This window comes from Enterococcus sp. DIV1682a, assembly GCF_051711005.1.
Lineage (GTDB): Bacteria > Bacillota > Bacilli > Lactobacillales > Enterococcaceae > Enterococcus_B > Enterococcus_B hirae.
This window is the reverse complement of the sequence record NZ_JBIOLT010000001.1, coordinates 578186-693528: the sequence shown is the minus strand read 5'-3', so window position 1 is coordinate 693528 and position 115343 is coordinate 578186. Positions and strand designations below refer to the sequence as shown.

The window sequence follows — 115343 nt, the reverse complement described above, 5'->3', positions numbered from 1 at the left end:
AATTCTAATTCCAATCCCACTATAACCGCTCGTAAATCTTTGTTAGCTCCTATAAAACAATTCGGTGGCTTCTTAAATTGTTTTAATCACTTATTTACATGGTATTTAATAAAAAAGCTAAAAAAAGTCAAATATGACTATACACTTGACTTTAATAAAGACCCCTTTATTAACCAAATTTTTACGGGAGAAATCAATGATCAATCATATTTCTATCAAAAAAAGCAACAGTGCATTACAGCTTCAAAGCACATCCAAAAATCTACTGTTTCTCGAAAAATAGAAATAAAAAATGCTAATCCTGTCCGATAAAATACTAACGGTTCAAATAAACAAATAATTCAGAAAATCTATGTCGCACTCTTTAGATTTAGGAGGAATGGACTGACCGTTCCTCCTAAATCTAAGATCAGTCAATCAATAAAGACATCCTATAGACATCCAAAAAGTCCCCATCATCTGTTCGGGCCCCTCTTTTCATAAGCGCTTCGATTTCAAAACCCATTTTTTGATACAAGTGAACCGCTCGTTCATTTCGAGTTTGCACATCTAATTCCAGTCTAAAAAGTACACCATTTTCTTTCACCCAAATCAATACTTCTTCAAGCAACATCGTTCCTAAGCCCAAACCCCAATAGTCCTTTAAGATGCTGATTCCAACCTCTCCCACATGAGAGATGCGGTATTGTTCGCCTGCTTTAACAGAAACAACCCCGATGATTTTTTGACCCATACAAGCTAAGAGTAAAAGATTATTGTTGCTGTCTTGTAGATATTCGATGGATAAAGCTAAGGCTTCAGGTGTTAGCTCCATTCCTTGTTCATCCATAACCAAAAAGTCAGTCTCTTCCTCTACTTGTTGCATCATTGCTAATAATTCACTGGCATCATTTGGCTGAGCTTCTCGAATGGTCAATGAGATCTCTTCACTCATTGTTTTGTCTCCATTTTTCCACGATCCGCTGTTTGAAAGCTTCACTTTGCTCCCCATATGCTTGCAATTTCACATATCTATATTCTAAATCTGTATCACTTTTTTCTAAAATCAGTTCCAAATAGTCTTCTGGTAATGCCTCTTCTAAAAGATTTCCCCATTCAATGACAGATAAACCCTCTCCTTCAAAATACTCATCTAAACCAAGATCCGCGCCGCTAGCTGCTACACGATAAATATCCATATGATAAAGTGGCAATCTACCTTGATCATATTCCCGAATAATTGTATAAGTGGGACTCTTGATCATTTGTTCGATTCCTAATCCGCGAGCAATCCCTTTGGTCAGCGTTGTTTTTCCGGCTCCTAAGTCACCAGTTAATACTAAATTATCCCCAGGCAGTGCCACTTCACCGATGACTTTTGCCAATTCTTCTGTCTTATCTAAACCACTTAATTCAATCATTCTAACTTACTCCTTCATCTAGCCTTTTGTGACAGTATATCGTGGATGGAAAATTTTTTAAAGCAAAAAAAAGCTTGGGACAAAGGTCGTCCCGAGCTTTTTCATATGTGTCAAAATGAATAAATATTTTTCAATCATCAGCTCCTTGCAATAAGTCTAAATTTTTCAAAACATGAAAAATGTTTCAAAAAAATCAGCGCTTATACGCTCGGAGCCGATCGCTTCTTTCACGAACTCTTATTCATTGAGTCTTAGATCTTAATCTAATAATGTTTGGGCTGCAGTAATGATCGCTAATTTATACACATCTTCTTCGTTTGCTCCACGAGATAAATCAGAAACTGGTTTATTCAATCCTTGTAAGATCGGTCCGATCGCTTCAAAGTTACCAAAACGTTGAGCAATTTTGTAACCAATGTTTCCAGATTGCAATTCTGGGAAAACAAAGACAGTTGCTTGTCCAGCTACATCAGAATCAGGTGCTTTTAGTTGAGCCACTGAAGGAACATAAGAAGCATCAAATTGTAATTCGCCATCAATTACATATTGAGGCGCTAATTTTTTTGCAATTTTAGTTGCTTCGACCACTTTATCCACTTCTGGTGCTTTCGCAGATCCTTTAGTTGAAAAACTCATTAATGCTACTTTAGGATCAATATCGAATAATTCAGCAGTCTTTGCTGATTCTACAGCGATTTCTGCTAATTCTTGGGCATTGGGATTGACATTGATAGCACAATCTGAAAAGACATATTTTTCTTGGTCACGTCCACGTACCATGATCATCGCACCACTTGTTCGGCTGACGCCTGGTTTTGTTTTGATGATTTGTAACGCTGGACGAACAGTATCTCCAGTTGAGTGAATCGCACCAGAAACCATCCCGTCAGCAATTCCCATATATGTCAACATCGTACCAAAGTAATTGACATCTTTTAAGATGCTTTCTGCTTGTTCCTTGGATGCCTTTCCATTACGACGTTCCACAAAAGCTTCAACCATTTCATCCCATTTATCATAACGATTTGGATCAATGATCGTAAAACTTGAAGTTTTAATTCCACGAGCATGAGCAGCAGCTGTGATTTCTTCTTCGCTACCAATCAAAATAGGTTCCACTAATTCTTCCGCTTTCAAACGAGCTGCTGCACCTAAAATTCTTGCATCAGTTGCTTCAGGAAAAACGATTTTAATGCTGCGACGTACAATTTTGAATCTCAAACTATCAAACAATTCCACAAGATGACCTCCAGATATTTTCTATGTATCCATCATACACTATTCCCAAAAAAAAGAACAGTTTATTTTATCTGTATCAGTCAAAAAACCATTAGTAATGAAGTCTTTCACATAACATACAATCTGACATATAACAGGAAAACGCTGTCTTACTACACTGTTTCAGGTAATTGCCAATCGATCGGTGTTTCCCCTAATGCCATCAGTGCATCATTGGTCTTAGAAAAAGGTTTAGAGCCTAGGAATCCTCGATGAGCTGATAATGGACTAGGATGAGCAGATGTTAAAATGATATGCCGACTTTTATCAATCATTTTCATTTTTTCTTGAGCCGGTTTCCCCCATAAAATAAAAACGATTGGTTTTTCTCGTTCGTTTAATTTTTCAATGATTTTATCCGTCAATATTTCCCAACCTTTGCCACGATGTGAGTAAGCTTGACCTTCTCGGACCGTTAGTACCGTATTTAATAGTAAAACGCCTTGCTTAGCCCAAGAAACTAAATTGCCATGTTTGACCGGCGAAATACCTAAATCACTTTGCAATTCTTTATAGATATTGTTTAATGATGGTGGAATTTTAACCCCTGGTTGCACAGAAAAAGATAAGCCATGTGCTTGATTGACACCATGGTAAGGGTCTTGACCTAAAATCACAACCTTTACTTTTTCGTAAGGAGTCAATTCCAACGCTTCATAAATATGATACATATCTGGATGAATTTTCTGAGTCGTATATTCTTTTTTTAAAAAGTTTCTTAACTTTTGGTAGTATTCTTTTTCAAACTCATCTGTTAAAATCGTTTGCCAACTGTTATGAATGATTTCTTTCAATCGTTCCACCTCCAACAATCAGGATAACTCACAAATTCTTTCTTAACAAGGGGCAATCTTCGCACGCAGTGTCATCTGGATATGGTAAACTAAGAAGAAGAGAAAGAAAGGAACGATGAGAGTTATGATCAAATTAATCGCATCAGATATGGACGGTACTTTATTAGATGCCCATATGAGTATATCACCCGAAAATGCCGAAGCGATCCGCTTTGCCAATGATGCAGGGATTGAATTTATGGTTGCGACTGGTCGCAATTATCAAGAAGCACGTGCGGCTTTAGATGAAGTTGGCATTGATTGTGCCATGATTACGCTAAATGGTGCGCAAGTTTTCGACAAAACAGGAAACTCCTTGTTCACTGTTCCAATACCGACTCTAAAAACTGCAACTGTCTTAGATATCCTTGATCAAAATGAGATTTATTATGAAGTATCGACCAATCGAGGGCTTTATTCTGAAAGCCAAGCCAAAAGAATTGAAAGCTTTGCCTCAATGATTGGTAGTCATCTCCCCCATTTAACATATAAAATGGCGATTGCGATGGCTTCAGCCAACCTTGAACTTTTGCATATCAATTATGTTGATAGTATTCGTGACTTGCTCCAAGACGAAACATTAGAGGTATTAAAAGTGATTTGTTTCCATACGGAAGGTCCACGAGTATTGGGTCCAGTTGGAAAAGAAATCAGCGAACTGGGTGACTTAGCTGTTACTTCGTCTGGTCAAAACAATATCGAGGTCAATCACAAAAATGCCCAAAAAGGAATTGCTGTGGCTCATGTCGCACATGACCGAGGAATCGAATTAGACGATGTCATGGCGATTGGGGATAATTTTAATGACGTTAGTATGTTACAAGTGGCTGGTGTTAGTTTTGCGATGGGAAATGCTGAAATCGAAGTCAAAGATTACGCAAAATTTGTCACTGATACTAACCTGGAGTCTGGGGTCGGCAAGGCAATCTTACGGGCAATTTCCGAAAATCTATAATTTTCGAGAAAAGAGGGAGAAAGATGTCAGAATTTTTCATTCAAGAAAAGCATCTCAGTCGTGTCACGAGGACTGTTGTTAAAAATGAATCTGGTAAATCCATCTTCTTAATGGTTGGTCGTTGGGGAACAAAAGGAGATGCTTTGTCTCTTTATGCAATGAACGGAAATCTTGTGGCACATATTAAACAAACGAGTCTAACTTTCGGAACCCGTTTTGAACTTTATAAGGATTTTAAAAAAGTAGGAACGATGCAAAAAATCTTTAACTGGCCCGGGGATTTTTACTATGTACGTCGTCTACATTGGACAGTTCAAGGAGATATCTATAACCATCAATATCAAATCCATCATTTTAATCAACGAATCATGAAAATGGATAAAGCAACGCTTTTTTCTGGAGATTATTATGTACTTGATATTCCAATGGAAGAAAATGCGCCTATCTGTATCTGTATCGCAGCTGTATTAGACTACTGGTTATACCGTAAAAACCATGACAAAGATACACCTCTTTCTTACCGATTAGACACAAATTAACTTGCTCCTTCTTATAATCAGAATAACTTCAAGAAAAAATAAGCCATCCTCTAGGAAACAAGACCCGCTAGTCAGAGCAAACGAACTTAGCAGATACGCTTCATGTAGGAAGGCTTATTTTTAGTTGGCTCAGTCAAGCACTTGATGAGCCTTTATTTATTCTTCTTATTTATGCTTCTTTCTTCTCATAAATCCCACAATAACAACTAATACAATAATCATTCCACCAACAATTGCTAACCATTTATTGGAAGCACTATTTGTTTTTGGCAAAACTTGTGAATCTTGATCTTGAAAATCCATTGACCGAGATTCATCGGTTACGTTAGTTGTTTCATTTGTGGAACTGTTAAACTCATTTCTATCTAAATCAGTACCCTTCCCTTGTTGTGGGATGGTGCTATTCATTCCATTTGATTGATTATTTTTACTATTATTAGGATACACCTGATTGGTATCCTCTCCGCTCATACTTGGATCAATATGAAATGGAGTTGGCGTGTCAGTATCACTATTACCATTTGTTGGGTTGCTACTGCTGTCACCACTTGTTGGGTTAGTACTACTGTCACTGCTTGTCGTATCCGTACTGCTATCACTGCTTGTGGTATCCGTACTGCTGTCACTGCTTGTCGTATCGGTATCACTGTCACCACTTGTTGGGTTAGTACTACTGTCACTGCTTGTCGTGTCTGTACTGCTATCACTACTTGTCGTATCCGTACTACTATCACTGCTTGTCGTATCTGTACTGCTATCACTGCTTGTCGTATCGGTATCACTGTCACCACTTGTTGGGTTAGTACTGCTATCACTGCTTGTTGTGTCCGTACTGCTGTCACTGCTTGTCGTATCGGTATCACTGTCACCACTTGTTGGGTTAGTGCTACTGTCACTGCTTGTCGTGTCCGTACTGCTGTCACTGCTTGTCGTATCGGTATCACTGTCACTGCTTGTCGTGTCCGTACTGCTGTCACTGCTTGTCGTATCTGTACTGCTGTCACTGCTTGTCGTATCGGTATCACTGTCACTGCTTGTCGTGTCCGTACTGCTGTCACTGCTTGTGGTATCCGTACTGCTGTCACTGCTTGTGGTATCGGTACTGCTATCACTGCTTGTCGTGTCCGTACTGCTATCACTGCTTGTGGTATCTGTACTGCTATCACTGCTTGTTGTGTCGGTACTGCTGTCACTGCTTGTCGTATCCGTACTGCTGTCACTTGATCCAGAATTATCTGAATTATCAGCAAGGAAAATTTCGTTAGGGTCCCAACGATTGGTTGCTGCATTTAGCGTAACATTTTTTCCGATAATCGTTCCGTCCATATTTTGATTGGCTGTGACGTCTGCTCGTGGCGCAATAATGGTTCCTTGAAAAGGTGCATTTATCGCCAAGTTCGTTACATTACTTGGGAAATTCCATGAAATATTTGCGTCAGAAAAATCTTCCGTTTCATGATTTGCTCGATTATTGTAATGAATTTGTGACTGGATCGTGAAATCAGCTGGTGCATTGATGACATTCATAACCAAAATTTTATTTTCAGAATTTACAATATTCAGTGGTGTATTCAATGATAACACTGAAGCATCCACATTGATGATTACAACATCTGAACTTCCCATTCCTGTTACATCAATCGTTCGATTATTCATATCAGGAAAATCACTTGAAAGATAGGTTTTAGCAGGAGTAATCGACATCAAACTTTCCGAAGCTCCTTCTAATTTTGCAAATTCCGTGTCAAAATCAATATAAGTATTCCCAGGTCGATCTTGATAAAGTTCTGAAGCAGATAAATGGTCGATCCTTGAGCCATTCACCACTGCCCGATCATTTTCGATCCCTGTACTAATTGAAGAACCTACAACAAATTTATTTACTCGGTTACTATCTCCCGAAGTAAAGGATGAGCCAATCAAAGAATCAGTTGCTTGAACATAGTTGATTTCTAGTTGGAGGTCACCCGTGATGATATCTGTCCCAAAATTATTGTTTGCATCTAGCTCTTTTGTTGCAATATTACCATTTGTATGCGCGTTTATCGTCGTTTTTTCTTTTGCGAATATATGGAATTGAGAAGCAATCCCTAATATTCCATAATCACCAGTTAAATCATCATAGATGCTACCAGAATCTTGAGGCGTATAAGTTTCCGCTATTGCAGGTAGAGCAACAAAGAGATTTAAAAATAATAGCACAACACCAAATATATTCCCAATTTTACTTCTTAACATTTCAACGGTCCTTTCCTGTCTCCAAGCCCAGTGACGAGCGATAGAGCATATTTTAATACTTAAAAAAAGACCCGTCATTACAGAATAATTGAAAATAAATGAAAAATATTTTCATAAAAAAGAGATCATAACAACTATCATTTAATATATACAACTGACATTTATGAAAACAAAACAAAAAAAGAGTGAAAAACCTTGTTTTCACTCAACATTTTATCAAATAATAGTTACAACAATTTAAATGTCTTTATTAAAAAATAATAAGTTTGATTTAATTAAGAAACCATTAAATTTCCTTTTGCATGTGATCATAAAGATGATCACTGATTTTCCTTTTACCTACTACTTTAAATCCGTGACGTTCATACAATCTTTTGGCGTTAGGATTTTGTTCATCTACACTTAAACCAATAACATTTCGCCCAGTCTTTTTAGCTAATTTAGGTAAAGCTTCAAGTAAGTGTGAACCTATTCCTTGTCCTCTAAAAGCTTCCGAAACGGAAATGGAATCCAAATACCATTCTTTAGGAAATGTTTCTTGATCTACAAATAATTGTTCCTTATCTGTAATTCCATGTTTTCCTAAAATTACTTCTAAGGGTTTATCGATAAATGGCTCTTCTTCATCTGTGTAGCCAAATGCTACACCAGCTATCTTGCCATCAATTTCTTCAACAATTCCTCTTGTATAACTGTAACGATAATCGGGATCCATAATGGCTTCTTCTAAGATTTCAATTGTTTTTTCTTTCCCATACTTTTGTAAAAAAGGTAATTCCATATCATTTAAAATAACTAAAATAAGCGGAGCAATCTCTTGAGCATCCTCTTTTTTTGCAAAACGAATCATTTCATTCTCTCCTTTTTTTCATTCTATCACTGAAAAATAAAGATCAAAAGAGTTATTTTAAATAATCCTCGATTTTTTGGGTAACAAAATAACCATGTGAAACGATGCGAGCAGCTTCTGTCCGGCAATAAGGACAAACGATCGGCATTTCTTTATCAACATGTTCAACTACATTGTTGACTTCTTCATAAGTAAACTTTTTCCCGCAATTTGGGCATTTCATCTTTTCCATAGCAATGACTTCCTTTCTTTTTTACACATTTAGCTTACTCTTATATTGTAAAAAAGAAAAATGATAGCTATTGATTTTTAGGCACGAATCAACAAAACAGATTCTTCATTATCCTCTGCTAATTTGATCTCATAGTATAATTTGTCGCTTTTCATTAGCAAAACCCAACTTCTTACTTTAGCATTGCGCTTTCCACTTTGTTTAACAGCTTCTTTCATTGCCTTTTGAGGAGATTTGCTTGAGTAGATCTTTTTGATGTCAAAGAATGGTTGGTTTTCAGCTAATTTACTCGAACGAACAGCTGGCTTTCCGGTTGTAGGATTGACAACAAGCGTTTGTTCAGAATCTACGAAAAGATATTGAAAGGTATTGTTTGTTTGTTGTTGGACATCCTCTTTTGGTACAAACTGAACCATTTGAACTTTTGTTTTATTTGTTTCTTTTTTAAAGATTCCCACTGCTTTTTTCAGTGAGACTTGATATTCTTGTTCACTAATATCATCATAACGAAACGTAGCAGTCAATAATCCTAACGAAGCCGTTAGCCCAATAAGTATGAGAATAGCTGACCCAAATAAAATTTTTTTCATCTTCATCAGTGTCTCCCTTTTCCTTTTTTTACTAGCATATCAAGATTTTTTATTAAAAAAAATCGAATGACAGAAAGAAAAAGTGACAATTTTGTTACTTATTCATGTAATTCTAACGGCAAGCCATCTGGATCAAAGAAAAAAGTCATTTTTTTCCCAGTAAATGTATCGATTCGAATTGGCTCAGTTTCGATCCCTTTTAAACGAAGCTCTTCAATGACAGATTCAATCTGTTCCACTTTAAAAGCCAGATGTCTTAATCCACATGCTTCTGGATAACTTGGACGTTTAGGCGCATTAGCTACCCCGAATATTTCTAATTCAGCTGTTCCAAGCTTTAAATCTAATTTATAATCTTCTCTTTCCGCACGATAATTTTCACGGATTACTTCAAAGCCTAACTTATCAACGTAAAATTCCCGTGATTTTTGATAGTCAGATACAATAATTGCGACATGATGGATAGCAGATAAATTCATTTTTTTACTCCTTTAATCTTTTATTCTTTTTCATATTTTAACATTTTCTTTGGTCAAAAGTTTTTTTATAAAGAAAAAAATGGAAAGTTCACCTACGTCGGTTGACTTTCCATTCTTTCATCAATTCAATGTAAAGTTTTCATGTTTCCAGAAAACAAAGCAAAAAGTATCATAACACATATTATTTTAAATTGAAAGACTAGAAATATTTTTTGAAAGTAATACAATAGGTTGTGTCAACAAATCGAACACATACTATATTTAGTGTTTAAAGGAGCTTTTATCAATGATAAATTATTTTCGCTTTTTAGCACACCAACTCAAAGGTTGGCCTCAACAAAATTACTATCTTTTCTTTTTTAGTCTTGGGTGTCAGATTATGACCCTTGTGAATAGCCCTATTACTTGGTTAGCGGTGATCACTTTTATCGGTACTACACTTGGTGTCTTGTGTATCTTATCAATCAATGCAGCGAAATCTGTTAATGGTATTTTAGGAATTTTATCAGCTATTTGTTTCATCATCGTTGGTTTTTCTGCTAAAAATTACTTGAGTATCGGCGAACAAATCGCCTATATGATCACCTTAGATATCCCTGTTTTATTAAGTAAAGAATGGAATCATAACATGGCAGCAAAAATCCGTAAGTTCAATGGAAAAACATGGTTAGTCGCAATTTTTGCTACGATCCTGGTTTATGCTATTTCAGGTTTCTTGATTGGGCGCTTAACAGACGATCCACGTCCTTGGATCGATGCTATTGCCTTTTCAATCAGTTTGACAGCTGGTGTGATCAGTTTCTTGCGTTACAATAACCAATATTATTGGTGGTTGGCTTCAGGATTAGCACAGATGGTTCTGTGGTACATCTCATTTAGACATGGTTCAGCTAGTTTAGCTATGTTTGTCAATAGTTCCGTTTACCTATTGAATGATGTCTTGGCTTTCACAGTTTCTCCTTGGTATAACCAAAAAGAACGTGAACGAATGCTAAAAATGGAAAAAGAATATGATCAAGAGCATGAAAAGAGTGTGCTGATTTAAGACCGTGCCATGATCATTTTGATCTGAATATAATCGACAGACTTCTGGTAAAGCATGTTTCGATGTTCCCTTTTTCTTGGTACTTATCTAAATAAGCTAGCTGTCGCCAACAATTGATTGGTGGTAGCTAGCTTATTTTTACCCTATCGACTTTCACAATAGTCTTTTTAATAATTGCTTAGTTTTTGAATTTTCTGTTTGCAAAACTTTTTCTAATTGTTGGAAATATTGTAACGCATGTTGTTGTTCTTTCGATAAGGAATAGTCATTTTCATTTAGTTCTGTTAAAATGGTCATCACTTTTTTCGTTTTCAACTCAACAGCAATTTTATCCCATACTTCCTCGGTGACTACCTTTTTCTGTGACACATTTTCGTTGGCTATCACTGTTTGCTTCATTTCTTTTTCTTTTCGTAAGATCTTCAAGAAACCATTTCTCATGACTCTAGGAATACTATCAAAGAAACCTTCTGTGAAACCATAACGACAATATTGCTGCCAGATGAAAAGATACACCTCGGATTGGATAAATCGCTGCTTGCGTGCATATTCGGTCATTTTACTCTGTTGTTCTGGAGTTTGTTGGCGTCCAGTTGCTCTTAATTGCTGGATGAATGTTTCAAAGAAGGTCAATGATAGTTGTTCACCCCCGTCAACAGCGATCAACGCCCAATCTTTTTGCAAAAAAGTTCGGTAATTCGTTAAAAAAGTCTCGACATCTTTCACTAATTCTTCTGAAAAATCTTCAAATAGTTCTTTCTTCCCACGAATTTTTTTAGGGGTTCCCTCTAATTGCGTTGCAATACGTGAGATCTCTTGTTTCAGCGCTTGATAATCAGCAAGATAAATTGGCATATCTGCTTCACGAAAATCCACAACCCTGGCAACTAGTTTTTGATCAGGCAAATAGGGATTTTTTAATTTTCGATTTTGGTAGAGCATAAAACAATATTCTTGCCATAAATCTTCTGGAAACGCCACGTTTTGCTGTTTCAGCCACAATAATTCGTCTAGTGCTAAATCGACTTTAGTCATCCCTTGATTGATAGATGTTGCGATTTGCGGGCTTACGTGTAAATGTTCAGCAAAGTGATTGATCCCTAAAGAAAGGCTCTTACCGGTCTTTGGTGAATGAACGATATATTGCACTTTTAATTCACGACCGCATTCGCAATATAATTTTTGTTGTCGCCGTTTGGTACGAAAAAAAGGATTGATTTTAAAATCGGAAAAGACCCAATCAGTCGCTGCTAAATAATTTTCTTCTATAAATTGGGAATTGATCAAGTAGCGTCGATGTTGATCAACTAATTGACGTTGTTTCGTCGTCAACTTTTCATAGATTTCCCAACGCTGATTACTTGTATACTGTTTTGATATCTTAATTGGATAGACTTGATTGATTTCCTTGGGATACCATTCTTTAAATACCTTTTGCCAGTCGTTCATTACTTATGTTTCCTTTCAAAAAAAGAATCGACTGGTCTGATTCGACCAGTCGACACAATGATTTGTTTTTCACTACATTATTTGTAAAAATTAGTGAGTTGTTCCTGCATTGCCAGCAATGTCATGATCATTTGTTACGGCTGCTTCTACTGCATAAGTCAAAGAAGCGGCAATATCATCTAATGACATTGATGGTGTGCCTACTGGACGATCAATCACTTGATCAGGTGAAAATGGCACATGGATAAATCCGCCACGAATCGTCGGGAATTTTGTCTCAATCAAGTGAAGCAAACGATACATGATGTCGTTGCAAACAAAGGTACCAGCTGTATACGAAATGTAAGCAGGTAATCCATGTTCATGGACATTTTTTGTCATTGCTTTAATCGGTAAAGAAGTGAAATAAGCAGCTGGTCCATCCGGTTCTAACGCTGTATCAAAAGGTTGGTTTCCTTCGTTGTCAGCAATTCTAGCTTCTGCTAAATTGATTGCTACTCGTTCGAATGAAACAGCTGAACGTCCACCAGCTTGTCCAACACAGATGACGATTTCCGGTTGATGTTCTTCGATTGCTTTTTCCACAACTTGGCTGCTTTTAGCAAAAACCGTTGGGACTTCCACTTTGATAATTTGTGCTCCAGCAATTTCATCAGGCATTTTTTTCACTGCTTCATAAGCAGGATTCACTTTATCTCCACCAAATGGATCAAAACCAGTTACTAGTACTTTCATTTTACATTCCTCCATTATTCTCAATATAAACTAACTATTATTATAGAGTTTTTTCTTATTTAAATAAAATCATATAAACGATTTGGAACACTAACATGAAGATCGCTACGAATAATTGGTTCTTGATCACGCCGTATTTATCTTTCATCTCTAACATTGCCACAGGCACGACATTGAAGTTTGCAGCCATCGGTGTTAACAAGGTTCCACAGAACCCACAAGTCAGAGCAACCATTCCCACTAGTGCTGGATTTGCGCCGTGACTGAATACAAACGGTGCACCGATCCCTACAGTCATTACCGTAATCGCTGCAAAGGCGTTCCCCATAATCACCGTAAAGATAACCATACCCAATGCATAGATTATAATACCGACATTCACATTACCTTCGGGAACGATTTGCCCGACTGCATTAGAAATAACTGTCCCTACTCCTGCACTTGTAAAAACCGCTCCTAATGATGCCAAGAGCATTGGTAACATACTTAAAGGTCCTACTGTTCCTAGCATATCTGCAGCATCATCTAAGAAAGTAGTTGGTCGATTGTCTCGTGAGAAGAACATCATGATCACCATTGCGGCAAAAACACCGACACCAACACCAACTAATGCGCCAAGCTTAGTAAAGAGTGCGAACAAGATTGCAAAGATCCCAATACTCAATGCCGGAATAAAGATTTTCATTCCTAATTTATCAGACATTTTTTCCATGTATTGTTTAGACGGTAAGCGACTTTCTCCTTTGCTGACTTTCTTTGCAATCGCTGGAACTGTCATGGCAAAAATCAAAAGACCGTTGACGATCGCAGGTAACCATCTTCCACCAGCAATTACGATTCCTAATACTGTCCAGAAAAAAGCAGAACCGTATCGATGAGGATTCGTTTTATCGTTAATATTTCTGATTCCTGTATAAATCAGAACTAACCCCATGATGATATATAATATTTCTAATAATTTATCCCCTAATAAAATTTCAGGATCTGTAAAAAAGCTCATATTATTGCCCCTTTCCTGAATAATATTTTTTCGCTAATTTTTTCTCTCTTAAGTAGAAATAAATACTTGCAACAATCAGTGCAACGACAGCAACTGGTACTTCAACCAAAGCAAGTTGTCCTAGTGTCACTTCATAACCCAGACCTTTTAAAGTCGATTGAACTAACAACGCACCTGCTCCACCAACGAATAATACTTGACCAAAGAACCAACAAATATTTTCCATCGCAGAAGACATGCCTTTTAATTCTTCCTCATGTTGTGGATCAATTTCCAGGCCTTTTGATTCGACTGTTCCTAAAGCCATTGGCATGATGATTGGGCGAACAAAACCGGCAACTCCACCAAAGCTGACATTGAACGCTGCAAAGATCATACGGAAGACCCCATAGATATCAATGATCATTCCAGCTGATACTTTCTTAAAGCGCTTAATAAGCGAAGCTGCTGATTCTTTCAAACCATTACGTTCCAGTGTACCTGTTGCCAACATAATAATGATAAAAATAGCCATTCCTCGATTATTGACAAAACTTGTTCCTAAAGTTTCTAACATTCCTTCAATTCCTAAACCGCCTGTCAATGCGGTGACAATCAGTGCGACCATTACGATCAAAATTGAATCTAATTTTAGTGCAAAACCGATAATGACGATCAAGACACCTAAAAGACTAAGATAGTTCTCCATTTGACTTCCTCCTTAAAATTACAAGATATTTTTTTATTATAAATCAAAAAGCCATGAAAATATAGATAAAATCCAATTATCTCATTGTATTTTTTAAAAATTCAGTCAATTCAATAAAAAAATTAGAAAAATCACTTACGATTGAAACAACTCGTTTACAGTTCAAATTTTTTGAGATCTTATTTTTGTAACTAACAAATGAACAAAAAACAAACAAAAACGTGCTTCATTATCTAAAATAACACTTTAGCGTAGGTGTTTTCCTTCAAAAAACGACTTCTAAATCGAATGGCCGATTCAAATTGGTTCACGTTTTAGCTTATCACTACCCTTATTTTTTATTCTGTGTTATCCTTTCAATTAACAAAATAATGACACAACTATCGCCGGGTAGTATTAAGAGGATAAGCATTCCATTAGGTCTTTGGAGGAATGCTACTCCTCTTTTTTGTGTAAATGGAGTGATTAATATGGCATGGTTTGAATTAATCTTAGCGGGAATCTTGGAAGTTTTTTGGTCTACGATGATGAAATGGAGTGATGGTTTTTCTAAATTGAATTATTCTTTCTACACAGTCATTGGCATGATCGCCAGCTTTTATCTCTTATCAAAGGCGATCAAACAGTTACCAATGAGTTTATCCTATCCTATTTGGACCGGAATCGGTGCCGTTGGTTCAGTGATCATTGGTGTCGTCTTGTTTCATGATAAACTGACATTAGCCACTTGGTTTTTCGTTGGCTTATTATTGATTAGTCTGGTCGGAATCAAAATAACCAGTGGACATTGATCCTACATTATCAGGAATGGTTGATCAGACCAAAACAATAGTAGGTGCATGAACACATCAAAAAAAGCCAGATAACCGGTTTTGCTAACGATTCTTTTATTAGAATCATGAATTACCGTTTATTTGGCTTTTTTAATGACTTAATTTAACATATTTGTGTATTTAAACATGTAAAACGCCTGTAGCAAATAGAATCATTGCTGTTAGTCCGATCATTGTGACACCGACTAATAAAAATTTATCTAAGTGAAGATGAGGGATTGGCTCATTTTGTTCTTTCCGGGCTCTTAAATAAAAGAAGATCCCAGGTAAGAAGAGTACTAACACTAACATCACTTCATTGAAAGCAACCACGAGCATTGCCCAGACTTGAAATGCACTGGCTAAAAAGCCGATAAAGAATTGCCCCCATTCTTTTCTTTGATAAGATAGTTTCATCTGATAAAGACCTAAGAATAACCAAGTAAAGAATATCGCTGCTGTCCCAAGTGTGTAAGCAAAATTATACGCACTATCCGTGAACAATAAAGAAAGTAAGAAAACATTAGTACAAATCGTCGTTAAGACAATAGCATATGTTGGTGCACCTTTTTTATTGACTTGACCCCAGCGTTTCGGTAATAAGTTAGCATCTGCCATATTCCTCATGGTTTCAATCGGTAAAATCGTCCAAGATAACCAGACACCGACAAGCGAAATGATCAAACCGCCGTTGATCAAGATTGCTCCCCATTTTCCTACCATCATTTCAAACACATAGCCCATCGCTGGCTGTGTTTGGATTCCTTGCAATTCTTTCATTGACATTGTCCCATAAGGTAACATCGAAACTAAAACATAAATGATGATTAAACCAAAAATACCAAGGATCGTTGCTTTCCCTACATCTGATTTTTTCTTTGCACGAGAACCAACCACAGAAGCTCCTTCGATCCCAACAAACACCCATAACATCACCATGATACAGCTCAATATCTGACTAGAAAATGGCACGGGCTGGCCATTCGCACTCAATATGATATCACTAGAAAAATTATCGATAAATTGTTGCAGTGAAAAGGTACTGATTGCTACAACAATAAATAAAAATAGTGGGACAAGTTTACAGATCGTTACAATAGCGTTCACATAACTTGCATTTTCGACCCCACGATTGACTAGCCAAGCATATCCCCATAAAAACAAAGTGCTCATAACGATCGAAGCGATATTCTGACCTCCGTCGAATACTGGGAAAAAGTAACCTAAAGCACTCATTAGCAACGTAGCAAAGGCTACGTTCCCCAACCAACAAGTAAGCCAATAACCCCAACCACTGATAAATCCAGCAAAACGTCCGAAACCAGCTTCTGCATAGCTGAAAATACCACCTTCCAGCTCTGGACGTTTTTTATTGATATTATTGATTGATAACGAGAGCATCAACATAGCTGTTCCAACTAGCACCCAACTAAAAATAGCTGGGGCACCAGCCGATCCGGAGATGTCCGTCATAATACCAAATACGCCACCTCCTATCGCTGACCCAATCACTAAGGCCGCTAGTGGAAACAACCCTATTCCTTTGTTCTGTTGCTCTGTATCCATTTTAAGCATCCTCCAAAATAAACCGCTTTTACCAAAAGTATAACAAATCTTCACCTGTTTTACTTTATTCATAAAAATTCTAATAGAAATATAATTGTAACTATTTTTTTCTAATTATACAAGAATCTTGCATATTCATTTAGGGAAAACCTTTTCCAAAAATTGATAAAAAAATGCTATACTGGAGACAAGAATTGGAGGAAATGTAATGAACATTCTATATATATCGATCTCTGGAAACACACGAGCTTTCGCTAAAAAACTTGCTGAATATGCTGCGAACCAACATGAGTTAAATCCTCAATTACCAGAAATCACGCTAAAAGAAATTCATGAAAATAGTGACTTTCAACAAGAGAGTGAACCTTTCTTCACTTTTGTACCCACTTACTTAGATGGAGGAAATGGGTTAGATAACGGTGATACAGAAATTTTAACAGAAACCATGCGTGAATATCTGGAATACGAAGACAATCATACGCTTTGTCTGGGTGTCGTAGGGAGTGGAAACAAAAATTTTAATAATCAATATTGCTTAACCGCTAAACAATACGCCAGCCAATTTGGCTTCCCTTTCCTCGCCGACTATGAATTACGGGGAACCCCAGCAGATGTTGAGCGAGTATATCAAAAGTTAGTCGAAACAGCTAACCAATAATTTCTAAAAAATTCGATCAAAACAGAGAACAGAGAGGAAACTTAGTTGGTAAGTTTCCTCTCTATTTTTCTTTTTTAGGCTTTATACTCATTCAGTAATCCAAAAGTTGGAAAGCTACAGACCCCAATTTTTTAAAAACATTAATAGGAAACCTTAATGTTCTGTTTAATAAATCGGATCAACATGCTCAACGTTATGATATGAAACTGACATCAAAGCAAAAAAGATTCAACTATCAAATAAAGTTTTATAAAAACAATAATGTTGTACAAGAGATTCAGATTTCAAAAGTAAATAAGGTAACTATAGACAAAGAGGAATTCATGATTGGAAAAGAGAAAGAAAACGAACTAGATAGTTTGAAAAATCATTTATTACTTGTTGCTAAATAGATAGGCGATGTTGGGACAATCATCTACCAAAAATGAAATAAGCCTGATTTTACTTTTAGTACATACCATCAAAATCGGGCTTATTTTACTATTCTAGCCACTTTGTCTTCGTGTATTTCTTCTAATTTCTCCAATTGAACTTTTAGCTTGGTTCACCAGTGATTTATCGTCTTAAATGAATCAAACTGTTTCTCTTACAATTATTTTTCCCTCTTATTAATCATAGAAAAGAGCCTGAGACCGCACTTGGTCCCAGGCTCGAATTTTCTCTATTCTTTATCTGCTTTTACTTCGTTCAATTTTTTGTAGCTTCAACAGTCATGACCTTCGCTTTGGCTTTTGTCTCACCTGTTTTTTCTAAAACGAAATTTTTTACTTTCTCCATATTGGTAATTAAAACCATCATCGAAGTTTCTTTACCGGCAGCTTTGATTGCTGCTAAATCGACTTGAGCAACAAGTGTATCAGGTGTTACCAACTGACCTTCTGTTACCTTCACCTCAAATGGTGCACCACCAAGGTCAACTGTATTGATCCCCATATGGAGTAACACTTCTAATCCATTAGCGGTTGTGATACCAATCGCATGTTTAGTGGGGAACACTGAGCTGATCGTTCCACTTACTGGTGAATAGATCTGACCATTGATTGGCTCAACAAAGTAACCTTCTCCCATCATTTTTTGAGCAAATACGGGATCACTTGCCTTTTCAAGTGACTCAACTACTCCATCAGCTACAGCAGCTAATGAAATTTCACTTGTGCTGACTGCTCCTGTATTTTCCATCATTGGTGTCATTTCAGTTGTTGTTTCTTCAGCTAATTCTTCTTTCTCCAATTGCTCTTTAGGAATACCAAAGAAGAATGTTGCTAGGAAACCACCTGCGTAAGCAGCGAGTAACCCTAAGACATACCCTAACCATTTTCCATCTGAAATCAATGGGATCAAAGCAGCACCAGAAGGCCCGATCGCAATAGCACCTACATTTCCAATCATCCCAACAACAGCACCACCAATACCACCACCGATACAAGCGGTAATGAACGGACGTCCTAACGGCAGTGTCACACCGTAGATCAATGGTTCACCGATTCCTAAGATTCCTACGGGTAACGCACCTTTGATCATTTCAGTCAATTCTTTATCTTTTTTACAACGAACCCACAATGCTAATGCTGCTCCGACTTGTCCGGCACCAGCCATCGCCAAAATAGGTAATAATAGTGTTTTTCCTGTTTCATCAATCATTTGGACATGGATTGGTGTTAAGATTTGATGCAATCCGAACATAACCATCGGTAAGAATAGTGTCCCCAAGACAAATCCTGAAAAGGCCCCACCTACACCTAATACCCAGTTGATTCCGCCAACCATTCCATCTGAGATGAAACCAGCGAGTGGCATGATGAAGAAAATTTCGACTAAGCCAATAGCAATCAATGATAATGTAGGGGTAACAATAATATCAATGGAATCTGGTACAACTTTATGCAATTTCTTTTCAACGATTGCTAATAACCAGACAGCAAAAATAACTCCTAAAATCCCACCTTGACCTGCAGCTAATGCTTCACCAGTGAATAAGTTTTTAAGTGGCGCTTCTGGATTCATGCCTGTTAATAAGACTACCGCACCGATAACTCCACCAAGTGTTGGTGTTGCACCAAAAACTTGAGCTGCATTGATCCCTGTATAAATCACTAAGAAACTGAACATACCATTTTTTAGAATGTTCATGATATCAATGTATTGTTGCCAAGTTGCTGCATCTAATGTACCCGCTGTCACTAAGTTTGCTAGTACCGCAGCAATCCCTGCCACAATCCCAGTACCGACAAATGCTGGGATCATAGGGACGAAAATGTTCGAAATATCTTTCAAGATTGATTTTATTTTTGATGGTTTTTGTTTATTTTTTTGAGCAGCTTTCATCGCTTGCGCTCTCTCATTTACCAAATCTTTTCCTGAGGCTGACGACTTATCAGAAGCTCTATTTCCTGAAGAAATCTGTTCTCCTAATTTTACACCTGCTTGATCTACCATCGTTTGTGCTACTTTGTTCACTTTACCAGGACCGATGATCACTTGCAGTTGTTCGTCCTCAACAACGCCTAATACACCAGGTATCGCTTTCAATTTTGCAACATCGACAAGCTCATCATTAATGATCTTCATTCGAACACGGGTCATGCAGTGGACAATGCTTTCGACATTGCCCATTCCGCCTACACCAGCATAGATCCGCGTTGCTAGTTCTTCTAAAGTCAATTCATTTTTAGCCATTGGTTCTTCCCCCTCATAAGGTTCCTTTTACAAAGCCGTTTGCTTCAACTAATTTTTCTTCTGCTGTCGCTTTATCACTATTGGTTAAAATCATCACAATCGCTAATTTCACATTTTTATCTGCTTCATTAAAATACTTCTCAGCGGTTTGATAGTCAACCTCTGTTGCTTGCATAATGATTCGTTTTGAACGCTCAATCAATTTTTCGTTGGTCGGTTTCACATCGACCATCAAGTTATTGAACACTTTGCCAATCCCGATCATACTAATTGTTGAGATCATATTCAAAATCAATTTTTGTGCTGTACCAGATTTTAGGCGAGTTGAACCGGTTAGAAACTCAGGTCCTGCATCAACTTCGATCGGATAATCGGCATGTTGACTGATTTCAGCATTTTTATTACAAGAAATTGTAGCAGTAGTCGCACCGATTGTACGAGCATAATCTAAACCGCCAATCACATACGGTGTACGACCACTTGCGGCAATCCCGATGACCATATCATTTTCAGTTAATCCTAAGTTTACTAAATCTTCTTTCCCTAACTCTAAAGAGTCTTCTGCTCCTTCAACCGCAACTGTCATGGCTGCTTCACCACCAGCAATCAAGCCAATGACCATCTCAGGTTCTACACCAAATGTTGGTACACACTCTGCAGCATCTAGCACACCTAAACGGCCACTTGTACCGGCACCCATGTAGATCAATCGACCACCTTGTTGGAAAGATTTAATCGTCTGTTGGATCACTGGTTCGATGCTAGCCAATTCTTTTGAAACGGCTTCGGCTACTTTATGATCTTCTTGGTTCATTAGCTGAACTGCTTGGGTAACACTCATTTCATCAAGTCCAAATGTTTGTTGATTTCGTCGCTCTGTTGTTAGATTTTCTAAATTAATTTGCTTCATTTGTTTTTCCTTCTCTTCTAATTATTTTAAAATTTACCCCTGCACGGATTTGCTCAAGTAGCGGTAACTCGGCTTCGCTTATTTGAGCGACCCGATTCACTTTTTCATCTGCTGGTAAATCCTTTTTAGTAATTTGAATTTCCCCCATGTAACGAAGATATCGTTCATTATCTAAAGTAATCGTTCCTTTTGCTCGTTCTTTCGTATCACGAGGAGGAATTTGAGGGATGTTTCTAAACCGTGCATCCGCACTGCGGATAACATCTCTTGCTTCATCTTGCCGATTCATATGGTTTCCTAAAATATACTCGTAAAACTGGGCATCAATTACTTCAGCATGTAGTAAAATTGTTTGTTCTCTTTGATACATGGCAAATTGTTCTTGAACTTCTTCTGAAAGTCCGCCATCACCGATATAAATCAAATCTGTATCGCATGACATCAAATCTAGCGCAGCAGCTAAAGGATGGACATGTCGATGACTTTCTAAAGTAGGTAAACCTTGATATAACGGACCACGTAAGGCTTCGTCGCCTGCCACAAAACCTTGGATTGTAAAGCCTTGTTCTTTTAGCCAATGATTTTTTTCTTGATACCATTTCCGATCTAATCCGGTTTCGGGACGCGGATAGTAATTATGCCATGCTTCAAGTTGAGAAAAATCTGCATTAGCGACTTGTAATTCTGTGACATCTTGTGGAGTGATCGTGCTGGCGTTTAAACTGATTTTGATTTGATGGCTCCAATTCGCAATTTGTTCATTTGAAAGATGATAATCCATTCGTAACCCAGTAACGCCAATCTTTTTTAATGGCTCTAAATCTGCCATCGAAAACCCAGCATGTTTTAAAGCATCTCCAGAAATATCTACCATTAGATCCAATTGATTTTCTTTGGCACATTCGCCTAGTTCTGTTAACCGTTTTTTATATAAACTAGCATCATCTTCAGGAATATGCATAGAAGTAAATATCCCATCAAACCCATTCTTTGCCATCTTTTGGATATAAGCTTTTTTTTCTATCGTTAAAGCTTCATTCATAAAGATCGAAAAACCAAACATCTGTCTCCCCCTCACGCGATGTATCCGTATTCATTTCTATGAACAGAGTATACCTCTTGTGAAATAAAATTTCAACATTTTTATAAAAATAAATTAATTTTATTTCTAAAAGCGTTTTCGTTGGTTGATAATGATAGGCGATTTCAAAGATTAATGGCTAATTATATAACTAAAGAAAGAACGACACACCGACTAAAAAGTGTTTCATGCGCTGAATGACAGAACAAAAATACGCATCAATCATTGGTTCATTCTGACCTCTATTTGATTTTATACAACTCATCAGTCCTTATTGACAAAAAGCCACGTAAATAAACGGAAGAATGACAAAAATAGCAAAAACTATTTTTGGATTCTTCCGCTTATCGGTTTCAGAAATAAACTATTTTTTTGATTCATGATACGAATGTTTGAATCCGCTGCTACCCGCCAAAAATGAGTTAAGACTTTATAGTGTTCAGCTCATGTTTACTGGGAAAAGTAACTAATTCCGTATTTTCAACAAAAAAATCAAAGAATGTCTCATTTGGCATAGGATGGAAATAAGCGTTCATGATACGAATCAACGCATTATGACAAACTAATAGGTAGACATTCTCTTCATCAGCAAGACATTCTTCGATCAATGGAACAACTCGAGCATAAACATCTAACACTGATTCACCATTTGGAAAGCGCACCGCAAATTCTTGTCGTGCTTCTTGAAAGATTGTTTCATGACTTAGCATCCCGTCGTATTCCCCAAAATCCATTTCGATTAACCGTTCATCTACTTCCATTGGCAAGTGAAGTTTATCGGCAACGGCTTGCGCTGTATCTTTTGCACGTTGTAAAGGGGAATGGATAATCTTCGTGACTGGGATTTGTAATTCTGAAACTTTTTCAGCCAATTTCTCCGCTTGTTTTTGCCCTTTTTCTGTTAACGGGGCATCCGCTCTCCCGCAGACCCGTTCTGCTGCATTCCAAGTTGTCTCGCCATGTCTAGTTACATATAACATTATTCAACGCTCCTTTGTTTGTTCTGGCTCGATTGTAACATAACTAATGAGCAAAACAAGTTTCACTACTTATTGATGACAATGAGTTATTTGAGTGAAATGAGTCGATCAGCTATTTTATTTAAGAAGACTTGGTCATGATCCACAACCAACATTGCAGGTTTAAACGATAAAATCAGTTGCTCCAACTGGACTTGATTGAAGACATCTAAATAGTTCAACGGTTCATCCCAAATATATAATTCCGCTTCTTGAGAAAGCGACTTGGCTAGTTCAACTTTTTTGCGTTGCCCCATACTCATCTGTTCAATTCGGTTATGAAAGACTTCTCTTTCCATCCCTAACTTGCGGAGATTATTTAAAAATGTTTGATAATCAACTTTTTGCTTTTCTGCAAATTCACTGAGCGTACCTCGATTATCTTCATAATTCTGACGCACGTAACTGATCGTTAGTTGATTAGGCTTATGGATCGTACCTGCAGTTATTCCATCAAAATCGTCTAAAAGATAATGGATGATCGTAGATTTCCCTATACCGTTTGCCCCTGTCAACGCCACACATTCGTTTTGGTCAATCGTAAAATTAACGGGCGAAAAAAGCAGCTGTTGATACCCCAGTTGTAAATTCTCCACAGTCAGCAATCGTTTATGATGTGTTTTTTTGACATTCATTGTCAAAGGCTCTACATATTCGATATCCTTCAATAATTTTTCTTTTTCCCCGATTTGCGTTTCCATCCGATTCACGATTGCTTTCGAGCGTTTCATCGTTCGAGCGGCATCCGCACCAATTGCACCACGATTCACTCTACGATTTTCGGTATCGATAAACCCAACGCTTTTTTTCGTCTTATCTCCCTCACGAGAGCGGGACCACTCTGCTTTTTCTGCTGCAGTTTTCTTCAAGCGCGTGACTTCTTTTTTGATTTTTTCATTTTGGGCAATCTCAAACTCATTTTTTAACTGCTTTTGCTCTTCATATACTGAAAAGTTCCCCTGATACAGTTCTAATTGGCTTTTTTCAATGGCTAATACATGATCGACCACTTCATCGATAAATCCGCGATCATGGCTGATCACGATAAATCCTTGATTTTTTTTCTGCAAGTAATTAGCTACTTGTTTTCTTCCGACTAAATCCAAATGATTCGTCGGCTCATCGATCAAAGGAAAATGCTGATCATCAACAAAAAGCAGTGCTAAGAGTACTTTTGTTTTTTCACCACCAGACAGTGTGTGAAATGGTCGCCACAAAATCTCTGGGTCAGTTTCCATTAATTGTAGTTCTCTTTCGATTTCCCAAAGTTCGACGTCAGCTATCTCATTCAACGCATCATAAGTAAATTGTGCTTCTTCTCCAATTTCTTGAGGGAAATAGTTAAATTCTTGCTGATGGATAATCTGTCCTTGATAAGGTAGTTTATCTTGTAAAATGTTCAATAATGTCGTTTTTCCACGTCCATTCCGACCGATCAATCCTAATTTCCAAGTGGTATCAAAATTCAATGTAGCTTGATCAAATAAGGGTAGCACTTGATTGTCATAACCAAAAGTTAAATTTTTAATTTCTATCTTCGACATTTATATCCTCCTATAAAAAAGACCAGTCCTATTTTCAGAACTGGTCGCCAAAGAAGGGATACAAAAAGAGACCCCACCAATGAAAACTCGCCAATTCTGAAAATCTGCCTGCTATTTTTTATTGAGTAAGTGTTTTTCACATTAAATTCTGCGTGAGCAAGCTTCAACGGGCAATCGTTAGACCGTTTCTCTTCACTCAAACATCGTGATTAATGTAATTTATGCACTTTTCTCATTAATAAAATAGCCTTAATGCAGCTTTCAATCATTGACTTAGTTTTTCAATGGCAAGATCCCTCACTTCGTTTTATTTGTCATTAGGTTAACATAATTATTTTTAAACTGTCAACTAAGATAAATCATCTTCCACTAATCGGCTGAGATTATGTGTCATAATCGCTACTTTTTCGAGGGTTTCTTGACGATCTAAGGCTTTTTTCAATTCAATCGGTCCTAGCTGGATACTAAAAACACTTGGCAGAAATTCATCTAATCGTCCAAGATTTTTTTTGCGACTGCCACATAACGCAATAACTTTTTTCCCATGTTTCTTTGCCAGTTTAGCTACACCATATGGTACTTTCCCATTGATCGTCTGCTGATCGATTCGTCCCTCACCTGTGATCACGAGATCTGCTTGTTTGATGGCTTCTTCTAAACCAATCAGTTGAGCAACAAGTGAAAAACCAGAAACCATTTTACCACCGACAAGCAATAACGCTCCACCGATTCCACCAGCAGCCCCACTTCCAGAAACAGCATTTAAATCAATATTAGTCGTTTGTTTTATCTGTTCGGTTAAATTCGTTGCCTGTTTGTCAAGAAATGCTAAAGTTGTTTTTGTACCACCTTTTTGCTTACCGTAAATTTGAGCTGCTCCTTGTGGGCCACTGTAAAAACTTGTCACATCAGCAGCAACTAGCAATTGAACCTTTTTGAATTTTTCACGGCTTTTGCCCCACTCGATTCGTTTCGTCGTCAGCAGTGGATTTCCCTCTGTAGCCCCAACTAACTTGGCTCCTAGCGACTGCAACAGACCTAATCCACCATCTGAACATCCACTCCCACCTAATGTGACAATCACCTGATCAACCTCTTGTGTCAAAGCATCTTTCAAAAGTTCTCCCAAGCCAAAGCTAGAAGCTGATCGAATCGTTTGATCAGTTGGCTCCTTTAATAAATCAAGACCGATTACTTCAGTTGATTCAATCACTGCCAGGCGTTTTCCCGCATAAACCGTGAGTAAATATCTGCAACTTACTTTTCGAAAAAGCAGATCTACCCCTTCGATGACGCGCCATTGACCACCTAAAGCATGATAGATCGCCTCTGCTGTTCCTTCTCCTCCATCAGCAATCGGGCGATTGATTTTTTCTCCTTTTTTTGAAACCCAGCCATTCAAAGCTGCTTGATTTAACTCAAACGATGAGGCACTTCCTTTAAATGAATCAATGGCTGCTAAGATCGTCATTGTCGTTCCTCCTCTGTACGTTGCTCTCATTACTAGTAAGACATGTTTCTCTTTTTTTGACAACCAATACAAGTTGAAAATTTGCAAAAAACAATACACGGATGGGGCTAAACAATTAGCGAGGCTGTTTTTCATAAATAGAAAAGTGACGTTCAAGAATTCACTTCCTTCTTGAACGCCCACTTTCGATTATTGCTATTTGATTCTTGCTGTTTATAAGTGCTTTTTATTTGAAACAACCGACCATGTGGTATTAAGATGCTCATATTTCCTGTTCAAAGAAATTGGTATCACCCTCGTGTTTTCAGTGTCAAATCCACATTGATATACAGTATAATCACAATACACGATTCTTTGCGTAAAATACAAGCATTCATCTGGTAATTCTTCTAACGAATGATAAATCATTGGATTCAGTTCAGTATATTCATTCATTTCGGACATGAGTAGTTCACGATAAAAAATTTGCTTTACAACACTAGGAGCCACAATGAAAATTTCAGTAGGTTGTTCTTCTTTTTCGTCTGTAATCAAGGTCATACTTTTGACAAATTTTCTGATCAAGTTGTGATTCCATCTTACTTTTGGATAGTATGTTTCCTTCCAATCATTGAGAATAACTATGATATCCTCATACAGTTTTTTTTCTGCAGTAGTTAATAAATAGATTTGATCAGGGAGAAATACTTGACCATCTGCCCAGATCGTACGAATAAACTGTAAAAATGATTTTTTTAAAATAAAATCATTTTTACAATTTTTGTCAATTCTAGTTACAATTTTTTCGATTAGCTCATGGAGACAAGGCGTGTTTTCAATGAAACTGGTATAAACAACTTCAAAATCTTTTTTCAATAATTCCATATTTTCGTTCGTATAATTTCGTGTGTTAAATAACGAAAAAATATAATACACGTCTTCTTCTTGTATATCTAAATGTTCTTTTTGTTCAGCTAACCCTTGGCTAACAATATGAAATAAAGGCTTTTTTTCAGCTGACTTTTTATCTTCTTCATCAAAATAAAGAGGGTATTCTTTACGTCCAATCGCTATTTCAATTCCTCGAACAATCAAAAATCTATCTTCCTCAGAATATCTTCGTTTGAAAAAATGTGTTTCGACAAAATCAATCAATTGGTGACAAGCATCTATTACTTGATGATTTTTATTTTCATACCCTTCCCAATTAATGTATCTTACTAAGGAAAGTAAAAGATTTCGCACGTCAAATTCAGGAATGATAATTTGTTTATTTCTTAAATAGGAATTAGCTTTAAAGAAATCTAAAACTGTCTTTTTGATCGTATAAACTTTACTTAAAGAGATAAACTCAAGATCTGATAATTCTGTACTAGTGAATTGCCCTCTAAAATAATAACTTAAAAATTTTAAAAAATACGATTGTCCATATAAAAACTGTGTTAACTCTGATAATTCAATACCATGTTTAAATATGACTCTATAGATATGCTTTTCTCGCTTAATGTCTTCGATACAATATTCTAAACATTCGGTGATACTTTCAAGATCGTGTAACACAGTAGGCATTGTCACACCTAACATTTTGGCAATATATTCGATATCTATTTCTTGAAATTCAAATAATTGCTCACAAAGATAGACTTTTCTCGAAATATTCCGCTCAATGTAATTTTCCAACATGCCTTTTTCGCTCCTCTAATTTATATATATACTTATTTAAACATATTACTTAAAACCCATTTTTTTTATTTCCTTAAAAGGAAAACGTTTACAAAAACAAAATAAAAAAGTCTGAGCTGGGAAAAAGCTTCTTCCCAGCCCGAACAAACCAATCATTAACTATAAATAAATGACAGTGAAGCATTTTTTGCATCGAGTAAAAAAGATTCAACTAAGGAGGAATCTGTCTTTCATCATTCTGCTTAATACTTTCTCGCTAATTTTAGTCAAAAATATCAACATCGAGTTTTTCGACAACATCTTTTAAAAGTTGGATTCCAGCTGCGCTATTACCAAAAGCATCTAATGCTGGGCTGAAAACACCCATGCCATAATAATTAGGAACAGCTACCATTAGGCCCCCACCGACACCACTTTTAGCTGGAACACCGACATGAACAGAAAATTCCCCTGATTCATCGTACAATCCTGCAGTTGTCATAATTGATTTGACAATCGTTGCGCTTTCTTCTGTAATGATTTGTTGTCCACTCCAAGGAGCAATACCTTTATTCGCTAAGACAGCGCCTAACTTGGCAATCCCTTTAGCAGTCACATTTACTGAACATTGTTTAAAATACACATCGAGGATTTCTGATACATCTCCGTCGATCATTTGATTACCTTTCATGTAATAAGCCAAGGAGCGATTAATATCCCCAGTTCTTGATTCAGAATGATAAATTTCTTCGTTCAATGTAATTTGAGGATCATCACAAATTTCTTTCATAAAAGCTAAAATACGATTGAATTTGTCCTCTGGATCTTTTCCGGCAATCAAAGAAGTGGTTGCAATCGCACCAGCATTCACAAATGGATTCATTGGATGATGACGATGATTGAGTTCCATATTCAAAATCGAGTTAAAAGCAAAACCTGTTGGTTCTGTATTGATCGTTTGAAAGACTTTATCGATGCCATTATCTTGGATTGCTAACAATAATACGGGGACTTTTGACATGCTTTCAATCGCAAAACGAACTTGCGAATCACCCGCTTCGATTAATTGATTTTTCTTCAAATCATAAATTGCCATTCCTAATTGTTCCGGATTTACTTGCGCAAGCGCTGGGATATAATCTGCTACATGTCCTGTTTGATAGTAGTGGAAATTTTTCCCAATCAATTGTTCTAATTCTTTGACATCCATTTTAATAACCAGCTTTCAATTTTTATTTATTATTTGCATGTTGAAATTTATGACGACATGCATAAATCGTAAAAGGAATAACTGCAACAATGAGATATGAAATGACTAAAATCGTTTCATAGATTCCATGTTGGCCTGCAGCAATACTTGAAGGTGGTACAAAAGAAATACAAAAAGCAAATAGTGAAGTCAATAATCCTAAACAAGCGACAATAGTTTTGACAACTTTTCCACCTGGCACTTGATAAGCCCGTTCTAATGAATCATCTTTGTAAACTAATTTTAAATAGCCAATAAAAAACATAAAATACAGCATCAAATAGATAACTACTGTTAGTGACATAGCTGCAAGGAAGGATAAATTATTTCCGCCACCACTTAATGTAAAGACAGTTGCCCAAATGGATGCAACGATCCCATTAGCAATCATTAAGTTTGCCGGTACACCATAAGCATTTTCTTTCGCAAAATGTGCAGGTAATAAACCTTCTTCGGCAGCCACATGTAAGGCTTTAGATGGTGAAGTGACCCATGATGCAATTTCTCCAATAACCCCTAAGCACACTAAGATAGCAAGAATTTTTGCAATCCAAGCAAGACTAGGATCAATGTGTCGCAATAAAAATTCAAGAGATTGAATAACCCCTGTATTGAGTGATAATCCTTGTTGAGGAACAGTTGTTGCCACTGTCAATCCACCAAATGTATCCAAAATAATCGCTAATATAACTAATACGAACATCGCTAGTGGATAATTCTTTTTAGGATTTTCCATTTCATTTGCATGACTAGCAGAAGTTTCTACCCCCATATACGCTAAAATAAATGAAACAAAAACGACTAATGTTGGTAATTTGGAAAAATCAGGTATCAATGTTTTCATTGATAGTGTCGTTTGTAAGGGTGCGCCAGAAGCCACATAGTGGATACCTAATCCGAATAGAACTAGTGCTGGTAACAAGATCCCTGCAATAAACCCGATCCGAGCAATCAATGAAGTATATTTTGTCCCTCTTAATTGAGACAATAAAATAGCCCAAAAAATAATTAAAAGAATCGCTAATTTCAAAAACTTATTATTTTGGATAGCAGAGATTCCTGTTGCATAAGATAATGCTCCTGTCAGGAAATACAGCATCGTTAAGTAACCAACTGTGATTTCAAACCATTGGAAAAAGATAGCAGCAAATCCAAATCTTTTACCTAGCGTGCGACTTACCCAAGTGTAGACACCGCCTTTTTCCCAGCCTTTAACAGTTGCCATTTCAGCCGCGCATAATGCTACCGGAATAAACCATAACAAACCGCCTAACAACAGGAAGAAAACCAAACTAAAGCCCGATGTCGCAAATGTTGGGTACTCATAAAGTGAAACAACCATTGAGATCGTCATGGCTAAAAAGCCAAAAAATGTTAATTTCTTCGCAGGAATTTTCGCTTTGCTTTCTTGCATGAAACTTCCTCTTTTCTACTATATTTAATTTATTTATTTTCAAAAAACGTGAAATCTAATCCTTCTTCTTGTTCTTCTTTCGTCGTCGTGATGATCGTTAGACACATGATGCTCTTTAAGATACCTGCTGTGAGCGCATAAGCGTATAAGGCAACTAGACAAACACCGATGATTTGAACACCTAATAGGAACCAGCTTTGTGAATCAGAGAGCAAATGAGCATTTGTAGCAAAAAGCCCAATTAAGATGGTTCCAGTAAAACCACCCATGCCATGTACACCCCATACATCAAGTGCATCATCCCAATTTTTCTTCTTACGAAATGCAACAGCATACTGACAAACAATTCCGGCAATGATTCCGATGATGATGGCACTACTTGGATTGATATAGCCTGCACACGGTGTAACTGTTGCAAGTCCAGCGACAGAACCAGTTAAAATGTCGACAAAATCAAAACCATTCCCTCTGATTTTCGCTAAGATCAACCACGTCATCATCGCAAATGCCAACGCAACAAAAGTTGAACCAAAAGCATTGACCGCTTGGTAATCTGCTCGGAGTGCCCCTCCAGCATTAAATCCAAACCAGCCAAACCAAAGAAGACCTGTTCCAATAGCTGCTGCCATCAAACTACTATGTCCTGATCGTTTAGAAGTAGGAATCTTTCTTTGTCCAAGTGTCAAAATACATGCCAGCGAGCCGAAACCTGCAGTTGTATGGATGACAGCACCACCAGCAAAATCTCGGAAGCCTAATTGTGCTAAAAATCCGCCTCCCCATATCCAGTGACAAACAGGGAAATAAATCAGAAGATTCCAAAAAATTAAAAGCAAAACATAACCTTTAAGATTCAATCTTCCAGCAAAGGCCCCCGTCATCAATGGAACGGTGATTACGATAAACATCAATTGATATAAAAAGAACATCAAAAAAGGAATCGTTGCTCCATGTAATAAATTAGGTGCGTTAGAGACATGCTTCATTAAAAAAAAGTCAGCTGGATTACCAATTAGTCCACCGATATCTCTACCGAAAGCTAATCCAAAACCACCAAATATCCACATCAAAGTTGTTATTCCTACTGAAAGAAACGACTGTGCCATAATAGTTGTGATGTTATTTTTCCGTGCCAACCCGCCATAAAAAAATGCCAAGCCAGGAGTCATCAAGCAAACCATTGCGGTACATAAAATCATAAATGCTGTATCACCTGTATTGATAGGTAAATGATTCATTCGTTTTCACCTCTTTTCTATGGTTTGAGTATAAGAAATTTTAACATCTGTTTTTTGTTTATCTTTTTGCGTTTTGTATCGTCAAATCCGAAATAAACTAAAATATTGGTTTAATTACTTCTTAAAAGTCTTACCTTATTTAATATGTATCCGTTTTTTTAATCACTTTATCCAGCTGTCTGATGGACTTTCAGAGAAAATCGGCACAATAATAATGCTGTTTTTTGTTTTTTTATTTTGTTATCGTTCAACTTTTTGAACAAAAATAGACTTTCTCTTTATTTTTTTCATTAAACTGAATCATTAGTAAACAAAACAAAAAAGAGTCTGGACATCAATCCGACTCTTTCTATGTAATAGATATATAAATGGTGTTCGATTCGCACAGAATTGCTTCACACGTTTAAATTCTATTCAATTGCTTTAGTGTTAATCCAAAGATTGGTCCAATCGCTAGTACACATAGAAGTGTTCCGATACCAATAGGGGCACCTAATAATACGCCTACAACGACCATTAGTGCATCTAAACCGATCCGAATAAAAGTTAAACTGAATCCCGTAAATTTATAAAGCAATTGAGTCAGTGCTTCTAGTGCGGCAGATCCTTTATTTGAAGAAACATATAATCCCGCTCCAACCCCAAATAAAATAGGAGCTAAAAGAACTGCCATGATCGAATAGCCAGTCATGTTAACTGAAAGTTTATTTAGCCATGGTTCAATCTGTCCAATCAGTAATCCCAATCCAAAACCATTGATTAAACTACCGATCCCTAATTCTTTTCGATTGAAGATAGCAACGATTCCTAACACTACTGCATTAAACAACAAACTAGCTACCCAAAAGGGAATATCGATCAACGTCAACATTCCTAATAAAAAAACACTGATCGTATCTGCGCCTTTATGTGCAGTGATCAATAATGTGATCGCTAATGCAATCATACTTGTCCCTAAAATCACTTGTATTATTTTTTTTCGTTCTAATCTATTCATTTTTCCTCCATCAAACCAAAAGATCCGCTTGTTGAACGATCAGATATTAAACAAATGACGATACATTTATTATATCTGATACGCCAACTAAACCTATGGAGCCTATTTTACTATTAAATAGGAAGAAATAACTATCAACTATTACGGCTACCACTGAAATAATTAACGTAAAAGGAAGCGATTTATCTGGTATAATGAGAAAAGGTTTACATCGTTAAAAGAACGACTGTTTTTCTAAAAAATTCCCCCGCTTTTTCACCCATACATTCTTAATCTTCTTTATGATACTCATACTTTTCAAAGTCTACTTTATCTAGCCATAAAAACCTTTGAGCCCAATTATTGACATCAAAAAAGTTTAAAATGTTCGGATCAACTGGCTGAAAAGGTGAATGCAGGAATTCCGGCAATTCATCCAAATTTCGTTCCTGCAGTAAAAAGATATTTTGAGGATTATAAAAATAGTAGCTTTTAATTGCTTCATTGTCAGTCACTAACTTTTTCTCAAAAAAACTAGATTCAAAAGTTCGTAAAGTGACTCCTTTTTGTCCTGCTCTCATGAGTTCTAAAATTCCTTGTGATTGTGCGGTCAATGCTAAATAATCTGCGTAAGAAAGATAATTCGCCTGCTCATTTCCTCGTGAAGGTAAAATATAATAATTGGTTGTAAGTCCACGCTGTTCAAATTCCTTGCGATAGCTCTCTGCTAGCTCCTTACGACCATTATCAGTGGCACCAAAAAACAAATCAGAAGTGACTTCCACCTGAGGAATCTTCATCTTTTTAGAATAAAATGAACTATTGTGGCGTAATCCAAGTTTTTGCGCCTCTATCCGGTCAAAATGGTATATTTCATCGACGGCCGATTCGTTTTGTGCTTGTTGAAGCATTCTAAAGTGTTCCTCTTCTTTCAAATGATTCCAAAAGTATAAAACGATTTTAGCTGTTGTATAAGGGCGGATCTTCGCAGCTATTTCCGTTTCGAATCCATAATCTAAAAAAACGATCAATTCATATTCTTTCAATTTGGGGTGGAAAAAATTAAAATACACTGGATCTAATAAATCTTTTCCCGAAATGACATCTAATGAATCAATCGAGGGTAAAAAATACAACGCTTTATCTTTTGCAACCAATAAGATAGGCAATTTTGACATTCTGGTTTCCTCACTTTCCTATGACCATTATGGTTCATTTGATTAATTCAATAGTAACATGAAAATTAGTGATTTTTTGCTATCATAATTTCTTCCCTTAGGAAAAGACAAACAAAACGCTCTCTTATTAGGGTTTGCTCCTACTATCAAGTTTTACGCTTACATAGGAAATTTATGACAAACATATGATGTTTTCATTAAAGTAGAAATTTTTATTTACAGAATTGTTGAAATTGTCAGATAATTTGCTATGATATAAAAAGTTATTTTTCTACTTAATATAGTTATCAATCATTTGACTGCGATTGTTTCGCCGTCAATAGTTTAGTCTTAGAAAAGGGGTTGCTTATGGAGAAAACTGAAACAAACAAACTAAAAAAACAACTAAGTTCCAGACACATCACGATGCTAGCACTGGGGGGTGCTATTGGTGCGGGACTATTTAAAGGAAGTGGCGAAGCTATTGGGATTGCCGGTCCTGGTGTCTTGATTGCTTTTTTGATTGGTGGGGCTGTTTTATTCATCGTAATGAATGGTCTTGGTAAATTAGTTTTAGATGACGGGGATACCCAGCATGGATTATCGGGGCTTGTTCGACCTTTTTTAGGTGCCCATTCTGCTGACTTTATCGACTGGGTTTACTATTCATTATGGACGATCAATATTATTGCCGAAGCTGTAGCGGCAGCATCCTTCTTACAATTATGGTTTCCAACGATTCCACCTTGGACCTTTGTCTTAATTCTAGCCGTGTTGACAACGTTGATTAATTTATATTCTGTGCGGTTATTTGCTGAAACTGAGTATTGGTTGGCATTTGCTAAAATCAGCGTAATCATATTGTTGATTATCTTCGGGATATACCTGGTAGGTCATCAAATGTTTGACATTGGGGTCTTTCCTACACTAAACAGTATTACGGATCATGGTGGCTTTGCCCCTCATGGTATGAAAGGAATCGTCAACTCGTTACTCGTAGTTATTTATTCTTATGGTGGTTCAGAATTGATTGCGATCACAGTAAGTGAAGCCGACAATCCCAAAAAAGCGATTCCTAAGGCAATTCGTGGAGTAATGGGACGAATCATTTCATTTTATATCATTCCATTGTTCTTGTTGTTAATCATTTTCCCTTGGGATACCTTGGCAAACTCATCTGCTAGCCCATTTGTGATGGTATTTGAAAAAATGCATATTCCATTTGCCGCTGATCTTGTAAACTTTGTGATCATCTTAGCGCTCTTTTCTTCCATCAACTCAGGTGTATATGCTTCTTCACGTTTGCTGTATTTCCGTTTAAAAGACAAAAAAGGGGCAGCAAAAAAACTATCTGTTTTAAATAAACACCATGTTCCACAACGTTCCGTATTATTTTGCGCAAGTGTTTTATATTTAGGCGTTGTTCTTTCTTACTTTGTTGGTGACAAACTATTTGGCTATTTGGCTGGTTCTCTTTCCTACACTGTCTTAGTCATCTGGCTTATGATCAGTATTGCAGCCTTTATCCTTGCTTTAAAGAAAGGTTCTCTTTTTGAAAAAGGGGTAAACTTATTAGCAATCGTAGTTTTAGGATTGATCTTTGTGGGAATCTTCTTCACTAATTCAATTGGTGTGACATTATTGACTGCCCTTCTTTACTTGGTGATTTTCTTTAGCTACCGCAAGAAAAATGATATCTTTGCTTAAAAGCCCTATAAATAGCTTGAGTTCCTTAAGCCAAAAACAAGCAACTAAGTTGTACCAATCAATTTAGTTGCTTGTTTTTTTGTAAGCTGAGAAGATAAAAGTTGGGGAAAAAATAAAAGGAGTGTTTTTAAATGAAAAAGTATTGGAAATTTTTATTAATGATTGGGGTATCGACCGTCATCATGTTTGGTATGATGTATTTGAATGTCTACTCGATCGATCATCTTTTCTTTAGTCGTACACGGGTGTTCATGGCATTGATGATGGGCGCTGTAATGGCGATCATCATGCTCTTATTTATGTGGAAAATGTATGAGAATAAAACATTGAACAAAATCATTTTAGGGGTAAGTGTCTTAGTATTTGCCGGTTCTTTGTTTATGGTCCGTAGTCAAACAACAGTCAGTGATGTCGCTTGGATGAAAGCCATGATCCCTCATCATTCGATTGCTATTTTAACCAGTAAACGTGCCAATTTGAAAGATCCTGAAGTCAAGAAATTAGCAAACGACATCATCGAAGCGCAAGAAAAAGAAATCGAACAAATGAAGAAGTTGATTGAAGAACAAAAATAAGTATATCGTAAAAAAAAACGCCCGAAACATTGCTGTTTTGAGCGTTTTTTTGATTCAAATATTCCGAGAGTTTATTCGTTTGTATCGATACCAAGCGTTCCATTCGGCTTTTCGTCTATTTTTTCGAACCCTAATCCAGTAAAGGCGCTAACCATTGAAAAAACTGGTGAGAGTAAACTGAAAAAGACAAATGGTAAGTATGTGAGGGTTGGAATCCCAAAGGTACTAGCTACAAAGCTGCCCGCAATTCCCCAAGGTACAAGGTAATTGATCACTGTGCCACCATCTTCTAACGTTCTACCTAAAACAGTTGGGTCAAACCCAGCTTTCTGGTAAGTTTCTTTGAACGCATTCCCAGGTAAGATAACTGATAAAAATTGTTCTCCAATAAAGAGATTGACACCAATACTTGTCATCAATGTGGTGAAAATCAATTTTGGTGTATTGGTCATTTTCTTAGAAACGACATCCATAACAGTTGAAATCAAACCGAATTCAATGAGTAATCCACCAAGTGATAATGTTAAAATGATCAAAGAAACAGTTGGCATCATACTTTCGATCCCACCACGACTAAGTAATGAATCAATTTGTTGATTGCCAGTAGTTGCAACGAATCCAGATTCAATCACTGTCGCTAAACTACTAAGAGAAGTTTGCGGATTCTGAATAAAGATCATCCCCACCGCCACAGCTATATTTAATAGAATAGTCAAGATAGCTGGTACTTTTTTCCAAGCACATAATAACATTAAGAACAAGGGAATCAACGACCAAAAAGAAATTGTAAAGTTTGCTTCCAGAATATCAGTGACTTCTCGGATAGCCGTTAGACTAGTTTCTCTATTTGTGTGTCCAAGAACCATGAACAAAAAGAAGGAAACGACAAAAGCTGGAACCGTAGACCACATCATATGTTTGATGTGCTTGAATAAATCGGCATCAACGATTGCTGCGGCTAGATTGGTTGACTCTGACAAAGGAGACATTTTATCTCCAAAAACAGCACCTGAAACAATTGATCCCACGACTAACGCTGGATTAATTCCTAATGTCGTACCAATACCGAAAAATGCGATTCCAATCGTTGACATGACAGTAAAAGCACTCCCTACTGCACTACCGACGATAGCACAAACAACAAATACAGAAGGAACAAACCACTTGACACTTATCAATTTAAAACCAATAACCATAAGTGTCGGGATAATTCCTGCTTGGATCCACACCGCAATCAGTGCGCCGACTAATATAAAGATAAAAATCGGAATGATTCCCGGTTTGATTCCATTGATAATTCCTTCATGTAACCACTCTGTTGGGTATCTTTTCACTACAGCGTAAAGCATGATCATTCCAATTGCTGCTAAGATCGTAATGTTTGGTGATAATTTTAATCCGACAACCCCAATTGCTATACTTGCCACAATCACCAATAAGACAAATACAGCTTCTTTAAAACTCGGTTTTCCTTTTTTCTTCATAATCATTCTCCTTTTTTAGTTAATCGAAGTACTAAAAAAGAATAGATATCGAATGACTCCGCCACAATTCATGGGCATTTCCCCCTCTAATCAAACAAAAAGAACTATTTTCAACTAAGGACGAATGACTCCGCGGTACCACCTTAATTAAAAACAGTTCTGTTTTTCACTTTGATTTAACTATTTAGTTTTTATTCCTTTTCATGTAATTCGACATTTCGGCTTGATCGGTTCGCAGCTACCACCGACTTTCTGAACAAAACACCTGAAACGCTACTATGTGAAAAGTTGACTTTCATGAAGTTTACCTTCTGCGAGATTTTTTGTCAATACAAAATGACTATTTTTTTCAAATCATAAATCATTATTTATTTAAAAAGTCGAACCAGTTAATTGACTTTTTTCTAAAAGTTGTTGGTGTTCTTCCTGAATCTTTATCAATAAAGCTGGTTGTTCGAATAAATCTAAAGCGGTAGCCGCTAATAGTTCTGCTGCAATGGCGATCGATGCCAACCCTTTTTCACTTTTTGCGGCTGCTTTAAACTCTTTCGAATGTCCAGCGATATACTCATCTGAAATCGAAATAGTTGGTTGAATCGTCGGAATCACTTGACTGACATTCCCTACATCAGAGGACCCTAAGCTGGTCTTTTCTGTTACATCGATTTCCGTTTCTGGAACTCCAGCTGCTTTTGCATGTGTAAAAAACAACTCATCGAAAGAAGGTGTCGGAATCATATGATCTACCGCATTTTGAAACAAACCAAATTCATAGCTTGTGCCCGTACTCAACGCAGCCCCTTTCACGATTTGTTCCACTTTTTTAAAGACTATATCTAATGTTTGGCGATTGCCAGCACGTAAATAAAAACGTCCTGCAGCATATTCAGGGATGACGTTAGCAGCAACTCCGCCGTTAGTGATGATCCCATGGATATTGACATCTTTAGGTAATTGTAAGCGTAGTGCGTTGATACCATTAAAAACTTGGATCAGTGCTTCTAATGCGTTTACTCCCTTTTCGGGTGCTGCAGCAGCGTGAGAAGCAACTCCATAAAATTTGATATCAACTGGATCATTAGCTAGCGATTCGGTTGTTTTTCCGTAACGGTAAGCTGGATGAGCACATAAAGCAGCCGCCACATCGTCAAATAATCCCTCACGAACAAAGCTCCCTTTCGCTGAACCATTCTCTCCTCCTTCTTCCCCTGGTGTTCCATACACTCGGATCTCACCACCAATTTCGTCAATTTGTTTCTTAATGATACTCGCGGCTAATACAGAATACGTTCCAAAAAGATTATGTCCACACGCATGTCCAATTCCAGGAAGTGCATCAAATTCAGCTAAAAATGCAATCGTCGGACCTGGCTTATCTGAGCGATAGCTAGCAGCAAATCCTGTACGGTGTCCAGCGACCTCCTTTTCAACTGTAAAGCCTTCTTTTTCTAATTGGCGAATCAAAGCAGCAGATGAATAAAATTCGTAATTGCTCACTTCTGGATGTTGATGGATATCCAAGGCAAGTGCTTGATATTCTGGTAATCTTTCTTGGATCGCTTTTTTCAATAAACTGGATCGATTCGTTGAAATAGTTGATGTAGTCATAAAAAAATTCCTCCTTGTATGCTGGCTTCCGATAAAAATTTCTAGTTAATTTGAGCTGTACTTTCTGATGATGCTCATTTACGACCAAAGGTTTTCCATGCTGGAACACTCGAACCTTTTGACGTTTCTTCAATGACTTTAGCAGTTGCTTCAGTTTGATAAGTATCAACGATTTTTTGATACGTACGGTTTGTTTCATCTTCTTTTCGGGCAACAATGATGTTGACATAAGGGCGGGCACGATCATCCACTGGTTCTAAGAAAATTGCATCTTTCGTTGGTGTGAACCCTGCATCGACTGCTACCCCACTATTGATGACCGAAAGACTCACATCGTTTAGCGCACGTGCTGTTTGCGAAGCATCCAATTCTGTGAGCTTAAGTTTTTTATCGTTTTCTGTCACATCAGAAATCGTCGGAGTCTGTCCCTTCGATGGATCAACTTTGATCAGCCCCGCTGATTGAAGAAGAAGTAAAGCTCGTCCCCCATTGGTTACATCATTAGGGATGGCTACTTTTGCACCTTCTTTTACTTCCTCAATCTTTTTGATCGTATTGGAATAGATTCCTAATGGGGCATTTACGGTGTTTCCGATTGAAACTAGATTTGTGCCATGTTCTTCATTATAGTTATCTAAAAAGAACTGGTGTTGAAAGGCATTCAAATCAATTGAGCCATCAGCTAAGGCCGCATTTGGTTGATTATAATCGGTAAACTTTACATATTCTAATTCAATATTCTCCTTTTTTAGACGTGCTTTTACATCGTCCCAAACATCTGTATCTTCACCAATCACCCCTAATTTGACAGTTGTTTCTTTTGTTTTTGTATCTGCCTTTCCTTGACTACAGCCTGCCAACCAAAATAATGCGACGAATGTCACTACAGCAAATCGAATCACTTTTTTCATTTTTTTTCCTCCATTAATGTGATATTTTTTTAATTAGAAAATTACTGATAAATTGACTTAAAAACACCAATGCCAAAATCAATAATGTCGCAACAACCGTTACGTCTGTTTGAAATCGATTATAGCCCCGAGAAATAGCTAAATTTCCTAAGCCACCAGCTCCTACAGCACCTGCCATTGCGGTTAAGCCAATAACATTGATGATCGTTAAAGCTGAGACACGAATGATACTAGGTAGTCCTTCCAGTAAATAAACACGAAAAATGATACCCAATGGACTCGTTCCCATTGCTTGTGCAGCTTCGATAACACCGGGATCAACTTCAAGCAAGGCATTTTCGATTTGTCGAGCAAAAAAAGGAACGATGCCGACAATCAGAGGAACTAGTGCTGCCGTTGCTCCAATTGTTGTTCCGACAATAAAACGAGTCGTCAATGCAAGTAAAGAGAGTAAAATGATAAATGGAATGGATCGTACGATATTGATCACCTTATCAAAAAGTTCAAAACATAAGCGGTTTTCAATTAATCCTTTAGGGCGGGTAACGACTAAAACCACCCCTAATATAATGCCCAAGATTCCCCCAATCAAAGCAGACCAGAAAGTCATATATAGTGTTTGCTTTGTCGCTTCAATGAATTCATCTGGGATCAAATAAACATTTGGCAGATAGCTTTTGAGCCATTCGTTCATCTTAAACGCCTCCTTCAACGAGTTTGATTCTTTCTTGTGTTTCATGTTTTTGTAAGAGATTGACTTTGACACCTAATTGGATCAAATAATCTAGGGCTTTTTGTTTTTGAATACTATCTCCCGCTAAAGTTACCACCAAGCTTCCTATCGGTGTTTCTTGCAGCCATTCGATATTGCCATAAAGAATGTTTGCTGTTACTTGGTATTTGCTATACAACTGGGCAATCAATGGTTCATTCGTTTGGCTCCCCACATAACTCAGTTCAACTAGCCATTTATCCGTAAGCTCTTCTGCAAAGCCTTGCTGTCCAGTAATCTTTTCCAATGCTTGATCTAAGTGAGTCGCTGTACGTATAAAATCTTTCGTTAGTTCTTCTTTTGGATGACTAAAAATTTGAACACTACTTCCACTTTCGATAATTCGTCCAGCTTCCATCACCGCCACTTTATTACAAATTTCTTTTACTACTTGCATTTCGTGGGTGATCAAGACGATCGTTAATCCTAATTGGCGATTTAATTTTTTGAGCAGCGCTAGAATTTGATGAGTCGTTTTTGGATCAAGGGCACTCGTCGCTTCATCACAAAGCAATATTTTGGGATCATTTGCTAAAGCTCTCGCAATCGCTACTCGTTGTTTCTGTCCACCAGATAATTGGTTGGGATAGGCAGAAGCTTTTTCCTTTAACCCAACTAAATCCAGTAAGTCACTTACTTTCTGACGACGTTCCTGTTTTGATTTCCCAGTATACTTTAAGGAGAAATCAACGTTGTCAAAAATTGTGCGACTTTCCATTAAGTTGAAATGTTGAAAAATCATACCAATCGTTTTCCGTTCTTTTCTTAATTCTTTTGGTGTGAGATCACTTAAATTCGTCTGCTGAATGATTACTTCCCCCTTCGTTGGTTTCTGTAAGAAATTCATCACACGAACTAATGTGCTTTTTCCTGCCCCAGAATAGCCCACAATGCCATAGATATCTCCTTGAGCCACCGATAAATTCACTTCATTGACAGCTGGGATGTCTTTACCTTTTTGCTCAAAATGGACACTGATGTTTTTTAACTCAATCATTCGTTCTCCTCCTTGTTGTATAATAAAAAAGGCATCCTCAAGAAAATGAACTCAATCATTTCCTTGAGGACGCCTTTTTGCGTGTTACCACCTCATATTCAAGCCACATTCACATGTCGCTCCTCTTCAAGTACAAACATACTCTAGCGAGATACCGGTCGCAGCCGTTACCGCCTCACAAAATGCTTGGGGTAAAATGCTCAGTAGCCATTTTCCAATCGTTCCTCTTTGCTTCTTCTCAGCTCCCGAAGCTCTCTGTTAAAAGATTTCCAACTGTACTTACTACATCATTGCAAAAAAATATATAAAAAAAATCCTCTTACCAACAAAAAATGTTAGTAAAAGGACGACGAATCGTGGTACCACCTTTATTCGGAAGTTTCCTTCCCTCTAGCCAACGTCTCATTCCTGAGAGATTGGGGTTCAGTTTAACGGTTGAACGACGACCGAATTTATCTACTTATCGACAAATTATTCTCCAAGGCCATTTTCAACTTTGCGGATTTGACTCTTTTCACCAAACAGAGCCTCTCTAAGAAATCGTTCAAGTTTACTTTCCTTATCAACGAATATACTTATTTAGTTGTTGCGAATAATTTACCGTACTCATAATTAAAAGTCAAGGAAGAAGTTTACAAAAAAATGATTGAATTATTTTGTTGTTTTTTTATCTAACATTTCAATAACAGTTCGTAAGTCGTTTCCTTCAGCAAGTAAATTTAATTTTTCTTTTTCTTCTGCTGTATAATTTCGTTCAAAACTAGTATCTGGAATTAAAACAACGCCCATCCCAGCTCGGGAAGCAGAAGTAGCTCCAACTAAAGAATCTTCCACTGCAAATGCTTCTGAAGCAACTAATTTTGTTCTTTCTAAAGCGGTTAAGTAAGGAACAGGTGAAGGCTTGTTTTCACTTACTTCATCACCGAATGTCATCGTATTAAAATAATTAGCCAAATCAAATTGGGCTAAGATATCAGTCGCTCTTTTAGTAACTGTCGTTGTCGCTAATCCAAGTCGTAAGTCACGTTTTTTTAATTCAGCTAAAACTTCTTTCGCATAGGGTTTTAATTGTATCCCACCGTTATGAAGCTGTTGATAAAAATATTCTTCACGCTTAGCACGAACTTCTTGAACTTTTTCAGGGCTTCCAGCTGCTTTCACTAAAATGTCAAAACTTTGCTTCCAGTTTTTACCTCCCCAAGCATCTACTACTTCTTTGGGAATCGCTAAATCATACTGTTGGAATCCCCATAACCAACCATCACGATAGGTTTTCTCCGTGTCAACTAATAGTCCATCTAAATCAAATATTGCGCCTTTCATTTTTCACTATTCCTTTCAGAAAACAATATCCATAGTTTAGCATGTTTCATTGTTATTTGCACAGAACGAATCATATTTTCCTTTCATAATAAAATGAAAGGTATAGAAAAAAATGAGCCCGAGGCACTTTTGAAGTGCCCCGAACTCATGATTAGAGGTGAGAATGGACGGGTAAACGGTGTTCATTCATCAACTCCTTGCAATAAGCCTGAATTTTTCAAAACATGAGAAGCTGTTTCAAAAAACTCTTTCTTATTGTCTTCGGAGCTACCCGATAACTTCACAACCTCTTTTTCACGGTGTTCATTCATCAACCCTTATAATAGTTCGCCGAATTTTTTAATATAGAATTTTTTGACCATTGTCACTAATGTCAAGTAAGCTAAAATCGTTACGACTAACCAAGTCCAGTAAGTTCCTGGTAACGGCATCAAACCTAGTTCTGCACCAAAGCCTGTAAATGGCAGAATCGAACCTACAACGATTCCTAATGTCGTAATCGTAAACATCGCAAATGTCGCATTGCTTTGAATAAATGGAATCTTTGGTGTCCGTAGTGCGTGTAGGACTAATGTTTGTGACCATAATGATTCAACGAACCAACCTGCATGGAACAACGCAATAAATACGATCTTTTGTTGTGCATCTAATGTATGGAAATCTCCACCTACAACTGCTGGACAAATGATAAAGTACATCAATAAGTAGGTAGTGATATCAAAAATCGAACTCGTAGGTCCAAAATACACCATAAATTTCCCAATGCTTGATGCTTCCCATTTTTTAGGCTCATGTAAGTATTCTTTATCCATTTTATCCCATGGAAGTGAGATACAAGACACATCGTAAATCAAATTCAAAAAGAGAATTTGCAGTGGCAACATTGGTAAAAATGGTAAGAATGTGCTGGCAACTAAGACAGAGAACATATTCCCAAAGTTTGAACTTGCAGTTGCCTTGATGTATTTCATGATGTTCCCAAATGTTTCTCGACCAGATAAAAGACCTCTTTCTAAAATCGTTAAATCTTTTTCTAGTAAGATCACATCGGCTGATTCTTTTGCGATATCTACTGCTGTATCAACCGAAATACCGATATCCGCTACTTTCATTGCCGGTGCATCATTGATACCATCGCCTAAAAAGCCCACGGTATGGCCATTTTGACGTAAAGCTGTCGTTAAACGAGCCTTTTGTTGAGGATTCAATTTAACAAATACTTCATGATTTTCAGCAACTTGTGCTAATTCACGATCATCCATTTCTGAAATCTTTTCGCCAGTGATCAATTCATTAATTTCCAGACCCACTTGACGACAAACCGAACGAGTGACTAATTCATTATCACCAGTTAAGACTTTGACTGCGACACCATGATCTTTCAATGCTTTTAGTGCTTGTTTCGTCGTTTCTTTTGGAGGATCAAGGAAAGCAAGGTATCCAATCAATACCATATCTGACTCATCTTTCACTGAAAATTCGCCAACTACGCTTGGGTTTGTTTTTTGGGCCACCCCGATTACACGTAGACCATCTTCATTTAAATCTCTCACTTTTGCAAGAACTGATTCTCTTTTTTCATTGGTTAATGGACTAACGATCCCATCAATGTCGATGTAATTAGAGATACTCAACATCTCTTCGATCGCACCTTTGGTAATCATTTGTGTTTTACCTGCGGTGTCCTCTACAACGACACTCATCCGACGACGTTCAAAGTCAAATGGAATTTCATCCACTTTGCGGTAATTGATTTTATCGGTTGCTAATGTTTGTTTGGCTTCATCAATAATTGCTACATCCAACAGATTTTTTAATCCTGTTTGATAGTAACTATTTAAATACGCATGGCGTAAAACACGATCATCTTCTTTACCAGAACAATCCATGTGGTATTCTAAAATGATTTTATCTTGAGTCAATGTCCCAGTTTTATCCGTACATAACACGTCGATCGCACCAAAGTTTTGGATCGCATTCAAATTTTTGATGACCGTTCCTTTTTTCGCCATCACGCTAGCGCCTTTAACTAAGTTCGTAGTAACAATCATTGGTAACATTTCAGGTGTAAGACCGACTGCTACAGATAAACCGAATAGAAAAGCTTCCAGCCAATCCCCTTTAGTCAACCCATTGATAACGATAACTGTTGGTGCCATTAAAGCCATGAATTTGATCAATAACATGGATGTTTTATGAATACCAATTTCAAAGCTTGATTTGATCGGTTTTTCAGAGAGCGTTTGAGCCACATGTCCAAATAATGTTTCATTACCAACAGATACAATAATACCTTCAGCACTCCCGCTGATAACGTTACTTCCCATAAAAGCCAAATTTTCATAACTAGTTTCACTCAAAGTCTCATCATCGTAAACAATCGCTTGCTTTTCGACAGGGTAACTTTCACCAGTTAAGGCAGCTTGTGAAATAAATAAATCTTTGGCTGACAACAGACGCATATCTGCAGGAATCATATCACCTGCTGATAATCGAACAAGGTCTCCACAAACGATTTCTTCCATTGGAATCTCAGTATAATCACCGTTACGTTTAACTGCTGCGGTTACTTTTACCAATGATTTTAATTTTTCTGCGGCTTGGTTAGAGCGAACAGATTGAACCAACGTCATCGTTCCACTGACGATGACCATCGTAAAGATGATAATTACTCCAAATAAATCTTTATCCCCAGGAGCGGCTAACACGTATTCTGTGATAAATGAAATCACTCCGAGTGCAATCAATACCAAGGTGAATGGTGTAATATAAGCTTTTAAAGCTTCTACAATAAAGGGTGTTTTCTTCCCATAAGAGATTGAATTTTCACCATATTTTTCTCTTGATTCTTCAATTTGTTCGTCTTTCATTCCTTGATCAGTCGAATGAAAGAAGTTCAATAATTCTTGTTTTGTCTTTCCTGCAAATGCAGCATACATTTTTTGTGTATCTCTCTTTTTTTCCATCTCATTTTTCTCCTTAGACCCAGTAAATATAAGCAATACTTATTTAAGCTGGGTTATTTTTAGTTAGTTGAGTAATGGAGAAAATGCTGTATTTAAAGGGGCTGAAAACAGATAGATAATAGCCTCAGCCAGCAATTTCTCTCGCATTATTTTCTTCGCAGGACTGTCATCCATTTGTTCTCATCTCCTTTAACTTGATAGAATTGTTCTTGTTTCTCTTTCGTTTTAAAAGCATCAACTTCCCAACGAAACCACCTCCATTTTTGTTTGTTAGGATTGTTTCAACACAAAAAGACCTTTCATCAAAAATTCAGCGAAAGGTCGAAAAAGCACATAAAAAAAAGCTTCTTTGATCTCATCGTTGAGTTTTGACACTGTACAACGTAAAAAGCAATTCCTTGCTTTTAGCTACCTTATGAAAAGCCTTGTCTCGACAATTCCTGTTCTACCCATTGGCGTCTCTCGACGTTTTTGGGCAGTAGCCTGTGTTTGTATAGGAGCCTCACCTAACAAATCCTATTTAGTTTTCCTTCGTAAATATAACAATTTATGCACCGATTGTCAAACTTATTTTTTGCTTTTTCCAAACATTTATGGTAAATAAATTGTTTTTGATTGATGGGGTTAGAAAATTCTTATTGTACTTAATAGCCCGCATGTTGATCAGCTTTTTCACTTTGATTGTGGGTTTACTCAGACACCAGTATAATAAAGTTATAACAAAAAAAGGGGTGTATCAGATGGAACGTACATTGGTCATTATCAAACCGGATGGTGTCAGACGTCATTTAATTGGGCGGATCATCCAACGATTTGAAGAAAAAGGATTAGCAATTACTGAAATGAAGTTTGCAACAATGACAAAAGAACTCGCACAAGAGCATTATCATCACTTAAGCGGTCGGAGCTTTTTCGATGAATTAATTGATTATATGACCTCGGGACCAGTAGTCTATCTTGTTTTAGCTGGAGAGGATGTCATCGATATCGTCCGTAAGATGGTCGGTGCAACTAAAGCTGTAGATGCTGTTCCTGGAACGATTCGTGGAGATTATGCCTTACCTGGAACTGAAAATATCATTCATGCATCTGATTCAAGAGATGCTGCAACCAATGAAATCAATCGTTTTTTCCCATTATTCGATACAAAAAAGCAAAAATCTGAGATCGTTCATCCTGAATGACCAAACAGATTTGCTCTGACTGATAGTTGAGTGAAAGAGCAGAAAAGTACCTGACAGTTCGTTTAGTCAATGATTGTTGCAAGGTCTTTTCTACTCTTATTCACTTGTCTTACTTATTCTTGTTCTATCTTGGCAATCTGTTCAAAAAGCATCATTTTTTTCTCTTCCTCTTTTATCACTTCCAAGAGTTTCTCTTCAAGACGTTTGCGCTCTTTCTTGCCTAGGGTATATTCGATGACCGTAAAAAAAGTATTCAACTCTTTTGAAAGTGGTTCACCTAAGGCTTGTGCAATCAGCTTTCTGTAGTATTCTGTCATCAAACTTTCATAAATGATTGTTGATTTTTCTTTGTGTGCCAAACTGCGAGACATATCGAGGTTGATACTACGCGCTTTTTTGAAACGTTTTTTATCGATATAATAAAGCGTGAGATTCATTAAAAATGTAAATAAATAGTCTTCATTCAAAGAATCGGTCATTTGTCGCATTCTTTTTTTGATTTTCAAGTAATGATTATCTAGAAATGAATCACTGAAAATATAGGGATACTTGGAAAGAATATCTAACTCAAAATGACCATATTCCCTGATTTTCATAAAGTATTCTTCAATCGTGCGACACTCATATCCTAGAAATTCTAATTGCAACTCCATTTTTCCATTCGTCTGCCAAAACATCTGTAGATTTAACATTAAATAGTATAAATCAGCTGTTTTTTTATATTGCTTTCGATTGTTGGCAATTTCCTTATAAGGATCAAAGTTCTCTTCTTGGATTTTATTTAAAAGATGCCGACTTTTCTTCGTTTTTTTGGGTTCTTCAAGCTGATTACGTAACCATTCATATTCGGCCAAAGAAATATTTAAGCGTTCCAAGAAGGCTTTTAGTGTACAAAAAGAGATCTTCTTTACGGTATGATTTTCGATTCCTACTAGAGATGTTTTGGAACAGATTCCCTTTGCTAACTGTGTTTGTGTCAACTTTCGATTCACTCGAAGTTGCTTGATTAATTCTCCATCATACATAATTGATCGTTACCAAAACCAATAACTGAGTGAGTGCCATGTACGAAACAGTTGATCTTCCATCCTTCTTGTAACACTTCTACAACACGTATCACATGACCGTTTGTATGATAAGAAATGTTTAGCCAAAGTGTTGAAAAATAAATTAGCTGCTTGGATCTGTGCTTCTATATGTACATGTTCGTTCATTGCCAGTTGTTGTTTTGATTAAACGTTTCCCCTCCTTGTTGTTTCTGATTTTTATTCTTCGGTCAACCTATAGCTGACAAGTTTATCCTATTTCCCTTTTCTATTTTTATTTGATTCAACTGAATTCAGCCATCATTTTTTACACCTATCCAAATTTCCTCGGATTTTTCACTTCCAAAAGAATCGCTGTAAAAAATTTGTTTCCTTCACTAATTACATACGCTAAAATAAAAAAGTTTACGAATTATATAAAAAAAACTTCCAAAAAAGTGAAAACAAATCGACTTTTTTGGAAATTTTATCAACTATTCATTTAATTATTATCATCTGTTTCTGCAGGGTAAAGGTTAGTCGTTGTTTTATTTCCATTTTTAGAATAAACACTCGTGGACTTGCTTCCTTTTTGTTTTTCAATGGTTTCATTTTTCTCTGCATCATTTTTATAATCATACTTTTTAGGATCAATCGTTTTAAAGTTATCTGGTACATAGAAACGTAATAGATTCTCTTGATTCAACTTATCAGATAAACTTAAAGCCGTTTTGACTTGATTCTGATCTTTTTCCACTTCTTTTTGGATACCAGCTTTTTTAGGATCAATGATTTCCCCTGTTTGGTTATCATAAGTTTTTCCATCTAAAACGGTATATTTAGGTGTCACAAAATTACCATTTCTAAAGGCAACCAACTGATCATGCTCTGGTGAAAGCAAATCTGTACCAAAATGGATATAGTCTTTATCATTGATTCCTACTAAGTGTAACAGGGTAGGTAACACATCAATTTCGCCACCATATTCATGATTGATCTCACCTTTTTTATAACCTGGAATGTGGAACATCAATGGCACTCGCTGCATTTGAGCATTATCAAAATCATCCCAAGTAGCAGGGTCTTTTCCTAAGGCTTTCGCCAAGTCTTTATTATCCGTATTGGATATTCCAAAATGATCTCCGTAGATGACAAACATTGAATTTTGATAGATACCGGATTTTTTCAAATACGTAAAGAATTGTTCCAACGATTGATCTAAATAATGAGCTGTCCGGACGTAATCATCTACTCTGCTATTGCCAGTCTTCAATGATGGGAAATTAAAATGTTTATCGTCTGTATAGTATGGCGTATGATTGGTTACCGAAAGAAACTTAGTATAGAACGGTTGTTGTAAATGTTCCAAATATTTAGCTGATTCTCTGAATAAGTCCTTATCTAAAATACCATATCCCAACGTTTCATCTGAACTATTGAAATAAGAACGATCAAAGAAGTTGTCATAGCCTAAATTTTTATACACATGATCTCGGTTCCAGAAGCTCCCGACATTCCCATGGAAAACCGCGCTCGTATAACCTTGCTGTTGCGCCAAGATTGCTGGAGCAGCTTGGAACGTGTTATCTGAACCTAGCTCGGTAAACAAAGAACCTTGTGGTAAACCAAAAGTTCCCGTCTCTAACATATTTTCTGCATCACTTGTTTTTCCTTGCCCAACTTCATGGAAGAAATTGTCAAAGCTGATTGTTGATTGATTCTTATAGATACTATTTAAGAATGGCGTTACTTCTTGACCATCTACCTTCATATTGATTAGAAATTGTTGGAAGCTTTCTAAATGCAAGACAATGATGTTTTTCCCTTTAGCCACGCCAAATGTTGCTGGATTAGGAGCAGCATAATGATTTTCGGTGTATTTTCTCACTTCTTCTACACCATTACTACTTGCATGCGCACGAACACTACTTGTCATCCCTGTTTTGATAGCATCGTAAATAGTATAGGCATCGATTCCCAAATATTTGACGATGTAAGAACGGTCAAACGTCCGTTGCAACAATTGGGGACGATTTGCTTCACTAAGCGCTAAATTTCCTGAAAAAATCAACGCTGACAGACAAGTGACTGCGATCGCCACTGGTTTAGAGACTGCAGGACTTTTTACTGGTATTTTTTTAACAAACATCCAGATGATGAGTCCTACAAATACTAATATATCCAACCAATACAAAATGTCATGAGGTCTCATTAATGCAAAGGAACTTCCTGATAAACCTTGTGAAACTTTAGAAAAGCCTAGAATAGACTTTACGGTCACGAAATCTGTAAATTCTCGATAAAAAATAATATTCAAATAAAGCAAAAGCGTATTTAAAATATCAATGATTAAAAGAACAATCAATGCGGGTTTCAATTTTTTTATATATAATGCTAAACCAAAAAACAACAATGTCGTTGCAATTGGATTAATCCACAGAATAAAGTATTGGATGCTGCCTTCAACGCCCAATGAAAAATCAACGTAATAGGCAAAGATCGTTTTCAGCCAAAAGAAAAAACTAGCTGTCAAAACAATCAGCAAACGATTTTGGCACAATTTTTTCAAATGTGTCACAAGTATCACTTCTCTCTTTTATTTTTTTTTATTCTGCTCCTAAAAAATGAAAATTTCCTAAAAAAAGGGTTATTTTAAGATTTTTTTTAGAAATGAAGGGAACAATTATGGATATCTATGCCAAAAAAAGAACCCCTCAGACTAAATATGTCCATCCTGAGGAGTTTTTGTTAGCTGTTTTTGTTTTGGTCAACCTGAACTACAATAGTTTTAGTTATCGAATGAAGCAAGAACAATCAGTCAAAGATTCAGCAGAAAACAGTAACTTAGTAAAAACAAATGAACTTTCATCCTTTCAAATGAATGACTATCATGCACCTCTCAGTACTTGAGCTGGAAAAGACGGGCTGTCTCATCTATTTTCCAGTTTGCGTACTCTTACTAAAATACTCGTGTTACTTTGCCTTCTGTTGCTGACTTGCTTTGCTGTTTTTTGTGCTATTTTTAGTTGTACGACTCGATTGCGTCTTGGACTTACTTTGAATTGTTTCCGAACGTTCAGAAGAACTTTCCTGAGTCGGCTCAACCTGAGTCGTATCAGAATTTTCTTTGACTTCTTTATTCATTTTTATCCAATCTTTCAGACGGGTACTAACAACCTCACGATTCACCTTATCTGAATAGCTGGTTATTACTTTTCCGTTCTTTAATCGAGCTAGTTTTTCTCCGTCATTGGTTAAAAGTAAGACGGTCAAACGTTTATCGTTGAATTGATATTGTCTTAACGAAATAGCACTTAAGACATCATCAATATTGATAAACTGATTACTTTCCTTGTCTTTTGGCAAATAAAGCTCTAATTCTCCCTTATCATAGTTGGCTACTATCTTGTAATCCTTCCACCAATAAGTAGAAAATTCTTTTTTAAATTTATCTACTGATTCTTTACTTGCAATGATTTTTTCTGTTTCTAGTTGAGCGATATCTGCTGTCATTTTTCCTGAAACTGCGGCTGATAAAAAAAGCAGTAAGAAAAAACCAACTAACCAAAAGAGAAGAAAAGGACGTTTTTTTCTCATACCTTTCTCCACTCCCATTCAAATTTGCCTATTCCATTATATACAAAAAATGAAGAGTAAAGACAAAAAAGTAAAAAAAGATATTAAATAACGGAATTTTTTTTATAAATAACCCATACTGATGGATCGTTTTATAAAAAAGGTTGTAACTAAATTTATAGCAAAGCAAATTTAGAACGTTTCTAAGAACATACTTTCACCAAAAAAACGTTATAAGTACATTGAAAATAACCTGAAACTTACAACACTTGAGACTGTTAATCATTTACAACAATTACCTTTTGGATTAGTTTTGATAAACAATTTTGTTAATTGCATGCTTCGATTTATTTACCTTCGTTTTGGCTTGCTCTTTTCTTGAATAGACTTGAATAGACAGATTTCACTAATTTCTGTCCCCCTTGTTTACTTGATTACCCGAAAGTTATGATTTACTTCAGCATGAATTCGTTGATGTTTTCTTAAATAATCAGCAATCAGTTCAGTCATATCGATTTGGATTTCACGAATGATTTTATCGGCAGAGAACATGTGATAATTCCCTCCACCGACCGCTCTGTACTGATTCATGACTACTTCCAGCTCTTCCTCAGGATGGATCGGTTTGCCTGCTCTGGCTAATTTAGTGATCCTTTGCCCTACTGGTTGACGTAAATCGATCTCATAATCAATGCCCTCATACATGTCATAATTATAATACTGTGGTTTAGGTTCAATGAACGCAGGATTAAATACGATCTCGCCTGATTCTATTGCCAAGAAGTTTGCTGTTTGTTCTAAGGCATCTCTTAGATCCTGCCCTGTAATTTTAAGAACTGCTAAAGTATTAGGATAAATATAATTGGTAATAATTTCTCTCATTGTAATAGTTTCATTGAATCCTTGACCTTCATTGTTGAACAGAGCCGTTCCCGAAATCGATACTCCGCTGGCAGCCATTTGCACCCGATTAATAAACTCAATATAAGGATGTTCCACGATTCGTGCTTGCATCGGATCAGTGATTTTCATGTCTCCTTGTACCTCTCCCACTGGTTGATCAAGCCATGTTTGCAATTCATTTTCTGTTTTTTGAACAAGTGAAAGAATGTCTTCATCTGCCTCGTCAGTTACTAAGGAAATCAGTTCTGCTTTTCCGTCCGAAACACGATAGCCATTAACTGTTCTTTCCAAGGATAATTCGATTTTACCTAAAAATTCGCCACGATAGCCCGGTTGGATAATCGGCACACCATTTACCTTCGCAGCAATCACTCGATGTTGGTGCCCAGTAATCAACGCATCCATCCCAGCTACTTCTTGGAGTAGTTGGAAGCCTTCATTTTCGCCAGTCAACGCTTCAGTGGGTTCGCCAGTCTCTAAATCTTTCTCGAATCCACCATGATAAGCTACAACCACTACATCTGCTAATTCTCTAAGTTTTGGTACATACTGTTTCGCTGCTTCAACTGCAGATACAAATTGTAGGTCTTTAATTGTTTCAGGTTGTTCCCAATGGGGGATATATTGCGTGGTCAACCCTAAAATCGCCACTTTGATCCCTTGTTTTTCAATCATCACATAGGGCTGTCCAAAATAAGGATCGCCTTTGCTCGTTAAAATATTAGCAGATAAGACAGGATGATGATAACTAGCGATAGCTTGTTCTAAGTAAGATAAGCCATAATTAAATTCATGATTTCCTAATATACTAGCATCCACATCCATTTCATTTAAGACATTCGTTAATTCTGAGACGTGGTGATCTTGTTGTTTTGCTAAGTAGTAACTAAAAGGTGACCCCTGAATGAAGTCACCGTTATCAATGACATAAAGAGGGTCTGGGCTAGTTTCTCTGATTTGTTTGATTCTACTGGCAATTTTTGCATAGCCATAAGGTTGTTCTTGATCCGTCGCATAGTTCGTTGGATAGATATACCCATGGACGTCACTAGTTGCTAACAATGTTATTTTCATACTTGTCTCCCATTTCATGCGACTGAACCAAAACTTGCCTCAGTCTCTTTTAGTCTCTCTAAAAACGAATAAACGGCGTTCAAACATCAGCTCCTTGAAATAAGCCTGAATTTTTCAAAACATGAGAAGCTGTTTCAAAAAATCCTCTCTTATTCGCTCGGAGCTAAACGCTTCTCTCACAGCCTCTTGTTCACAGCGAGACAAAAGCAGCATCTTCGAAAAATAAGCCGAAATTGACCCAAAATTTGAGAAGAAAATTTCGGAAACTCCTTCTTATTCCTTGATGTTAAACACTTTTGTCTCAACCGCCTAAAGCAAACAAACTAACGTTCTGAACGTTCTTTCGTTCGATTGTTTATTGATTCCAAGCATCTTCCAATTGAGGAACGGAATCTTTTATCAGTTTCTTCGTATCTTGATTCGTATTCGATAAAATGTTTTCCATGATCGAACGTACCTCATTATAAGCAGGATCTGCGTTTTCAATCACAGGGATCGAGAATAGATCAGAAGTAGCTGCTTCTAAATATTGTGGTACTTTTGTTTCTGTAGAATTCTTGTATTCATCACTTTCAAGAACCGATTCAACGATTGGCATATAACCAGTCATATTTGCCCAATACAGTTGGTTTTCCGGTTGTGCTAAAAATTTCATATATTCAAAAGCAGCTGTGCGTTTTTCCGCACTGGCACTACTGAACATATAGATATCCGTTCCTTGTTGCAAATTGATTTTTTCAGGACGTGGCGCAACGCCATACTCAAATTTTCCTTCAGTATCTTTTTTCACATAACCTTCTCCAGCAATCGAGCCAACAAACATTGCCACTTGTTCATTTGCAAAAGGACCTGACAAGTACTTATCCGATCCAGCAATTCGGAAATAACCATCTTTGACGCCCTCAGCATAGTAATCGATCACTTTTTGTGATTCTTTCCCATCTAAAGCTAAGTCTTTGTCAAAATCAACCCCTTGATTTTTCATACCGATCGCATAGTAGTTATTCAATGAATCAAACCCAGCACCCACCACTTGCCCATCTGATTTTTCATAGATCGTTTTTGAAGCTTCTTTTAATTCTGCTAGTGTCGTCGGCACTTCAACGTTATATTGTTTTAATAGATCTGCATTGTAGAAAAGCATTTCCGTTGATTTGTTAAAAGGGATACCATATTGTTTGTCATCAATTTTAGCACCTTCTAATAATGAATCACGGATTTCTTCCTGATCCTTCCAGCCAATCGTATCATTTTCGATATATGGGTTTAAATCAACCAACATCTCATCTTGAGCAGCATTCCATAGCCATCCTGGATAAGCTTGAGTGATTGTCGGCAGATCCTTAGGTGAAGGTAATGTCGAATTGATTTTTGCTTGAAGATCCGAATATTGCGATTGATTTTGCAACTCTACCTTTATATTAGGATTTTCTTTCATGAAGTCATCTGTAAGTTTAGTTAATGCTTCTTCTTGCGCACCATTCATCGCATGCCAGAAGTTGATCGTTGTCTTTTCATTGATTTCTGTTACGATATCCTCACTTGAACTATCTACCTTTTCATTCTTTCCACAAGCACTTAACGCAAATACTGCTGCTGCAGCCACAAACACAGAAGCCCATTTTTTCATTTTCATCTTCTTTTTACTCTCCCTTTTCTCTTATAAAATAATTTGTTCGCCACGTTTTGGCAAAATTCTTTCTCCATAAGGATTGACTAATTTCTCAGGTTTTAACGTATGGATCGGCACTAACACTTTTGGTTGTATCTTGTCGATGATTTCAGCTAAATCAGCTGGAAATGCGTGTCCAGACAGCGATAATCGAACAAATTCAACTTGCTTTTCAGCTAAAATCTTTAAAAAGACAGCATATTGTGGATCAAAATCTCCCAATGGTTGGGCATCACTATGAATGTATAAACCTCCTCCTTGCAAGTTTTCTATATTATCAACGACTTGCCAAACAAAAGTTGTTTCATCGTTGCGTAAAACTTCGTAGGGATATTCTAATTCTGACTGAAGAATCGGAATGACTGGACTATCCGTTAAATAGTAATAGGGCACATCCATTCCTAGAACTTCTTTCATTAATGCAGCCATATTCGCTTCTAAAACCATCGTTCGCGGGGATTGTTTCACCAGCATTTCAAAGCGTTTAAGGTTTGCTGGGTACCCATTGAAAGTAATTTGACGATTAGGATATTGATCGACCAGTTCACAAAAGCGCTGCACTAGCTCTTCTTCCGTAGCAATTGGCGTTTGTTCGCTTATTTCTCGGTCAGGAAAACTGATGCTGACGCCTTCCATCATCAATAAGTCAGTCTGAAATGATTTTTGACAAAACGTTTCTGTCATTTGCCGGTCATATCCATGAAGACGCAAGTCACCAGTGTAAGTCAAGAATCGGTCAGGCGTTTTGATTAGTAAAGCAGCTGCACCATACGCATCATGATCGACTGGTAGAATCTCCACACTGATTTCTCCGATCTGGACAGTTTCATAAGGAGATAATCCATTCATTTCACGTACAAACCCTTCTTTTTCAAAAGGAGAAGGAATCAAGAAATCGTTGTTTCGATGAAGGGAATGTAAGATTTGCTTCGTTTCATTTAAAGTGTATAAAGGAATTGCTGGATCAAGATAATTGATCATTTTTGAATGATCCAAATGAGCGTGAGATAAGAAAACGGCTGTATGCTGATACGGCTCTCTTTCTCCTGCTTGTATGTGCTGTACTTGATCAAACAGCCTTGGATCATATAATCCATTCAAGTCAGGAATCAATCGATGTTCAAGCAATGTATTTAAAGATTCATCAGCTATGTCTAATTCTGGACGGTACTCTGTGCCAAAATCAAAAAAGATGTGTGAATCGCGGTAGGCAACTTCAATGATCGTTCCACCGATCGTTAAGATTCCGCTATGGAAAGTAATCACTGTTTTATCCTTTGATTCCATTTTTCGCCACTCCTCTTATAATTTCTTTTCTAAAAATCAAATAAATAATCAAAATCGGGATAACTGTTAACGTCGCCGCCGCCATTTGTAAATGAACGTCACTCCCACTTTCAGAGGTAAAAGCAGCTAAACCATTATTTAACAGGCGGAATTTTTTCTCGTTCGTCACAAGCAGTGGCCATAAAAATGAATTCCAACTTGAAATAAACGTCAAGATACCCACCGTGACTAATGCTGGTTTAGACATCGGTACTAAAATTTTCCAAATATACTCTAGATCACTGGCACCATCGATTTTAGCTGCTTTATAAAAGGTACTGGAAATACTCTTTAAATACCCGTTCAAATAATAAATATAAAAAATACTGGTCAAGAAAGGAATGATCAATGCACTATAGCTGTTTAGTAATCCCATTCGTGAAATCGTATTGTAATTCGTAAAAATAATGGACTCATAAGGAACCATTAGTAATGAGATCATGATCCCAATAATCAATTTTTTAAAACGAAATTCCAGACTTGTTAACGCAAAAGCCGCTAAAACAGATGTGATGACTGTAGCGATCGTAGTTACTAACGAAACAAAGACGGTATTGAAGAAATAACGTAAAAATGGTGCTTTTTCAAATACCTCCGTATAATTTCCCCATTGAAATGATGTTGGCAGTAAGGTTGGCGGAATACTCGTTGCCTCACTATATGTCATCAACCCAGCTAAAATCATATAAATAAATGGAAAAATCGTTACGATCCCTAAAATTCCGATAAATAGCAATGAGAGTCCTGTAACAACTTTTTTCATCCTCTTCTCCCTACTTTCTTCAACAATTTATTTTGAATAAATGTGATCAGTAAAATGACGAGGAACAAAATGACCGTCGCCGCCATAGCGATCCCTGGTCGACCAGCGATGTGGAATTTATCGTAAATATAAAAGACCGCTGTCGTAGCACTTTTGGCGATCCCTGGCTGCCCACCAAACAAAGCATAGACTTGAGTATAGACTTTAAACGCTCCGATAATATTGACAGTCAACAAGAAGGTGATCGTTGGGATCAATTGAGGAAACGTGATCCGACTAAAAATCTCCCAAGCATCTGCTCCAAACATTCGAGCAATTTTATAATGCTCTTCGTCAATATTTCTTAAACCAGCCAATAAGATAATGATATTGAATGCGAGACTGGTCCAAACCCCAAAGATGATCAACGTTGTCATACTCATCGAAACATTATCTAACCAATTGATTGATTCAAATCCTAAAAAATTCAGCAAATAATTAATGAGCCCATAGGACCCGTTGAAAAAATAGCGAAAGACGATCCCGATAGCAATCGTACTTGTCACATAAGGCATGAAAAAAATCGTTTCAAAAAAAGTCTTATGTTTCACTTTTTCAAAGATCACCCAAGCGATTCCCAGTGAAAGGAGCAATGAAATAGGAACAACTGTAAAAGCAAACAATGCGGTGTTTCTTAATGCTTTGATAAAGACTGGGTCTGACAACACACGCTGATAATTCTCAATTCCTGCAAATTGTTGATTGATTAAGGAGCCTTTTTGAAAGCTCATCGCTAGTGAACGGAACAACGGATAGATACTGAACAAAACAATAATGACCAATGATGGCAGTAAGAAGAACCAAGCTTTCGGTTGATTTTCTGGATCATATGCTTTTTTGAACATTAGTACACCCGCTCCCCTTGGTCATCGAAAAGAAACATTTTATGGTACTGAAAATCAAAAGAGAGTACCGTATCTTCCTCGATGAGCTTTTCAATACTAACGATCGATTTCAGACGTTTCGCAGCGAGCGAAAAATTCAAAATCTGTTCACGTCCGATCAATTCAACTCCAGAAACTTGTACTTCGAACAATCCGTTAGTCGTTGGAAAAACGTCTTCTGGTCGAATCCCTAAGATATATTTTCCATCCACTAATGGTTTTCTTAATTGAGCGGATTCCAGTTTCGTCAGAGGAATTTGAAAATCCGTATGGCTGATTTTCCCTTCACGAACATTGACCTCGACCGGTAACGTATTGATGATCGGGTTACCGATAAAATTGGCAACAAACAGGTTAGCCGGGTCTAAGTATAAATTCTGCGGAATATCATTTTGTTGAATCACACCTTCATTCAGTAAAATGATTTTGTCACTAATCGAAAGTGCTTCTTCTTGATCATGCGTCACAAAAATCGTAGTGATTCCAACTTCTTTTACCAAACGACGGATTTCTTCTCGTATCTTTAATCGCAAGCGTGCATCCAAATTACTTAAGGGCTCGTCTAATAATAAAACTTCTGGTTTCTGGACTAAGGCTCGTGTAATAGCCACACGTTGTTGTTGTCCACCTGATAAAGTCCCTGGTTTTTTATCTTGGAGTTCTTCGATATTCGTTAGTTTCATATATTCCTGTGATATTTTTTTAGCTTCTGCTTTTTTGATTTTATTTTCGCCAACCGTCAATGGAAACATAATATTCTCAACCACAGTCATATGCGGGTATAAAGCATAATTTTGAAATACAAAACCAATATTCCGATCTTTCGGTTCCGTTCGTACCACCGACTCTCCACTAAAACGAATGTCCCCATGACTAGGGCTTAATAACCCCGCAATCAAATTCAAAATCGTTGATTTTCCACAACCACTAGGGCCAAGCAAACAAACCAGATCCCCTTTTTCGATTTGAAAATCAACAGACTTCAGTGCTTCAAACCCATTATCGAATACTTTCTTCAGATTGATAACCTCAATCATTTTTCATAGCCCCTCACGTAATAAAATTTCTTTTTACAGGTGTTAATAATTTCTACCTTATAATCAATGCTAACGCTTCTATGTGTAGATTGATTTAATTCTGTGTAAATATCTTGAAAAGAAAACCATCTGCTCACACTTCCTCCAAAAAAAGATAACGTTCGTATTTTAATCATATAGAAACGGTTACAATTGATAAAAACTAAAAAAAACACTTAAAAAGCATACTTACTTTATAAAGATATCAAATAACATTCTTTATTTATATACATTCAAAAGCGTTTTCATTGTATTCTAATTTTTCAAACAAACAAAAATATTCCTCTTGACCGTTTATTAAACGGATCAAGAGGAACGTTGACTTTTTTATATTGTAAATTGGTTGGTATCAGATAGTTTTTTAAACCAGTGACCAGATTTTTTGATCGTCCGTTTACCATCATTCGCTAAATCAACGGAAATAAATCCATAACGATTTTTGTAAGCATTGGTCCACGACCAGTTATCCATACACGTCCACATATGATACCCCAAGCAATTAGCACCTTCTTCGATTGCTTGGTGAACATATTTTAGATGTTCTTGGACAAATTCAATGCGATAATCATCGTGGATCATCCCATCTTCTTCGATAAAACGTGCTTCATTTTCAACACCCATACCGTTTTCAGAAATGAAACAGTCAATATTACCATAATGGTCTCGAACATTGATTAAGATATCATAAATTCCCTTTTCATAAATTTCCCAACCACGATAAGGATTCATTTTACGATTTGGCATTTCATAATTATCAAAATAATCTTCTGGCATTGGTCCATTTTCATGATCAATCGGTGTTTCTTTTGCTTTGACTCTTCTTGGTTGGTAATAATTGATTCCTAATAAGTCAATGGTATTTTCTTTAATGATCGCTAAGTCATCTTCTTGCATCGCTGGTACCATGTCTAATTCTTTCACAATGGCGATCAATTCTGGTGGGAACTCACCTTTAACTGCTGGATCAAGAAACGAACGATTAAAAAAGGCATCAGCTAATTTAGCTGCTTTGACATCTTCTGGGTTGTTTTCATCCCGAGGATAGCTTGGTGTTAGATTCAAAATGATTCCGATTGAGCCATCTAATGCCATGGAATGATACGCTTTGACGGCTAATGCAGAAGCCAGCGCTTCATGATAGCCTACTTGGATCGCCTTTTTCATATCGGACTCTTCCGGGTAATGCCAACGGTAAAGATACCCAGCTTCAACTGGCACGATTGGTTCATTATGGGTAAACCATTTTTTGATTTTCGTCCCAAATAATTCAAAACAAATCTTAGCATACCTTTCATACGCTTCAACCGTTTCCCGATTGAGCCATCCGCCTTTTTCTTGCAAAGGCATCGGCATATCAAAATGATATAAATTCACAAATGGTTCAATGCCATTAGCGATCAATTCATCGAAATACGAATGGTAAAAATCAACAGCTTGTTGATTCACTTCGCCAGTCCCTTCAGGAATCAGGCGACTCCATTGGATCGAAGTACGAAAACTATTGTGTCCAGTTTGTTTCATTAATTGAACGTCTTCTTTATACTTCGTGTACACTTGTGATGTCTTTTCAGGACCTACTTGATCAAAGAACTTTTCTGGTTCTTGGCTAAACCAATAATCAAAAATATTCTCTCCTTTACCATCGCCAGCAATACGACCTTCTGTTTGTGGGCCACTTGCGGCTGATCCCCACCAAAAATTACTTGGAAATTGATAATTTGTCATCCACTCACACCTTCTATTAAAGAGTTCAGTTTATTTGCTAAATAATACTTGTTCCCTACTCAATATAGCAAACGTTTACACCAGTTACAAGTTAATTTAGAAAACGTTTTATTTAGTTGAAACGACTCGTACACCCCTACTTCATTTGCTGTACTGAGCAAACCAGTCCTTTTGAAGGGGAGTTGACATCTGTAAAGAAATGAGATTGAATAGAAGAGACATAAACACCTTTTTTCAATAGAATAGACAAAAGCTAGTATTCCTAAATCTTATAATAGAAGCTATACTAATTTATTAGTCACAGTAAACGCAACGACAGAAACCCAGCCAACTTGGTTGACTAGCGGATTCACACCGTTTGTAGTTAAAGCTGTATCATACAATGGAGGAAATATTTTGAAGAAATTAGTCATCATGGTTCTTTCGCTTGTCAGCTGTTTTACTTTATCAGGATGTAGCCTATTCGGTGGATCTGGTAACTCAGCAGACCAAACGACAGATTCATCGACTCTACAAGCTGAAAAAGAGGATATCAGTAACAGTAACTATTCATTAAAAGTCCGCAAAGACATGAATTTAGTCAGTGGGCAAATCATTTTTAGCGATCATAAAATGGAATGGACACGTACCTATACAGGAACTGAAAAAGATACCGCAAGTACTTCTCAAGAAAAAACAGTACTCAATGATATCAAGATCAAGACCGAAGCAGACACTTATACCATCTCTGGTAAAGAAGATGGTAAAGAAGTATCCGTTACCTTCAAAAAGATCGGAAACTACCGAATCGAAGATCAGGACGGAAATATTTATAGTTTGTAAAAGACCTAAAAAGACCGACTTGACCTGATCAGTAAAGGAAAAACTTTTAGAACAGCTTTTATTTTTGAAAAAACTTGCAACTGTTCTGGCTGTTTTCTTGTCACTTCGTACAAAAAAACGAGAGCTGACATGGCTCACTCGCTAGGAATTAACCGGAATTAAGAGAAATTGTTAATTTCTCTTAATTTTTTTGTTTCTGCCATTTCTTTCTGGTATATTGGGTAAGCACAATGTGATAAAGGAGAAAAAAATGAGTATATTTGATAGTCATGATTATTGTACTTGTACAACCAGTAAAAATATTCATACCGAATTTAGTGATCAAGGAAGCTTAAGTATTTGCGATCACTGTCATAAAACTGTAAAAGATTCATTTAAGTCATTTGAATCCTATACGAAAGAAAGACATGCGGATGTTTTAACTGTTAAATAAAGTCTCGGCCTTATTTTGTATAAGTATGGCAGGATACCAATAGGTCAAAAGATTTGAAGATGTCAAAAGACACGTTCAAATCTTTTGATCTATTTTTACTATCTTTTTTATTTAGCCAAAAACAGCTTTTTCCTTGATAAATTGATTACTATCGAACTGTGTTCTTTCGAATCATTTCTTTTCAGGAACCGCTCTATCAAAAACAAGCTGAAAAGCCTCCAAATCGTTTCGACTATCTTGGAGGTTTTCCAGCTTGTTTCTTAAAATGAACGATGACATCATCTTTTTAAAATGGAACATTATGACTGTTTACTGACCCAGTCCTTGTCCTTTTGCATGTTGATTCTCAGTAAAGTATTTCCCTGCCTCTACATCGCTTAGTTCTGCTAATTTTTGTTGGATTTGTTCAATGACCTCTTTTGCATGTTCTGGCTTTTCAACAAAATCGAAGCGGTCACCATCGATTTGAATCTTCGGACAAACATCAAAATCTTCATACCATTGATCATAACGTTGGTTTAAAGAGCGATAATAGTCATAAAGTGTCTCATCACTTTCCAGCTGTTCATAATCACGACCCCGTTTTTTGATGCGATCCAACATTGTATCCAAGGACACTTTGATATGAACCATCAAGTCTGGACGTTTCTTAGGAGCAACATCGTCTAACTCGTTAAGCATCGTATCCAATAAATTATCATATTGTTGCACTTCAATATCGGTCACTCGACCTAGATCTGCATTTAAATGAAATAGCAGGCTATCTTCATAGATCGAACGGTCTAACACGTTATCATCATCCACTAAAGCATTTTTCATCGCTAAAAATCGTTTATTCAAAAAGAAAATTTGCAATAAAAAAGCATACTGTTCTGGATTTGAATAAAAAAGTGGTAACACTTCATTATCCTCAACACTTTCATAAAATGGTTTTGAGTCGATTTCTTTTGCAAGCATATCTGTCAAACTGCTTTTTCCTGCACCAATCGTTCCTGAAATTAATATCACTGACATGCAATCCTTCCTCTTTCTATTTCTATAAGTACTCGCCTACGTATTTCGTTACTGGTAATATTTTAAAATCGTAGTCACGTACTTCGTCAACTGTTTTTAAATAAGTATGCAAACTTTGAGTAATCATCAAATTAGTTGGAACAGTCTCTTCTTGGAAAACAATCATTGGTTTTTTCATCATTGTCGCTGCCCCTAATTCATAAGCTGTCCCTGGATCAATGATTTGATGTTCATAATCTAAAATAGCTACTACGTAATCAGCTGCTGTTAGTTCTGCCATATCTTTTTCATAAACTTCTTGTGCCCAACCTGCACTAAACATTTCATAATTACTTTCTTGATGATGTCTTGGCGAATAAAAACCAGTCACCGTTGGATTTTCTTCCAATGCTTTTTCGATACGAGCAACACGCTCGACTTGCTCCTCTGAAAAGAATGGACCTGCTAAATAAATTTGACTCATTAATTTGCCTCCTCTATTAATAGTTGTGTTTCACTTACTTCTGCGCGTAATAAATCGACTAGTTCTAATGGGTTATTTGAAAAAAAGACGTAATCCAGCCATTTGGCATCCATAAATTCTTCTTTGGCAAACGTTTCTAATAACGTCTTTAAACCTTCATAATATCCTCCGATATCTAAAATACCAATTGGTTTCTTCGCTGTTAAATCAATGGCCATCCAAGATAAAAGTTGAGAAAACTCTTCTAAGGTTCCCAATCCTCCAGGAAAGATCAAAACAGCATCTCCTTGTTCAAATAACAATACTTTTCGTTCGTCGATTGTCTCGGTAGGAATAAAAGTTGTTACATTTGTATTCGGTAACTCAGAATCAAAAAGCCCTGTTGGATAGATACCAGTGACTTTCCCATTGTTTTCTAGTAAAGTCTGACTGAAAACTCCCATGATACCCGATTCTGATCCACCATAAACCAGCTCAATCTCTTCTTGAGCCATATATTTTCCTAACGTTTGGGCAATAAATTTATAGCTTTCTTTATTACCAAAACGGGAGCCACAAAAAACTGTTAGTTTCAAAAAAACACATCCCAACTCAAAAGTCTAACTTCATTTTACACTTGTTTTTTTAAAATAAAAGACTAGATTTTGTGATTTTTTAGTGGTATATAAGAAAACAAACACTATATCTAGTGTTTGTTGGCGAAAAATTTTTTAATCTTTTTTATTTTAAAAAAATATTAAATAACATAAATGTTTAAATTTGAAACGACTTTCTTAATTAAGAAAGCTTGCTTTCATCGTGTTCTGACAATAACATTCACTCATTTAACGAGAATCTAGCATCATTCTTTTCTCGCAAAAAATTTGATAAAATAATTGTTATGTTTCATTCTCTGTAAATGTTTCGCTAAAAATTTTATGTATATGAACTCCCCAATCAAATGCTTTCTTGAATTGTTCTATTTTCTGATATTCATCACATTTTGACAACCAATAAGAAAGACCAACTTTTTATCTAATAGCAAAAAAATAAGCCAATACTTGAAAGAAAATCTGCATTCCTTCAATATATCGGTTTTATCTCATGGTACGACGGCTCACTCAATTATTGTTCTGATCTTGAAAAACGATAGAAACAGCCAAATGCTTTTATTCTAAAACATGTGCTTTTTTTATGTTCCTTGAAAAAGCCAAAACCAACATTGACGCACTTTACTCGCCCAAGTAAACTCTCCCCTATTTGTTGCACTTGCTATCTTCATTTTACTCGTTATCCTCAGGTGTATGTTTTTGGATAAAAAAATGGACTGGACACATCGTATCCAATCCATTTATGGCACAGTAAATAAAACACATGTAGTTCATCTATTTTTCTCATCAAAAAAGGTAGATTTCTCCTTTGAGATTCGATACAATAAACGAAGTTGATGGTTTCCATTGACTATGGCAAACTTGATTGGTCAATGTGGTTGACTTTTTCAAGACCTCTGTTTCTGGCTGCCACTAGAAATGGAGGTGCCTTTTTTTTATTTGGCTGTTTCTATCTGTTCCTTATAATACTGATCGCTTACGTGGTAGTCAAGAGAAAACGAAAACCTACAAAAAACTGTACTGTTTTTCTCCCAGATTTTTGTCAAAAATATTTCTCCTTCTTTTAGACCCTAAAAACAACAGAGAAAGTTAGCAATCTAAAACGACCGCTACAGTTGCAACTCTATTCAATCCTTTCTGGATTTTTACCATCAGCTTATTCAACTCTTGGCTGATCCGCTATCTACTAAAAGCTAACTTTTAATATTTCAGACGATGTCAAAAAGTCTTGAAACACTGATTCCCGTTTCAAGACTTTTTTAACGCTCCGATGCATTTTATTTCGTCCATTCATCGCAAGACTATTTCTTAGCGAATCAAATCGACATCTGGCGCATCTAGTAATTGTTGAACCTGTTTTCTAGTTGTGAGCGGAACATCTCCTTGGATTGCATGAGCCAAACGAGCATTTCCTGTTGCAAACTCGACGGTTCTAGTCAATGACCAGTTTTCCGCATATCCTAATAATATCCCAGCCGCAAAAGCATCCCCTGCACCAATTCGGTCTAAAACAAATAACTCGTAAAAAGGTGTTTCAACGTCTTCTGTGACGGTGATCAAATATCCTTTTAATTGTTTTCTTCCTTCATGGCTGGTTCGTTTCGTACCAGCAAACCATTCGATGTCATAATAAGCTAAAAAGGATTGGATATAGGCGATAGGATTTTTCGTTGAATCGCTTGTTCGCCATTCTAATAATTCCGTCAAATCACGGATCGAGCCAAATAAAATCGTACAATAAGGTAAAATTTCCTCATAGCGTTGTTTCAAGATGTTTCTTTGATCTTGTTCCTGGTTCAATGTTGGCCGAAAGTTGAAATCAAAACATACTTTTTTTCCCTGAGCATGAGCTTTCTTGGCAAGAGAAATCGCTGTTTCGGCACACTGATCAGACAAACTCAAACTGATCCCGCAAATATGCACAAGATCTACTGTTTCAATAAACGCCTGTACTCCATAGTCATTTTCTTGAGACAATCCAAAAGAACTATGTTTTCGATTTTGGTAAGTAACTTCAGTAGGACGAACACCATACCCCATTTCTGCGAAATAGGTACCGATATGTTGTTCTTGTTGGATTACATACTTCGTTTCAACACCGATACTTTTTAAGTTAGCTAACGCAGCACTGCCTAAGCGATTATCGGGCAGAGCCGTCAATAGATAACTCTCCATATCAAAATGAGCTAGATTACCAACTAGATTCACACCTGTTCCGGTATATGCCAGTCTTAATGTATGGGTTTGTTCTAGCATCAAGTGTTCTGGAGGTGTCAATCGCAACATCACTTCTCCAAATGCCCCAAATTTCATTTTCTCACCTTTTTTCATCTTAGCTGACAACTTTTTTCATGATTTGTAGTAATGTCCGGACATCCTCTGGCTTCGTATTGCCCGTTTCAGGGTCAATAATCGAGCTGTAGACATGGGGAATAATCTTTTTCACCTTGGCATCGACAGCGATTTGAAGGATCTCTTCAAAGTTGGTTAAATCAATTCCTCCTGTTGGTTCTAATGCAAAATCATAAGTGGCACAAGCTTGCGCTACCGCCTCATACTCTTTTTGATGTGCTAACCCTTTCATTGGAAAATACTTGATTGATGTTCCTCCCATATCTTGTAGTAAGCGAATCGCTGTTTCAATCGTGACTACGCCTGCTGTACCTTGAGAACTTAAAGGACCGGTTGCAATATTGACATACCCTTCTTTACCTGTTGGTGAAACTAATCCATTGACCACTGTTTCATTTTGACCTAACACAGCTCGTGAAGCACCCACTCCAGTAAATACTTGGTTCACATGTTGTGGTTGCAAGACTTTTGCCAAACGAGTCACCATTTGACTCTGATTTGGATCACCTGCTCCCAAGCCAACTGATAGCGCATTATTCGTTGCTGCTTGATACTTTTTCATGTCAGCAATAGCTGCTTCGTCTGTTTCATAGTTTTTTGAAAGCACCCCCAGCAAAATATGTCCTTCAGCTGCTTCATAACACTCCACCGCATTTTCAACAGAATTAGCTAAAACATTCAAACAAACTTGATCGTGTAAATAGTTAGGAATTCGTGACATTTTTTTCTCTCCTTTTTCACTCAAGATAATTTTGTTTCATTCATGATTTCTTGCAGGCGAACAATGATTTTTTGCATTTCTTCTTGATTGACCGAACGTATGTCAAATTCAATGATACCATGATTCGCTTGATAATCTCGTGTATAGACTGCTGGATTTTTTTCTTTTAGTGCCTGAATAACTGAATGTGCAGAACGATCACTGATTTTAACACTCGCTCGATAAATCTCTCGACCAGCTGGATCTTGAACAATAGTTGCTGACAAATGATCAATGTGATTCAACGCTTCAACAAATGGTTGTAAACGGCGCTTCATTGACTCCCCAGATTCACTGCCATGTTCAAGATAATCGGTGACCGCTTGGGTAAATCCTAAAATATTCTCTTTACCGATTTTCATCGAACGACCGATCCCTTTTGACTGTAATCGCACCCATGGTATATAAGGATTCTTTCCAATCACCATTCCTGCACTTGGACCTTCGATCGCCTTTGCACCCGAATAGATCACTAGATCCGCTCCTAGTTTAGTGTATTTGAATAAATCCTCTTCTGCTGCTGCATCAACAATCAACGGGATTTCATGTTTTTGAGCAACTGCTACTGCTTCTTCTACTGACAACATACTTTTTTGAACCGTATGGTGACTTTTGACATAAAGAATCGCTGCGGTATTTTCAGTGATACAGCTTTCAAGATGTTCAGAGCTACACATATTGGCATAACCTGCCTCGATTACTTGCCCCCCACCTTGTTGAATCATTAATTCAACGGATGTGCCGTAATCAACATTGTGTCCTTTGGGTAAAATAATTTCCTTTTTCTTGATAGTTGTTGAATAAGGATGATAAACATGAGTTAGACTTCCTTTGCCAATAACCGCTGCCACTGCTTGAACAATACCAGCAGAAGCACAAGAAACGATCTGAACATCCTCAACTGCTAAGAGATTCGCCAGATAAGCACCCGTTTTTTCACTCAGGTCTGACATTTCAAAAAAATGTTCGCCGCCAAAGCGTTGCGCTGCCAAAACAGATTCCGATACTTTGGAAACACCTAAAATCGTCATCCGGCCTGAAGCATTGATCACTTCTTTTAAATTAAATTTATCATAACTTACACTCATAACTCTTTCCCCCAATAACTACGCTAACTGGTTTGATTTGTTGATCGATCACTTGCTGTTGTCCATTCGAGTCAGTAATCGTCTTTTCTTGGTCAACAAATTCAAATATTGTAAAATCCGCATCAAAACCTACTTCTATCTGACCTTTCGTTCCTAAATGAAAATTTTTAGCCGGCACACAAGTTACCTTTTCTAAAATTTCTGACCAGGAATAGCCGATAAAATGCAATTTTTCCATCGTTGTCGCTAAATCGTAAACGGGGCCGTTCTTTCGATTACGAATATAGATATCCGTGCTAATAGAGTCCGCTTTGATTCCTTGGTCATAGGCTGCTTTTGCCACCTCAAAATTAAAACTGTCGGTGCCATGACCAATATCGAAAATCACCCCTTTGGCTAAGGCATCTTTGACAAACGGTTTAATCTGATGAGTTTCTTTCTCCATAATCCCGTTATCTTTCCCATTAAAACAATGGGTCAAGATATCGCCTTTTTCCAGAAGCTGCAAAATTTCTTCTAAATGTGGTGGGGCAGAGCCAATATGCACCATCAAAAGAATCTGTTGATTCTCTTTTTGAATTTTTTTCGCCCATTCCAGCGGTGTCAATCCATTATTCCCAACCACGGTTTTGCTCATTCTAGCTTTGATTCCCACGATAAATTCTGGAAATTCAGTCAATTTTTCTTTGACCAAATTCGCTTGTATCTTGGATAAATCAGCTAATTCATCTTGTTCTACGATGCCCCACTTTGAAATATTCAACAAGGCATACACATTGGTTTTGGCTTTTTTTGCTCGTTCATAAAATTGATGGATATTTTCGGCACCTGTTGTTCCTGCATCGATAACCGTTGTTACCCCTTTACTCACACCAATCTGGTCTGGGTAATCATAATATAAAGTCATTTCCTCAAAACAATGGACATGGTCATCGATCCAGCCAGCAGAAAGATAGTGCCCTGGCTGCAACGTTTGTTCTGTTTTTCCTTTTTCTGGGATACTTGTTGCGATTTTCTGGATTTTTCCATCATTGATCCCAATATCCAGTGTTTCGCCAGTTAATCTACGTGCATTTCTGATCACTAAATCGAACATCACAACGCCTACTTTTCTATAAATTTGAACTTCGACCATGGGTGGATAAAATCTAGTAAGAGATGTTCTTCTGGTACAATTGCACCAACTTTATTTTTCCTTGCATCCCGATGTGGTTCTAAAACGATTTGAAGTTCATTTTTGTATTTGCCAAATGTATCATTTCCAATGACTACATCACCGACTTGAAATTTATTTTCGTTATCATGAGCTTCATTTTCTGCATGTTTATATTTTTTTCGAACTTCAGTGGAACGAATAACCTGTTCAGTGATATCTCCTCGACGAACATGTTGTTCTCCTAGTACAATTTGTCGTTCTACTTCATGAGTAGCTGTCAGCCACTCAATCGTAAATACCGTTTGATAGCGATCCATTTCCCCTAACAGACGCAGCTCTTCTTCAGATGCGTAGGCATTTCCAATAATGACATCATCGATCAACCCAGTAGCAAACAAATGTTTTGCTGCTACATGGACCGGTAAATGACGGTGCATCTCTAACGTAGTCAACCCATCATTGATATCCCAAGGTCCGATTGTTCCCACCTGAGAAGAAACAAAAGCAGCCGTTCGTAACCCTTGTTTTTTAAATCGTTGGCTGCAAGACTCAAAAAATCGGTAAGGTAAGCCTGTTCCTTCTTGAGGATAAAAATTATGACACCCATAGAGAAAGGGTTTATTTGCTTGATGAGACAAAATATTATCCAAATAAGCAACATCATTACTCATATTCAACTCAATCGCTAAATGATAAGGGTTATATGACAGCAAAGCTTCTTTTCCGCCGTCAAATCCTAAATCAAGACGGATTCCATCTGCACCAGTTTCGTGGAAAAAACTTAAGTCGTCATACGAAATGTCCAACTGTTCAAAAATGTTGGGAGCAACATCTAAAATCGTTTCAAATCCCAATTCTTTCGCAAAATGAATCAATTTTTGAAACTTTTGTTTTACGATCAGAGGATCTTCCGTTACTTCTAACATACTCATAAAAATACGGGTAAACCCATAACGTTGTGCTAATTGCAAATATTCTTGATCTTTGATTGAATCACTATGATCTGGGTAAAGTGAAATCCCTAGTGCACGTTTCATAGCCACTAACCTCCATTTTTTATTATGCTTGTTCCTCGGTAACGCCCGTCACCATTGGTGCTTCTTCTTGCGCTTGTTCTTCTGCTTCACGAGCCAGTTGTTGTTTTTCGAATACTTTGAAGAACGGATAATAAATAGCCAATGTGATCAGGAAGTTAGCAATGACTAACAAGCCAGCCGCTACGCTCCAGTTTGTACTCATCCAAGCGGCGATTGGCGAAGGAATAGCAAATGGTAACCGAGCCGTCATCATTGGGATGAGACCACTAACCGTTAAGACATATGACAAAGTAGTCGTTACTAACGGTGCAAGAATGAACGGAATCCCTAATACCGGATTCATTACAATCGGTGCCCCGAAGATCATTGGTTCATTGATGTTGAATAGTCCTGGTAAAATCGATAATCGACCTAAACTCTTTAAATATTTTGATTTGGATAACATGAATAAAACCACTAAAGCCAAGGTTGTTCCTGCGCCACCGATCCACACGTACCACTGTAAAAACTGTTCTGTAAAAATATTCGGCATATTATGAGCATTCGCACCAGCGTTGAAAGCATCAATGTTTTCAGCAATCGAAATATCCCAAAATGGGCGAATCACTGGTCCCATAATGGCTGGTCCATGAATCCCAAGAACCCAGAAAAAACAAATCAAGAAGACTGTTAATAAACCACCAAACAAACTATTCCCTGCAAGTATGCCTTTTAGCGGCATCAATAACTCACTTAAGAAGCCATTCAGATCAAAACCAAGCATATGTCGGATTACCCAGAAGAAAATCAAAATCACCGCTCCAGGAATCAATGCAACAAAAGAGTTTGTCACTTCTGGTGGTACCCCATCAGGCATCTTGATTGTAATTTTCTTTTCAATGAAGAAACGATAAATCTCGACAGAAATAATTGCTGTAACAATGGCACCAAATAATGAACCTGATCCTAGATTCGCAATATTGATATAACGTCCTGCTGTGATTCCTTCCAAGTCTTCTAATACCTGTGTCGGTGGTGCTGCCACGATCAGAAAAGACATCAATGCTAATATACCAGCCGTCAAGGAATCAACTTTATAACTTTTTGCTAATGATGAAGCAATCCCAAATGTTGCGTATAATGCCAAAATCCCTATCGTATAACGAAAAGGAATATCCAAAATTTGCCGATAGGGTTCGATCACTGCTGCCACAGATTCAATCGGAATGTTCAGTAAAATCGTAAAAAATGAACCGACGATCGTTAGTGGCATCGTTGCAATAATTCCTTTTCTAATTGCCGTCATGTGCCTCTGTGTTCCAATTCGGTTAGCTACTGGCATAATCTTTTGTTCAATCAATCCTACAAACTTATCCATTGCCGCTCTCTCCTTTTATAACATTATAATGTTTATCAAAGTGATCGTACCATATTATGCTAAATTTGTAAACGATTTCTATAAATAGTAAAAATTTTTCTACTCTCTAAGGAAGCTTATCCTAAAAATACACAATCCTTCCCCCATCACAAGAAACCACCTGCGAATATCTTGACCCATGTATCTGATGGCTTCTGCGGTAATAACGAGCGTACTTACAAAATATGAAAAGCTATTTTCTGGTAAGCCTTTAACCTGGAGCTTTTACCTCCTGATAGACGGTGTTTGAACGATTGCTTCTGCGGTAATAACGGCGTGCCTTACAAAATATGAAAAACTATTTTCTGGTAAGCCTTTAACCTGAGGCTTTTACCTCCTGATAGACGGTGTTTAAAAGGTTGCTTCTGCGGTAATAACGGCGTGCCTTACAAAATATGAAAAGCTATTTTCTAAGGCTCGCCGTTATTACTTGAAGCAGAACATCGTTCAAACAACCTTATGTTTCATAGTCTATATGATAAGGATGCAGATTGGTCTCGTAAATTGCTTCTGAATATTCGATTGTTTTCCCCAAGTGGGTCTTTGATTGTCGCGTTCTTTTAATTGCGATCTCTGAGGTAGTTTTTAAAATTTCCCGTTCATCCTTTGTTAGAAACACAGCGGAAAAATCATCGGCAAAGGAGTCGATAGCATAACCTTTTTGGGTCAATAATCGATATAAAGACTCTTCATCAAATATTTTGCGCTTGATTTCTAACAAATCACTTGGCAGATAATGCGTAAAGTAAATATAAGGACGGTCGTTTAAGTAGTATAATCGCTTAAAACAGACAGCCGTTGAACCAAAAGAGGCAAATAATGGGTGATCTTTTTTTAAAGTGATTTTCTTTAATTCCAACGTTTCTTTGTGAACTGTATGTTGTGAGTTTTCTAGAATCTGTGTAAAACTTGCCGCTTTTGACAAACGATTGTATGGACGATTACTTACTACCGTCGTCCCTCGTCCGCTTTTCTTTTCGACATATTCATCTGTTGCTAATAATTCAATGGCCTTACGAACCGTGATCTTACTTACTTGAAACATTTCTTCTAATTCATTTTCTGTAGGCAACATGGTGCCGACAGGATACTTTCCTGAAAAGATATCTTCTTTGATCTTGTCTGCAACTTCTAGGTATAGTACACGTGTCCTTTTCATAACTTCACCTTTCGATTTTGTTACTAGAATCATAGCACATAAAAAATAAAAAAAGAATATAAACGCCATGGATTAGCTATGTTGGTGGATTGAGGATTGAGACAATAGTTCTTCTTTTTTATCTATAAAATTATAATAGGAAGAAATTATTTTATCAGTTACAAAAAACACCAAAGTAAGCAAAACGCAAACTTCGATGTTCTTATTAGGCTTCTAACTCATTGATCAACATGCTTATTTCAATGATGCTTATAGCTTGCATAGTAAAATCCTGATACGAATATTGCACCGCCGACAATATTACCGATATAAACTGGGATAAAATTCAAGAGAAATTCTGTCCAAGTTGCTTGTCCTTCAAAAATTGCGGCTGGGATCACAAAGCAGTTAGCCACACTATGCTGAAAGCCGATGGCAACAAAAATCATTACGGGGAACCAAATAGTCAATACTTTTCCAGCTGCATCTTTTGCTCCATAGGATAGCCATAATGCTAAGCCGACAAACCAGTTACAACCGATTCCCGAACCAAGCGCTTGCCACCAAGAAGCTTCGATCTTATGATCAGCAATATGGATGACTTGGTCCAAATAAACGCCTGAATGAGTCAATCCGACAAAGTGTCCAAAGAAATATGCAACAAAAATGGCACCCACGATATTAGCTAACGTGATAATTGTCCAATTTTTAACTAATTGTGAAAAAGTTACTTTTTTATCCATAAAAGCAATTGCAACCGCCATCATATTTCCAGTAATCAATTCCCCGCCACCAAGCAGGATCACCAATAGTCCGATAGGAAACACAGCCGCCCCTACTAAACTAGTTAAACTCGCCAGTGATTCTGGAATCGAAGCTGAAACTCTGATGTAGGCTAAATAACCTAACGAGATCATTGCTCCTCCGATAAAACCTAGAATTAATTTCGCAAGAATTGGCTTTTGGATCTTTTTCGTTCCAAGATGGATACTGATATCCATAATTTCTTCTGGTGTATACATAGATGTTCAAACCCACACTTCCCATATTTTTTCAAAAACAATAGTGATTTATTTCACATTTTCATTTTAGATTATATCATCTTCCATTCCTAATCCCTATGATTATTTTAAAATAACCGATATTTTTTTATCATTCTATGACAGGGCACACAAGTGAGACTTTCCCACATCTCGTGATTTTTTTCTTTAGAACAACGAGAGTAAAATGAATCGCTCGATCAAATAGAAAAAAGACCATTTTCGACAGTGATTTGTCAAAAATGACCTTATTTTCTTTATCAGAAATGAACTATTCTTAATTTCTTAGTAAGCAACGGTTCTATCATGAATACAAACTTACAGTTCTTCTCCATTGGTGGCGATGACTTTTTGATACCACTCAAAAGATTTTTTCTTTGAACGATTTTTGGTTCCGTTCCCTTCATCATCCAAGTCAACATAGATAAATCCATAACGTTTACTCATCTCACCAGTCGAAGCACTTACCAGATCAATACATCCCCATGGCGTATATCCCATGAGTTCCACTCCATCAGCCACAGCTTCTCCCATTGCTTCGATATGCCGACGTAAGTAATCAATACGGTAATCATCATTGATTTGCCCGTCTTCTTCTACCTTATCAATCGCGCCTAACCCATTTTCAACAATAAACAATGGTTTTTCGTAACGGTTGTACAACTCGTTTAATGCAATCCGTAAACCTTCTGGATCAATCTGCCATCCCCATTCACTGGCTTCTAAGAACGGATTTTTAACTCCACCTAAAAGATTACCGGCTGAGGCCGCTGCATCTGGGTCCGTTTCGTTGACTGCAGTAGACATATAATAGCTGAAACCGATATAGTCGACTGGATATGCTTGCAACAACTCAAAATCTTCAGTCGTTTGTTCTAATTTGGCACTATCTACGCCATATTTTTCATACGTGCGGTTTGTGTATGCCGGGTATTGTCCCCGTACTTGAACATCTGCACAGAAGAAATTGAATTCTTGGTTCTGGATCAATGTAGCTACTTGATTGATTGGATTAGCATCTATGCTATACGTCGTTGCATAGATAATCATACAACCCACTTGGCTATCCTCCCGTAATTCATGAGCGATTTTTACAGCTTTACTACTTGCTACAAATTGGTTATGCCACGCTTGGAAGATATTTTGATAATCAGCCGCACCATTACTTTTTACTAATCCTTGACTCAAAGCTGGAAAATGAAAAGCTGAATTGATCTCATTGAACGTCATCCAATATTTGACTTTATCGCTGAATCGTTCAAGCACCACTTTAGCAAAGCGTTCGTAAAAATCAATCAGCTCTCGGTTTTTCCACCCGCCATATTTTTTTGCTAGATTTAATGGCATCTCGTAATGGGAAATCGTGATCACAGGTTCAATCCCATATTTCAAACATTCATCAATCACTTCTTCATAAAACGTTAAGCCTTTCTCATTCGGTGTTACTTCGTCTCCTTGAGGGAAAATCCGTGTCCAAGCAATGGAGAAACGATAACATTTAAAGCCCATTTCAGCAAAAAGCGCAATGTCTTCTTTAAACCGATAATAATGATCGATCCCTTGATGGTTAGGATAGGTATATTTATCTGGTTGGATCGTCCAATCAAAGTCTTCACTGCCAATAACTGCAAATCGTTGTTTCCCCCCAGGCATCGCATCAGCAACTGAGAGCCCTTTCCCATCTTGATCGTAAGCACCTTCTAATTGATTGGCAGCTGTAGCGCCACCCCATAAAAAATCTTTTGAAAACGTTGTAGTCATCTGCTATTTCCTCCTTATTTGACAATTGCTAGAAAATCTTCACTAGCAATCAGTTCTTCTTGATTTAATTCCAACACATCAGCAAAATGTTCCGTATTTGTAATAACGATTGGCGTGATCACACTGTATCCAGCGGCTTTAATCGCTTCAATATCAAATCGAACCAATAAATCACCAGCTTTTACTTGATCCCCTTGTTTTACAAAAGTCTCAAACCCTTGTCCTTCAAGCTCAACGGTATCCATACCGATATGCATCAAGATTTCAATTCCATCTTTCGTTGTTAAACCAACCGCATGACCTGTTGGGAAAATGGTCGTGATCTCCCCATCTGCTGGCGCAATCAATTCACCTTTTTCCGGATCAATCGCAAGCCCTTTTCCCATCGCTCCAGAAGAGAAAACTTTATCCGGAACATCAGATAATGGCAGGACTTTCCCGCTTAAAGGACTTTTTAGATTATGTCGAGCAGAACTAATCGTGTCACCTGCTGTTGTTTGTTGATTTGTTTCTAGTTTTTCATCTTGGACGGTTTCATCAAATCCAACGATCAGCGTACCTACGAATGCTAAGACAAATGAAAGAGCTGTCGCAAGGATTGCCATGGTCACATTGGATTCAACTGCTTGGTTCGTACTAATAAACGTTGGGATCGTTAACAAGCTTACTAACCCGCTAGAGAAAGCTTTCACACCAGCAAAACCAATCATTGCGCCTCCGATACCGGCTGACAGACAAGCAACGACAAACGGTTTCTTTAACGGTAAAGTTACCCCATAAACAGTTGGTTCCGTAATGCCAAAAAGTGAGGTAATTGTAGATGAAATACCTAATGAACGAAGCTTAGTATCTTTGGTCCGAATCGCCACTGCTAAGGCTGCACCACCTTGAGCTAAAACGGCTGGTAAAAGCATTGGAACCATGACGTCAAACCCATATTGTTCAATATTCAAGAACATGATCGGTACAAAGCCCCAGTGCATCCCAAACATAACGAACACTTGCCATAAACTTCCCATAATCAAGCCCGCAACTAATGGACTAAAGCTGTAAATCGAATTAAATAGACTACCTAACCCATTACCGATAACTGTCCCGATTGGACCTAACAGTAAGAAAGTTAATGGCACCATCACCAACAAAACGATCATTGGTACAAAAATCATTTGTAAAAATTGTGGAATCACTTTTTTCACCAGCGGTTCAAATTTGCTTTGGACCCAAACAGCCAAAATGATCGGAATCACTGAAGATGTGTAACCTGATTGAGCTAACACGATTGGTAATCCAAAGAAATCCACTGCCCCTCCAGCTCCAGCTAGTTGCGTGATTGCTGGATAAACTAACGCCATAGCAATTGCCACAGATAAAAATTGGTTCGTTTTGAATTTTTTGGCTGCAGTAAAAGCTAACATCACTGGTAAAAAGGTAAAGACACCATCTGCGGCTGCAAATAGAATTTGGTAAGCCCCAGTATCCGCAGAAAGCCACCCTAACACCGTTGCCAAAGATAAAAATCCTTTTAAGATCCCTGCAGCTGCCATTGCGCCTAAAAATGGCGTGAAAATACTAGAAATAATATCAATCAAGCGATTCAAAGGATTTTTTGACTGATCCTCTGTTCCTGATTGATCTGTCAGACCTTGCTCATCAACGATTGCTTGGTAAACGTCAGCCACATTACTACCGATAACTACTTGGTACTGACCACCACTTTGTACTACTTGAATCACATCTGGATCCTGTTTTAACTTTTGTGTGTCTGCGACCGATTCATCTTTTAATTTGAAACGTAAACGTGTCGCACAATGTACTAAACTATTGACATTCTTTTCACCTCCGACTGCCTCCCATACTCTTTTACCAACTGCTTGATTATCCATCTTATTTTCCTTCTTTCTAGTTGATTTAATCAAATAAAAAACCTAGATTGAAAAAACGGTCACGAAAATTCGTGCCCTATTTTTCAATCTAGGTTTTGCCTGCTTTACCAGTAACAATCCTTAAGATTGGGTACTTTGTTTTTCACTCACTACACGTTGGATGTGAATCGTTAAATAGATTTGTTCTGCGACTCCCATTGGTTCCTGTTGTGTTTTTAAGAGATAGTCATTGATCCGTTCCGAACAGCGAAAGGCTTTTGGATATTTCCCTTGAACGAGCGCATAGAGAAATTCATCCTGCTCATCCGAACTTTCGCCTTTTAAATAGCGTTGTGTAAAAAATTGTAAATGGGTAATGATTCGTTGGTAATTCAACGATTCCTCGTCAAATGTCACACCAAAGAACTTACTAATAATGCTGAGAATATCTCTAACGATCGTCGTTGCAGTCATCGTGACTTGCATATCCCCATTTCCTTGTTGGCTATTCACTAAATGAAAAGCGATAAATCCTGCTTCGTCAATCGGTAGACTGACTCCAACTTTTCTCTGGATCAATTGCAATACTTCTTTGGCCACCAAGTATTCTTTCGGATAAAATTTCTTTGTTTCAAAAAGAAGTGGATTTGGTAACTGGATATTTTCGTTCGCTCGACAAATCGCATAATGAATATGATCGGTCAATGTCAAATAAATATTTGACGACAACGAAACGCCTAATCGTTCTTCCGCCACATCAACGATCTGTTTGACTAATTCTACTTCTTCTAATGGGACATCCGCCATCAGCTGTTGAAATTGATTGGTTGCTAAGGAATCTTTTAAAACAAATTCTTTTTGAACTGCTGTTTTATCAATCCTATCACCAGGTCTTTTTTGAAACGCGAGGCCTTTGCCCATACAGATAATCTCTTCACCTCGTTCGTTTTTTGAAATGACGACGTTATTATTTAAGACTTTTTCAATAACCATTTTCCCTCGCCCTCTCATAAAAAAAAATAAAAAAACCTAGAATCCCCCTGTACTTTAGGTTGAATTCTGGTTTTGCCTGCCGAACAGTAACAATCCATCGATTATCTGAACCAAGCATAGCACCCTTCTTTAATTTTTGCAAGCCTTTTCAACTTTTTTTTAGTAATTGTAAAAATGAGAAATTAAAAAACCGACGAAAACTATTAGCTATTCGAGCGAACTAGCAATCGTCGGTTTTTCATTAACTATTTTCGTCTAAAATGTTCGTGTTTCCATATTGAATGCTGCCTTCATTTCTTTCGTCGCTTTTTTCATTGGTGTAACCTTCTCTAATTCGCCTTGAACGACTAATCGAGTCACCGCATTCATATCTCCGCACGTAATCAAAGTAACGAGCGATTTTCCTTCTTGGATATTTAACAGCTGGGTTTCCGTCGGTGCCACTTTTTCTTTAAAGGTTGCTTTATACGTATAGACATTTTCCAAATCTACCAAATAGATTTTATCTCCTAATGATAAATTTTCTAGTGGCGTGAATAATAGTTGTGGATTGCTCGAACGATGACTCGCTAAAGCATAATTTCCTTTTCCCATTTGCTGATTAGGATCTAATGTCCCCGCACCATAAAGCAAGTTCGCATTATCTAAACCTCTAAAAATCGGGATATTGATTGCCACAGAAGGAACAGCAATACTACCAATAACTGGTAAGTCCGTTCGATTCAATTGGGCACGCAACACACTTTCCGTACTCATTGACTCCACTGCATCAAAATCAAAACTTGCCTCTTTTTCGTTGTTTTTCTTGATTTCATCTTTTGTCACATTGGCAATTGCGTATTTATCTCCGGTATTTTTAACAAAATAATCTTTGATCTGTTCATTAAAAATTAACGCTAAGCCAACCAATAATAGTAAAAATAAGAAAAAATTGGCGATCCATCTTTTTACTCGACCTTTGCTTGGTTTTTCCTTCATTCACTTGCCTCCCTTATTTAGCTAAAATAATCGCAACCTGTAGTTTCACACTTAAAGTTCTGTATATTTCTTTCGTTGTCCTCGACTTGCTTCTACTGGATATTTCAATTTATTTTTTGCTAATTTTTCTTCAATAATTTCATCAAGATCCAACTGTAAATTGTCAGCCATCATGTAAGAATAGATCAAGACATCTGCCAGTTCTTCTTTGATCCGCTCTAATGAAGTTTCCTTCACTTCTTCTGGTTGCTTCCATTGAAAAAGCTCCAGTAATTCAGAAGCTTCTAAGGAAATAGAAATTGCAAGATCTTTTTCGTTATGAAATTGTCGCCAATTTCTTTCGTCTCTAAATTGATTGACTTTCGCCATACTATCCATGAACATTCACCTATTTCTTTATTCGATTACTAATAATCATACCATGTTTTTAATAGAAAATAAGTATATTTACCTAGATAAAATAAAATATACGTATTTATTTAACGATCTTTTTATAAAGCAAAATGATAACGAATGTTACTTATCCACTGATAACTTACACCAATGGATGTTATTCTTGTAAGCTGAATTTTAATTCTTTTACACCAGTAAGTGTCCACAAGACCACTAGACTGACAAGATAAATACTACTTAGAAAAATAATCACAGTAGATAATTGATAATGATCCATCAAAAAGCCAATAATGATCGAAGAAAATCCACCTACAGCTCTACCTAAATTCATAATAAAGTTATTGGCTGTTGCACGGATCTCAGTAGGATACAGGCTACTAATGATTGCACCATAGCCGCCATACATGCCATTGATAAAGTAACCAACAACCACCGCTGCTGCTACTAAACTCCATTGACTACGAGCTAAAACGAGTAAGAAGACCGAGAGCGCTGAACAAATCAAGAATAAAGTAAAGGCTGTTCTGGGACCTAATTTATCCATGATGATCCCAAAAGTCAACATACCTAATGACATCCCCACAATCGTACTCACCATCCATAAAGACGAACCTGAAACGGATAATCCTAGTTGTGCTTGCATGATCGAAGGTAACCAATTCATCAAACCAAAATAACCAGCAATTTGGACAGTCACCATGATACTCAAGCCAATCGTCTGCCAAGTAAGTTGTTTCGTTTCAAATAGATTGCGTAACTTTGTCGCCTTTTTAGTTGCTTTCGCAGCTTGAAATGCCTCCGGTTCTTTTAAGCCATGTCGGATGACTAAAACTAATAATACAGGTAATACACCAATCACATATAACATGCGCCACCCGAGCCATGGAATGACGATTGCCGCCAAAATAGCAGCGAGAGCCGCTCCTACTTGGGCTCCAATACCAGCAATGGACGAAGCTCGTCCAATTTGTTTTTTTGAAAAAGTTTCAGAGATCAAAGACATACAAGCGCCATACTCGCCCCCAGCCCCGATTCCGGCAATAAACCGAAACAAGTAGACTAAATAAATCGTTGAAGAAAAATACATCAATAATGAAGCAATTGAAAATAAGATAACCGTTTGAGAGAACACCTTTACTCGACCATATTTATCCGCCATCAGACCAAAAAAAATACCTCCAACGAGCATCCCCAGATTAGTGATCGTCGCAATCATTCCCGCTTGCGTTCCACTAATATGAAAAGTTGCAATCATTGAAGATAAAGAAAAAGCTAGGAACATGATATCCATATTCTCTAATGCAATCCCTGATGATGTTGCTAATAAAACCTTCCGTTGATACTTCGTCATTTTTGTTACCCCTTTTCTTTCATTTTTACCCTAAATTGTTAAAATCATATATAAAAATTAAGAAAAAAGCAAGAACTTTTGTTTTTTTATGTCAATTCATTCACTCAACTGATCTACGCTGTTTTTGAGAACTATCACTTGCTCAATAATTACGAAATCGCTACACTTATTTTGTAATCAAAAAATAAAGCGTTTTTCTAAACCGCTTATTTGTCTGATCAAGCAATTTATCTTAGATATCCATTATCTAAGTAATCACTTTTTTGCTATCATTCGCATAGCCTTAGCTCTTTGCGAAACGTTTTTGTGAAACTGAGAAAAAACTATAAAGGAGATAAACAGAATGGACAAACAATTATTCTTAGAAAAAATTGCTGGTGGGCTGATCGTTTCCTGCCAAGCCTTACCTGGAGAACCTTTTTATACAGAAGAAGGTAGTTTGATGCCTTATTTTGCTTTAGCTGCTGAAAAAGCAGGAGCTGTTGGTATCCGTGCGAACTCAGTACGGGATATTATGGCGATCAAAGAAAAAGTGGCCCTGCCGATCATCGGTATCATTAAACGTGATTATCCTCCTGAAGCGCCATTTATCACAGCAACCATGCGTGAAGTTGATGAACTAGTAGCCACAGGGGTTGAAGTTATCGCTTTGGATTGTACTTTACGCAAACGCCACGATGGTCTGACCATCAATGAATTCATTGCTAAAGTCAAAGAAAAATATCCACAGCAATTATTGATGGCTGATATCGCCACTTTTGAAGAAGGAAAGAATGCTTACGAAGCAGGAGTGGATTTTGTGGGGACAACTTTAAGCGGCTATACAGAAGAAAGTGTGAAACAAGCTGGTCCTGATCTCCCACTCATCCAAGAACTGATCCAAGCTGATATATGCGTTATTGCAGAAGGTCGGATCCATACGCCACAACAAGCCAAACAAGTCAAAGATCTAGGCGTAGCTGGCATCGTTGTAGGTGGTGCGATCACACGCCCTCAAGAAATTGCTCAACGCTTTATCGAAGCATTAGATTAAGAGACTCCTTCATTTTTTCAGGAGAAATGCTTTTTCGTCCTTCGAACTAAATCAGCTAAATAGAACTAACCAAAAACAGCCAGAACGAGACTGAGCCAAAATTTGCCTCAACCTCATCCTGGCTGTTTTTCAGTTTATTATTCCAACTTTATTCACAGCCTCTGTCTCACCAGATTCTCAGATCCGCTTAAAATCGACATCAGATGACAGGGGGACCTACTGTTCAAAACAAAGGCTATGACTCAGATCAACAGCTTAGAAAGATGATCCTCCCTAGTTTCTCAACAATAAATCATCAGATGAGAAGGAAGAACTTTTAGTGTGACAGGCAGATTGACACCTTCATCGCCATCCACATTTGTTGCCAATTCTTGGTCTTCATTCAAAGCAATCTGGATCGTTTCACAGGTTTGATAAGCCAGATGATCGGTAGAAGAATCAACACCTTTTAACAAATCAGGCAATGTTTTTAACGTATCTAACAATGAAGTATCTTTTAAATAAACCAAGTGCAATTTGCCATCGTTTACTTTAGCATTAGGTATCAATGTTTCAAAACCACCAATTGAATTAGTTAATCCTACCAGCAATGTACTACTTTCAATTTGTTTTTCCTGCCCATCAATGACTAACTGGAATTTATAAGATTGGGTTCCAGCCAATTGCTTGATTCCTGAGATAAAGTAAGCAAACTTACCATATTTTGTTTTCTTTTCTGGATCTACATCATTGATTGACTCAGGAATGGTCCCGATCGCCACGACATTCATAAAATATTGGTCATTGATTTTCCCAATATCTAATGGTTGCAACGCATCCATTGAAAGATGAGCGATAGCTTCTTCGGGTTCTAACGGTATGCCTAAAGCACGGGCTAAGTCGTTGACTGTCCCTAACGGAATAAAACCAAAATTTGGACGATGTGCTTGTTCAGCGATCCCATTGATTCCTTCATTAACAGTACCATCTCCACCCATGACAAACACGCTGTGATACCTATCCACTGCTGCTTCTCGAGTAAAATTCTTGGCATCTCCAGCTTTTTTCGTATGAAGAACAACGACTTCATCAAACATCGTGGTTAACTTTTGATGGGCCAGTTTTTCATATTCTTGTGCTTGTTCTCCTCCAGAACTTGGATTAACGACCAACAACGCTTTTTTCATCCTGTTTCCCCCTTCGTTTCACAACATGACTTTGACTAAACTATAGCACAAAAAAACTCAGAACATCTAGTTTCAGACATTCTGAGCTACACCAGCTGATTGGCTATCTTATTTTACGAATCAAATAATAACCCACTGATCCGACGATCATCGTTCCCAGAAAGACCAGAATGAATGAGGAATGTTCATTTGTTTTTGGTAACTGTTCCGCTTCAGAATCAGTCGAAGATTCAGAAGCAATCTGGAGCATCGTCTCTTTTTTAGTTGTACTTGGTCCAGAGTTTCTTAAGTCGATGGCGCTTGATTCGGTCATACTTGATTCTGTGGTGCTTGGTTCTGTTGTGCTTGGTTCCGTTGTGCTTGGTTCCGTTGTGCTTGGCTCCGTTGTGCTTGGCTCCGTTGTGCTTGGCTCCGTTGTGCTTGGCTCCGTGGTGCTTGGTTCCGTTGTGCTTGGCTCCGTTGTGCTTGGTTCGGTCGTTTTTTTCGTATTCGTGATCACAAAAGAATTGCCATTATTGGTTACAGTACTCTCAAACTCATCAGGTACATTCACTTCCGCTACTTGATAAGTAAAGTCTTCTCCTTGATTATTGTATTTTGGTAAGACCGCTTTTTCGTTTCCCACTGGCAGTTCCTTGATCGTTGCTTGATAATTATCTTGTTTTCTTAAAGAAAGCACCGCTGAACTTTGCCAACTCGTAGGATCAACGACCGAACTCCTGCGAATCACATAGTCAATAGTCTCTGGGATCTCGGATGCCGCTACATTTTTCCATTTTTTTTCTACTTGGATTGTGGTTGTCGGTGCCTTGATTGAAGGGATTGGAAAATCAAGTAATTCACTTTCATTTGTTGGTGCTAACGTTGTCCGTCCATTACACAAATACCAAGTTTCGCCTTTAAAATGAGTATTTTCAGTGTTTAAACGGACTTGATAGGTACACGTAAGCCGTTCATTTTCCCCTAATGCAATATTTGCAATCGTAATCGTTTGGTTCGCTTCCGATACAACTACATCAGCCACTACATCATTGGCTTGTTCCCAATTTCCTTGTTCATTTTTTCGCCAACCGACTAATTGATAGGAGCGTTCATTAAACTCACCCGCTCCTTGGAGTAAAATGTCTTGCCCCATAGGATCAGTGATCGTACCATTAGGAATCGTTTTATCAATTTGGTTGGCAATCTCTGTTAAGGCAGAACCCAAACCGCTTAGATTTTCATCGGTTGTAAGGTATTGTTGCGGTTTAGAAGCTAAGTTTCGCCCAATATATTCCCCTCGAGCAGAAGGTGCTGTCGCTATCGAATAACAGGTAAAACCCGAATGCTTGAGAGAAACAATCGTTCCTAAGGTCGCATCTGTCACAACTGAACTACTAACAGAAATTGCATTGGGATCAGAAGGGTTACTGTTCGTCGTATAGTATTTGTCAGAATCAGTTTGAAAATCTTGAATATAACGATCGGTATGGTAGCCATTATAATCAATGATCTCTCCCTTATTTGGATACTCTTTTGCTCCTTGTACTGGAAGATAACTACGATTGGCACTGTCATCACCAATATGAATAAATAGTTTTTCCGCTTCTGGCCGACTTTTCTCCAATAATAACCGTTGCCCTGCTAATAATCCTTTTTGCATAAATGTTCCCGAATGTGACTCAGCGGTATATTTCAAGAAGTTCTCTAAGTCATTCATATTACTTGAAAAACCATTTGTTGAATAAACCTCCCGATTGTATGCTACGATCCCCACACGTATATTCCCATTAGCTAACGAATCCGCTAATTCATTGCCAAATTGTTGTAATCCGATTAAAGCATTGGTTAATTTTTCGCCAGTCATGGAGGAAGAATAATCGATCACCAAAACTAAATCAATCGGTGTTCCGATCTGGTTGCCTTTCACATCTAACGTGACATCAAATAAACCTTGTGTCTCGCTATCTTCTGTGACACTCTTTTTTAAATACGCTCGGTCAGCGTAATTAACATAATTTTCCTCGTCAAATACAGCTTCTGGTGCATGGCCATAATCATAATTATAGGTATTCCCTACTGCTGTTCCATTTGTTAAACGTTGTCCCGTAGAATCGGTATAAGCAAAATCAACCGTCTCCGCAAATGATTTTTGCATCCCTATTCCCAGTAAAATACTCATTAATCCTACGAATAAAATCACTATCTTGAAATAGCTGTCTTTTCTCGTTCTCATCATTTCTCTCCTTTTCTACCAACAGATTTCCCCATCCTTATTAAAACCCTAGAATTTTTTCAACAATTGCTAGTATAAATTTTCTGGAATCTTTTCTGAGCTAAAAAAATGTACATTTGGAATACATTAAAATCCTCTTTTTATGATAAGATGGCATCAAGTAACAGCTAAGAATCGAGGGAAATCTTTGGTTAGGAGTTTTTTTATGGAAATATTCAATGATTTTTTTGGAAATGATGTCAAAAAAGAAATCGAACTTTTGCATTTTTTATATCATCAAAAGCGCTTTGTAACGATTGAAGAAATGAGCCAAGCCCTCAATATGGATCGGCGTTCGATCTACAAATATTACGATGTTCTAAGCAATCATTCCCTAATGACAGATGAAAGTCGTGAACCAATTTTTCATACAAAACATGGTCTCGGCTATAAATTCACAGGAACCAAAACAGACTATAAAACGGTGATTCGTAAAATATTACAAGAAAATCCTTTTTTCAATTTATTTGAAACTTTATTGTTGGAAAATGAAGTGAATCTAGTCAAATTCGCCTACGAGAATTATTTATCCGAATCTACTGTACGAAAGCGAAGCTATGAACTAGAAACGCTACTACAGCCATTGGGGTTTACCGTAAAAAAAAATAAAGGAATGCTCTATTTAGTCGGTGATGAACCTCGTATTCGCTATTTTATGGTTGCTTTTTTTTGGAAAAATTTTTCTGGTCTTCACTGGCCATTTCCAGGTATTTCTCAACAAAAATGTGAAATGCTCGCCCGACACTTTTATGAAATCAATGAAATTCCTTTCAATGAGATTGAACTAAAAATTACTACTTATGTACTAGCAGTGACGATTATTCGGTTTAGAAAAGGCAAAAAAATAACATCTGAAATGATCACTTTAGCTCCTGATCTACCGCCTAAAGACCAAGAAATCTTCCAACAATTGACGGACCAGCATTCATCACTCTTAAAAAAACTGACAGATGAGTTGAGTGAACACTTCTTACTCGAAACAATGGAGAGCCATTTTATTTTCTTGTGGCTACGATCAAATCTGGATCTCACTTTTTCTAAAGAGCAGTTAGCTGATTATTTTGCCATCCAAGAGGAAAGCGTTCAAAATCGTTCTTATTTGCAAGCAATCATCCATTTGTTACTGAAAGATACAGACTCTCAACAATTGTCTACCAGAAAAAAGAACTTGATTTTGCGAACGATTCTTTCTGGAATTTTGTCCGTCGAACTATTTGGAGAGACGATCCATACCTTGACCGGCTATAATCTACAGCACTATGTCTCGCAGAATTTTCCCAACCTTTTGATGCGTTCTGAACAATTGTTAGATCAAATTGATCTTTACTCATCCTCAGATAGCAAACGAAAAGGACTTGCGTTACATGTAGCAGTTGCTTGGACCTTGGTTTCACCACCATCCACCTTTATGAAAAAAATCAACCTTAAACTCGAAACAGATTTACCTTTGGCACTTTCTTTAACAATCAAAGAACGTATCGAGTCTTCTTTTCAAAGCTACTACCATCTGGATATTCGCAGCCATTTTGAAAACGAAGACTATGATCTCTGCCTTAGTACCGCTCCTTTAACAGAAAGTTTTGAAACCGTCCCCGTTTTACTGATCAATGCCCAAGTCACATTAGCCGATCTGCTGGCAATCAAACAAGTACTTGAAGAGCTGGTGTAGTAAGAGCAGAAGAAATGGAATGTTCATTATTTGAACTGCGAATAACACTTCTTCGATCATATTTATACTTTTTCAATTCATAAAAATAGCCTAAGATTTGTGGGAAATAAAAGCAAAAAAAATGGGACATTCTTCAGATTTATTTCTGATGAATGTCCCAGACTCTTAGTCAGTACTATATTTCTAAAGTTAAAGATCTTATTTTTTTAAAGCCAGACTAGGTGATAGGTTGACCAATCGATAATTAACAAAACCAGTTATGCCAAAAACTAAACCAATATTTACTAACAACAAAAGCAGCCCTAGTTGGAAATTAAACTCTAGATTATAACCAAAGTTATGGCTATATACAGTATTAAAAATAAGAAGCCATATACTACTAAATAAGACGGATAGTAGACAAAATAGAACGGTTTCTCTTCTCAATATCTTAGAGATATTTCTGGTACTATATCCTAAGCAACTTAGTATACCAACTTCAGAATATCTAGTGATAGAAATTCGATAGATTATAATAAAACTAACAGAGATAAATAGGAGTAAAAGTAAATTGGATAATATGGTGAACAACTTTATAATATCAGCAAAACTATTTTTAAAAGCACGAATGTCTTTTTCCTTAGTGTATATATCGTACCCCTTACTTTTCAGCAGGCGATGAATTTTGGGAATGTCCTCAAAATTTTTCACACTAAACGCTATAGCAGAAGCCTCACCTTTAGCTACTTCTTTATAAATTTTCTTTTCCAGCTTCGTACTCATTGTAAAGTTATCAAAAGTATCGTTTGAGATACCACTCACTTTCATTTTTATTTTATGTTTTTGTCCCTCCTTATCAAAGTATTCAAAGTCAACGTACTTTCCAACTAATTGATTAATATTCTTACTCAAAGACGAGGCAACACTTAGAGATAGACTGATTTCATTCCTATTATCTTTAGGCATGTCCCCATAAATCATCGAAAGATTGGAAGAAATGAATGTTGGTGATTTAGTATCTAAGTGTTTATTCTTATGATCATATTTAAGATTAATATTTTGGAGATTATATTGGTAATACACATCCTTAACGTTTGGTAATGTTTGTAAATAAGTAAGCCCTTCAGATAAAGGCTTTTTTGAAAAAGCAATTGATCCTTTACTATAGTAATCATTTTTTTCTTTAAATGACTGTATTTCATTTTTTATTGTATTTTTTATTCCTAACGTTGAAATAAAAGAGACCGTTCCTAATGAAATCAATACGATAGCAAGTAAATTTTTTAAAAAATGTATTCTAAAATTCCTGATTGCTATCCAAAAAAGTAATTTTGAGTTGAGTTTTGGGACAATCTCTTTAGCTTTTTTCGCTGTGAAAGTCTGACTTTCCTTACTATAGTCTAATTCATATCGCTCTTTTTCTTTAACTATTTCTATTGTATGATTTTTTAAACAGACTATTTCATCGGCGTACTTTGAAACTTTTTCACTATGTGTAATAACAATCACGGTTCGATTCCTTGCCAACCTTTTTAGTATCTTCATGACACCATCACTATTTAATTCATCTAAAGCAGCCGTTGGTTCATCTGCAAGAATTATTTTAGGATCATTCATTAAGGCTCTCGCTATAGATGCTCTTTGTTTTTGACCACCGCTTAACTTATGGACCATTTGATTTGCCTTGTTTTTTAATCCCAGTTCCGTTAATAAATTCAATGCTTTTTCGATTTTCTCTTCTTTCGTTAGTTCAGAGTCTAAATGTGCCCCCATTATGACATTTTCAAGTACTGTATATCCATTTAAGAGATGATAATCTTGAAAAATAAATCCCACATTGTTGAATCTATAATTAGACAAGTTTTTATTTGAGAAATTTTTTTCCTTAAAACATAAATTTTCAATTTCCCCATCATAATCTATATCTAAGCCTGCTATTAAATTTAATAATGTTGATTTACCAGCTCCACTATTCCCTAATACACAAGTTAACGTACCATCTTTAAATCGATAATTGGCATGTAATAGTATATCCAAATCTTTGTACTTTTTACTGACATTATTTAAGTAAATCATTCGAATCACCTTGTTTCATTTTATGAGTAGGATTAGTTTTAAGAAATAATAAGTAGGATAGGAAACTGATTATTATTGATTGGACAAATGGTAGCAACAATACCAAAACTAAGTTATTAGTAGATACTATATATATACTAAATAATTTTTGACTTAAAAGACTAAGCATTGGGAAAGTTATCAGAAATAGAAGAGAAGACATTATTCCAAGTATAAAGTATTCTGAAATGATTAAACTTAAAATATTTTTATTACTGAAACCATTGAATTTGAAAAAACGAAATTCACTTTTCTTTATATAAAAATTGAACAAAGCCAGAACAATACTAATTGTTAGTGACAATACAAAGAATATCAAACTGATGGTAACCCCTTGCTCCTCATTTTTCTTTCTCAATCGGAGCATGTCTTCAATCATGCTAAAATCTCCAGAAGGTTGTAAACCTGATTGTTGTAGTTTATTCACGATAGGTAAAATATCATCTAATGTTTTTGCTCTTACGTTATAACTTATCGATTTCTCAATGCCTGCTTGTTGACGCATTTTTTTGATAGCTTCTACACTAAACAACAACGGGCCATCCGTTAGTTTCCCGTCACGTCTTCCTAAAGTGCTGGTAATTGCTCCACCTTTAGGATTATTTTCAATGACTCCCACTACTTTTACATCATTTAATGAGACCTTTGATCCTGTAATCTCGTTGCTTCCAATCTTTGGATTTACGTCTATAAGCCCTGTCATATTTAAGTTTTTTCCGATTACGTCGGTGGGTTTTAGACCTAGTAAATCCAGTAACCGTTTAGGAACAGCCACTTCTATTTCTCCAATTGAAGGATATCTTCCAGCTATCAATTTCGTAATTGCAGGCAAGTTAAAGCTATCCTTCACTTCATAATTTTTAATCAAATCTCCTACGTTTAGTTTCAAATCACCCACTATTTCCAAGGGTGCCACAAAATCTACTCTGGGATCATCTTTTAATAAATCTACTGCTCCTGAAGTATCTTGTTTTAGAGAACCAGAAGGACCACCACCTGTCGATTCTTTTGACAAAGAAATATCTTTGATCGTCTCTCCTCTTTCTTTAACAAGACGGCTAAAATTATCATCTTGTTTTTCTTTTATTTCCCCACTCAAATTAATCAACATAAAAAAGGAAGAAAGTATGAGTAAAATAATCGTTAATATAGAATATATGGATGCGCCTTTTAGAATGTTAAAAGATTGAGAGATACAATTTTTTAAAGATAAATAAGGAGGTTTATTCAATCGATTGTTTTTCCCGTCATCTTTTGAGTGTTGTTTACTTTGCCCTACTAATTTTAGTTGTCCTTGCTCCATGCTATAGACATTTGCGTCTTTTTCAATTAAACCTTTATCATGAGTGACTATTATCACTATTCTTTCTTTAGCGATTTTTTTTAGCTCCGTCATGATTTTATTAGCAGCTAAAAGATCTAATGCTTTAGTTGGTTCATCTGCTATGATTATTTCTGGATCTTTTACTAATGCTCTAGCTATCGCTACTCGTTGTTTTTGTCCGCCAGATAATTTTGCCACTTTCATTTTTGCTAATCCAGATATTCCTAGTTCCTCTAATACCTTTGCTACTTTCATTTTTCGTTCTGCTTTATTTAAGTTCGATAGGCTTAGAACTAAATCAATGTTACATTCTACACTTAAGTATTCTATCAATTGGTAATCTTGCCAGATAAAACCGATTGAATTGTAATAATAGTCGGATAGTTCTTTTTTCGTAAAACGTTTCATCGACTGATTGTTAAAATAAACATCTCCTTCAAAATTTTGATCCATACCACTAATGATATTTAATAGCGTTGTCTTCCCACTACCCGATGGACCGTAAATAAAATTGAGGCCTTTTTGGAAATCTCCTGATAAATGATTCAATACTATTTCATTTCCAAATACTTTTTTTATTTCGATTAAACTTAACATAAGAATCTCCTTTTATAGCGAATTTGGGTTATTGCTCTGCTAGAATAAACTGTAACGTTACGTTATATTCAAGGAGGTAATTATGAATAATTATTTAACAATCAGTGAATTTGCAAAATACGTCAATTTAAGTAGAAGAACCTTAATTTATTATGATCAAATTGATTTATTCAAACCAAAAAAAATATCTACTCATGGTTATAGATATTATACTTGTGACCAATGCTTTGAATTAGACGTTATACTAACCTTGAAATTTCTTGATGTACCTTTAGAACAGATTAAATATTTTCTCGATAATCGAAACATGGATGACACGCTGACAGAATTTAAAAAGCGAAAAGAAATTTTAGATGAAAAAATCAATGACTTAAAACATATGCAGACGTTTTTAGAAAATTATATCGATCGGTATACAACATTGAAAAATATAAATTTTGATATAATTACTCATTCTTATAGAGAAGAAGAATCTTTTATTTGTTCTGATTTAATGCATTCTCATTACTACGACTCCATCGATTCTTTATCTAGTTATAGTGATTTTTATTTATCCTTAGATCAAAAAGATTTATTTAATGGCTATCCTATAAATTTTTTAGTAGAAGATTCTATTTTTTCTGACATTCAAAAAACTCCTTTTAGGTCACTAATTAAAATAAACAAGGAACAAAGCCATCTTTACGACGCAGAGAAAATTATAACCAGATCGAATGGAACATATGTCTCTTTCTTCATAGAGGATTCAAATTATAATAAGCAAGAAATCAATCAGAAACTACTGAACTATTTTCAAAAAAATAAATTTATTCCAGAAAGATTTTTTTGGAAAATATTATGGCAAGATGAAATTACTACCACGATTCCTGAAAAACGTGTATTTGAAATCTTGATACCTGTAAAAAAGAATTAATCGTTTACTGAAACTAAGAAAGTTCCTTATTTCCCCTTCTTAAAACAACCTCTTAAAAATGATTCAATTTGTATATATATGCATTATTGTTTTAAAATATACTTAAAAGGTACCTAGGAGATTTTTATGGGTTTGGGAAAACTATGAAAAGATCTCACCCACATCTGGCTTCCTCTAATGGTTGAATCACCAAGCTGATCGTCAGCTAATGATAGACAATGAAACAAAAAAAGAGATTGGGACAAAAGTTGTCTCAGTCTCTTCTAGTATCTCTAAAAACGAATAAACGGCCGTCATTGATCAGGTCAGTAATCGAATTTGCTGCTTTGGGATTTGGTCAATTGTTCATGAGCAGCGTCGCCTAAAATTCCACCCAATGCGATGACGATTTTTGAGATAAGCCTCCACCTATCTTTGCGGTTGTTGTTGTGTGATACAGTGAATATTTCCACCACCGTATACGATCTCAACTGTATTTACGCCTACGACTTCTTTATCTGGAAAGAATTCTGCTATTTCCTCAAGTGCCAGCTCATCATTTTTATCTCCATACTGAGGAACGATCACACCGTTGTTCGTGATCAGAAAATTCATATAAGAAGCAATACAAATGTCGCCATCTTCACGTGGCATCGTTCCTTCTACGTAATCGATCTTGAAATCTCCATTGATCGTGACATTCTCTACTGGGCAACAAAGCTTATGAACTTTTAATTTGCGACCTTTGGCATCGGTCATTTCATTCAAACGCTTGTAAGCAGCTTGAGCCGCTTCATAAAATGGGCTGTTTTGATCTTCAGTATAGATACAAGCCACTTCTCCGGGACGAACAAAACATGCCACATCATCCACATGCCCATTGGTTTCTTCCGGATCGATCCCGTCACCTAACCAAAGTACTTTCTCACAGTTTAAGTAGTCGCATAATTTTTGTTCGATCTCTTCTTTTGTCATATGAGGATTCCGACCTTCACTCAATAAACACATCTCAGTCGTTAGAACAGTGCCTTCTCCATCAACATGAAAGGAGCCCCCTTCTAAAATAAAATCCTCCGTTCGATACGAATCCACGTGCTCGATTTCACAGATCTTTTGTGCAATCAAATCGTCTTGATCCCAAGGGAAATACAAGCCATCGACTAATCCGCCCCAAGCATTGAATCCCCAGTCATTGCCTCGTAATTCACCATTGTCGTTGATGACAAAGCTAGGACCACAGTCACGAATCCAAGCATCGTTGTTCGACATTTCATAGACAGTGATGTCGGCAGGCAATTGACGACGGCAGTTTTGATATTGCTGTTGCGACACGACCACATTCATTGGTGTGAATTTGCTGATCGCTTTTGCGACTTCGGCAAATGCTTCTTGAGCCGGTTTGCCTCCATCACGCCAGTTATCTGGACGCTCTGGCCAAATCATCCATACTTTCTCTTGTGGTTCAAACTCTCCAGGCATTCTAAACCCGTCTTGTTTCGGTGTGGTCTTTTCGATTCGCTTTGCCATGATACAGCACTCCTTCTTTTTTGATTTTTTTGATCCAGATAATGATTTCACCAACGAGGGCAAATATAATTGCTCCAATCGTGATTGGTAATTGCTGACTCAGCGATTCAGCATCAAACTGCAAAGGAATCGCTGTGAAAATCAATGAGATCACGATCATGATCATCGGTAGTGCGACTAATACCTTCAAGAACCAGTCGCTGCCGCTCACCTTGAAAGGTCGAGGTGTTTCTGGATCGATTTTGCGCAATTTATAAAACGCAGGAAAAACAGGTACATATGATAGTAGGAACATTACTAGGTTCAACGAGAAAAATGCCCAAAATAAATCTTGATTTGGTAAAATTGGTGCGATGATGACAACGATAGAAGCAACAATACCATTCATAATTGCCGCACCAGTAGGCATGCCGTTTTTTTTGCTGCGTTTGGCAAATACTTTCGGCATATCGTCATTTTCGGCTGCATAACAAGCAGTATTGTTAACCCCTAACGACCAAGAAATCATATTGCCAAACAATGTTAGTAAGAATAAAAAGGCCATCGAAATAATGAACCATCCGCCTGTTGATCCTGTCAATAACTTAAAACTATCCATCAATCCACTGCCTGTACTAATCTGATCCGTAGGAATTGCTACACCGATCCCGAATGCAGAAAAAATGTAAATGGCTGCAATCACCAGTCCACCGGCAATGATCGATTGAGGGATTTGCTTTTTAGGATTTTCCATATCATTCGCGAATGTACAAATCACTTCGAATCCTAATAAGTTAAAAATGATTACTGAAATAAAGGACAAACTATTTAAATTGAAACTTGGCAGCATGGAAGAAAGAGTAAACTCATTCGCCACACCCTTAGTAAACGCAGTATAGAGACCTAAACCACCGATCAAGATTGCCAGCAGCATTTTGATGACAGCTGCTCCATTCAAAATCCACACGCTGTCACTGACCGGATAAAAACTGATCCAAACGATGATCCATATAAAGATCAGTTCGATCACGATAGCAGCAGCTGTTGAAAATTCGCTGCCTGTGATCGTCATCAATAAATCAGGGCAGACTACTGCTAGAGAAGCTAACCACAGTGGATAATTGATCCAGTAATACCAAGAAACGCGAGATCCCCAGCGATGTCCGAAGGCTTGTGTCACCCAATCATAGATACCGCCATCACCGATATAAGTTGTTCCTAACTCTGACGAGATCAATCCATAGGGCAAAAGGAATGCAATCAATAAAAAGATCCACCAAAAAAATTGTGAATTTCCGATTGCTGCTACCGGTGCAGCCGCTTCTGCCACAAATACAACACAAATAACAGATAATATAGCACTCATCAAACTAAATTTTTTCTTTTCTCCCATTGTTTTCTTCCTTTCCGGTACAAGGGAATAAGGTTGGACCAACGATTGAACGATTCTTGCAACCAGCGGACTCATCTCACATGAATCCTGGTGCGGCATAAAAGCTGCATTAATGTGAGATCAAGTTTCTGCTAGAAAGAATCGATTTTCAGATCGTTAGCCCCTCCTCTAGAACAGAGACAATCCTCACGCATCGTCATGATACGCAGATTATTTCCTTTCCTCATCTCTTGCGTCTAAAATGTTTCACCTAGCAAAGCTTCCAAGTCTTTTTTAGCCGCTGCTTTTTTGGTCTCATCGATTGGATTTTTTTCCGCATAATCCCGCATCAAGTACACTAAGAGACCGCGAATCGAAGTCAACCGATTTTCTGCTTCATCAAAACAGATCGAGTTCGGTCCATCCATGACTTCATCTGTGACTTCTTCCCCACGAGTGGCAGGCAAGCAGTGCATAAATTTCGCTTGTTCCCCAGCACGTTTCATCAGGTCCGTATTCACTTGGTATTTAGGATAAAAAATACGCATGCGTTCCTCTTCTGATAGTTCAGCTTCATACAGTCCATACCAGACATCTGTATAAACAAAATCCGAACCTTCGATAACATCGATTTGATCGGATATCGTATAGGAGCCGCCAGAATCTTTGCAAATTGCGTCTAGTCGGGCGCGATGGTCTTCGTTTAACTGGAACCCTTCTGGTCCAAATTGAACGAATTCCATTCCCATTTTTGTTGCAATCAATCCTAAAGAGAAACAGACTTGTGTGGCATCTCCAATAAAGGAAACCTTGCAGTCTTCAATTTTTTTGCCTGCTGGAAGATGTTCGATCATGGTGCAAAGATCGCCAATTTCTTGCGTTGGGTGGTTGAAGTCAGACATACCGTTAATAACTGGGATCGTGGCATTCGTTGCTAAGTCATACACATTATGATGACGTTCCACACGAGCCATCAAAATATCAACTAAACGAGAAAGAACTCGGCTCGTGTCTTCTATCGTTTCATGACCACCCAATTGAATTTGCCCTGGTGCTAGATATTCTGCGTGCCCCCCTAATTGTGTCATTGCTGTTTCAAACGAAACCCGCGTTCTGGTAGAAGACTGTTGGAAGATCATCCCTAACACTTTGTTCTTTAGCAAAGGAGGATAAAAACCATTCTTGATGGCCACTTTGATTTTCAATGACAGGTCAACAATTTGTTGGATCTCTTCCTTCGTGTAATTTTCAGTTGTAATAAAATCTTTTTTTCCCATAATGAAACCTCCTAAGTAATTTGTTTGCTTTGCATCTTCACTTTAGGAAAAAAAGTGAGGGTTTACGATAAGCTATTAGTTGTAAACGTTATCATTGTCGATCTATACGTGCTACAGGCTGGTTTATTTTTGGATATAAACCATTTATTTTCCAAGGGTTTACAAAAGTTTAGAAGTAAGTTTATAGGAATTAAAAGTAAAGATAAAAAAATCGGTGTTATAATTAAAATAAGAAATTTAAGGTAAGGAAAAAATGAAAGGGGATTCAATATGATCGCTATTTTTGTTTACAACATTCTATTGATCATTCTATATTCAATCACGATGACTTTTGCTATTTATGCTTATTTAAAAGAAAAAAACAACTTATTTCTCTGGATCAGTTTGTATTTGGCATTCTTCATTTTTGATAACACGATTATTTATATGACGGAGTTCCTCAATTCCTTTGCACAAAGTTATGATCAAGCATTTATGAGTGCGCCAGCAGTTAAAACGATTATTTTTATGGGAAACGCCTTTTTTTCCATTTCTATTCTTGCCGAACTACAAAAAGAAAAACTTTCCCCTCTCCATTATGCTTTACTGCTTGCTTTGGCTGTTTGGATGATTACCATCCCATTGATGGATAATTCAGCCTTTAAAGTCTGGCTCTATTATCTGGGCAATCAACTCTTCCTGTTTTACCTAGGAACTTATTGTTGGCGAGGAACAAAAAAGGATGTACCTTTGCTGAACAAACACTATTTAAAGCAATTGATGTTCATCAATCTCTTCTTTAGTATTTTGATCATTATTGAAGATAGTTTCGTGATTTTCAATGTCGATCAATATAGCTCCTTAGTGACAAAAATTTATAATCGTAGTGTCTCAGAGGATATTTTTTCGATTGTTATATGTGTTTTATTACTGCACTTCTTTATCAAAAAATATCAACCTCAGAAAGAAAAAACACAAAAGCAAGACACCTCTCTCTTGATTCAAGACTTTTGTCAGAATCACCAGTTTACTCAACGAGAAACGGAAATTTTTATATTGCTACTGTCACATCGAACCAATCAGGAAATTGCTGACCAGCTCTTTCTCTCATTAGGAACGGTTAAAACTCATGTCCACAATATTTTTATTAAACTTGACATAAAAAAGCGCACGCAAATTATCCCACTTTTTGAAAAGTATAAAGAAGCCATTGAGTCAACCGTTTAAAAAAGTCCTGGAAGTATCCCTTCCAAGTTCTCAGTCTGTAGCCGAGTCTGGGACATTAATCAGAAAAAATCTAATTAATGTCCCACTTTTTTATGAGGTTAATCATAAAATAAAAAAATGGAGAATGAGACAAAAGCGGCATCTTCAAAAATTCGCTGAAATTTATAAAAAATTTGAGACACACCAAGTAGATAATAATCAACACCAAAAAAAAGTATTTATGTTTCTTGTCAAATTTCGGAAATTCCTTCTTATTACTTGATACTGAATACTTTTTTCTCAATCTTTCACCAATCATTCTAGAATTTCTCTTTACCAACATCATTTGACAAAGGGTCTCTTTTTTGTCCAAAATTTCGAACAAAACTAGATAGAAAGACATTCCAAACTCAAATTACAAGTTTGAAATGTCTTTTATCTATAGTCTGATCAGAGAAATATTTCTTTGGCTTCATCACTCATATATTTTATCTTACTCATCTTCATCATCGTCATCACTGAAAATCCGTCCATTCACATAACAAATGTTACTTGTAGCAGATTCGATTAATGAAAGTTCTGTTCCAATTAATTGACTGTTAATGAAGTCAATGACCATTGGCATGTTCATGCCTGCGTATAAGTCAATTACTTGACCCTCGAGAATTATTTTTGAAACTACATTACACGGAGTGCCACCCATTAAATCTGCTAATACCACGAAATCATCTAAATTGGCAATTACTGTTTCAAACTTTTCACGAAAATCTTCCGCTGATTCAGAAGGAAGAAGGCTTACTGTGTGAATACTTTCCTGAGGCCCCATTATCATTTCTGTACTTTTTTTCAATTCTTCACAGAAAAGTCCATGACTAATTAAAACTAATTGTTTTCCCATTGAACCACTCCTCATCACTAATTGGAATCAGCCTGACTTATTTTGAAATCACGCCTAAAGCTGATAATGCTACACAAACCACTAATACTATGAAAATTGCCTTAGTAGAAGTCATATTCTTTTTGCCAAGCATCCAATAAATTGCTGCAACGATACCGGCTGGTAATAATCGTGGTAAAATCATATCCAGGTTGTTTTGCATGTTTAACGTCACATCACCAATACTTGGTGCCCAAGACAATTTTACATTAATCATGGTAGCGACCAACGCTCCAACCATGAAGACCCCTAACAAAGTTGCAGCATCTGTCAAGGCAGTTAAGCGATGTTGCATCGTGGTAACTAAAGAGATTCCTTCACGATAAGCAAATTCTAATTGTTTCCAACGGAAAATCATAACAGCGATTTGTGCGATAATCCAAATAAAAATTCCAGTTGGGTTGCCATTAATTGCCATATTGGCTGCTAAGGCTCCAAAAATTGTTGGAATTAACGCTGCGAAAATCGAATCACCAATTGCTGCAAAAGGCCCCATCAACCCAGCTTTTAAACCTGAGACAGTGTCTTTACCATCAATACCTTCCTTTTCCTCAATAGCCAAGTCAATCCCGGTAACGATAGTATTGAAGAAGTTTGATGTATTAAAGAATTGTGTATGAGTTTTCATCATTTCTTTTAATTCAGGAGAATTATCACCATAAAGCTTGCGTAATTGCGGCAGAATTGTATAAAGATAGCCTGATCCTTGCATCCGTTCATAGTTCCAGCCTAATTGGAAAGTAAACAAGCTTCTGCGATTGATCTGCTTAAAGTCTTCCTTCGTTAACTTATAATTAGATTTCGTCATCTTCAATCTCTCCTTCATCTGAATCATTCGATGTAACATCTTTAGGGGCTGGCGAATGTGGTATCAGCTGTCCATTTTTGTAACTGATGGCTGCTAAAGAAAATCCAACTAGTGCAATTGCTAACATTGGAAGTGAATTAAATATTCCTTCGAAATTCTTCACAACTCCTGCAACACCCGTTCCTAAAACCTGCATGTTAGTAAAGACGGTTCCTAGTAATGCCGTTAATGTAAATCCTAAAATTAGGTAAGGGAAATGCTTTTTAACTGGCAAGTAACGTAGTAGAATAGCAAAACCGACAGCTGGTAAAACTGCTCCAGCTACTGATAATCCATCGCCTAACCACTTCAAATCACCATTTAGCACGGCTACCACTTGTTCTACTAGTCCTCCTCCAAATGCTAATGCTAGAAAAACGGGAATCATACGAGAAAGTGACCAAGAGAGGGCTCCCATTAAGAAATTACGTTCGATCCCTTTATAGTTCATATCTTCAACTAATTTATCAATGCGATGCGCAAAATACGTATTCGCAAAACGGGCTAATATATCTAATTGAATCATCAAGCTAGCTACTGGTACCGCAATTACGGCAATTGCTTGCTCTGGGTTCATTCCTAGCGCTACTGAGAAAGCTGTCGCTAAAATCGTTCCAGAGTTGGCATCAATTTTTGATGCACCCCCAAAGGTACCAACACCAAGTACAGTCAATTGCATACTACCACCAATAATAAGTCCTGCTTTTAGATCCCCCATCACTAGACCAGCAAATAATCCGGCAAAAACGGGTGCACTCAGTGATGAATAAATTTGTAACTCATCTAAAATTTGATACCCTGCGTATAATGTTAATAATAAGATCTGCCACCATAAGATATCCATTTATTTATCCTCCTATTTCGCTAATAAAGCCATAAAATTTTCTGCTTTATCACTTGGAACCATCTGCGCTACTAAGCGAACACCTTTAGCCTGTAATTTGTTAAATACTTCTACATCTTGATCAACCACATTGATTGATTTAGTAATGGACCGTGTTTCATTCGTCTGTGACATATTCCCAACATTAATTTCTTCAATTGGGACTCCTAATTCTACCAACTTCAATAAACGATCCGGCTCCCGAGCAATAATCAATAATCGTTGAGAATCATATTTTCCTGCTAAAATATTATTAGCAGCTTTTTCAATCGGTAATACACTTAATTTAACTCCTGGTGGAGTTGCCAGCTTTAATCCACTTTTTTCAATATCATTTTTTGCAACTTCATCATCTACAACCATAATCCGTGTGATGTTCAACTTGGTTGTCCATAAGTTGGCTACTTGTCCATGAATTAAACGTCCATCAATTCTTACTCCGATAATACTCATTGTTTATCCTTCTTTCATTTCTTTATATAGTGGTGCTTTTACTAATTGGATCTCTGGTTGGAAAGTTCCTTCTGTTTCAAAAATCACTATTTCATTGTTTCCTTTTTTAAATAAGCTTTTCGGAATATATAGCGAAAGTGTTGGCCCAACTTCCCAAAAACGTCCAATATTGGTCTGATTAACAAATACGACACCTTTCCCAAATTTTGATAGATCAATGAAGCTATCCTCCACTTCATCAAGTGTTACTTCATAGCGATAAAAACTTGGCTGGTTAGGATGCCATTCCTTTGAAAAATCAACCTTCTCACATGACTCTAGTGGTAAACAATACTGATTCCAATCAGTGATAAAATGTAGATCAGCCATGACCCCTGTACGAATTCCCTTTTTTTGTGTATCGGCTAATAATTTATGACCATAATTAACACGCCCCATATTTTCAATTAGAATATCTAATTGATTGTCTTCCTGAGGCATTGGAACAATGATATCTTCACCAATTTCTGTCTGATATTGTGTAGCTTGCAGTTTTTGATTTAAAAATAGTTGGCTACGGTCTCTTCCATCGATTACTCTCAGTCTTTCATGTTCTGCATCTTTTTTTATTGAGGTGCGATACAGAATATAACCTGTATTTTGTCCTAACATTTCCATCGTTTCTGGATATTTCATTTTTACTGATTGACTAATTGTATCTAATGTTGAAAATAAACTGACTTTATCAATTAATGGAATATCTTTCATTTCCATTGTGTTTTTTGTCAAAGGTTCCATTTGTTGGATATCAGGGAACGTTTCATGAATCATTGTCTGGATTGCATAATATTTTTCGGTTGGATTTCCTTGCTCGTCTAAGGGTGCTCCGTAATCATAAGAAGTAATCTGTGGCAAATCAATCACTCCTCTAGCTGAGCAACCATTCATAAATCCAAAATTTGTTCCTCCATGGAACATATACAGGTTAATACTTCCTCTCAGCACGACCTCTTTGATTGCCTCAGCTAATTCTTTTGCATCACGTTGTACAATCGGTTCCTTCCAACGATTAAACCAACCATCCCAAAATTCCATACACATTAAAGGCCATTTTTTCCCATGCTCATTGAAGAAAGCTTCCATTGAAGAAAAATTTTCTTCAGCCTTTGAACCAAAATTTCCAGTAACTAAAATATCTTCATCAATCATGCTGCCTGCTCTGAGTGTCGCTCGCCATGGTCCATCCGAAGTGAAAAATGGCACTGTTATTCCTCTGTCCAACATTAAATCACGTATCGAACGTAAATAGTCTTTTTCTTCTCCATAAGAACCGTATTCATTCTCAATTTGTATCATTAAAATATTTCCACCATTTGTCAGCTGATGCGGCACGATTTTTTTTATTAAAACATCATAATAATCCGCCACATGGTTCAAATAAACGGTTTCATTTGTTCGGATCCGAGTTCCCTCATTAAGTAACCAAGCAGGAAAACCACCAAACTCCCATTCTGCACAAATATATGGAGATGGTCTAACAATCGCGTATAGTCCTAATTCCTCAGCAATGGACAAAAAATGTTCTAAGTCCAAAATTCCCTCAAAATGGAAATCTCCTTTTTTAGGTTCATGTAGATTCCATGGTACATAAGTTTCAACTGTATTAAATCCCAATGCTTTCAGATTATATAACGAGTGATACCAATCGGCTGAATCCACTCTAAAATAGTGGATAGCTCCTGAGAGTATCTTAAAGGGCTTACCGTTTAGAAAAAAATCTTCTTTAATCTCAAATGTGTTCAAAAGCTCCCTCCTTAAATAAAAGCGTTTTCAATATATTGATATATCAAATAATTTGAAATAGAAAGTCAACCCTATCCAACATAACAGAACGTGTTAAAATCAAATTATACATACAAAACCAAAGACTCTAACGAAAAGTTTAATTCTTTGATGTTGTTTGAAGGATTAATTTAGACATCCCAAAATGGCAATAAACTTTATACAGAAGCAGAATTAATATAAATTTTTAACGTAAGCTCTATTACAGTCATTCGCTCCCTGAATGAATAAAGGATGGATTCATAATTCGTCATCAAGGTCGTGACTCATTTGTTTCACGTAAAGAAAAACTGGTCTAGTTTTCTGACATTGAATTATTCACTATCAGTAATGATCAAGTCCAAGTTTTATCAATCGCTCGAGGGAATGATCCACACTATTTAAAGAAGCTTGAACTGCCAGCCTTAGCATTTTATGATTGCATCAGACATTTACGAAAAACTAAAAAACTGCATATATCTATCAGCAAACTTATTTGCCCGAACAATATGTGGATCCTAATTGTCAAGAATTGTGTTATTACAATTCCAGCTGTCAGCGCTTTAAACAAGACTACAATATCCACATGAATGAGGAAGATTTTACGGAAACAAATAAAATTATATTTCCAACTCCTTTAAATGTTGCGAAATTATTAAAGATTCTTACCGATGAAACAACCGTTCTGCAAGTCCGAGTGACGAAACTTAGAGATTCACAACAACTACTGGAGTACGTTGAATCCTACAAAAAATGGAACTTCTACCAAATTGAGTTGGTCTCAAAAAATCATTGATTATATCTAGATCGATTTTTTCACTCAATCTTTTTTACAGTTATTTTTTCAATATGCGATTGAATATTCACCGGTGAAACATGACCTGTTTGTCCTTCTTGTGCATTAGCCATACCAGTAGCCATACAAAACTTCAAAAGTTCTATTTCATCCATTTCTTGTGATAGGCCGTAGGCAAATCCAGCGACTGTAGCATCTCCTGAACCAACTGGGTTGACTGCTTTTATCGTAGGGAGCGTAACTCGATAAAAACAATCTTTATGTTTTGCGAGAGCTCCAGCTTTTCCTAGAGAAACAATGATCCATTCAATACCTGCGAAGATAGGTTGAATCAATTCTTCCTGGACTTCTTCTAATCGATCAATCGAAAATGAATGTCTCAGTAGTGTCGATAATTCCTCAAGATTTGGTTTGATTAAAAATGGCTTCTGTTTGCCAGCTAAAACCTGATGCAAGCTTTCCCCAGAGGTGTCGACAAGAACCTTTGCAGACTGCTCTTCTGTCAATTGGACCAACGTTTGGTAAAAATTTGATGGCAATCCTTTTGCAAGACTACCTGAGATTGTGACAATCTTTGCTTTTTTTATTAGCTCCTTGAAGTTTTCTAGGAAATTCTGCTGTTCTTCATAGGAAACTGTTGGTCCCGCTTCCAAAATCTCAGTTTGATTTCCTTCATGCAAAATAGCGATTGAATCCCGGCTTTCTTCTTTGATCTCTGTAAATTTCTGCTTAATACCGGCATGCTTTAATTCATCTGCAATAAACGCCCCATGATACCCACCGAGAACTCCTGTAGCGAGTACATTCCCCTTTAGATCATGGATTACTCGGGTTACATTAAGTCCTTTTCCACCTGCTGTTTTACTAACTTGATCTGTTCGATTGACAGTATCCACATTCAAGGAAGCAAGCGGATAGGAAATATCAATTGACGGGTTCATCGTTACAGTTACTATCACGAGATCTCCTCCTAGTTCACAGCTGCTTCTTTTTCAACTTGGACTTTGTCATACCAAGAACTGGCTGTTTGTGCCAAAACGTTGTTCAAGCTTTCGATATTTTCACGACCTTCACTTTTCAGCCAGGCACGAGCAGATTCTTCACCAGATTTGATAAACGGCTTCACACCATTTTTCCAAGTAGCTCTACCACAAAGCACACCATTAAAGGTCGAACCTGAATCTTTAGCAAAAAACAATGTTTGTTGGAATAACTTCGTAGAAACACCGGCACTCAAGAAAATAAAAGGCAAATCTGTCGCTTGACTTTGTTCAAAGAAGTACTTTGCCGCCTCCTCTTTGGTATACGCTACTTCATCTGTACTGAAACCCTCTACAAAATTCATATTGACAGGAACTTCTACCTTTAAAACATCTACTTTGTACTGTGGTTTCGAAAATTCCTTCATCATGCTATTGACTTTATGCGGTTTTACTTTGGCATATTCAAGTGAATGAACATCTGAAATTTGGGTATCATATGATAGCAATTCTAAATAGAATGGCAAATCTTCTTCGGCACATTCGCTACCTAAACGTTCTACGAAGACATGCTTCTGATGATTGATTTCCGGATCTTCATCTACGTCATAATAGAGTAGAAACTTAATCGAATCGGCTCCTTGCTCTTTTAATCGTAAAACTGACCAATCTGCTAATAAATCAGGCAAGCGTCCCGGTGTTGTTACATCATAGCCGGTTTTTTCATAGGCCAACAACAAACCAGCATCTTCATGTCGTGCACTTGCAGCAGGAAGACCATATTCTGGGTCCAATAAAATAGAAGATGCATAAGGGGTTAATTCACTAGAAACTAACTCCTTGAAACGCTCAATCTGTTCATCATTTAATTCTACATTTAAGGCTTTGATCATTTTTTTTAATGCTCCGCGTTGATCAATCGCTAAGGCACTGATAATACCATCTTTTGTCGATAAACGATCCATTGCTGCTTTTTTTCCTCTGGTTAATGTAATCATGGTTCTTCCTCCCAGTTTATTTTTACTTATATTTGTGAATCGTTACACCTTTTACAACTCGGTTAACTGTTCCTGTTGGTGACGGTGTATCTGGTTTATTATTCACTTTAATCGATGATAACAAAGCGACTATTTGGGCAACCATGATATAGCTTAGTGCTAAATAGCCATCTGGCAGTAATTCGGCCTCAGTTGTAAACTCGAATTTATCGCCAGTGAAATTCCGTTGCCCTGGTTGAGTAATGGCGAACACTCCGGAAGCGATTTCATCTCCACGCACTTCTTCTAAGATATCCAAGTCGTAATCACGCGTGTAAGGATTATTATTAACAAAACCGAACATGATTGTTTTTTGATTAATAAACGACTTTGGACCATGGCGAAAGCCCATTGATGAATCAAAGATGGTAGCAATTTTTCCGGCTGTCAATTCCAGAATCTTCAATTGCGCTTCCCTTGTTAATCCAGCTAGACTTCCTGAACCAACATAAACAATGCGTTCAAAATCAAGCTGAACGATTTTTTCAATTTCATTTACTCGGGTAATTACTTCATTTCCTAAATTACTTAAAACCTTCAGGTATTGTTGTTTCTTCACTAATACTGTTTGATCGAATGTCAACAAAGCTCCTAAAGTCATGCAGGAAAAGCTACCAGTCATAGCAAAGCCACTATCATTGGAACGTGCTGGCATCAAGAATAAAAAACTATTGGAATCGGATTGACTAATTTGAGCTAGTTTTCCTTCTACAGCACACGTAATTGATAAATGATAGATCGTATCAACCACCTGATTTGCAATTTCAACTGCTGCCAAGCTTTCAGGACTGTTTCCACTCCTCGCAAATGATACAAGTAAAGTTGGTTCTTCTTTAATTAAATACTCTTCAGGTTCTGCGACAATATCAGTCGTTCCAATACTTTCAAAGCTAAATGCTTGGCGATCACCGTTCTTGCGCAAATAAGGAACTAACGTGTCTCCTACATATTGAGATGTTCCTGCACCAGTGAAGATTACACGTGTTCGCTGACCATTTGCCTTTTCTTTAACTATTGCAAGAAAATTATCTAATTCCTTTTGAACTGTTTGATAGTGATCAAGGGTTTCTTCCCAAAGTTCCGGCTGTTGGCGTATTTCGCGAGTCGTGATCTCAGCACCCAGCTGATCCAGTTTTTCTTTTCCTACTGTAAACATGTTTCGATTCTCCTAACTATTTCGAATATGGCGGATCTGATAATGAAATTGATCCGCACGGGCGACACTTAAAGTAAATTCGATAATTTCATTTTTCATATTATAGGTTTGACGTGCTAAATGAAGGACAGGTGCTCCTTCTGAGATTATCAGCTGTTTCGCATCTTCCTTTGAGGCAACACTTGCATATAGCTCTTCATCTGCCAATCGAACGGTCTGATTAAAATCCTCGGAAAAAAGATCATATAGAGGTTTGCTTCTTAAAAGCTGATCATTTAATGATAAGAAAAATTTGACTGGCAAATAGGTATCTTCAATCATAAGCGGTTCCCGATCAGCTATCCGCAATCGACTTAATTTGAAGACTACTTCTCCTAATGAAAGATTCAATTGTTTTGCAATAAATTTGTCCGCTTCAATTTTTTCAAAAGCTAAGATCCGCGTCTCAGCAGTTCTACCTAAACTTTTCATTTGTTCAGTAAAGCTATAAGTTCCTGCTAAATCTGCTACGTTCTTTTTGATATCGGATACAAATGTTCCTTTTCCATGTCTCCGATAAATATAACCTGTATTTTCCAACTCTTTCAAAGCTAATCGAACCGTTGTCCGACTAACTCCGTATTGAGCAGTTAATTCTCGTTCAGAGGGTAATTTATCATGGGGTATCATGTTACTTTCCATCTGATTTTTAAGTAAATCTACCAACTGATGATACAAAGCTTTGTTTTTAAAAGAATTTCCCATAGGTTTCTCCTTCTTTTAAACTGGTTATAACCACAAACTAATGGTAAGATGGTTTTTTTATTTTTGTCAACAAACAATCTGAAAAAAATTCTACAACCGTCTTAAATCGTTGATTTAGCAATGATTATTTTATTGAAATAATAAAACTATCCATTTTTAAGAAATTGTTCCTAGCGAAAATAACAGTCATAAGTGCTGAAATCTGATACCAGTTGAAAAAAATAGGAAATAAAAACCTACTAATCTGAGTATCTTTATTTGCTTAAAAAAGTTTTACCGTGACGAATCAAAATTCGCCGTTTGAAATGATAAAAATTTCGTTTAAATACTTTGATAGGCTTGTTTAAACATCCTAGTGGTCCATTTGAGTAATTGTAGCAGAGGGCATTTCGGATCTGTGTCAGAAACTTTCTAAATGTTCGCAAAGTTGTCGTATAGGTTTCGGTTTCTCTGGTTAAATAACCCCCAAATAGTGAATGATGTCTTTTCTATACCGTTTAAATCATAAAAAAATGTTGGCGAATTTCGCCAATATCAAAAAGTGTAGAATCTAAAAAAGTTTCTGCTTTCGTATAGGTAGTACAACTCTCCATCCAATCTATATATTCTTCCTATCTGTATTTAATCTAGAAAAAAAGAATCAATCCCTTATTCGTTGGGATTGATTCTCTATCCGTCTCTTTTTTAACTTCTGTAGGCAATTTTTGTTTTATACTCTGAATCTTTCAGCTAACCTCAGCTCTCATCAAAGAGCTCCCTTATTCACTTTTTCTGACTAACTAAATTTGTTACAACTGATTCTCTGTATAATTCATTTCGATAAAACTGGCATTATGGTAATTGGCATCTAATTTTCTCTGACATAAGTCAAAAAACTGGCGGTTATGGGTGGAAAAGATGATCTGTGTTCCTAGCTTAAATGCAAGGATTCTTAATAGATCAATAAAGGATAATTCATTAAGACTATCTAAGTGTTGGATTGGATCATCCATGAAAATCGTATTCACTTTGTCTGTATTCTCTAGAGCGGTTCCTAGAAAAATACTTAAAGACAATATATTTACTTGGGCAGAACTTAGATATAAAATCGGGGCATCCTCTTCATCCTCTGTTCGTTTGCACATAATATCCAATCCTAATTTATCGGGATTTGCTTCATTGATTTTAAAACTAATCTTACGAAAATCAGGGTGAGGTTCGATCATTTGAAAAATCTGATTGACGGTATCTAAGTTAAATGTACTTTTGATTTGCTTTTTGATCTCGGTTAATTTACTGTCTTTTAATTCTTTTAGTTCTTGTACTTTGCTACTTAAGTGGTCATAGATTTTTTTTACTTTTGCTTGTTCGCTTCTTTTCTCTTCGATACCTGTTTCAGAGATAAAATCACTGGTAAGCCCAGATAGTTGACCCAACAGTTGATTTTTTTCATTTAATTTGTAAATAGCTGTAGTCAACTTTTGCTTATTTTTTTCCAATTCTTCTGGTGCAATGATTACTTGGTCAAACAGTTGATAAGATATCTTTTCGATATATTTCCTCCGTACAACGAGCTGCCGAATCTGCTCTGCTTGGATTCGTTGTTCTTCTACTAATTCTGTTTTACTTTTCCCATTTACTTGTTCTAGTCGTTGTTCTTTTTCAGCAATAAGCTTGGTTTCTTGTTCATTGATTTTTTCTAACTCGCGTTTACATTGCCTTTTAAAATCAGAGATAGCAGAAATACCAAGCGCTTCATAAAACGCCTGTTCTTGCTGATAATATTGATACTGTTCGTTTCCTTTTAAATCATTTAAGCTTTTTTTCGCTTGTTGATAATGTAATTCGATCGTTTTGAGCGTATGAGTATTCTTGACATTCAGCTGTTCATTTTGATTGATTTTTTCTTTGATATTTTGGTACTCATTCGTTAATTTTACCAATTCCTCCTGTAGTGACTTTACTCTTTTCTGGGTTTCTTCAGCAATTTTTTCACAGTCAATCCCATATTTTTGGCTGTATTCATTTAACTTGTACCAGTGTTTCTCATTGGTTAAATACGCTTCTTCTTGTTGTTTTAATTTTAAGGTTACTTGTAACAGATTTTGGTCAAGTTGGTTGATTTCAGTTTCCTTAATCGTTATTTGTATCTGAATCTGTTGTTTTACTCCAGAAACTACATCAGTTAACCGCCTAGTTGATTCATCGATCATTCCTTCTAAGTGGCTGATTTCCTTCGTCAGTTGCTCAATCGGTAAAAGATCTGCCGTACTAGCTTCAATTTTTTGGATGATATGTTGAAATTCTTGATGATCATGGAGACATAATGGACAGACAGACGAAGACGTATCCGTTACGATAGAATAACCTAATTTTTTCAACTGTTCTAACTGACTGCCCAGAACTTCTAAAGAGGAGCGTTCCTTCTTCTTTTGTGCTAAATCAACTTCCAATTTTTTTCTTTCTTGCCAAATGTCATCAAGTTGGCTTATCTGTTCCAACAAAAATGAATAATCAGGTTCTTTTGAATAGTCTTTTTGGCTTAACTGATGATCGTCTAAGTTTAGTAATGAAAACAATTTTGTCAACGTTAGCTTTATCTTACCTAACTTGGCTTCCAACTCTATTTTTTTCTTTTTCTGTTGTTTGATTTCATGATCAAGTAATTGTCTTTTCGCTTTAACATCGGAATAACTGTTTAATTCTTTGATTTCTGTTAATTGATTCGTCCGCAACGCTCGTTTATTTTGACACTCACTTAATGTTACTTCTTGCTCTTGATGCTCCTTTTGTAAAGTAATCAATGCTTGTTCACATTTTTTTCGTTGATTAATCCATTCATTGATTTCTCTATTACTGTTTTGTTCAGCCATTTCTTGTGCCTGAAAATCTGCTTCATGATTGATAAGAAAGTTACAACGCTTGAGATGGTTGCTCAAGTCTATTTTTTCGTCAAACAGTGCTTTCTTTTTTTCTTCGATTGTCTCAATTTCTGTCAAATGGGCTAACTTTTCGTTGACATCAGCAACCTGCTTTTCAGACCATTCGATCTGCTGCGGTATTTGTCGATACTCTTGGGTCATTGTGATTAAATTTTCTAGCTGTTGTCGCTCCTCTTCAAACTGGTTCAATTTTATTTGATTATTGCTTTTTAATTTGTTCGATTCGATATACAATTCTTGTAAACCTAATTGATTCTTTAACAATGGATCTTTTTTACTATTCTTTCCGTTTAACTTGGCATAATTTTCTTTCAGCTGGTTGATTGTTTGCCATATTTTTGCATTACTTTCGAGTTTTTCAATCTCTTTTGTTAGCTGATTCATTTTAGTTTCTTGTTGTCCTAATGCTTTATTCATTTCATTGACGAATAAGACTAGATTTTTATAATCCTCAGATACATTTTCTTTGTCCCAAAAATTACTTAAAGCATCATATCTTCCTTCGGCACTCTGTGATCGCAAAAAAGCATCGATTTGATTGTGTGTCAATAAATTTTTTTGTCGTAAAATCTTTAATTCTTTCGCTGTTAAATCAACCGTTTTTTTGATCTCATTCCCTTCAACGTAATCCGTTGTTTGCTTTCCATTTAACTTTTTCGTCGTTAATGCATAAAAACTGCCATCATCAAATGCTAGTTCCACACTGCCCACTTCGGCTGAGGAATATTTGTTCTTTAAAATATACTTTCGCTCTTGGGAGGCGATATCACGGACATTTTTATTTTCATTCAGTCGACTGATTTTGCCAGTCAAGCTCCATTCGATGGCATCAAAAAAAGTGGTTTTTCCGGTTCCATTTGGCGCATACAAAACAATCAAATTTGATATTTCATTAAAAACAGGATTCACACAATCAAAATATTTTTGCCTTTCAAATGCTCGAAACGAATCAATTTTTATCCCTTTCAATTTAAGACTCATCGGTTCCTTCCTTTACGTTAAGATTTGACAGCTCATGTTTTATATACTCTTGTATTCGTGCTTTTTTCTCTTTTTTAGCCATCGTTTTTAAGTCTGCTAACAAATGGATGATTTTCTCATCATTTTGCCACTCATCCTTAGCCAGTTTCTTTACTGGTTTTGTCTGTTCCAGATTCAATAATAATCTTTTTTGAATTTTATTTTTTTGTGCTTCTTTTTGTGCTTCTTTTTGCGCATCATTAGTAGCAAATTCTCGAAAATTATCCACGATCACCTTTCTGGTTGCATACTTGTCTTGTTCAATACTGGCTTTGATTGGCTTCGCTACTTTGGCTTTGACAAAAAGAAAAAAATAAATATTCCATCGTTCAATCTTCCTTTTTAATTGACTTTGAAAACTGTAGGCAATCTGATCGTTGATTTCTTCATAGTTGGCTAATAACTCATCTTGATTATCAAATACATAACAAAAAAAATGGAGTCGATACTTTTTGCTTGCTTGTTGGTACGTGTAACAGGTCAATCCCGTCGTTTTTTCTATTATTTCATACGTAGTGATTTCTTTTAATATCTCTACCATTGTTATCTACCTCCATTAGTTTGCAATTTCTTCAAACAAACGAGTTAACTCCTCTGGAAACCTCTGAGAAAACTCAACGGCTGTTAACCCTTTTGTGTCGTGTAAAATCTGATCAATTTCATTTTCGATATAATCGATATGAACAATAGGAAATAATTTTTTTTCATTGGGATTATCAATCGTTAACCGATCATAAACTTCTGGATGATCGATGTTCACGACGATTCCCTCAATTTGTTCTCGCTTGGCAATACTCCCACCCCGAAATTTTCTCCTTTGATTAGTTACAAACAAAACATCTTGTTTATCGAGCTTGTCATAAAGTGTACTTCTAAATAAACTCCCAATGAAACGGTCAAGTGTTAGATGATTTGTAAATAATACATGGATACCAGCTCTTTCCTTTTCCTGAGTGAGTAATTTGAAACAATCATCGATCTCAAAAGCAATATTTGTTTGTAATAACTTGTAAAGCAAGATCTCCAGCCAAGCGATCCACAAGAATTTATTGGTATAATCCTCATTTTTCTGAGAAGGAAGAAACAGGTAATCACTTAACCGATTATGGATCAATTTAGGCGTTATGTCGGAAAAACATTCACGATAACATTTTTCAATCAGAAAAATCAGCTTATTTTCTTGTCCACCTACTTCTCGTAATTCATTTATGATAGATGCCAAATATTCACTAAAATCATTCAAGCAACGAGGTACCAGCATGATATCAAACTCTTCTAAAAAGAAAGCAACAATATGTGCGATATGAATCCCTTCAACAATTCCTTGTTGCCCCGCTGACTGAAGTTTCGTAATAATCCCAGTCAAATAACACTTACCTTCTCTTTCGACGTACACTCCTGATCCTGAGCAACCTCGTATGTTCTCATACTCCGTGTTGTTAGACGATCCTATTTCATTGTCCAGTACCAATTTAAAAATATCTGGCTTACTGATTTGAGTTGCCTTTCCTCGATAAGGAGTTCCACCGTCTTCTTTCATACACTCTGGATAACCATAAAATACGATTTCTTGCTTATTTTCTGGTTCCATTATAAGCAGTTCAGGATAACCTTTTTTTACCTTCACTTTGATAATCGCTAAATCTAGACTATCTGAGCATCTTGGTGGTTCTAAGATTTCTAGTTCAGATTGGGTATAATCAAATAGTTTGAAGTCATTAATTGTTTCCCCAACCACACAATGTTTTGCGGTGATCACAAAACCCGTTTCACAATCCTGCTGATACAATAAACCTGAACCATAAGTATTGGTTCCTCTAATATTCACTGATAACTCTTCAAAATCATTCATATGTCAATCGTTAGTACCCTCTCATTCATTTTTTTCTTGATCAATTGAATCCCGTATTTTTTTATTTCTTCATTTGTAAATAACCCCTCACTCGCATCAGAATAATTAAAATAAAAATTCGTTGGTCGTTTTTTTGTGTAGTTGTGGTAAACAATCCTTGATAAGGCTTCTTTGTGCGGAAAACCATGACGATTCCCCTTATTTGAACTAATCAAATAATTTTCACATTCAATCTGTTTTAATAAATCGTCACTAGTATTCGCTTTACTCCCATGATGAGCCACTTTTACCAAGTCAAAATGCAGCTCTTTTTCCCCATATAGTTCTTTTAACTTCGCAGTGACAGTACTTGGATGAGCATCTGCTAGCATCAACAGTCGTTTGCCTTCATACTCCAATATAAAGCTAATACTGCTCCCATTTGCGACAGCGCGATCTTCTTGGAAAGCTTTTTTGATCAGTTCTTCTACGCTTCCCTGATGATTGACATTTCGACCGCTGATCAGTTGATCCCTGGTTTCTTTTTGAATTGCCTTTTCCCAATCTGTATATAATTTCCTTAGACTTGCTTCATCAGGTGTCAAAATCGTCATTTTTGCTCCATTGAGTAATTTGGGCTGACAAGAATTGTCAATAACTGTCATCTTTTCAATCTTCAAATCCTCCAAATACCGATCGAAAGACTCCCCTTGTTTAAAACTAATCTCTGCCTTTTCTTGAACGATCTCCAGTTGATCATCATAAACAACCTTTGTATCAAACTTTTGCGATAACAGCTTTCTAGAATTAAAAAACACTCGTTTAATACATGACTTGTCAAAACTCGACTGAGAAAACAAACTCAAAAATCCCCGAATATGATCGGCATCAATATGTGTCAAAATCAGTAAGTCAATGCACTCGCCTTTCTGGCTAATTGTTGCAATTTCCTCTTTCAACTGCCTAACAACTTGTTGTCCTTGACCTCCATCGACAAACAGATTCGTCCGTTGATCTTCTTCTCCATACTGAACAATCAAACAATCGCCATCATAAGCAGGTAAAGCTTTCACTGTAATCATTTCTCTTTCATTGCAGTCCTGTCCCTGCAACCTCCTCCTTCTTCTGCTTTCTTTTCGCTGATCTTGTTATTCTTTACTAACCAAAATCACACACAATAAACTTCTATTCATTTGTTATTGGCGCTGGAATTTAGCTGACAATAAGAGCTTTCAGTCCATTAGTTAATTGCGCGAAATACACTCTTTTCTTTCTTATCTTACTCCCCATAACATTGTTATTGTAAATAAATTTTGATTTTTAAACGCCAATCATTCTCATAACCAGAAATAATTGCTTGATTCATAACTCGCCAAATAATTGAGAAGGCGACAAAAATATCGCAAGCAAAAAAAAGCCAGCAAGACCATTTTAAGGCTTGCTGACTTCAATTCTTGACTGTTAAAATTTAGCACTATACAGACAAATGAAGCTCAAATGATCACTCAATTTTCGAAAAATACTGACTCTCACTGGTTCTTGAGTTCAATTACCTGTGCTTTAATTCTATCTCTTGTTTTTCTAAAAGCTGATGCTATTTCTGCTTCGGTTCCAACTGCTTGTGCGGGG

The 115343-nt window shown here is 36.8% G+C and carries 97 protein-coding genes, 1 pseudogene, 1 riboswitch and 2 other annotated features (2 of these 101 running past the window's edge); of the genes and pseudogenes, 16 read left to right on the top strand and 82 right to left on the bottom strand.

Annotated elements, in window-relative coordinates:
• Positions 1-312, top strand: the final stretch of a protein-coding gene (locus IGJ23_RS03080) for a hypothetical protein (protein ID WP_063626701.1). It extends 768 nt beyond the left edge of the window; the window shows 312 of its 1080 coding nt (coding positions 769-1080); its start codon lies off the left edge, out of view; the stop codon is at positions 310-312.
• 97 nt (positions 313-409) lie between these two features.
• Here IGJ23_RS03080 and IGJ23_RS03075 read toward each other — a convergent pair whose 3' ends face one another.
• From IGJ23_RS03075 to IGJ23_RS03060, 4 genes are all read right to left on the bottom strand, one after another.
• A complete protein-coding gene (locus tag IGJ23_RS03075) occupies positions 410-934 on the bottom strand; it encodes a GNAT family N-acetyltransferase (RefSeq protein WP_034699781.1) in 525 nt (174 codons plus the stop codon).
• On the bottom strand, positions 927-1400 hold the full coding sequence (gene tsaE / locus IGJ23_RS03070; protein ID WP_010719865.1) for a tRNA (adenosine(37)-N6)-threonylcarbamoyltransferase complex ATPase subunit type 1 TsaE: 474 nt from the start codon (positions 1398-1400) through the stop codon (positions 927-929). The genes IGJ23_RS03075 and tsaE overlap by 8 nt, the downstream gene beginning before the upstream one ends.
• A 258-nt stretch (positions 1401-1658) precedes the next feature.
• Positions 1659-2639, bottom strand: coding sequence for a phosphate acetyltransferase (gene pta / locus IGJ23_RS03065; RefSeq protein WP_010719866.1), 981 nt, complete (start codon positions 2637-2639; stop codon positions 1659-1661).
• Between the two features lie 152 nt (positions 2640-2791).
• Positions 2792-3472 (bottom strand): uracil-DNA glycosylase, encoded by a 681-nt coding sequence (locus tag IGJ23_RS03060; protein ID WP_010719867.1) that lies wholly within the window; start codon positions 3470-3472, stop codon positions 2792-2794.
• A gap of 124 nt (positions 3473-3596) precedes the next feature.
• Between IGJ23_RS03060 and IGJ23_RS03055 the strand changes: the two genes are divergently transcribed.
• A complete protein-coding gene (locus IGJ23_RS03055; RefSeq protein WP_010719868.1) occupies positions 3597-4466 on the top strand; it encodes a Cof-type HAD-IIB family hydrolase in 870 nt (289 codons plus the stop codon).
• 23 nt (positions 4467-4489) lie between these two features.
• Positions 4490-5005 carry an LURP-one-related/scramblase family protein gene (locus tag IGJ23_RS03050; RefSeq protein ID WP_010719869.1) on the top strand — a complete coding sequence of 172 codons (516 nt, stop codon included), beginning with the start codon at positions 4490-4492 and terminating at the stop codon, positions 5003-5005.
• 165 nt (positions 5006-5170) lie between these two features.
• Here IGJ23_RS03050 and IGJ23_RS03045 read toward each other — a convergent pair whose 3' ends face one another.
• From IGJ23_RS03045 to gloA2, 5 genes are all read right to left on the bottom strand, one after another.
• Positions 5171-7243, bottom strand: a complete 2073-nt coding sequence (locus tag IGJ23_RS03045; protein WP_438774616.1) for a collagen-binding domain-containing protein — start codon at positions 7241-7243, stop codon at positions 5171-5173.
• 286 nt (positions 7244-7529) lie between these two features.
• The gene (locus tag IGJ23_RS03040) at positions 7530-8093 is read right to left on the bottom strand and encodes a GNAT family N-acetyltransferase (RefSeq protein WP_438774615.1); all 564 of its coding nucleotides are present in this window, start codon (positions 8091-8093) and stop codon (positions 7530-7532) included.
• Between the two features lie 52 nt (positions 8094-8145).
• A complete protein-coding gene (locus IGJ23_RS03035) occupies positions 8146-8325 on the bottom strand; it encodes a hypothetical protein (RefSeq protein WP_010738307.1) in 180 nt (59 codons plus the stop codon).
• A 77-nt stretch (positions 8326-8402) separates the two neighbouring features.
• Entirely contained in the window at positions 8403-8921 is a 519-nt protein-coding gene (locus tag IGJ23_RS03030) for a hypothetical protein (RefSeq protein WP_438774614.1), read from the bottom strand.
• 92 nt (positions 8922-9013) lie between these two features.
• On the bottom strand, positions 9014-9394 hold the full coding sequence (gloA2, locus tag IGJ23_RS03025; protein WP_010719876.1) for an SMU1112c/YaeR family gloxylase I-like metalloprotein: 381 nt from the start codon (positions 9392-9394) through the stop codon (positions 9014-9016).
• Between the two features lie 286 nt (positions 9395-9680).
• Here gloA2 and pnuC point away from each other — a divergent pair, with 286 nt between their 5' ends.
• Positions 9681-10439 (top strand): nicotinamide riboside transporter PnuC, encoded by a 759-nt coding sequence (pnuC, locus tag IGJ23_RS03020; protein WP_010738309.1) that lies wholly within the window; start codon positions 9681-9683, stop codon positions 10437-10439.
• A 153-nt stretch (positions 10440-10592) separates the two neighbouring features.
• Here the strand turns inward: pnuC and IGJ23_RS03015 are convergent, their stop codons facing one another.
• From IGJ23_RS03015 to IGJ23_RS03000, 4 genes are all read right to left on the bottom strand, one after another.
• Entirely contained in the window at positions 10593-11888 is a 1296-nt protein-coding gene (locus IGJ23_RS03015; RefSeq protein WP_438774613.1) for a hypothetical protein, read from the bottom strand.
• 90 nt (positions 11889-11978) lie between these two features.
• Positions 11979-12623, bottom strand: a complete 645-nt coding sequence (gene pcp, locus IGJ23_RS03010) for a pyroglutamyl-peptidase I (RefSeq protein WP_010738311.1) — start codon at positions 12621-12623, stop codon at positions 11979-11981.
• Between the two features lie 55 nt (positions 12624-12678).
• On the bottom strand, positions 12679-13623 hold the full coding sequence (locus IGJ23_RS03005) for a DUF979 domain-containing protein (protein WP_010719880.1): 945 nt from the start codon (positions 13621-13623) through the stop codon (positions 12679-12681).
• Between the two features lies 1 nt (position 13624).
• Positions 13625-14311 (bottom strand): DUF969 domain-containing protein, encoded by a 687-nt coding sequence (locus IGJ23_RS03000; protein WP_010719881.1) that lies wholly within the window; start codon positions 14309-14311, stop codon positions 13625-13627.
• 470 nt (positions 14312-14781) lie between these two features.
• Between IGJ23_RS03000 and IGJ23_RS02995 the strand changes: the two genes are divergently transcribed.
• Complete coding sequence (locus tag IGJ23_RS02995; protein WP_010719882.1) at positions 14782-15102, top strand: DMT family transporter; 321 nt, start codon at positions 14782-14784, stop codon at positions 15100-15102.
• 162 nt (positions 15103-15264) lie between these two features.
• Here the strand turns inward: IGJ23_RS02995 and IGJ23_RS02990 are convergent, their stop codons facing one another.
• Complete coding sequence (locus tag IGJ23_RS02990) at positions 15265-16689, bottom strand: basic amino acid/polyamine antiporter (protein WP_010738312.1); 1425 nt, start codon at positions 16687-16689, stop codon at positions 15265-15267.
• Between the two features lie 208 nt (positions 16690-16897).
• Between IGJ23_RS02990 and nrdI the strand changes: the two genes are divergently transcribed.
• Positions 16898-17347, top strand: a complete 450-nt coding sequence (nrdI, locus tag IGJ23_RS02985; RefSeq protein WP_010719884.1) for a class Ib ribonucleoside-diphosphate reductase assembly flavoprotein NrdI — start codon at positions 16898-16900, stop codon at positions 17345-17347.
• 687 nt (positions 17348-18034) lie between these two features.
• Here the strand turns inward: nrdI and IGJ23_RS02980 are convergent.
• The 12 genes from IGJ23_RS02980 to IGJ23_RS02925 form a co-directional block, all read right to left on the bottom strand.
• Positions 18035-20023: a glucose PTS transporter subunit IIA gene (locus IGJ23_RS02980; protein ID WP_438774612.1), complete on the bottom strand. Its 1989-nt coding sequence runs from the start codon at positions 20021-20023 to the stop codon at positions 18035-18037.
• 13 nt (positions 20024-20036) lie between these two features.
• Positions 20037-20933, bottom strand: coding sequence for an N-acetylmuramic acid 6-phosphate etherase (murQ, locus tag IGJ23_RS02975; RefSeq protein WP_010738315.1), 897 nt, complete (start codon positions 20931-20933; stop codon positions 20037-20039).
• A complete protein-coding gene (locus IGJ23_RS02970) occupies positions 20920-21996 on the bottom strand; it encodes a DUF871 domain-containing protein (RefSeq protein WP_010719888.1) in 1077 nt (358 codons plus the stop codon). The genes murQ and IGJ23_RS02970 overlap by 14 nt, the downstream gene beginning before the upstream one ends.
• Before the next feature lie 440 nt (positions 21997-22436).
• Entirely contained in the window at positions 22437-22994 is a 558-nt protein-coding gene (locus tag IGJ23_RS02965; protein ID WP_438774611.1) for a histidine phosphatase family protein, read from the bottom strand.
• A gap of 86 nt (positions 22995-23080) precedes the next feature.
• Complete coding sequence (locus IGJ23_RS02960; RefSeq protein WP_034699765.1) at positions 23081-24577, bottom strand: Lsa family ABC-F type ribosomal protection protein; 1497 nt, start codon at positions 24575-24577, stop codon at positions 23081-23083.
• A gap of 349 nt (positions 24578-24926) precedes the next feature.
• Positions 24927-26048 (bottom strand): glycerate kinase family protein, encoded by a 1122-nt coding sequence (locus IGJ23_RS02955; RefSeq protein ID WP_438774610.1) that lies wholly within the window; start codon positions 26046-26048, stop codon positions 24927-24929.
• A gap of 213 nt (positions 26049-26261) precedes the next feature.
• Positions 26262-27710 (bottom strand): hypothetical protein, encoded by a 1449-nt coding sequence (locus tag IGJ23_RS02950; RefSeq protein WP_438774609.1) that lies wholly within the window; start codon positions 27708-27710, stop codon positions 26262-26264.
• 262 nt (positions 27711-27972) lie between these two features.
• Complete coding sequence (glsA, locus tag IGJ23_RS02945) at positions 27973-28899, bottom strand: glutaminase A (RefSeq protein ID WP_010738321.1); 927 nt, start codon at positions 28897-28899, stop codon at positions 27973-27975.
• Positions 28900-28921: 22 nt separating this feature from the next.
• Positions 28922-30352 carry an amino acid permease gene (locus IGJ23_RS02940; protein WP_010738322.1) on the bottom strand — a complete coding sequence of 477 codons (1431 nt, stop codon included), beginning with the start codon at positions 30350-30352 and terminating at the stop codon, positions 28922-28924.
• A gap of 29 nt (positions 30353-30381) precedes the next feature.
• Positions 30382-31590 (bottom strand): ammonium transporter, encoded by a 1209-nt coding sequence (locus IGJ23_RS02935; RefSeq protein ID WP_438774608.1) that lies wholly within the window; start codon positions 31588-31590, stop codon positions 30382-30384.
• 403 nt (positions 31591-31993) lie between these two features.
• Positions 31994-32587: a YczE/YyaS/YitT family protein gene (locus IGJ23_RS02930; RefSeq protein ID WP_053765862.1), complete on the bottom strand. Its 594-nt coding sequence runs from the start codon at positions 32585-32587 to the stop codon at positions 31994-31996.
• Positions 32588-32856: 269 nt separating this feature from the next.
• A complete protein-coding gene (locus tag IGJ23_RS02925; protein ID WP_010738325.1) occupies positions 32857-33744 on the bottom strand; it encodes a hypothetical protein in 888 nt (295 codons plus the stop codon).
• Between the two features lie 348 nt (positions 33745-34092).
• On the opposite strand from IGJ23_RS02925, the gene IGJ23_RS02920 reads away from it, so the two are divergent.
• A complete protein-coding gene (locus IGJ23_RS02920; protein WP_010719900.1) occupies positions 34093-35430 on the top strand; it encodes an amino acid permease in 1338 nt (445 codons plus the stop codon).
• Between the two features lie 131 nt (positions 35431-35561).
• Entirely contained in the window at positions 35562-36005 is a 444-nt protein-coding gene (locus IGJ23_RS02915; protein WP_034699754.1) for a DUF305 domain-containing protein, read from the top strand.
• 71 nt (positions 36006-36076) lie between these two features.
• Here IGJ23_RS02915 and nhaC read toward each other — a convergent pair whose 3' ends face one another.
• The 7 genes from nhaC to mgtA all read right to left on the bottom strand — a co-directional run bounded on the left by nhaC (position 36077) and on the right by mgtA (position 46066).
• On the bottom strand, positions 36077-37489 hold the full coding sequence (nhaC, locus tag IGJ23_RS02910) for a Na+/H+ antiporter NhaC (protein ID WP_438774607.1): 1413 nt from the start codon (positions 37487-37489) through the stop codon (positions 36077-36079).
• Positions 37490-37861: 372 nt separating this feature from the next.
• Positions 37862-39097, bottom strand: coding sequence for a M20 family metallopeptidase (locus IGJ23_RS02905; RefSeq protein ID WP_438774606.1), 1236 nt, complete (start codon positions 39095-39097; stop codon positions 37862-37864).
• 74 nt (positions 39098-39171) lie between these two features.
• Positions 39172-40008 (bottom strand): MetQ/NlpA family ABC transporter substrate-binding protein, encoded by an 837-nt coding sequence (locus IGJ23_RS02900; RefSeq protein WP_010738329.1) that lies wholly within the window; start codon positions 40006-40008, stop codon positions 39172-39174.
• A 13-nt stretch (positions 40009-40021) separates the two neighbouring features.
• Positions 40022-40702: a methionine ABC transporter permease gene (locus tag IGJ23_RS02895; protein WP_010719905.1), complete on the bottom strand. Its 681-nt coding sequence runs from the start codon at positions 40700-40702 to the stop codon at positions 40022-40024.
• A gap of 1 nt (position 40703) precedes the next feature.
• On the bottom strand, positions 40704-41777 hold the full coding sequence (locus IGJ23_RS02890; RefSeq protein WP_438774605.1) for a methionine ABC transporter ATP-binding protein: 1074 nt from the start codon (positions 41775-41777) through the stop codon (positions 40704-40706).
• 62 nt (positions 41778-41839) lie between these two features.
• Positions 41840-42077: a binding site (T-box leader), on the bottom strand.
• Between the two features lie 39 nt (positions 42078-42116).
• Positions 42117-42352 (bottom strand) — a binding site (T-box leader).
• A 76-nt stretch (positions 42353-42428) separates the two neighbouring features.
• On the bottom strand, positions 42429-43100 hold the full coding sequence (locus tag IGJ23_RS02885; RefSeq protein ID WP_438774604.1) for an HAD family hydrolase: 672 nt from the start codon (positions 43098-43100) through the stop codon (positions 42429-42431).
• A 317-nt stretch (positions 43101-43417) separates the two neighbouring features.
• On the bottom strand, positions 43418-46066 hold the full coding sequence (gene mgtA, locus IGJ23_RS02880) for a magnesium-translocating P-type ATPase (RefSeq protein WP_010738332.1): 2649 nt from the start codon (positions 46064-46066) through the stop codon (positions 43418-43420).
• Positions 46067-46412: 346 nt separating this feature from the next.
• Positions 46413-46587: riboswitch (M-box (ykoK) riboswitch) on the bottom strand.
• Between the two features lie 219 nt (positions 46588-46806).
• Here mgtA and ndk point away from each other — a divergent pair.
• Positions 46807-47250: a nucleoside-diphosphate kinase gene (gene ndk, locus IGJ23_RS02875; protein WP_010719910.1), complete on the top strand. Its 444-nt coding sequence runs from the start codon at positions 46807-46809 to the stop codon at positions 47248-47250.
• Between the two features lie 113 nt (positions 47251-47363).
• Here the strand turns inward: ndk and IGJ23_RS02870 are convergent, their stop codons facing one another.
• Entirely contained in the window at positions 47364-48275 is a 912-nt protein-coding gene (locus tag IGJ23_RS02870) for a helix-turn-helix domain-containing protein (RefSeq protein WP_010738334.1), read from the bottom strand.
• A gap of 502 nt (positions 48276-48777) precedes the next feature.
• Positions 48778-50853 carry an LTA synthase family protein gene (locus tag IGJ23_RS02865; RefSeq protein WP_438774603.1) on the bottom strand — a complete coding sequence of 692 codons (2076 nt, stop codon included), beginning with the start codon at positions 50851-50853 and terminating at the stop codon, positions 48778-48780.
• Positions 50854-50960: 107 nt separating this feature from the next.
• On the opposite strand from IGJ23_RS02865, the gene IGJ23_RS02860 reads away from it, so the two are divergent.
• The gene (locus tag IGJ23_RS02860) at positions 50961-51185 is read left to right on the top strand and encodes a hypothetical protein (RefSeq protein WP_438774602.1); all 225 of its coding nucleotides are present in this window, start codon (positions 50961-50963) and stop codon (positions 51183-51185) included.
• A gap of 63 nt (positions 51186-51248) precedes the next feature.
• Here IGJ23_RS02860 and IGJ23_RS02855 read toward each other — a convergent pair whose 3' ends face one another.
• The 8 genes from IGJ23_RS02855 to IGJ23_RS02820 all read right to left on the bottom strand — a co-directional run bounded on the left by IGJ23_RS02855 (position 51249) and on the right by IGJ23_RS02820 (position 61313).
• On the bottom strand, positions 51249-51872 hold the full coding sequence (locus IGJ23_RS02855; protein ID WP_438774601.1) for a hypothetical protein: 624 nt from the start codon (positions 51870-51872) through the stop codon (positions 51249-51251).
• 405 nt (positions 51873-52277) lie between these two features.
• A complete protein-coding gene (locus tag IGJ23_RS02850) occupies positions 52278-53828 on the bottom strand; it encodes a bifunctional metallophosphatase/5'-nucleotidase (RefSeq protein ID WP_438774600.1) in 1551 nt (516 codons plus the stop codon).
• A 355-nt stretch (positions 53829-54183) separates the two neighbouring features.
• Complete coding sequence (locus IGJ23_RS02845) at positions 54184-55464, bottom strand: extracellular solute-binding protein (RefSeq protein WP_063626665.1); 1281 nt, start codon at positions 55462-55464, stop codon at positions 54184-54186.
• Between the two features lie 24 nt (positions 55465-55488).
• Positions 55489-56787 (bottom strand): MBL fold metallo-hydrolase, encoded by a 1299-nt coding sequence (locus IGJ23_RS02840; RefSeq protein WP_438774599.1) that lies wholly within the window; start codon positions 56785-56787, stop codon positions 55489-55491.
• A complete protein-coding gene (locus IGJ23_RS02835) occupies positions 56771-57589 on the bottom strand; it encodes a carbohydrate ABC transporter permease (RefSeq protein ID WP_081127814.1) in 819 nt (272 codons plus the stop codon). The genes IGJ23_RS02840 and IGJ23_RS02835 overlap by 17 nt, the downstream gene beginning before the upstream one ends.
• Positions 57586-58473 (bottom strand): carbohydrate ABC transporter permease, encoded by an 888-nt coding sequence (locus IGJ23_RS02830; RefSeq protein WP_010719920.1) that lies wholly within the window; start codon positions 58471-58473, stop codon positions 57586-57588. Before IGJ23_RS02830 ends, IGJ23_RS02835 begins: the two co-directional genes overlap by 4 nt.
• On the bottom strand, positions 58473-59549 hold the full coding sequence (locus IGJ23_RS02825; RefSeq protein ID WP_053765873.1) for an ABC transporter ATP-binding protein: 1077 nt from the start codon (positions 59547-59549) through the stop codon (positions 58473-58475). The genes IGJ23_RS02830 and IGJ23_RS02825 overlap by 1 nt, the downstream gene beginning before the upstream one ends.
• A 366-nt stretch (positions 59550-59915) precedes the next feature.
• A complete protein-coding gene (locus IGJ23_RS02820) occupies positions 59916-61313 on the bottom strand; it encodes a glycoside hydrolase family 1 protein (protein ID WP_010738342.1) in 1398 nt (465 codons plus the stop codon).
• Between the two features lie 396 nt (positions 61314-61709).
• Here IGJ23_RS02820 and IGJ23_RS02815 point away from each other — a divergent pair, with 396 nt between their 5' ends.
• Positions 61710-62135, top strand: a complete 426-nt coding sequence (locus IGJ23_RS02815; RefSeq protein WP_010719923.1) for a hypothetical protein — start codon at positions 61710-61712, stop codon at positions 62133-62135.
• A gap of 250 nt (positions 62136-62385) precedes the next feature.
• Entirely contained in the window at positions 62386-62568 is a 183-nt protein-coding gene (locus tag IGJ23_RS02810; protein WP_010719924.1) for a hypothetical protein, read from the top strand.
• A gap of 309 nt (positions 62569-62877) precedes the next feature.
• Here IGJ23_RS02810 and IGJ23_RS02805 read toward each other — a convergent pair whose 3' ends face one another.
• The 17 genes from IGJ23_RS02805 to IGJ23_RS02725 all read right to left on the bottom strand — a co-directional run bounded on the left by IGJ23_RS02805 (position 62878) and on the right by IGJ23_RS02725 (position 81940).
• Positions 62878-63582 (bottom strand): deoxynucleoside kinase, encoded by a 705-nt coding sequence (locus IGJ23_RS02805; RefSeq protein ID WP_010719925.1) that lies wholly within the window; start codon positions 63580-63582, stop codon positions 62878-62880.
• Positions 63583-63604: 22 nt separating this feature from the next.
• Complete coding sequence (locus tag IGJ23_RS02800) at positions 63605-64045, bottom strand: nucleoside 2-deoxyribosyltransferase (RefSeq protein ID WP_207414617.1); 441 nt, start codon at positions 64043-64045, stop codon at positions 63605-63607.
• Complete coding sequence (locus tag IGJ23_RS02795) at positions 64045-64620, bottom strand: TIGR00730 family Rossman fold protein (RefSeq protein WP_094940416.1); 576 nt, start codon at positions 64618-64620, stop codon at positions 64045-64047. The genes IGJ23_RS02800 and IGJ23_RS02795 overlap by 1 nt, the downstream gene beginning before the upstream one ends.
• Positions 64621-65943: 1323 nt before the next feature.
• The gene (locus tag IGJ23_RS02790) at positions 65944-66948 is read right to left on the bottom strand and encodes a sugar kinase (RefSeq protein ID WP_207432983.1); all 1005 of its coding nucleotides are present in this window, start codon (positions 66946-66948) and stop codon (positions 65944-65946) included.
• A 19-nt stretch (positions 66949-66967) separates the two neighbouring features.
• Positions 66968-67708, bottom strand: coding sequence for a 2-dehydro-3-deoxy-phosphogluconate aldolase (gene dagF, locus IGJ23_RS02785; protein WP_010719929.1), 741 nt, complete (start codon positions 67706-67708; stop codon positions 66968-66970).
• Between the two features lie 20 nt (positions 67709-67728).
• Positions 67729-68835, bottom strand: coding sequence for a DgaE family pyridoxal phosphate-dependent ammonia lyase (locus IGJ23_RS02780; protein WP_207432980.1), 1107 nt, complete (start codon positions 68833-68835; stop codon positions 67729-67731).
• Positions 68819-69931 carry an amidohydrolase/deacetylase family metallohydrolase gene (locus IGJ23_RS02775; protein WP_438774598.1) on the bottom strand — a complete coding sequence of 371 codons (1113 nt, stop codon included), beginning with the start codon at positions 69929-69931 and terminating at the stop codon, positions 68819-68821. Before IGJ23_RS02775 ends, IGJ23_RS02780 begins: the two co-directional genes overlap by 17 nt.
• Before the next feature lie 8 nt (positions 69932-69939).
• Positions 69940-71028 carry a DUF871 domain-containing protein gene (locus IGJ23_RS02770; protein WP_438774597.1) on the bottom strand — a complete coding sequence of 363 codons (1089 nt, stop codon included), beginning with the start codon at positions 71026-71028 and terminating at the stop codon, positions 69940-69942.
• 22 nt (positions 71029-71050) lie between these two features.
• A complete protein-coding gene (locus tag IGJ23_RS02765) occupies positions 71051-72385 on the bottom strand; it encodes a PTS sugar transporter subunit IIC (protein WP_438774596.1) in 1335 nt (444 codons plus the stop codon).
• 496 nt (positions 72386-72881) lie between these two features.
• Positions 72882-73583 (bottom strand): GntR family transcriptional regulator, encoded by a 702-nt coding sequence (locus tag IGJ23_RS02760; RefSeq protein WP_088744989.1) that lies wholly within the window; start codon positions 73581-73583, stop codon positions 72882-72884.
• A 239-nt stretch (positions 73584-73822) separates the two neighbouring features.
• Positions 73823-74584 (bottom strand): formate/nitrite transporter family protein, encoded by a 762-nt coding sequence (locus tag IGJ23_RS02755; protein WP_010719935.1) that lies wholly within the window; start codon positions 74582-74584, stop codon positions 73823-73825.
• A gap of 336 nt (positions 74585-74920) precedes the next feature.
• Complete coding sequence (locus IGJ23_RS02750) at positions 74921-76363, bottom strand: glycoside hydrolase family 1 protein (RefSeq protein ID WP_438774595.1); 1443 nt, start codon at positions 76361-76363, stop codon at positions 74921-74923.
• Positions 76364-76377: 14 nt separating this feature from the next.
• A complete protein-coding gene (locus IGJ23_RS02745; protein ID WP_034699718.1) occupies positions 76378-78246 on the bottom strand; it encodes a beta-glucoside-specific PTS transporter subunit IIABC in 1869 nt (622 codons plus the stop codon).
• A gap of 120 nt (positions 78247-78366) precedes the next feature.
• The gene (gene licT / locus IGJ23_RS02740; RefSeq protein ID WP_010738350.1) at positions 78367-79218 is read right to left on the bottom strand and encodes a BglG family transcription antiterminator LicT; all 852 of its coding nucleotides are present in this window, start codon (positions 79216-79218) and stop codon (positions 78367-78369) included.
• 255 nt (positions 79219-79473) lie between these two features.
• A complete protein-coding gene (locus tag IGJ23_RS02735) occupies positions 79474-80196 on the bottom strand; it encodes a class A sortase (protein WP_010738352.1) in 723 nt (240 codons plus the stop codon).
• 51 nt (positions 80197-80247) lie between these two features.
• Complete coding sequence (locus IGJ23_RS02730; RefSeq protein WP_010719940.1) at positions 80248-80574, bottom strand: nucleotide pyrophosphohydrolase; 327 nt, start codon at positions 80572-80574, stop codon at positions 80248-80250.
• A gap of 172 nt (positions 80575-80746) precedes the next feature.
• Positions 80747-81940 (bottom strand): MFS transporter, encoded by a 1194-nt coding sequence (locus IGJ23_RS02725; RefSeq protein ID WP_438774594.1) that lies wholly within the window; start codon positions 81938-81940, stop codon positions 80747-80749.
• A 343-nt stretch (positions 81941-82283) separates the two neighbouring features.
• Here IGJ23_RS02725 and IGJ23_RS02720 point away from each other — a divergent pair, with 343 nt between their 5' ends.
• Entirely contained in the window at positions 82284-82973 is a 690-nt protein-coding gene (locus tag IGJ23_RS02720; protein ID WP_081127794.1) for an N-acetylmannosamine-6-phosphate 2-epimerase, read from the top strand.
• Positions 82974-83254: 281 nt separating this feature from the next.
• Here IGJ23_RS02720 and IGJ23_RS02715 read toward each other — a convergent pair whose 3' ends face one another.
• A complete protein-coding gene (locus IGJ23_RS02715) occupies positions 83255-84139 on the bottom strand; it encodes a diacylglycerol/lipid kinase family protein (protein WP_088744994.1) in 885 nt (294 codons plus the stop codon).
• Between the two features lie 103 nt (positions 84140-84242).
• Positions 84243-86354, bottom strand: coding sequence for a VWA domain-containing protein (locus IGJ23_RS02710; protein WP_438774593.1), 2112 nt, complete (start codon positions 86352-86354; stop codon positions 84243-84245).
• A 205-nt stretch (positions 86355-86559) separates the two neighbouring features.
• On the opposite strand from IGJ23_RS02710, the gene IGJ23_RS02705 reads away from it, so the two are divergent.
• Positions 86560-88062 carry a helix-turn-helix domain-containing protein gene (locus IGJ23_RS02705; protein ID WP_438774592.1) on the top strand — a complete coding sequence of 501 codons (1503 nt, stop codon included), beginning with the start codon at positions 86560-86562 and terminating at the stop codon, positions 88060-88062.
• A gap of 198 nt (positions 88063-88260) precedes the next feature.
• Here IGJ23_RS02705 and IGJ23_RS02700 read toward each other — a convergent pair whose 3' ends face one another.
• The gene (locus IGJ23_RS02700; protein ID WP_438774591.1) at positions 88261-90117 is read right to left on the bottom strand and encodes an ATP-binding cassette domain-containing protein; all 1857 of its coding nucleotides are present in this window, start codon (positions 90115-90117) and stop codon (positions 88261-88263) included.
• Positions 90101-92077 carry an ATP-binding cassette domain-containing protein gene (locus IGJ23_RS02695; protein ID WP_438774589.1) on the bottom strand — a complete coding sequence of 659 codons (1977 nt, stop codon included), beginning with the start codon at positions 92075-92077 and terminating at the stop codon, positions 90101-90103. The genes IGJ23_RS02700 and IGJ23_RS02695 overlap by 17 nt, the downstream gene beginning before the upstream one ends.
• An 82-nt stretch (positions 92078-92159) precedes the next feature.
• On the opposite strand from IGJ23_RS02695, the gene IGJ23_RS02690 reads away from it, so the two are divergent.
• Positions 92160-92990 (top strand): MerR family transcriptional regulator, encoded by an 831-nt coding sequence (locus IGJ23_RS02690; RefSeq protein WP_010719950.1) that lies wholly within the window; start codon positions 92160-92162, stop codon positions 92988-92990.
• 408 nt (positions 92991-93398) lie between these two features.
• On the opposite strand, the gene aguA is transcribed toward IGJ23_RS02690, so the two are convergent.
• The 3 genes from aguA to ptcA form a co-directional block, all read right to left on the bottom strand.
• Positions 93399-94496 carry an agmatine deiminase gene (gene aguA / locus IGJ23_RS02685; protein WP_010738362.1) on the bottom strand — a complete coding sequence of 366 codons (1098 nt, stop codon included), beginning with the start codon at positions 94494-94496 and terminating at the stop codon, positions 93399-93401.
• Complete coding sequence (locus IGJ23_RS02680) at positions 94450-95868, bottom strand: APC family permease (protein WP_096708399.1); 1419 nt, start codon at positions 95866-95868, stop codon at positions 94450-94452. The genes aguA and IGJ23_RS02680 overlap by 47 nt, the downstream gene beginning before the upstream one ends.
• A gap of 236 nt (positions 95869-96104) precedes the next feature.
• On the bottom strand, positions 96105-97124 hold the full coding sequence (gene ptcA / locus IGJ23_RS02675; RefSeq protein WP_438774588.1) for a putrescine carbamoyltransferase: 1020 nt from the start codon (positions 97122-97124) through the stop codon (positions 96105-96107).
• Positions 97125-97394: 270 nt separating this feature from the next.
• Here ptcA and IGJ23_RS02670 point away from each other — a divergent pair, with 270 nt between their 5' ends.
• Complete coding sequence (locus IGJ23_RS02670; protein WP_438774587.1) at positions 97395-98330, top strand: response regulator transcription factor; 936 nt, start codon at positions 97395-97397, stop codon at positions 98328-98330.
• 472 nt (positions 98331-98802) lie between these two features.
• On the opposite strand, the gene IGJ23_RS02665 is transcribed toward IGJ23_RS02670, so the two are convergent.
• From IGJ23_RS02665 to arsC, 15 genes and pseudogenes are all read right to left on the bottom strand, one after another.
• The gene (locus tag IGJ23_RS02665) at positions 98803-99207 is read right to left on the bottom strand and encodes a PTS sugar transporter subunit IIA (protein WP_010719955.1); all 405 of its coding nucleotides are present in this window, start codon (positions 99205-99207) and stop codon (positions 98803-98805) included.
• Between the two features lie 37 nt (positions 99208-99244).
• Positions 99245-100054, bottom strand: a complete 810-nt coding sequence (locus IGJ23_RS02660; RefSeq protein ID WP_010719956.1) for a PTS system mannose/fructose/sorbose family transporter subunit IID — start codon at positions 100052-100054, stop codon at positions 99245-99247.
• Positions 100041-100937, bottom strand: a complete 897-nt coding sequence (locus IGJ23_RS02655) for a PTS mannose/fructose/sorbose/N-acetylgalactosamine transporter subunit IIC (protein ID WP_010719957.1) — start codon at positions 100935-100937, stop codon at positions 100041-100043. Before IGJ23_RS02655 ends, IGJ23_RS02660 begins: the two co-directional genes overlap by 14 nt.
• A 12-nt stretch (positions 100938-100949) precedes the next feature.
• On the bottom strand, positions 100950-101429 hold the full coding sequence (locus IGJ23_RS02650; protein WP_010719958.1) for a PTS system mannose/fructose/N-acetylgalactosamine-transporter subunit IIB: 480 nt from the start codon (positions 101427-101429) through the stop codon (positions 100950-100952).
• A 3-nt stretch (positions 101430-101432) separates the two neighbouring features.
• Positions 101433-103211, bottom strand: coding sequence for a glycoside hydrolase family 35 protein (locus tag IGJ23_RS02645; protein WP_438774586.1), 1779 nt, complete (start codon positions 103209-103211; stop codon positions 101433-101435).
• A gap of 834 nt (positions 103212-104045) precedes the next feature.
• On the bottom strand, positions 104046-104984 hold the full coding sequence (locus tag IGJ23_RS02640) for a hexose kinase (RefSeq protein WP_438774585.1): 939 nt from the start codon (positions 104982-104984) through the stop codon (positions 104046-104048).
• An 11-nt stretch (positions 104985-104995) separates the two neighbouring features.
• On the bottom strand, positions 104996-106003 hold the full coding sequence (gene lacD, locus IGJ23_RS02635) for a tagatose-bisphosphate aldolase (protein ID WP_240273525.1): 1008 nt from the start codon (positions 106001-106003) through the stop codon (positions 104996-104998).
• Positions 106004-106025: 22 nt separating this feature from the next.
• Positions 106026-107198, bottom strand: coding sequence for an SIS domain-containing protein (gene agaS, locus IGJ23_RS02630; protein WP_438774584.1), 1173 nt, complete (start codon positions 107196-107198; stop codon positions 106026-106028).
• Between the two features lie 12 nt (positions 107199-107210).
• Positions 107211-107942, bottom strand: a complete 732-nt coding sequence (locus tag IGJ23_RS02625; RefSeq protein ID WP_010719963.1) for a GntR family transcriptional regulator — start codon at positions 107940-107942, stop codon at positions 107211-107213.
• Between the two features lie 254 nt (positions 107943-108196).
• Positions 108197-108430: pseudogene (locus IGJ23_RS02620) on the bottom strand (transposase); the annotation flags it as partial.
• A 300-nt stretch (positions 108431-108730) separates the two neighbouring features.
• The gene (locus IGJ23_RS02615; RefSeq protein ID WP_438774583.1) at positions 108731-111844 is read right to left on the bottom strand and encodes an AAA family ATPase; all 3114 of its coding nucleotides are present in this window, start codon (positions 111842-111844) and stop codon (positions 108731-108733) included.
• The gene (locus IGJ23_RS02610) at positions 111834-112424 is read right to left on the bottom strand and encodes an ABC-three component system middle component 1 (protein WP_438774582.1); all 591 of its coding nucleotides are present in this window, start codon (positions 112422-112424) and stop codon (positions 111834-111836) included. Before IGJ23_RS02610 ends, IGJ23_RS02615 begins: the two co-directional genes overlap by 11 nt.
• Before the next feature lie 15 nt (positions 112425-112439).
• Complete coding sequence (locus IGJ23_RS02605; protein ID WP_242697196.1) at positions 112440-113711, bottom strand: ABC-three component system protein; 1272 nt, start codon at positions 113709-113711, stop codon at positions 112440-112442.
• A 20-nt stretch (positions 113712-113731) separates the two neighbouring features.
• A complete protein-coding gene (locus IGJ23_RS02600) occupies positions 113732-114796 on the bottom strand; it encodes a ComEC/Rec2 family competence protein (protein WP_176581668.1) in 1065 nt (354 codons plus the stop codon).
• Between the two features lie 447 nt (positions 114797-115243).
• Positions 115244-115343 carry the final stretch of an arsenate reductase (thioredoxin) gene (arsC, locus tag IGJ23_RS02595; RefSeq protein ID WP_207414639.1) on the bottom strand. It continues 311 nt past the right edge of the window, so only the last 100 of its 411 coding nucleotides appear in the window; its start codon lies off the right edge, out of view; the stop codon is at positions 115244-115246.

What these genes read in the sequence shown, in the direction of transcription:
- IGJ23_RS03075 (WP_034699781.1), bottom strand. Translation starts at nt 934, where the DNA reads ATGAGTGAAGAGATCTCATTGACCATTCGAGAAGCTCAGCCAAATGAT.
- tsaE (WP_010719865.1), bottom strand. Translation starts at nt 1,400, where the DNA reads ATGATTGAATTAAGTGGTTTAGATAAGACAGAAGAATTGGCAAAAGTC.
- IGJ23_RS03055 (WP_010719868.1), top strand. Translation starts at nt 3,597, where the DNA reads ATGATCAAATTAATCGCATCAGATATGGACGGTACTTTATTAGATGCC.
- IGJ23_RS03050 (WP_010719869.1), top strand. Translation starts at nt 4,490, where the DNA reads ATGTCAGAATTTTTCATTCAAGAAAAGCATCTCAGTCGTGTCACGAGG.
- IGJ23_RS03045 (WP_438774616.1), bottom strand. Translation starts at nt 7,243, where the DNA reads ATGTTAAGAAGTAAAATTGGGAATATATTTGGTGTTGTGCTATTATTT.
- IGJ23_RS03040 (WP_438774615.1), bottom strand. Translation starts at nt 8,093, where the DNA reads ATGATTCGTTTTGCAAAAAAAGAGGATGCTCAAGAGATTGCTCCGCTT.
- IGJ23_RS03035 (WP_010738307.1), bottom strand. Translation starts at nt 8,325, where the DNA reads ATGGAAAAGATGAAATGCCCAAATTGCGGGAAAAAGTTTACTTATGAA.
- IGJ23_RS03030 (WP_438774614.1), bottom strand. Translation starts at nt 8,921, where the DNA reads ATGAAGATGAAAAAAATTTTATTTGGGTCAGCTATTCTCATACTTATT.
- gloA2 (WP_010719876.1), bottom strand. Translation starts at nt 9,394, where the DNA reads ATGAATTTATCTGCTATCCATCATGTCGCAATTATTGTATCTGACTAT.
- pnuC (WP_010738309.1), top strand. Translation starts at nt 9,681, where the DNA reads ATGATAAATTATTTTCGCTTTTTAGCACACCAACTCAAAGGTTGGCCT.
- IGJ23_RS03015 (WP_438774613.1), bottom strand. Translation starts at nt 11,888, where the DNA reads ATGAACGACTGGCAAAAGGTATTTAAAGAATGGTATCCCAAGGAAATC.
- pcp (WP_010738311.1), bottom strand. Translation starts at nt 12,623, where the DNA reads ATGAAAGTACTAGTAACTGGTTTTGATCCATTTGGTGGAGATAAAGTG.
- IGJ23_RS03005 (WP_010719880.1), bottom strand. Translation starts at nt 13,623, where the DNA reads ATGAGCTTTTTTACAGATCCTGAAATTTTATTAGGGGATAAATTATTA.
- IGJ23_RS03000 (WP_010719881.1), bottom strand. Translation starts at nt 14,311, where the DNA reads ATGGAGAACTATCTTAGTCTTTTAGGTGTCTTGATCGTCATTATCGGT.
- IGJ23_RS02995 (WP_010719882.1), top strand. Translation starts at nt 14,782, where the DNA reads ATGGCATGGTTTGAATTAATCTTAGCGGGAATCTTGGAAGTTTTTTGG.
- IGJ23_RS02990 (WP_010738312.1), bottom strand. Translation starts at nt 16,689, where the DNA reads ATGGATACAGAGCAACAGAACAAAGGAATAGGGTTGTTTCCACTAGCG.
- nrdI (WP_010719884.1), top strand. Translation starts at nt 16,898, where the DNA reads ATGAACATTCTATATATATCGATCTCTGGAAACACACGAGCTTTCGCT.
- IGJ23_RS02980 (WP_438774612.1), bottom strand. Translation starts at nt 20,023, where the DNA reads ATGGCTAAAAATGAATTGACTTTAGAAGAACTAGCAACGCGGATCTAT.
- murQ (WP_010738315.1), bottom strand. Translation starts at nt 20,933, where the DNA reads ATGAAGCAAATTAATTTAGAAAATCTAACAACAGAGCGACGAAATCAA.
- IGJ23_RS02970 (WP_010719888.1), bottom strand. Translation starts at nt 21,996, where the DNA reads ATGTTTGGTTTTTCGATCTTTATGAATGAAGCTTTAACGATAGAAAAA.
- IGJ23_RS02965 (WP_438774611.1), bottom strand. Translation starts at nt 22,994, where the DNA reads ATGTTATATGTAACTAGACATGGCGAGACAACTTGGAATGCAGCAGAA.
- IGJ23_RS02960 (WP_034699765.1), bottom strand. Translation starts at nt 24,577, where the DNA reads ATGTCGAAGATAGAAATTAAAAATTTAACTTTTGGTTATGACAATCAA.
- IGJ23_RS02955 (WP_438774610.1), bottom strand. Translation starts at nt 26,048, where the DNA reads ATGACGATCTTAGCAGCCATTGATTCATTTAAAGGAAGTGCCTCATCG.
- IGJ23_RS02950 (WP_438774609.1), bottom strand. Translation starts at nt 27,710, where the DNA reads ATGTTGGAAAATTACATTGAGCGGAATATTTCGAGAAAAGTCTATCTT.
- glsA (WP_010738321.1), bottom strand. Translation starts at nt 28,899, where the DNA reads ATGGATGTCAAAGAATTAGAACAATTGATTGGGAAAAATTTCCACTAC.
- IGJ23_RS02940 (WP_010738322.1), bottom strand. Translation starts at nt 30,352, where the DNA reads ATGCAAGAAAGCAAAGCGAAAATTCCTGCGAAGAAATTAACATTTTTT.
- IGJ23_RS02935 (WP_438774608.1), bottom strand. Translation starts at nt 31,590, where the DNA reads ATGAATCATTTACCTATCAATACAGGTGATACAGCATTTATGATTTTA.
- IGJ23_RS02930 (WP_053765862.1), bottom strand. Translation starts at nt 32,587, where the DNA reads ATGAATAGATTAGAACGAAAAAAAATAATACAAGTGATTTTAGGGACA.
- IGJ23_RS02925 (WP_010738325.1), bottom strand. Translation starts at nt 33,744, where the DNA reads ATGTCAAAATTGCCTATCTTATTGGTTGCAAAAGATAAAGCGTTGTAT.
- IGJ23_RS02920 (WP_010719900.1), top strand. Translation starts at nt 34,093, where the DNA reads ATGGAGAAAACTGAAACAAACAAACTAAAAAAACAACTAAGTTCCAGA.
- IGJ23_RS02915 (WP_034699754.1), top strand. Translation starts at nt 35,562, where the DNA reads ATGAAAAAGTATTGGAAATTTTTATTAATGATTGGGGTATCGACCGTC.
- nhaC (WP_438774607.1), bottom strand. Translation starts at nt 37,489, where the DNA reads ATGAAGAAAAAAGGAAAACCGAGTTTTAAAGAAGCTGTATTTGTCTTA.
- IGJ23_RS02905 (WP_438774606.1), bottom strand. Translation starts at nt 39,097, where the DNA reads ATGACTACATCAACTATTTCAACGAATCGATCCAGTTTATTGAAAAAA.
- IGJ23_RS02900 (WP_010738329.1), bottom strand. Translation starts at nt 40,008, where the DNA reads ATGAAAAAAGTGATTCGATTTGCTGTAGTGACATTCGTCGCATTATTT.
- IGJ23_RS02895 (WP_010719905.1), bottom strand. Translation starts at nt 40,702, where the DNA reads ATGAACGAATGGCTCAAAAGCTATCTGCCAAATGTTTATTTGATCCCA.
- IGJ23_RS02890 (WP_438774605.1), bottom strand. Translation starts at nt 41,777, where the DNA reads ATGATTGAGTTAAAAAACATCAGTGTCCATTTTGAGCAAAAAGGTAAA.
- IGJ23_RS02885 (WP_438774604.1), bottom strand. Translation starts at nt 43,100, where the DNA reads ATGAAAGGCGCAATATTTGATTTAGATGGACTATTAGTTGACACGGAG.
- mgtA (WP_010738332.1), bottom strand. Translation starts at nt 46,066, where the DNA reads ATGGAAAAAAAGAGAGATACACAAAAAATGTATGCTGCATTTGCAGGA.
- ndk (WP_010719910.1), top strand. Translation starts at nt 46,807, where the DNA reads ATGGAACGTACATTGGTCATTATCAAACCGGATGGTGTCAGACGTCAT.
- IGJ23_RS02870 (WP_010738334.1), bottom strand. Translation starts at nt 48,275, where the DNA reads ATGTATGATGGAGAATTAATCAAGCAACTTCGAGTGAATCGAAAGTTG.
- IGJ23_RS02860 (WP_438774602.1), top strand. Translation starts at nt 50,961, where the DNA reads ATGGATATCTATGCCAAAAAAAGAACCCCTCAGACTAAATATGTCCAT.
- IGJ23_RS02855 (WP_438774601.1), bottom strand. Translation starts at nt 51,872, where the DNA reads ATGAGAAAAAAACGTCCTTTTCTTCTCTTTTGGTTAGTTGGTTTTTTC.
- IGJ23_RS02850 (WP_438774600.1), bottom strand. Translation starts at nt 53,828, where the DNA reads ATGAAAATAACATTGTTAGCAACTAGTGACGTCCATGGGTATATCTAT.
- IGJ23_RS02845 (WP_063626665.1), bottom strand. Translation starts at nt 55,464, where the DNA reads ATGAAAATGAAAAAATGGGCTTCTGTGTTTGTGGCTGCAGCAGCAGTA.
- IGJ23_RS02840 (WP_438774599.1), bottom strand. Translation starts at nt 56,787, where the DNA reads ATGGAATCAAAGGATAAAACAGTGATTACTTTCCATAGCGGAATCTTA.
- IGJ23_RS02835 (WP_081127814.1), bottom strand. Translation starts at nt 57,589, where the DNA reads ATGAAAAAAGTTGTTACAGGACTCTCATTGCTATTTATCGGAATTTTA.
- IGJ23_RS02830 (WP_010719920.1), bottom strand. Translation starts at nt 58,473, where the DNA reads ATGTTCAAAAAAGCATATGATCCAGAAAATCAACCGAAAGCTTGGTTC.
- IGJ23_RS02825 (WP_053765873.1), bottom strand. Translation starts at nt 59,549, where the DNA reads ATGATTGAGGTTATCAATCTGAAGAAAGTATTCGATAATGGGTTTGAA.
- IGJ23_RS02820 (WP_010738342.1), bottom strand. Translation starts at nt 61,313, where the DNA reads ATGACAAATTATCAATTTCCAAGTAATTTTTGGTGGGGATCAGCCGCA.
- IGJ23_RS02810 (WP_010719924.1), top strand. Translation starts at nt 62,386, where the DNA reads ATGAGTATATTTGATAGTCATGATTATTGTACTTGTACAACCAGTAAA.
- IGJ23_RS02805 (WP_010719925.1), bottom strand. Translation starts at nt 63,582, where the DNA reads ATGTCAGTGATATTAATTTCAGGAACGATTGGTGCAGGAAAAAGCAGT.
- IGJ23_RS02800 (WP_207414617.1), bottom strand. Translation starts at nt 64,045, where the DNA reads ATGAGTCAAATTTATTTAGCAGGTCCATTCTTTTCAGAGGAGCAAGTC.
- IGJ23_RS02790 (WP_207432983.1), bottom strand. Translation starts at nt 66,948, where the DNA reads ATGAAATTTGGGGCATTTGGAGAAGTGATGTTGCGATTGACACCTCCA.
- dagF (WP_010719929.1), bottom strand. Translation starts at nt 67,708, where the DNA reads ATGTCACGAATTCCTAACTATTTACACGATCAAGTTTGTTTGAATGTT.
- IGJ23_RS02780 (WP_207432980.1), bottom strand. Translation starts at nt 68,835, where the DNA reads ATGAGTGTAAGTTATGATAAATTTAATTTAAAAGAAGTGATCAATGCT.
- IGJ23_RS02775 (WP_438774598.1), bottom strand. Translation starts at nt 69,931, where the DNA reads ATGTTCGATTTAGTGATCAGAAATGCACGTAGATTAACTGGCGAAACA.
- IGJ23_RS02770 (WP_438774597.1), bottom strand. Translation starts at nt 71,028, where the DNA reads ATGAAACGTGCACTAGGGATTTCACTTTACCCAGATCATAGTGATTCA.
- IGJ23_RS02765 (WP_438774596.1), bottom strand. Translation starts at nt 72,385, where the DNA reads ATGGATAAGTTTGTAGGATTGATTGAACAAAAGATTATGCCAGTAGCT.
- IGJ23_RS02760 (WP_088744989.1), bottom strand. Translation starts at nt 73,583, where the DNA reads ATGAAAAGGACACGTGTACTATACCTAGAAGTTGCAGACAAGATCAAA.
- IGJ23_RS02755 (WP_010719935.1), bottom strand. Translation starts at nt 74,584, where the DNA reads ATGTATACACCAGAAGAAATTATGGATATCAGTATCCATCTTGGAACG.
- IGJ23_RS02750 (WP_438774595.1), bottom strand. Translation starts at nt 76,363, where the DNA reads ATGACTACAACGTTTTCAAAAGATTTTTTATGGGGTGGCGCTACAGCT.
- IGJ23_RS02745 (WP_034699718.1), bottom strand. Translation starts at nt 78,246, where the DNA reads ATGGATAATCAAGCAGTTGGTAAAAGAGTATGGGAGGCAGTCGGAGGT.
- licT (WP_010738350.1), bottom strand. Translation starts at nt 79,218, where the DNA reads ATGGTTATTGAAAAAGTCTTAAATAATAACGTCGTCATTTCAAAAAAC.
- IGJ23_RS02735 (WP_010738352.1), bottom strand. Translation starts at nt 80,196, where the DNA reads ATGAAGGAAAAACCAAGCAAAGGTCGAGTAAAAAGATGGATCGCCAAT.
- IGJ23_RS02730 (WP_010719940.1), bottom strand. Translation starts at nt 80,574, where the DNA reads ATGGATAGTATGGCGAAAGTCAATCAATTTAGAGACGAAAGAAATTGG.
- IGJ23_RS02725 (WP_438774594.1), bottom strand. Translation starts at nt 81,940, where the DNA reads ATGACGAAGTATCAACGGAAGGTTTTATTAGCAACATCATCAGGGATT.
- IGJ23_RS02720 (WP_081127794.1), top strand. Translation starts at nt 82,284, where the DNA reads ATGGACAAACAATTATTCTTAGAAAAAATTGCTGGTGGGCTGATCGTT.
- IGJ23_RS02715 (WP_088744994.1), bottom strand. Translation starts at nt 84,139, where the DNA reads ATGAAAAAAGCGTTGTTGGTCGTTAATCCAAGTTCTGGAGGAGAACAA.
- IGJ23_RS02710 (WP_438774593.1), bottom strand. Translation starts at nt 86,354, where the DNA reads ATGAGAACGAGAAAAGACAGCTATTTCAAGATAGTGATTTTATTCGTA.
- IGJ23_RS02705 (WP_438774592.1), top strand. Translation starts at nt 86,560, where the DNA reads ATGGAAATATTCAATGATTTTTTTGGAAATGATGTCAAAAAAGAAATC.
- IGJ23_RS02700 (WP_438774591.1), bottom strand. Translation starts at nt 90,117, where the DNA reads ATGATTTACTTAAATAATGTCAGTAAAAAGTACAAAGATTTGGATATA.
- IGJ23_RS02695 (WP_438774589.1), bottom strand. Translation starts at nt 92,077, where the DNA reads ATGTTAAGTTTAATCGAAATAAAAAAAGTATTTGGAAATGAAATAGTA.
- IGJ23_RS02690 (WP_010719950.1), top strand. Translation starts at nt 92,160, where the DNA reads ATGAATAATTATTTAACAATCAGTGAATTTGCAAAATACGTCAATTTA.
- aguA (WP_010738362.1), bottom strand. Translation starts at nt 94,496, where the DNA reads ATGGCAAAGCGAATCGAAAAGACCACACCGAAACAAGACGGGTTTAGA.
- IGJ23_RS02680 (WP_096708399.1), bottom strand. Translation starts at nt 95,868, where the DNA reads ATGGGAGAAAAGAAAAAATTTAGTTTGATGAGTGCTATATTATCTGTT.
- ptcA (WP_438774588.1), bottom strand. Translation starts at nt 97,124, where the DNA reads ATGGGAAAAAAAGATTTTATTACAACTGAAAATTACACGAAGGAAGAG.
- IGJ23_RS02670 (WP_438774587.1), top strand. Translation starts at nt 97,395, where the DNA reads ATGATCGCTATTTTTGTTTACAACATTCTATTGATCATTCTATATTCA.
- IGJ23_RS02665 (WP_010719955.1), bottom strand. Translation starts at nt 99,207, where the DNA reads ATGGGAAAACAATTAGTTTTAATTAGTCATGGACTTTTCTGTGAAGAA.
- IGJ23_RS02660 (WP_010719956.1), bottom strand. Translation starts at nt 100,054, where the DNA reads ATGACGAAATCTAATTATAAGTTAACGAAGGAAGACTTTAAGCAGATC.
- IGJ23_RS02655 (WP_010719957.1), bottom strand. Translation starts at nt 100,937, where the DNA reads ATGGATATCTTATGGTGGCAGATCTTATTATTAACATTATACGCAGGG.
- IGJ23_RS02650 (WP_010719958.1), bottom strand. Translation starts at nt 101,429, where the DNA reads ATGAGTATTATCGGAGTAAGAATTGATGGACGTTTAATTCATGGACAA.
- lacD (WP_240273525.1), bottom strand. Translation starts at nt 106,003, where the DNA reads ATGATTACATTAACCAGAGGAAAAAAAGCAGCAATGGATCGTTTATCG.
- agaS (WP_438774584.1), bottom strand. Translation starts at nt 107,198, where the DNA reads ATGTTTACAGTAGGAAAAGAAAAACTGGATCAGCTGGGTGCTGAGATC.
- IGJ23_RS02625 (WP_010719963.1), bottom strand. Translation starts at nt 107,942, where the DNA reads ATGGGAAATTCTTTTAAAAACAAAGCTTTGTATCATCAGTTGGTAGAT.
- IGJ23_RS02615 (WP_438774583.1), bottom strand. Translation starts at nt 111,844, where the DNA reads ATGAGTCTTAAATTGAAAGGGATAAAAATTGATTCGTTTCGAGCATTT.
- IGJ23_RS02610 (WP_438774582.1), bottom strand. Translation starts at nt 112,424, where the DNA reads ATGGTAGAGATATTAAAAGAAATCACTACGTATGAAATAATAGAAAAA.
- IGJ23_RS02600 (WP_176581668.1), bottom strand. Translation starts at nt 114,796, where the DNA reads ATGATTACAGTGAAAGCTTTACCTGCTTATGATGGCGATTGTTTGATT.